The 110,873-nt window shown below is 57.8% G+C and carries 115 protein-coding genes and 2 pseudogenes (1 of these 117 running past the window's edge); 59 read left to right on the top strand and 58 right to left on the bottom strand.

The window, feature by feature from the left end:
• Positions 1-1,512: the 5' portion of an ABC-F family ATPase gene (locus ABJM11_RS02855; RefSeq protein ID WP_348294781.1), read on the bottom strand. 75 nt of this gene lie to the left of the window's left edge; 1,512 of the gene's 1,587 nt are visible here — the first part of the coding sequence; it begins with the start codon at positions 1,510-1,512; the stop codon falls past the left edge of the window.
• Positions 1,513-1,711: 199 nt separating this feature from the next.
• On the opposite strand from ABJM11_RS02855, the gene ABJM11_RS02850 reads away from it, so the two are divergent.
• Together ABJM11_RS02850 and ABJM11_RS02845 are read left to right on the top strand one after the other, a co-directional pair.
• Positions 1,712-1,990: a peptidylprolyl isomerase gene (locus tag ABJM11_RS02850; RefSeq protein WP_348294782.1), complete on the top strand. Its 279-nt coding sequence runs from the start codon at positions 1,712-1,714 to the stop codon at positions 1,988-1,990.
• Positions 1,991-2,007: 17 nt separating this feature from the next.
• Positions 2,008-2,940, top strand: coding sequence for a succinyl-CoA synthetase subunit beta (locus ABJM11_RS02845; RefSeq protein WP_348294784.1), 933 nt, complete (start codon positions 2,008-2,010; stop codon positions 2,938-2,940).
• Positions 2,941-2,981: 41 nt separating this feature from the next.
• Here ABJM11_RS02845 and ABJM11_RS02840 read toward each other — a convergent pair whose 3' ends face one another.
• Both ABJM11_RS02840 and ABJM11_RS02835 read right to left on the bottom strand, forming a co-directional pair.
• Entirely contained in the window at positions 2,982-4,160 is a 1,179-nt protein-coding gene (locus tag ABJM11_RS02840) for a Xaa-Pro peptidase family protein (protein ID WP_348294785.1), read from the bottom strand.
• 78 nt (positions 4,161-4,238) lie between these two features.
• Complete coding sequence (locus ABJM11_RS02835; RefSeq protein WP_348294787.1) at positions 4,239-5,057, bottom strand: DUF2059 domain-containing protein; 819 nt, start codon at positions 5,055-5,057, stop codon at positions 4,239-4,241.
• Between the two features lie 123 nt (positions 5,058-5,180).
• On the opposite strand from ABJM11_RS02835, the gene ABJM11_RS02830 reads away from it, so the two are divergent.
• Positions 5,181-5,870, top strand: a complete 690-nt coding sequence (locus tag ABJM11_RS02830; RefSeq protein ID WP_348294789.1) for a lysozyme-like domain containing protein — start codon at positions 5,181-5,183, stop codon at positions 5,868-5,870.
• Positions 5,871-5,879: 9 nt separating this feature from the next.
• Here the strand turns inward: ABJM11_RS02830 and ABJM11_RS02825 are convergent, their stop codons facing one another.
• Positions 5,880-6,776 carry a LysR family transcriptional regulator gene (locus ABJM11_RS02825; protein WP_348294790.1) on the bottom strand — a complete coding sequence of 299 codons (897 nt, stop codon included), beginning with the start codon at positions 6,774-6,776 and terminating at the stop codon, positions 5,880-5,882.
• 128 nt (positions 6,777-6,904) lie between these two features.
• Here ABJM11_RS02825 and ABJM11_RS02820 point away from each other — a divergent pair, with 128 nt between their 5' ends.
• Positions 6,905-7,102, top strand: a complete 198-nt coding sequence (locus tag ABJM11_RS02820) for a hypothetical protein (RefSeq protein WP_348294791.1) — start codon at positions 6,905-6,907, stop codon at positions 7,100-7,102.
• Positions 7,103-7,183: 81 nt separating this feature from the next.
• Here the strand turns inward: ABJM11_RS02820 and ABJM11_RS02815 are convergent, their stop codons facing one another.
• A complete protein-coding gene (locus ABJM11_RS02815; protein ID WP_348294793.1) occupies positions 7,184-8,866 on the bottom strand; it encodes an AMP-binding protein in 1,683 nt (560 codons plus the stop codon).
• Between the two features lie 453 nt (positions 8,867-9,319).
• On the opposite strand from ABJM11_RS02815, the gene ABJM11_RS02810 reads away from it, so the two are divergent.
• A complete protein-coding gene (locus tag ABJM11_RS02810; protein ID WP_348294794.1) occupies positions 9,320-10,234 on the top strand; it encodes a glutathione S-transferase family protein in 915 nt (304 codons plus the stop codon).
• A 24-nt stretch (positions 10,235-10,258) separates the two neighbouring features.
• Here ABJM11_RS02810 and ABJM11_RS02805 read toward each other — a convergent pair whose 3' ends face one another.
• From ABJM11_RS02805 to ABJM11_RS02795, 3 genes are read right to left on the bottom strand one after another with little or no spacing between them, the layout of a single operon-like run.
• Positions 10,259-10,885: a hypothetical protein gene (locus ABJM11_RS02805; RefSeq protein WP_348294795.1), complete on the bottom strand. Its 627-nt coding sequence runs from the start codon at positions 10,883-10,885 to the stop codon at positions 10,259-10,261.
• Between the two features lie 60 nt (positions 10,886-10,945).
• Positions 10,946-11,689, bottom strand: coding sequence for a TPM domain-containing protein (locus ABJM11_RS02800; RefSeq protein WP_348294796.1), 744 nt, complete (start codon positions 11,687-11,689; stop codon positions 10,946-10,948).
• Positions 11,689-12,252, bottom strand: coding sequence for a LemA family protein (locus ABJM11_RS02795; protein WP_407069953.1), 564 nt, complete (start codon positions 12,250-12,252; stop codon positions 11,689-11,691). The genes ABJM11_RS02800 and ABJM11_RS02795 overlap by 1 nt, the downstream gene beginning before the upstream one ends.
• Before the next feature lie 248 nt (positions 12,253-12,500).
• Between ABJM11_RS02795 and ABJM11_RS02790 the strand changes: the two genes are divergently transcribed.
• Positions 12,501-12,785 (top strand): YebG family protein, encoded by a 285-nt coding sequence (locus tag ABJM11_RS02790; RefSeq protein WP_348294798.1) that lies wholly within the window; start codon positions 12,501-12,503, stop codon positions 12,783-12,785.
• Positions 12,786-12,804: 19 nt separating this feature from the next.
• Here ABJM11_RS02790 and ABJM11_RS02785 read toward each other — a convergent pair whose 3' ends face one another.
• Entirely contained in the window at positions 12,805-13,233 is a 429-nt protein-coding gene (locus tag ABJM11_RS02785) for an Lrp/AsnC family transcriptional regulator (protein ID WP_348294800.1), read from the bottom strand.
• 140 nt (positions 13,234-13,373) lie between these two features.
• Between ABJM11_RS02785 and ABJM11_RS02780 the strand changes: the two genes are divergently transcribed.
• On the top strand, positions 13,374-14,498 hold the full coding sequence (locus ABJM11_RS02780; protein WP_348294801.1) for an arginine N-succinyltransferase: 1,125 nt from the start codon (positions 13,374-13,376) through the stop codon (positions 14,496-14,498).
• On the top strand, positions 14,485-15,291 hold the full coding sequence (locus ABJM11_RS02775) for a DUF1338 domain-containing protein (protein WP_348294803.1): 807 nt from the start codon (positions 14,485-14,487) through the stop codon (positions 15,289-15,291). Before ABJM11_RS02780 ends, ABJM11_RS02775 begins: the two co-directional genes overlap by 14 nt.
• Before the next feature lie 12 nt (positions 15,292-15,303).
• On the opposite strand, the gene ABJM11_RS02770 is transcribed toward ABJM11_RS02775, so the two are convergent.
• A complete protein-coding gene (locus tag ABJM11_RS02770) occupies positions 15,304-16,182 on the bottom strand; it encodes a diacylglycerol kinase family protein (protein ID WP_348294804.1) in 879 nt (292 codons plus the stop codon).
• Between the two features lie 157 nt (positions 16,183-16,339).
• Between ABJM11_RS02770 and ABJM11_RS02765 the strand changes: the two genes are divergently transcribed.
• A complete protein-coding gene (locus ABJM11_RS02765) occupies positions 16,340-17,125 on the top strand; it encodes a ZIP family metal transporter (RefSeq protein ID WP_348294806.1) in 786 nt (261 codons plus the stop codon).
• Here the strand turns inward: ABJM11_RS02765 and ABJM11_RS02760 are convergent.
• The gene (locus ABJM11_RS02760) at positions 17,122-17,910 is read right to left on the bottom strand and encodes a sulfite exporter TauE/SafE family protein (RefSeq protein WP_348294807.1); all 789 of its coding nucleotides are present in this window, start codon (positions 17,908-17,910) and stop codon (positions 17,122-17,124) included. The genes ABJM11_RS02765 and ABJM11_RS02760 overlap by 4 nt on opposite strands.
• Before the next feature lie 238 nt (positions 17,911-18,148).
• Here ABJM11_RS02760 and ABJM11_RS02755 point away from each other — a divergent pair, with 238 nt between their 5' ends.
• Positions 18,149-18,814, top strand: a complete 666-nt coding sequence (locus tag ABJM11_RS02755; RefSeq protein ID WP_348294809.1) for a hypothetical protein — start codon at positions 18,149-18,151, stop codon at positions 18,812-18,814.
• Between the two features lie 5 nt (positions 18,815-18,819).
• On the opposite strand, the gene ABJM11_RS02750 is transcribed toward ABJM11_RS02755, so the two are convergent.
• The 3 genes from ABJM11_RS02750 to ABJM11_RS02740 form a co-directional block, all read right to left on the bottom strand.
• The gene (locus ABJM11_RS02750; RefSeq protein ID WP_348294811.1) at positions 18,820-19,887 is read right to left on the bottom strand and encodes a peptidoglycan -binding protein; all 1,068 of its coding nucleotides are present in this window, start codon (positions 19,885-19,887) and stop codon (positions 18,820-18,822) included.
• A gap of 12 nt (positions 19,888-19,899) precedes the next feature.
• Positions 19,900-20,622, bottom strand: coding sequence for a MotA/TolQ/ExbB proton channel family protein (locus ABJM11_RS02745; RefSeq protein WP_348294812.1), 723 nt, complete (start codon positions 20,620-20,622; stop codon positions 19,900-19,902).
• A 109-nt stretch (positions 20,623-20,731) separates the two neighbouring features.
• The gene (locus ABJM11_RS02740) at positions 20,732-21,517 is read right to left on the bottom strand and encodes an ABC transporter substrate-binding protein (protein WP_348294813.1); all 786 of its coding nucleotides are present in this window, start codon (positions 21,515-21,517) and stop codon (positions 20,732-20,734) included.
• 360 nt (positions 21,518-21,877) lie between these two features.
• Here ABJM11_RS02740 and ABJM11_RS02735 point away from each other — a divergent pair, with 360 nt between their 5' ends.
• From ABJM11_RS02735 to ABJM11_RS02720, 4 genes are all read left to right on the top strand, one after another.
• Entirely contained in the window at positions 21,878-22,585 is a 708-nt protein-coding gene (locus tag ABJM11_RS02735; protein ID WP_348294815.1) for a DUF3581 family protein, read from the top strand.
• 13 nt (positions 22,586-22,598) lie between these two features.
• Entirely contained in the window at positions 22,599-23,066 is a 468-nt protein-coding gene (locus tag ABJM11_RS02730) for a DUF4112 domain-containing protein (protein ID WP_348294816.1), read from the top strand.
• A 92-nt stretch (positions 23,067-23,158) separates the two neighbouring features.
• Positions 23,159-23,377 (top strand): zinc ribbon domain-containing protein, encoded by a 219-nt coding sequence (locus tag ABJM11_RS02725; protein ID WP_348300485.1) that lies wholly within the window; start codon positions 23,159-23,161, stop codon positions 23,375-23,377.
• A 119-nt stretch (positions 23,378-23,496) separates the two neighbouring features.
• Complete coding sequence (locus ABJM11_RS02720) at positions 23,497-25,380, top strand: amidohydrolase family protein (RefSeq protein WP_348294819.1); 1,884 nt, start codon at positions 23,497-23,499, stop codon at positions 25,378-25,380.
• Here ABJM11_RS02720 and ABJM11_RS02715 read toward each other — a convergent pair.
• Entirely contained in the window at positions 25,377-26,606 is a 1,230-nt protein-coding gene (locus ABJM11_RS02715) for a nucleoside recognition domain-containing protein (RefSeq protein WP_348294821.1), read from the bottom strand. The two genes, ABJM11_RS02720 and ABJM11_RS02715, sit on opposite strands and share 4 nt — an antisense overlap.
• Positions 26,607-26,973: 367 nt before the next feature.
• On the opposite strand from ABJM11_RS02715, the gene ABJM11_RS02710 reads away from it, so the two are divergent.
• The 5 genes and pseudogenes from ABJM11_RS02710 (at position 26,974) to ABJM11_RS02690 (ending at position 32,326) form a co-directional block, all read left to right on the top strand.
• Positions 26,974-27,816 carry a formate/nitrite transporter family protein gene (locus ABJM11_RS02710; protein WP_348294823.1) on the top strand — a complete coding sequence of 281 codons (843 nt, stop codon included), beginning with the start codon at positions 26,974-26,976 and terminating at the stop codon, positions 27,814-27,816.
• A gap of 65 nt (positions 27,817-27,881) precedes the next feature.
• A complete protein-coding gene (locus ABJM11_RS02705; protein ID WP_348294825.1) occupies positions 27,882-29,600 on the top strand; it encodes a bifunctional protein-serine/threonine kinase/phosphatase in 1,719 nt (572 codons plus the stop codon).
• A gap of 158 nt (positions 29,601-29,758) precedes the next feature.
• Positions 29,759-30,889: pseudogene (locus ABJM11_RS02700) on the top strand (7TM diverse intracellular signaling domain-containing protein); the annotation flags it as partial.
• Between the two features lie 150 nt (positions 30,890-31,039).
• Positions 31,040-31,582, top strand: a complete 543-nt coding sequence (locus ABJM11_RS02695) for a GGDEF domain-containing protein (protein ID WP_348294917.1) — start codon at positions 31,040-31,042, stop codon at positions 31,580-31,582.
• Between the two features lie 6 nt (positions 31,583-31,588).
• Entirely contained in the window at positions 31,589-32,326 is a 738-nt protein-coding gene (locus ABJM11_RS02690; RefSeq protein ID WP_348294826.1) for a maleate cis-trans isomerase, read from the top strand.
• Here the strand turns inward: ABJM11_RS02690 and ABJM11_RS02685 are convergent.
• Together ABJM11_RS02685 and ABJM11_RS02680 are read right to left on the bottom strand one after the other, a co-directional pair.
• Positions 32,323-33,213, bottom strand: a complete 891-nt coding sequence (locus ABJM11_RS02685; protein ID WP_348294828.1) for a DMT family transporter — start codon at positions 33,211-33,213, stop codon at positions 32,323-32,325. The genes ABJM11_RS02690 and ABJM11_RS02685 overlap by 4 nt on opposite strands.
• A gap of 36 nt (positions 33,214-33,249) precedes the next feature.
• A complete protein-coding gene (locus ABJM11_RS02680; protein WP_348294830.1) occupies positions 33,250-33,729 on the bottom strand; it encodes a hypothetical protein in 480 nt (159 codons plus the stop codon).
• 222 nt (positions 33,730-33,951) lie between these two features.
• On the opposite strand from ABJM11_RS02680, the gene ABJM11_RS02675 reads away from it, so the two are divergent.
• On the top strand, positions 33,952-34,128 hold the full coding sequence (locus ABJM11_RS02675; RefSeq protein ID WP_348294832.1) for a DUF1328 domain-containing protein: 177 nt from the start codon (positions 33,952-33,954) through the stop codon (positions 34,126-34,128).
• Between the two features lie 27 nt (positions 34,129-34,155).
• On the opposite strand, the gene ABJM11_RS02670 is transcribed toward ABJM11_RS02675, so the two are convergent.
• Positions 34,156-34,644, bottom strand: coding sequence for a shikimate kinase (locus ABJM11_RS02670; RefSeq protein WP_407069952.1), 489 nt, complete (start codon positions 34,642-34,644; stop codon positions 34,156-34,158).
• A gap of 225 nt (positions 34,645-34,869) precedes the next feature.
• Between ABJM11_RS02670 and ABJM11_RS02665 the strand changes: the two genes are divergently transcribed.
• Positions 34,870-35,571, top strand: a complete 702-nt coding sequence (locus tag ABJM11_RS02665) for a lytic transglycosylase domain-containing protein (RefSeq protein WP_348294836.1) — start codon at positions 34,870-34,872, stop codon at positions 35,569-35,571.
• Here ABJM11_RS02665 and ABJM11_RS02660 read toward each other — a convergent pair.
• Together ABJM11_RS02660 and mtgA are read right to left on the bottom strand one after the other, a co-directional pair.
• Entirely contained in the window at positions 35,568-36,197 is a 630-nt protein-coding gene (locus ABJM11_RS02660; RefSeq protein ID WP_348294838.1) for a LysE family translocator, read from the bottom strand. The two genes, ABJM11_RS02665 and ABJM11_RS02660, sit on opposite strands and share 4 nt — an antisense overlap.
• Positions 36,198-36,230: 33 nt before the next feature.
• Entirely contained in the window at positions 36,231-36,932 is a 702-nt protein-coding gene (mtgA, locus tag ABJM11_RS02655) for a monofunctional biosynthetic peptidoglycan transglycosylase (protein WP_348294840.1), read from the bottom strand.
• 74 nt (positions 36,933-37,006) lie between these two features.
• Between mtgA and ABJM11_RS02650 the strand changes: the two genes are divergently transcribed.
• Both ABJM11_RS02650 and ABJM11_RS02645 read left to right on the top strand, forming a co-directional pair.
• Complete coding sequence (locus ABJM11_RS02650; protein ID WP_348294842.1) at positions 37,007-37,702, top strand: pseudouridine synthase; 696 nt, start codon at positions 37,007-37,009, stop codon at positions 37,700-37,702.
• 28 nt (positions 37,703-37,730) lie between these two features.
• Positions 37,731-38,375: a DsbA family oxidoreductase gene (locus tag ABJM11_RS02645; RefSeq protein WP_348294844.1), complete on the top strand. Its 645-nt coding sequence runs from the start codon at positions 37,731-37,733 to the stop codon at positions 38,373-38,375.
• Positions 38,376-38,434: 59 nt separating this feature from the next.
• Here the strand turns inward: ABJM11_RS02645 and putA are convergent, their stop codons facing one another.
• Together putA and ABJM11_RS02635 are read right to left on the bottom strand one after the other, a co-directional pair.
• Entirely contained in the window at positions 38,435-42,064 is a 3,630-nt protein-coding gene (gene putA, locus ABJM11_RS02640; RefSeq protein WP_348294846.1) for a bifunctional proline dehydrogenase/L-glutamate gamma-semialdehyde dehydrogenase PutA, read from the bottom strand.
• Between the two features lie 169 nt (positions 42,065-42,233).
• Positions 42,234-45,749, bottom strand: coding sequence for an NAD-glutamate dehydrogenase (locus ABJM11_RS02635; protein WP_348294847.1), 3,516 nt, complete (start codon positions 45,747-45,749; stop codon positions 42,234-42,236).
• 158 nt (positions 45,750-45,907) lie between these two features.
• Between ABJM11_RS02635 and ABJM11_RS02630 the strand changes: the two genes are divergently transcribed.
• The 13 genes from ABJM11_RS02630 to ABJM11_RS02570 all read left to right on the top strand — a co-directional run bounded on the left by ABJM11_RS02630 (position 45,908) and on the right by ABJM11_RS02570 (position 57,722).
• A complete protein-coding gene (locus ABJM11_RS02630) occupies positions 45,908-46,360 on the top strand; it encodes an Lrp/AsnC ligand binding domain-containing protein (RefSeq protein WP_348294848.1) in 453 nt (150 codons plus the stop codon).
• On the top strand, positions 46,360-47,253 hold the full coding sequence (locus tag ABJM11_RS02625; protein ID WP_348294849.1) for a LysR family transcriptional regulator: 894 nt from the start codon (positions 46,360-46,362) through the stop codon (positions 47,251-47,253). Before ABJM11_RS02630 ends, ABJM11_RS02625 begins: the two co-directional genes overlap by 1 nt.
• A 125-nt stretch (positions 47,254-47,378) precedes the next feature.
• A complete protein-coding gene (locus ABJM11_RS02620) occupies positions 47,379-48,182 on the top strand; it encodes a putative hydro-lyase (RefSeq protein WP_348294850.1) in 804 nt (267 codons plus the stop codon).
• Between the two features lie 48 nt (positions 48,183-48,230).
• Positions 48,231-49,295: a TRAP transporter substrate-binding protein gene (locus tag ABJM11_RS02615; RefSeq protein ID WP_348294851.1), complete on the top strand. Its 1,065-nt coding sequence runs from the start codon at positions 48,231-48,233 to the stop codon at positions 49,293-49,295.
• A 64-nt stretch (positions 49,296-49,359) separates the two neighbouring features.
• Positions 49,360-49,956: a TRAP transporter small permease gene (locus tag ABJM11_RS02610; protein WP_348294852.1), complete on the top strand. Its 597-nt coding sequence runs from the start codon at positions 49,360-49,362 to the stop codon at positions 49,954-49,956.
• The gene (locus ABJM11_RS02605; RefSeq protein ID WP_348294853.1) at positions 49,953-51,236 is read left to right on the top strand and encodes a TRAP transporter large permease; all 1,284 of its coding nucleotides are present in this window, start codon (positions 49,953-49,955) and stop codon (positions 51,234-51,236) included. Before ABJM11_RS02610 ends, ABJM11_RS02605 begins: the two co-directional genes overlap by 4 nt.
• 32 nt (positions 51,237-51,268) lie before the next feature.
• Entirely contained in the window at positions 51,269-51,946 is a 678-nt protein-coding gene (locus ABJM11_RS02600; RefSeq protein WP_348294854.1) for a DUF2848 domain-containing protein, read from the top strand.
• On the top strand, positions 51,943-53,274 hold the full coding sequence (locus tag ABJM11_RS02595) for an amidase (RefSeq protein WP_348294855.1): 1,332 nt from the start codon (positions 51,943-51,945) through the stop codon (positions 53,272-53,274). The genes ABJM11_RS02600 and ABJM11_RS02595 overlap by 4 nt, the downstream gene beginning before the upstream one ends.
• Positions 53,275-53,279: 5 nt before the next feature.
• Positions 53,280-54,113 (top strand): hypothetical protein, encoded by an 834-nt coding sequence (locus ABJM11_RS02590; RefSeq protein WP_348294856.1) that lies wholly within the window; start codon positions 53,280-53,282, stop codon positions 54,111-54,113.
• Between the two features lie 91 nt (positions 54,114-54,204).
• Positions 54,205-55,272: an NADH:flavin oxidoreductase/NADH oxidase gene (locus ABJM11_RS02585; RefSeq protein WP_348294918.1), complete on the top strand. Its 1,068-nt coding sequence runs from the start codon at positions 54,205-54,207 to the stop codon at positions 55,270-55,272.
• Between the two features lie 37 nt (positions 55,273-55,309).
• A complete protein-coding gene (locus ABJM11_RS02580; RefSeq protein WP_348294857.1) occupies positions 55,310-56,065 on the top strand; it encodes a 5-oxoprolinase subunit PxpA in 756 nt (251 codons plus the stop codon).
• Positions 56,062-56,787 carry a 5-oxoprolinase subunit PxpB gene (gene pxpB / locus ABJM11_RS02575; RefSeq protein ID WP_348294858.1) on the top strand — a complete coding sequence of 242 codons (726 nt, stop codon included), beginning with the start codon at positions 56,062-56,064 and terminating at the stop codon, positions 56,785-56,787. Before ABJM11_RS02580 ends, pxpB begins: the two co-directional genes overlap by 4 nt.
• On the top strand, positions 56,784-57,722 hold the full coding sequence (locus tag ABJM11_RS02570; RefSeq protein WP_348294859.1) for a biotin-dependent carboxyltransferase family protein: 939 nt from the start codon (positions 56,784-56,786) through the stop codon (positions 57,720-57,722). The genes pxpB and ABJM11_RS02570 overlap by 4 nt, the downstream gene beginning before the upstream one ends.
• Before the next feature lie 9 nt (positions 57,723-57,731).
• Here the strand turns inward: ABJM11_RS02570 and yeiP are convergent, their stop codons facing one another.
• From yeiP to ABJM11_RS02540, 6 genes and pseudogenes are all read right to left on the bottom strand, one after another.
• Positions 57,732-58,298, bottom strand: a complete 567-nt coding sequence (gene yeiP / locus ABJM11_RS02565; protein ID WP_348294860.1) for an elongation factor P-like protein YeiP — start codon at positions 58,296-58,298, stop codon at positions 57,732-57,734.
• 87 nt (positions 58,299-58,385) lie between these two features.
• Positions 58,386-59,417, bottom strand: a complete 1,032-nt coding sequence (locus ABJM11_RS02560; protein ID WP_348294861.1) for a low specificity L-threonine aldolase — start codon at positions 59,415-59,417, stop codon at positions 58,386-58,388.
• 54 nt (positions 59,418-59,471) lie between these two features.
• A complete protein-coding gene (locus ABJM11_RS02555; RefSeq protein WP_348294862.1) occupies positions 59,472-60,170 on the bottom strand; it encodes a crotonase/enoyl-CoA hydratase family protein in 699 nt (232 codons plus the stop codon).
• Positions 60,171-60,232: 62 nt separating this feature from the next.
• A complete protein-coding gene (locus tag ABJM11_RS02550) occupies positions 60,233-61,747 on the bottom strand; it encodes a DUF2339 domain-containing protein (protein ID WP_348461491.1) in 1,515 nt (504 codons plus the stop codon).
• A gap of 72 nt (positions 61,748-61,819) precedes the next feature.
• Positions 61,820-61,892: pseudogene (locus tag ABJM11_RS02545) on the bottom strand (hypothetical protein); the annotation flags it as partial.
• A gap of 393 nt (positions 61,893-62,285) precedes the next feature.
• A complete protein-coding gene (locus ABJM11_RS02540) occupies positions 62,286-62,669 on the bottom strand; it encodes a DUF2750 domain-containing protein (protein WP_348294919.1) in 384 nt (127 codons plus the stop codon).
• Positions 62,670-62,792: 123 nt separating this feature from the next.
• Here ABJM11_RS02540 and ABJM11_RS02535 point away from each other — a divergent pair, with 123 nt between their 5' ends.
• Both ABJM11_RS02535 and ABJM11_RS02530 read left to right on the top strand, forming a co-directional pair.
• Positions 62,793-62,996: a DUF3185 family protein gene (locus ABJM11_RS02535; RefSeq protein WP_348294863.1), complete on the top strand. Its 204-nt coding sequence runs from the start codon at positions 62,793-62,795 to the stop codon at positions 62,994-62,996.
• 21 nt (positions 62,997-63,017) lie between these two features.
• Complete coding sequence (locus tag ABJM11_RS02530; protein ID WP_348294864.1) at positions 63,018-63,161, top strand: DUF3096 domain-containing protein; 144 nt, start codon at positions 63,018-63,020, stop codon at positions 63,159-63,161.
• A 52-nt stretch (positions 63,162-63,213) separates the two neighbouring features.
• Here the strand turns inward: ABJM11_RS02530 and ABJM11_RS02525 are convergent, their stop codons facing one another.
• A complete protein-coding gene (locus ABJM11_RS02525; RefSeq protein ID WP_348294865.1) occupies positions 63,214-63,486 on the bottom strand; it encodes a SelT/SelW/SelH family protein in 273 nt (90 codons plus the stop codon).
• Positions 63,487-63,735: 249 nt separating this feature from the next.
• On the opposite strand from ABJM11_RS02525, the gene ABJM11_RS02520 reads away from it, so the two are divergent.
• On the top strand, positions 63,736-65,358 hold the full coding sequence (locus tag ABJM11_RS02520) for a M28 family metallopeptidase (protein ID WP_348294866.1): 1,623 nt from the start codon (positions 63,736-63,738) through the stop codon (positions 65,356-65,358).
• 7 nt (positions 65,359-65,365) lie between these two features.
• Here ABJM11_RS02520 and ABJM11_RS02515 read toward each other — a convergent pair whose 3' ends face one another.
• Positions 65,366-67,105, bottom strand: coding sequence for a BamA/TamA family outer membrane protein (locus tag ABJM11_RS02515; RefSeq protein WP_348294867.1), 1,740 nt, complete (start codon positions 67,103-67,105; stop codon positions 65,366-65,368).
• 15 nt (positions 67,106-67,120) lie between these two features.
• Positions 67,121-67,915, bottom strand: coding sequence for an SDR family oxidoreductase (locus tag ABJM11_RS02510; protein ID WP_348294868.1), 795 nt, complete (start codon positions 67,913-67,915; stop codon positions 67,121-67,123).
• 164 nt (positions 67,916-68,079) lie between these two features.
• Here ABJM11_RS02510 and ABJM11_RS02505 point away from each other — a divergent pair, with 164 nt between their 5' ends.
• Positions 68,080-68,739, top strand: coding sequence for a hypothetical protein (locus tag ABJM11_RS02505; protein WP_348294869.1), 660 nt, complete (start codon positions 68,080-68,082; stop codon positions 68,737-68,739).
• Between the two features lie 17 nt (positions 68,740-68,756).
• Here the strand turns inward: ABJM11_RS02505 and ABJM11_RS02500 are convergent, their stop codons facing one another.
• Together ABJM11_RS02500 and ABJM11_RS02495 are read right to left on the bottom strand one after the other, a co-directional pair.
• On the bottom strand, positions 68,757-69,080 hold the full coding sequence (locus ABJM11_RS02500) for a hypothetical protein (RefSeq protein ID WP_348294870.1): 324 nt from the start codon (positions 69,078-69,080) through the stop codon (positions 68,757-68,759).
• A gap of 1 nt (position 69,081) precedes the next feature.
• A complete protein-coding gene (locus tag ABJM11_RS02495) occupies positions 69,082-69,456 on the bottom strand; it encodes a hypothetical protein (RefSeq protein WP_348294871.1) in 375 nt (124 codons plus the stop codon).
• Positions 69,457-69,608: 152 nt separating this feature from the next.
• Here ABJM11_RS02495 and ABJM11_RS02490 point away from each other — a divergent pair, with 152 nt between their 5' ends.
• The 3 genes from ABJM11_RS02490 to ABJM11_RS02480 all read left to right on the top strand — a co-directional run bounded on the left by ABJM11_RS02490 (position 69,609) and on the right by ABJM11_RS02480 (position 71,331).
• Entirely contained in the window at positions 69,609-70,178 is a 570-nt protein-coding gene (locus ABJM11_RS02490; RefSeq protein ID WP_348294872.1) for an NnrU family protein, read from the top strand.
• A gap of 15 nt (positions 70,179-70,193) precedes the next feature.
• Positions 70,194-70,811, top strand: a complete 618-nt coding sequence (locus tag ABJM11_RS02485) for a TetR/AcrR family transcriptional regulator (RefSeq protein WP_348294873.1) — start codon at positions 70,194-70,196, stop codon at positions 70,809-70,811.
• Between the two features lie 115 nt (positions 70,812-70,926).
• The gene (locus ABJM11_RS02480; protein WP_348294874.1) at positions 70,927-71,331 is read left to right on the top strand and encodes a PaaI family thioesterase; all 405 of its coding nucleotides are present in this window, start codon (positions 70,927-70,929) and stop codon (positions 71,329-71,331) included.
• Here ABJM11_RS02480 and ABJM11_RS02475 read toward each other — a convergent pair.
• Positions 71,328-71,930: a pyridoxamine 5'-phosphate oxidase family protein gene (locus ABJM11_RS02475; protein ID WP_348294875.1), complete on the bottom strand. Its 603-nt coding sequence runs from the start codon at positions 71,928-71,930 to the stop codon at positions 71,328-71,330. The genes ABJM11_RS02480 and ABJM11_RS02475 overlap by 4 nt on opposite strands.
• A gap of 109 nt (positions 71,931-72,039) precedes the next feature.
• On the opposite strand from ABJM11_RS02475, the gene ABJM11_RS02470 reads away from it, so the two are divergent.
• Both ABJM11_RS02470 and ABJM11_RS02465 read left to right on the top strand, forming a co-directional pair.
• Complete coding sequence (locus ABJM11_RS02470; protein WP_348294876.1) at positions 72,040-73,467, top strand: PLP-dependent aminotransferase family protein; 1,428 nt, start codon at positions 72,040-72,042, stop codon at positions 73,465-73,467.
• Between the two features lie 153 nt (positions 73,468-73,620).
• Positions 73,621-75,360 (top strand): PHB depolymerase family esterase, encoded by a 1,740-nt coding sequence (locus tag ABJM11_RS02465; RefSeq protein ID WP_348294877.1) that lies wholly within the window; start codon positions 73,621-73,623, stop codon positions 75,358-75,360.
• Here ABJM11_RS02465 and ABJM11_RS02460 read toward each other — a convergent pair.
• Both ABJM11_RS02460 and ABJM11_RS02455 read right to left on the bottom strand, forming a co-directional pair.
• Positions 75,357-76,244 (bottom strand): sigma-70 family RNA polymerase sigma factor, encoded by an 888-nt coding sequence (locus tag ABJM11_RS02460; RefSeq protein ID WP_348294878.1) that lies wholly within the window; start codon positions 76,242-76,244, stop codon positions 75,357-75,359. The genes ABJM11_RS02465 and ABJM11_RS02460 overlap by 4 nt on opposite strands.
• A gap of 25 nt (positions 76,245-76,269) precedes the next feature.
• Complete coding sequence (locus ABJM11_RS02455; protein ID WP_348294879.1) at positions 76,270-76,722, bottom strand: carboxymuconolactone decarboxylase family protein; 453 nt, start codon at positions 76,720-76,722, stop codon at positions 76,270-76,272.
• 414 nt (positions 76,723-77,136) lie between these two features.
• Between ABJM11_RS02455 and ABJM11_RS02450 the strand changes: the two genes are divergently transcribed.
• Complete coding sequence (locus ABJM11_RS02450) at positions 77,137-77,328, top strand: CsbD family protein (RefSeq protein WP_348294880.1); 192 nt, start codon at positions 77,137-77,139, stop codon at positions 77,326-77,328.
• A gap of 127 nt (positions 77,329-77,455) precedes the next feature.
• On the opposite strand, the gene ABJM11_RS02445 is transcribed toward ABJM11_RS02450, so the two are convergent.
• From ABJM11_RS02445 to ABJM11_RS02430, 4 genes are all read right to left on the bottom strand, one after another.
• Positions 77,456-79,066: a BCCT family transporter gene (locus ABJM11_RS02445; RefSeq protein ID WP_348294881.1), complete on the bottom strand. Its 1,611-nt coding sequence runs from the start codon at positions 79,064-79,066 to the stop codon at positions 77,456-77,458.
• A 123-nt stretch (positions 79,067-79,189) separates the two neighbouring features.
• Positions 79,190-80,290 (bottom strand): histone deacetylase, encoded by a 1,101-nt coding sequence (locus ABJM11_RS02440; RefSeq protein ID WP_348294882.1) that lies wholly within the window; start codon positions 80,288-80,290, stop codon positions 79,190-79,192.
• Between the two features lie 28 nt (positions 80,291-80,318).
• Positions 80,319-80,873 carry a GNAT family N-acetyltransferase gene (locus ABJM11_RS02435; protein WP_348294883.1) on the bottom strand — a complete coding sequence of 185 codons (555 nt, stop codon included), beginning with the start codon at positions 80,871-80,873 and terminating at the stop codon, positions 80,319-80,321.
• 13 nt (positions 80,874-80,886) lie between these two features.
• Entirely contained in the window at positions 80,887-82,707 is a 1,821-nt protein-coding gene (locus ABJM11_RS02430; RefSeq protein WP_348294884.1) for a sensor domain-containing phosphodiesterase, read from the bottom strand.
• A gap of 151 nt (positions 82,708-82,858) precedes the next feature.
• Between ABJM11_RS02430 and ABJM11_RS02425 the strand changes: the two genes are divergently transcribed.
• The gene (locus ABJM11_RS02425) at positions 82,859-84,187 is read left to right on the top strand and encodes a PilZ domain-containing protein (protein ID WP_348294885.1); all 1,329 of its coding nucleotides are present in this window, start codon (positions 82,859-82,861) and stop codon (positions 84,185-84,187) included.
• 18 nt (positions 84,188-84,205) lie between these two features.
• Positions 84,206-86,749 carry an EAL domain-containing protein gene (locus ABJM11_RS02420; RefSeq protein ID WP_348294886.1) on the top strand — a complete coding sequence of 848 codons (2,544 nt, stop codon included), beginning with the start codon at positions 84,206-84,208 and terminating at the stop codon, positions 86,747-86,749.
• Between the two features lie 33 nt (positions 86,750-86,782).
• Here ABJM11_RS02420 and ABJM11_RS02415 read toward each other — a convergent pair whose 3' ends face one another.
• The 4 genes from ABJM11_RS02415 to ABJM11_RS02400 all read right to left on the bottom strand — a co-directional run bounded on the left by ABJM11_RS02415 (position 86,783) and on the right by ABJM11_RS02400 (position 89,441).
• Entirely contained in the window at positions 86,783-87,127 is a 345-nt protein-coding gene (locus tag ABJM11_RS02415; RefSeq protein ID WP_348294887.1) for a PBPRA1643 family SWIM/SEC-C metal-binding motif protein, read from the bottom strand.
• Positions 87,128-87,296: 169 nt separating this feature from the next.
• Complete coding sequence (locus ABJM11_RS02410; RefSeq protein WP_348294888.1) at positions 87,297-88,028, bottom strand: DnaJ domain-containing protein; 732 nt, start codon at positions 88,026-88,028, stop codon at positions 87,297-87,299.
• A gap of 46 nt (positions 88,029-88,074) precedes the next feature.
• Entirely contained in the window at positions 88,075-88,770 is a 696-nt protein-coding gene (locus ABJM11_RS02405; protein WP_348294889.1) for a VWA domain-containing protein, read from the bottom strand.
• A gap of 32 nt (positions 88,771-88,802) precedes the next feature.
• Positions 88,803-89,441, bottom strand: a complete 639-nt coding sequence (locus ABJM11_RS02400; protein ID WP_348294890.1) for an SDR family oxidoreductase — start codon at positions 89,439-89,441, stop codon at positions 88,803-88,805.
• Between the two features lie 142 nt (positions 89,442-89,583).
• Between ABJM11_RS02400 and ABJM11_RS02395 the strand changes: the two genes are divergently transcribed.
• Positions 89,584-90,453, top strand: coding sequence for a hypothetical protein (locus ABJM11_RS02395; protein ID WP_348294891.1), 870 nt, complete (start codon positions 89,584-89,586; stop codon positions 90,451-90,453).
• A gap of 17 nt (positions 90,454-90,470) precedes the next feature.
• Here ABJM11_RS02395 and ABJM11_RS02390 read toward each other — a convergent pair whose 3' ends face one another.
• From ABJM11_RS02390 to ABJM11_RS02375, 4 genes are all read right to left on the bottom strand, one after another.
• Positions 90,471-91,760 carry an MFS transporter gene (locus ABJM11_RS02390; RefSeq protein WP_348294892.1) on the bottom strand — a complete coding sequence of 430 codons (1,290 nt, stop codon included), beginning with the start codon at positions 91,758-91,760 and terminating at the stop codon, positions 90,471-90,473.
• Positions 91,761-91,818: 58 nt separating this feature from the next.
• Positions 91,819-92,949, bottom strand: coding sequence for a M14 family zinc carboxypeptidase (locus ABJM11_RS02385; RefSeq protein WP_348294893.1), 1,131 nt, complete (start codon positions 92,947-92,949; stop codon positions 91,819-91,821).
• Positions 92,950-93,153: 204 nt separating this feature from the next.
• Positions 93,154-94,539, bottom strand: coding sequence for a copper-containing nitrite reductase (gene nirK, locus ABJM11_RS02380; protein ID WP_348294894.1), 1,386 nt, complete (start codon positions 94,537-94,539; stop codon positions 93,154-93,156).
• Between the two features lie 184 nt (positions 94,540-94,723).
• Positions 94,724-95,182, bottom strand: a complete 459-nt coding sequence (locus tag ABJM11_RS02375; protein WP_348294895.1) for a GatB/YqeY domain-containing protein — start codon at positions 95,180-95,182, stop codon at positions 94,724-94,726.
• A gap of 62 nt (positions 95,183-95,244) precedes the next feature.
• On the opposite strand from ABJM11_RS02375, the gene ABJM11_RS02370 reads away from it, so the two are divergent.
• Positions 95,245-96,117, top strand: a complete 873-nt coding sequence (locus ABJM11_RS02370) for a patatin-like phospholipase family protein (RefSeq protein ID WP_348294896.1) — start codon at positions 95,245-95,247, stop codon at positions 96,115-96,117.
• Here ABJM11_RS02370 and ABJM11_RS02365 read toward each other — a convergent pair.
• Positions 96,110-96,289 (bottom strand): hypothetical protein, encoded by a 180-nt coding sequence (locus ABJM11_RS02365; protein WP_348294897.1) that lies wholly within the window; start codon positions 96,287-96,289, stop codon positions 96,110-96,112. The genes ABJM11_RS02370 and ABJM11_RS02365 overlap by 8 nt on opposite strands.
• A gap of 179 nt (positions 96,290-96,468) precedes the next feature.
• On the opposite strand from ABJM11_RS02365, the gene ABJM11_RS02360 reads away from it, so the two are divergent.
• Both ABJM11_RS02360 and ABJM11_RS02355 read left to right on the top strand, forming a co-directional pair.
• Positions 96,469-97,137 (top strand): glutathione S-transferase, encoded by a 669-nt coding sequence (locus ABJM11_RS02360; RefSeq protein ID WP_348294898.1) that lies wholly within the window; start codon positions 96,469-96,471, stop codon positions 97,135-97,137.
• Positions 97,138-97,495: 358 nt separating this feature from the next.
• Complete coding sequence (locus ABJM11_RS02355; RefSeq protein ID WP_348294899.1) at positions 97,496-98,329, top strand: hypothetical protein; 834 nt, start codon at positions 97,496-97,498, stop codon at positions 98,327-98,329.
• Between the two features lie 96 nt (positions 98,330-98,425).
• Here the strand turns inward: ABJM11_RS02355 and ABJM11_RS02350 are convergent, their stop codons facing one another.
• Positions 98,426-99,811: an FAD-binding oxidoreductase gene (locus ABJM11_RS02350; protein WP_348294900.1), complete on the bottom strand. Its 1,386-nt coding sequence runs from the start codon at positions 99,809-99,811 to the stop codon at positions 98,426-98,428.
• A gap of 160 nt (positions 99,812-99,971) precedes the next feature.
• Between ABJM11_RS02350 and ABJM11_RS02345 the strand changes: the two genes are divergently transcribed.
• Both ABJM11_RS02345 and ABJM11_RS02340 read left to right on the top strand, forming a co-directional pair.
• A complete protein-coding gene (locus ABJM11_RS02345; RefSeq protein WP_348294901.1) occupies positions 99,972-101,345 on the top strand; it encodes an NAD(P)-binding domain-containing protein in 1,374 nt (457 codons plus the stop codon).
• 98 nt (positions 101,346-101,443) lie between these two features.
• The gene (locus ABJM11_RS02340) at positions 101,444-102,406 is read left to right on the top strand and encodes a DUF6635 family protein (protein ID WP_348294902.1); all 963 of its coding nucleotides are present in this window, start codon (positions 101,444-101,446) and stop codon (positions 102,404-102,406) included.
• Positions 102,407-102,428: 22 nt separating this feature from the next.
• On the opposite strand, the gene ABJM11_RS02335 is transcribed toward ABJM11_RS02340, so the two are convergent.
• Complete coding sequence (locus ABJM11_RS02335) at positions 102,429-103,418, bottom strand: aldo/keto reductase (protein WP_348294903.1); 990 nt, start codon at positions 103,416-103,418, stop codon at positions 102,429-102,431.
• Between the two features lie 168 nt (positions 103,419-103,586).
• On the opposite strand from ABJM11_RS02335, the gene ABJM11_RS02330 reads away from it, so the two are divergent.
• Positions 103,587-104,012, top strand: a complete 426-nt coding sequence (locus ABJM11_RS02330) for an OsmC family protein (protein ID WP_348294904.1) — start codon at positions 103,587-103,589, stop codon at positions 104,010-104,012.
• Positions 104,013-104,110: 98 nt separating this feature from the next.
• On the opposite strand, the gene ABJM11_RS02325 is transcribed toward ABJM11_RS02330, so the two are convergent.
• Positions 104,111-104,272, bottom strand: coding sequence for a hypothetical protein (locus ABJM11_RS02325; protein WP_348294905.1), 162 nt, complete (start codon positions 104,270-104,272; stop codon positions 104,111-104,113).
• A 173-nt stretch (positions 104,273-104,445) separates the two neighbouring features.
• Between ABJM11_RS02325 and ABJM11_RS02320 the strand changes: the two genes are divergently transcribed.
• From ABJM11_RS02320 to ABJM11_RS02305, 4 genes are all read left to right on the top strand, one after another.
• Complete coding sequence (locus ABJM11_RS02320; RefSeq protein ID WP_348294906.1) at positions 104,446-104,736, top strand: DUF3175 domain-containing protein; 291 nt, start codon at positions 104,446-104,448, stop codon at positions 104,734-104,736.
• A gap of 453 nt (positions 104,737-105,189) precedes the next feature.
• Complete coding sequence (locus ABJM11_RS02315) at positions 105,190-105,627, top strand: hypothetical protein (RefSeq protein ID WP_348294907.1); 438 nt, start codon at positions 105,190-105,192, stop codon at positions 105,625-105,627.
• Between the two features lie 22 nt (positions 105,628-105,649).
• Positions 105,650-106,114, top strand: a complete 465-nt coding sequence (locus ABJM11_RS02310) for a phage holin family protein (RefSeq protein ID WP_348294908.1) — start codon at positions 105,650-105,652, stop codon at positions 106,112-106,114.
• Positions 106,111-106,974 carry a DUF3618 domain-containing protein gene (locus ABJM11_RS02305; protein WP_348294909.1) on the top strand — a complete coding sequence of 288 codons (864 nt, stop codon included), beginning with the start codon at positions 106,111-106,113 and terminating at the stop codon, positions 106,972-106,974. Before ABJM11_RS02310 ends, ABJM11_RS02305 begins: the two co-directional genes overlap by 4 nt.
• A 14-nt stretch (positions 106,975-106,988) precedes the next feature.
• Here the strand turns inward: ABJM11_RS02305 and ABJM11_RS02300 are convergent, their stop codons facing one another.
• The 6 genes from ABJM11_RS02300 to ABJM11_RS02275 form a co-directional block, all read right to left on the bottom strand.
• On the bottom strand, positions 106,989-107,864 hold the full coding sequence (locus ABJM11_RS02300) for an ion transporter (protein WP_348294910.1): 876 nt from the start codon (positions 107,862-107,864) through the stop codon (positions 106,989-106,991).
• A 128-nt stretch (positions 107,865-107,992) separates the two neighbouring features.
• Positions 107,993-108,448 (bottom strand): CopD family protein, encoded by a 456-nt coding sequence (locus ABJM11_RS02295; RefSeq protein ID WP_348294911.1) that lies wholly within the window; start codon positions 108,446-108,448, stop codon positions 107,993-107,995.
• A 125-nt stretch (positions 108,449-108,573) separates the two neighbouring features.
• A complete protein-coding gene (locus tag ABJM11_RS02290; RefSeq protein WP_348294912.1) occupies positions 108,574-109,035 on the bottom strand; it encodes an SRPBCC family protein in 462 nt (153 codons plus the stop codon).
• Between the two features lie 172 nt (positions 109,036-109,207).
• Positions 109,208-109,642: a DUF4399 domain-containing protein gene (locus ABJM11_RS02285; RefSeq protein ID WP_348294913.1), complete on the bottom strand. Its 435-nt coding sequence runs from the start codon at positions 109,640-109,642 to the stop codon at positions 109,208-109,210.
• Between the two features lie 107 nt (positions 109,643-109,749).
• Entirely contained in the window at positions 109,750-110,235 is a 486-nt protein-coding gene (locus ABJM11_RS02280) for a DUF6644 family protein (protein WP_348294914.1), read from the bottom strand.
• 8 nt (positions 110,236-110,243) lie between these two features.
• Positions 110,244-110,624, bottom strand: a complete 381-nt coding sequence (locus ABJM11_RS02275) for a DUF6152 family protein (RefSeq protein ID WP_348294915.1) — start codon at positions 110,622-110,624, stop codon at positions 110,244-110,246.
• Between the last annotated feature and the right edge of the window lie 249 nt (positions 110,625-110,873).

Below are 110,873 nucleotides of genomic sequence, written 5' to 3'. Positions count from 1 at the left end.
GATGATTCGCGTAGCCAGCGAAGATACAAACTCCCGGTCATGACTGACAAATACCAGCGTGCCCGGGTAGTTCTCCAGCGCCAGGTTGAGGGCCTCGATGGACTCCATGTCCAGGTGGTTGGTGGGCTCGTCCATCAGCATGACATTGGGTTTTTCAAGGATCAGCTTGCCGAACAGCATGCGTCCCTGCTCACCACCTGAAATCACCTTCACGGACTTGCCAATATCGTCCCCGGAAAACAGCATGCGGCCGAGAGTGCCCCGTACCAGCTGTTCACCGCCGGTGGTCCATTGTGACATCCAGTCCGTCAGGTTCATGTCCTCATCGAAATCGGCCGTGTGGTCCTGGGCGTAATAGCCAACCTGGGCGCTGTCGGTCCACTTCACGTCCCCGCTATCGGGCGCCATGGCACCGGCCATGCACTGCATCAGTGTGGTTTTGCCAATACCATTCGGGCCGATGATCGCGACCCGCTCTCCGGCCTCGATCTGCAGATTGAGTTTGTCGAACAGCTTTTCGCCATCGAAGCCCTTGGTCAGGTTCTTCAGGGTGACCGCCTGGCGATGCAGCTTTTTGGTCTGTTCGAAGCGGATAAACGGGCTCACGCGACTGGACGGCTTTACCTCCTCAAGCTGGATCTTGTCGATCTGACGGGCCCGGGAGGTGGCCTGCTTGGCCTTGGAGGCGTTGGCAGAGAAGCGGCTGACAAACTGCTGCAACTCGGCAATCTGCGCCTTTTTCTTGGCGTTATCCGACAGCATGCGCTCACGTGCCTGGGTGGCGGCGGTCATGTACTCGTCATAATTGCCGGGGAAGAGCCTCAGTTCCCCGTAATCCAGATCCGCCATGTGCGTACACACACTGTTCAGGAAATGGCGATCGTGGGAGATAATGATCATGGTGCTGTTACGGGCTACCAGGATGCTTTCCAGCCAGCGAATGGTGTTGATGTCCAGGTGGTTGGTGGGCTCGTCCAGCAGCAGGATATCAGGGTCGGAAAACAGCGCCTGGGCCAGTAGTACGCGCAGCTTCCAGCCCGGCGCGATAGCACTCATCGGGCCATTATGCTGTTCCAGTGGAATGTCCAGCCCCAGCAGCAATTCACCGGCGCGGGCTTCGGCCGTGTAACCATCCATCTCGGCAAACTGGACTTCCAGGTCTGCGACGGCCATGCCGTCTTCTTCGCTCATTTCCGCCAGCGAATAGATACGGTCCCGCTCGGCTTTTACCCGCCAGAGCTCCTCGTGGCCCATGATGACTGTATCGAGAACCGTGCAGTCCTCGTAGGCAAACTGGTCCTGACGCAGTTTGCCCAGACGCTGGTTCTGGTCCACCATGACCTGGCCGGCGGAGGGTTCCAGATCACCCCCGAGGATTTTCATAAACGTGGACTTGCCACAGCCGTTGGCGCCGATCAGGCCATAGCGGTTGCCATTGCCGAATTTCACGGATACGTTTTCAAACAGGGGCCTGGCCCCGAACTGCATGGTAATGTTCGCGGTGGAAATCAAGAAGAGACCTATCGACAGTGAATACCGGGCAAAAGCCGGTCAAGAAAAACGCGCATTGTACAGGTTTGCAGCCAGAACCGTGAGACAGCAAAAACACGGATAAAAAGCACTTGCCTAAGCGCCCCCGTGCGGGCAGCATTCCAACCTCGGTATTGCCAACACACGCTCTATCGTTCAACCAAAAAAGGAACCCAACACCATGACACAGGCAACAGCACGCCATATCCTCGTCGACAGCGAAGCAAAATGCGAAGAACTGAAGCAGGCCATCGAGGGCGGCCAGGACTTTGCCGAAGTGGCAAAGCAGCACTCATCCTGCCCCTCCGGCCGTAACGGCGGCGACCTGGGTTCCTTCGGCCCGGGCCAGATGGTTCCGGAGTTCGACAAGGTCGTGTTCAGCGGTGAAGTGAACAAGGTCCTCGGGCCGGTGAAGACCCAGTTCGGCTATCACCTGCTGGAAGTCACCAGCCGGGGCTGATGGGCGCAAACCTGCCAGTGGACCGACCCGCTCGCAAGCCCCGGATATCGCAGTATCTGGCTCTTGCGGGCATCGCTCTGATCGCTCCCTTTTTCTTTATTGGCGGCCCCGGGTGGACAGACGGCCCACTGTACAAGTCCGCCTGGAATCTCGGGCATATCCTTTTCTTTGCCCTGCTGACCCTTGCCGTTCAACCCTGGCGGTTCTGGACCGGCTGGAAGCTGTGGGGGCTGCCCACTCTGGCTGTACTGCTGCTCGGCCTGGCCATAGAATTGCTGCAATACGGCACCAGCCGCCAGATGGACTGGCAGGACCTGTTCCGTAACATGCTGGGTTTGTGGATCATTCTCGCGCTCAGCCCCGGGGCAGCCGATCCCGGGCGCTCAGGACTGGCTGCCTGGTCGCTGCGGATTACTGTTGCAGCGTTACTGGTTGCCGAAGCTGGCGCCACGGCCGCTGTTGCCCTTCAACAGTACAGGGTCAGCCAGCTATTGCCTGCGCTCTACGATTTCAGCATGTCAGATCCTTCCCCCTTCTGGCACGGAGAGATCATTCCCGCGGACGCAACAGGCAGCGCGCAAAGCGCTCTCAGGCTGTCCCTCTCAACCGCCCCATATTCCGGCGCATCCCTGCACAACTTTCCGGGTGACTGGCAGGGCTACGGGCACCTGGTACTATCGCTTTATAACCCACAGGATCAACCTCTGCACATGACCCTGCGAATCAACGACACCCAACACGACCAGGGTGACAACGCCTACAGCGACCGCTTCAACACTCGCCTGACCCTGGACCCCGGCCAGAATAACGTCCGGCTGGACCTTGACCAGATAAGGCGTGCACCAACGGGCCGCACGATGAATATGCGTGAGGTGAGGCGATTGATGCTGTTCACGACTGGCCTGACGGAACCCCAAACCGTTTATCTGCGTGATATCAGGCTGGAATGACGCATTCGTTTACATAAAAACCGGCCTGATAACCGGCCAGCTCAGGCCAGCCGCCAAGGGTTGGACGTCAACGGTTCCGCCCCTGTGTCCCCGACCAGAACGGTATCACTGCAACCGATGCCCCACTGGCCGGGAATACGCAGGCAAATCGGCAGGTGAAACACCATGCCTTGCCGAAACTCCATAGATTCGCCGCGAGCAATAAACCCGGAGCCTTCCACCCATGACGGAGGAAACTGTGCTCCTACCGTGTAGCCGAAAACCCCGGAGAAGAAAACGTCGTCCGCCAGTGGCGCCATGGCCTGCTCCGCGGCCCTGGCGGCAGAGTCAAAGGTCCTGCCGGGTACCATGGCGGCTTGCAGGGCATCCACCACGCGCCGGCAGCCATCGAACACGGTGCGCATCCTGGCGGATGGCTGACCGGCCACCACGGTACGCATCATCGGCGCTGTATAGCGTTGCCAGACAGCGCCGAACTCGAGGAATACCGCGTCGCCCTCCTGCACCTTGCAACGTTTGTGGTTGGTGTGAATCACGCTGCTGCGCTGTGCCACGGTCACGATGGGCTGCATACTCATGAACTCACTGCCGCCGGCCAACAGTGCTTCGGCACCGACAGCCGCGATGTCGTTATCCGTCATGCCAGGCTGTATGGCTGCTACAGCAGCTTCGATACCCTGCCCCGTAATGCGGGCGCTTTGTCGGAGGTAATCAATTTCTGCCGGAGATTTCACGATACGCAGGCTTTTCAGCATGCCGGAGGCATCCACGAACCGGGTATCCGGCAACCGTTCTTTCAGACCTTCCACCACCCCCTGGCGCAGTGAACCATGCCAGTAATCGATACCCACCGTGGATCCATGCCCCCCTACCGCCTGAGCCAGGGGGTCGAGTACATCACCGATCCCCTCCCAGCGGTAGCCGATAACGTTATCAACCCTTGTGGTAATCATAGCAGGGCCGGTTTCAATCGAGGGTACCTGAAGCGTCAGAGATCCGGCCGTGACTACCAGGGCCACATGAACGGAAACCTCGAAGGTGCTGTAACCGGTCAGGTAGAAGAGATCGGATGGATCTGTCAGCAGTAACGCACCAATTCCGTCCGCTGACATTCTGGCCCTGAGGCGTTCAAGCCGCAGGTCGTATTCCGCCGGGGGAAACGGGCATTCCCGCCCCTTGAGTTCAGCAGCCAGGGTATTCTGGTAGGCGTTAAAGTCCATGGGGTCGTCTCCGGAAGGAGGAAAGGTTACTACTGGAGACTGGACCTAAACCGACCGGTTTTCAAACCCTGAGGGGTTTCATTGTGGATTGAAAAACTTCCCAAGCTGACTGCTAACCGACTCGACAGGTTCGGTAATCGAACGCTGAATGCTGTTGGTTACCACGCGGGTGAAGGCAGAGCCGGCGTCACTCTCGAGAAATTCAGTATAATCTTTCAACTCGGCCACACTCAGGTCCTGATAGGTGTAGAGGTATCCGGCATAGACCTGCTGGGCGACCATGCCCCGCAACAGGGTCCTCTGGCCTTCAATTTTCTGCTGCAGCTGCTCAAAGGTGGGGCCTTTGCTGCCATTAAAGGCCGCCATGGCCGAAGCCAGGCCCAGCTGGACGGCAACGGTGGTATCCACCGCGCTTTCGGTGGCACGGGCCGCCCTGTCAAAGCGGTCGAACAGCTTCGCCCGTTCGCTGCCCTTGAATTCGTTCTGTAGCTGCGCCGCTTCGGCCTCGACTTCTTTCCAGGCTGACGGGCGGGATGCCGCAACCTCTGCCTGGGTGATCTTCTCGGCCAGAGGCTTTTCATACCAGGTAAGCACCGAGTTCAGCTGCTGATCGCTCAGGCCCTGGTCCAGGTCTTCAATCACCTGCGCCCGAATTTCCGCAACACTGAACGCATTGCTGACAATGCTGCTGATGGTGTTGGCAACGAATGGCTCCACGCGGCCACTCTGAGTCAGGCCGTCACGGACCCCCTGACTCATCATCGCCGGATACTGGGCGACAATCGCGTCAACCGGCGACGCCCGGAGCACGGAGTCGGCCAGTGGGCTTGCAGTGGCGGAAGTACATACCAGCAAAAGAAAAAGTAATGCCGGTTTAACTTGGGATAGTGCGCGCATGAACCTAGTATCCTGTGAGATCGGACGTTTGTTATGCCATGGTGCCGGCGCCCCCTGCAAGCAAACAGCGCCGGTGTATGATGACCATTTTGTAGTGTGGAGCAACAGAGCCCTGAACTGCCCATGAAGAAACGCCGTAACCGACTGAAAATCTGGAAGTCGCGGCTTCGCTGGTATGGACTTCCCTCACTGGGCCTGGTCATCGCTATTGTGGCGACCCTGCGGTTCAGCCTGCTGGAACCCGACCCACCGGCAAACACGGAGAACGTCTGTGAGATTTTCCGGGAACATCCGGTGTGGTACGACTACGCCAGCCGCTCGAGAGAGCGGTGGGGCACGCCGATCGCTACCCAACTGGCGTTCGTCTATTACGAGTCATCGTTCCGCAGTCACGCCCGGCCGCCCCGAAGCCAGTTGTTCGGGTTCATTCCCTGGACCCGGCCGACATCAGCGTACGGATACGCCCAGGCCCTGGACCCTGCCTGGGGGGAGTACCTGGAAGCAAACGGCGATGGATTATCGGTGGTGCGTACCAACATGAAACACGCGCTGGATTTTGTGGGCTGGTATAACCATCTGACCAACCGGGAGGTGGGCATTCCTCTTACCAGCCCCGAGAAGCTCTATCTTGCCTACCATGAAGGCAGAACCGGGTATCAGCGGCAAAGCTACCTGGCCAAACCCGCTGTGATGTCGCTGGCCGACAGGGTGCAAACCCGTGCCTTTCGTTACCACCGCCAACTCCAGACCTGCGAGGAAGAGTTCCAGTGCTGGCGTTTCTATCAGTTCTGGCCTTTTTGCGGGGATTGGTGAACCGACGGGTCAGGCCACCTCCCCCTCCACTTTTGGCGAGAGCCTTGTCAGCCTCGCCGTCAGAAATTCCATCACGATGCGTACCCGCGCCATCTGCTGGGTCTCGTGGTTAACCATCAGCCAGAGGTCCACGCCCTCGCCCTCCAGGGGAGGAGACAGCCGCTTCAACTCCCGGGTGCTGTCGCCCAGGTAACAGGGCAGAGCGGCCAGGCCGGCCCCGGCCCGCGCCAGGGCATGCATGGCCTGAAGACTGTTACAGCGGATAATGGACGACGCGTTCTTCAGGTGTTTGCGATACCAGCGCCCGGTTGCCAGATGACTGAAACTTTCATCCGGCAGAATCCAGAGTTGCTGGTCCGGCGCATTCTCGAGATCCATACGGGGATTACGCCTACAGTACTTACCCGCCCCATAGATGGCCGACTCGATAGTACCAATACGCTCGCCCTCCAGAGTGGCCTGGGGTTTGTTGACCGGCCGCAGCGTCAGATCAGCCTCGCGGTGGCTGAGGTTGAGTACGTCATTATCCGTGAGCACTTCCAGCTCAATGTCCGGGTATTCCCGCACCAGCTCGGCGATCATCGGGCTGATCAGCGCATTGACCATGGTATCGGTGGCGGCAAGCCTGACTTTGCCCACGGGGGCCGAATCCTGCCCTACGAGCTGGCGCTCAAGGTTTTCCATATCGCCGGTCAGCCTTTCGGCCGCCCGGAAAGCGGTTTCACCCACCGGTGTCAGCTGGAGCCCATCTCGGTTGCGTTCAAAAAACTGAACGCCCAGCTGTTCCTCCATCTGGTCCAGACGGCGAAGCACCGTGGTCTGGTGTACACCCAGTATTTCACCGGCTTTGGCGAGGGTTCCACCTATTGCCAGTGCGTGAATATATCGAAGATAATCCCAGTCCATAGCTACTGCATATTTGCAACATGAGTACGGAGTTTAACGTATTTAAGCTGCAAAAAAGAAGGCGTATAGTTCATTACATAGTCAGCTAACCAATATTTTTCAATCCACCAGATAAGGAGGAAGGCGCTATGACTCAACACCATATCGCAACCGTACACCCGCTGCCGTCCAGTATCCTCCACAACAGTACTGAGGTCAGGCGCCAATACACCCGTGCAGCAGCCAGGCAGGCAGCACAGGTGGTAAGCCGGAAAATGAGTTTCTGGAGAAAGAAGGCAGCTACCGCAACGCCGGAGATGCCCCAGATGATGCAGGGTGAGCACTAGGCACCCCTGTAAGGGAAGACAGATTTCATCAGCACCGGTGGCCCTGAACAGTCAGGCCCACCGGTGTTTTCATTTCTGGGTTCAGAACTCCCAGATGACTTTCTGTTTCGTGCCGAACCACTCGTCCATCTTGCGGTTATAGAAATCCTCGATCACGTTGCGCTTGATTTTCATGGTAGGCGTCAGCATGCCGTTCTCCATGGTCCATGTCTCTCTTACCACGACCACAAACGCCAGCTTTTCATGGGCTTCACATTCACTGTTTACCGCGTCCAGCTCCGCCGCCAGCTCCTGCTCCAGCTCATCACGGCTGCCACCCGCTTCCAGTTCCTCACGCGCTTCTTCCGATAGCAGCACCATCAGGCATGGCTGGGGTTGATTGGCACCCGCCACGCACACAACTTCGGCTTTCGGATGGTTAAAGCGGTTCTCAATGGGTACCGGCACCACATACTTACCCTTGGAGGTTTTGAACAGATCCTTGACCCGACCAGTGATTCTCAGGAACCCGTCTTTGTCGATCTCCCCCATATCACCGGTTTTCAGAAATCCATCATCCGTAACGTCTTCGCGGGTTTTTTCTTCGTTCCTGTAATAGCCCAGCATCTGCCCGGGGCTTTTCACCTGAACTTCATCACCCTCGGCCAGTCTGTGTTCCACACCCGGATTGGTAACACCCACGGTACCTGGCTTCGCCGTGCCGGGGCGATTGGCATGGGAGTAACCGAAGTTCTCGGACATGCCGTACACCTCCAGCAGCTCCAGGCCCAGGTTGCGGTACCAGGCAATGATTTCGCCAGACAATGGCGCCGCCCCCGTCAGGGCGGCACGACAATGGTCGAGCCCCAGCTGCCTGAGCACTTTCTTCTTCACCAACCGGTTAAGCAGTGGGACATTAAACAGCACTCTCTGTTTCTTGGGCGGCAACTTGGCATTGACGCCGAGGTAGAACTTCATCCACAGCCGTGGGACGGAGAAGAACAGTGTCGGGCGGGCCCGCTGCAGATCCTCCTGGAAGGTTTCCAGGGAGTTCGCGAAATAGAGATGGAATCCGTAATACAGAGACTGTGTTTCCACCGCGGCGCGCTCCGCCACGTGGGCAAGCGGCAGATAGGAGAGCATGCGTTCGTCCTGGGTGACCGGAAATATCTGCTGCAGGCCATCAGCCACGGAAATCATGGTGCGAAAACTGTGCATCACACCCTTGGGGCGACCGGTGCTACCCGAGGTATAAACGATGGTCGCCAGGTCATCCGGATCTGGCAGCTTTGGCTCCGCCGGTTCCTGTCTGGCAATGATGTCCAGCCATTTCGGGGTATCGTCACGGGGCGACATCGGTAGTGAGATGATCGGCAGGCTGTCCGGGATGTGACCCTTGATATCGTTCCAGCCGTCGGCCTTGCCATCCAGCTTGCCCAGGAAAAGCAGCGTTGCCTCACTGTGCTCAAGTACATAAGCCGCAGTATCACCATTCAATGTCGGGTAGAGCGGCACGGAAATATGCCCTGCAGCCCAGGTGGCCAGGTCACAAAGAATCCAGTGCGCGCTGTTTTTGCCCAGAATCGCTATATTGCTGCGCTCAGGAATATCCAGCGAACCAAGGTGAGCAGCCATACGGGAAACCTGGTCCGCGGCCTGCTTCCAGGTAATGTCTTCGGTGGTTCCGTCGGGGAAAGGCTGGGTCAGATAGACCTTGTCGGGAGTATGCTCTGCCCAATGGTAAAGGCAATGAAGGGATGTTTGCTTTGCGCTGTCTACAGCCATCGACGGCTCCTTATTGTTATAACCTGAAATCTCTTTATTTTTATCAGACTAAAGTATAGCCAGGTAGATAGTACCTGTATTTGGGGTTTCCTCAAGCTCTCCACACCCCTCTATCACCACATCATCAAATCGGGCAGATGCGACAGGCAACACATTTTATGTGGTGACATATATCAATTATGGTCTAGAGTGTCGTGGTAAGCGTAAAGAACAACAACAAAAAGGTCACTCTGGAGGTGCCTGTGAGAACAACAACCCGCTCATCACTGATATTCCCAGCCTGGGCAATAATCTGCACTGGTGCCGTTGCGTTTCTGTATTGCGCATCCGCGGGCCTTCTGACCGCCTGAGTGGCCCGCACGGACAAGTCCCGGGGCTTCCGCCAGGACGATTTGCAGCGTACCCTCCCTCGTCTCGCCAGATAACACTGTCAACAAGGAAGGGTTCTGCCCGATGCAAGACTTGATTCTGTACCACTACGCCATGTCGCCTTTTTCTGAGAAAGTCCGGGTGATGCTGGGTTACGCCGCGCTTCCGTGGCAGTCTGTTATCGTGAAAGAGATGCCCCCTCGGCCAGCACTTTCCATCCTCGCGGGCGGCTATCGAAAAGTGCCAGTCGCCCAGAGTGGCGCTGACATATTTTGCGACAGCCGCGCCATCGCCGATGAAATCGTGCGCCTGAGCGGCAAAAACGAACTGAGCCTGGCGGGCCAGCCACAGAACGTTATCGATTTTGTTCGCACAACCGATCTGGAGGTATTCCTGGCCTGCGTAATCGCCGCCAGCGACGGTCGAATGCTGAAAAAGCTGGTGCGGGAAACCTCGCTTTTCCATGCTTTTCGTTTCCTCAAGGACCGCATCAGCATGGGCCGGAAATCCCGGGTCAAGGCGCTACGCGGCCCTCAGGCAAAGGAAAAGGTCATCTCTCATATCACCAATATGGAATCCATGCTGAGCGAAGACTTCCTGTTCGGAAGCACTCCCTGCATCGCAGACTTCTCCGCCTATCATGGCCTCTGGTTCGTGTCTGACCTGGCGGGCAAGCCCTGGCTGCGGGATTTTCCGAAAGTGAACGCCTGGATGGAGCGAATGAGAGCCTTCGGCCACGGCGAATTCCGGGAGATCACCGCCGACCAGGCACTGGACATTGCCCGTGACGCCTTGCCCCGGGCCATCGAAGCTGTAAGTGAGGACCCGCTTGCCGGAAAGAGCGTGGAAATTGCCCCGGATGATTACGGGCGGGAGCCGGTCACCGGCAAACTGGTCCATGCGGATAACCAGGCACTGGTTCTGGGACGCTCCCATAAGCGGGTGGGACAGGTACACGTACACTTCCCACGCCAGGGATTTTCGGTCAAGCCGACCTGATGTCGCAGGCCGGCGTGGCCGGCATCAGGATCGCTTTGGTATTAATACCAGATGATTAGGCAATTCGTTTTTCTCGTGGGTAGCCGGAACCTGCTCACGAAGGTGCCGCCCGCAGCTTTCAATGCACTCCAGGAAGCCCGTCAGGGTATCGCCACTGCGCACCCTGTCGGTAAAGGTTTTGACGATATTTTCCCAAACCTCGTCGGCCACTTTTGAAGAAATCCCCAGGTCCACCAGGATTTCCACATAGTGTTCCGCTTCCGATACGAAGATCAGCATGCCGACACCACCTTTGGTGTGATGGAGGTTTTGCTCAAGGAATTGCCGCCGCGCCATATTGGAAGCCCGCCAGAACCGCACAGGCCGTGGAATCATGTGGTGCCCCACCCCCGGAAACTGGAACAGCAGGCAAAGCAGGATAAAGGTTGCCCACTGAGCCACCAGCAGCCAGTCGGCGCTGAGAGTGCCGGTAAAGTAATTGATGGCCCCGGGTATCAACAGGGCAATGATGCCCGCCCAGAGCAGCGGTATATAGGAGTAGCTGTCGGAGGCATCCGCCAGCACAGTCACCAGTTCGGCGTCTGTTTCCCGCTCCACACCAGAGATGGCCGTAGCCACCTGTTGTTGTTCCTTGTCTGTCAGTAGCGTCATGTTTGTTCCGTGTTTGCTGAATCAGGGTTCCGTGTTTGAGCACCTTGCGACCGGGCATGGCTACCAGCCACCGGAGGCTCCACCACCGCCGAAGCCGCCGCCTCCGCCGCTGAAGCCACCACCGCCAAAGCCGCCGCCGCGGCCGCCACCGAGCCCACCGAGAAGAGCGCCTGCCAACAAAGCACTGCGACCGCGCCGGCCACTGCCGAAAAACGCCAGCAACACAATAATAAAGAACAGTATGCCCAGCGCCGGATGAGGCTTGTCCTGTCCGGCATCGGAACGCCGGCGTTCAGGTACCGCGAGGGGTTCGCCGCCCAGTACCTGAACCATGGCCGCTGCACCGTTGGCAATACCGCTGGCAAAATCACCCTGCCGGAAGGCGGGGGTAATGATCTGGTTGATAATGGTCGCCGAGGTAGCGTCCGTGAGGCGGCCCTCCAGGCCGTAGCCCACTTCGATGCGGATGCGTCGCTCATCTTCAGCAACAACCAGCAGCGCCCCGTTATCTTCGCCCTCCTGACCGATACCCCAGTGCCGGCCGAGTTGATAGCCGTAATCCTCAATGGCATAGCCCTGCAGGTTGGGAAGGGTCACCACGACCACCTGCTCGGTGGTCGCCTGTTCATGGGCTTCCAGCATCTGGCTGAGGTTGGCTTCCACCTGCTGCGGAAGCATATCGGCCTGGTCCACGACACGACCCGTCAACTCCGGAAATTCCGGGCTGGACTGGGCCACCGCCGAGGCCTGGAAAACCAGGTTCAAGGCGACAAACAGGGTTATCCGGCGCAACAGAACAGGCATCAGAATTCCACCTGAGGGGCTTCTTCCGCGTTCGGGGCAGTTGCCTCGAAGTTGGCTCGCAGTTCCATGTCGCTATAAAGGAAACTGTGCCACAGCCGGCCCGGGAAGGTGCGAATCTCGGTATTGTAGCGCTCGACCGCCTGGATAAAGTCGCGGCGGGCCACCGCAATACGGTTCTCAGTGCCTTCCAGTTGCGACTGCAGCGCGAGGAAATTCTGATTCGACTTCAGGTCGGGGTATCGTTCAGACACCGCCATGAGCCTGCTCAATGCACTGCTCAGCTCGCCCTGGGCCTGTTGAAACTGCTGAAGTTTCTCGGGATTGTTGAGAATGCTCTCGTCCACCTGAATCGATGTGGCCTTTGACCGGGCCTCAATGACCGCCGTCAGGGTTTCCTGCTCCTGCCTGGCAAAACCCTTGACCGTCTCTACCAGGTTCGGGACCAGGTCAGCGCGCCGCTGATACTGGTTTTCCACCTGCGACCAGGCCGCTTTGACCTGCTCGTCATAGGTGGGAATGTTGTTGATACCGCATCCGGTCAGCAGCAGGGCCAGCAATGCCATGGCGGCCAGACGGACGTTGAATCGGCCGGACACGGCCGTGCTCACGTAGTGCATAATGTATCGGTTCCTTGATGGTGAACGGGCTGGTTGCCTGGAAGCCTAGAACACTAACATACTTCCGCAACGGCATCTGCCGCCCCAGGGCTCCGGAAACACTGTATACATATACAGATCTCTTCGATATACTCCCGGCGACTCAATGAACCCCACCAGACACGACACCGTGCGGGAACACACTGGAGAACATCATGGCCGTACAAGCGCTGTATTACTCGGAGAGGGACGGACTGGAGATGGCACTGAAAAACCCCGACGCAATGCTTTTCTCGTCCAAAGCTGACGCCGACGCCCGCGACAAGGTACTGGAACTGGCAGAAGAAATTACCCAGTTCCTGCAGGCGCGGGTTGAAGGCATGGACGAAGCCATGGCCGAGAAGGCGGCACTGGCCATTGCCGAGGAGAAGGACCTGTTCGGCAAGGCACTGAAGAAGCCGTCTTTGCTGAACGAACAGGCGCAGCCGGACTCCGACTGATTTTGCCAGCTTCAGCCACTCAGCGGCGAAAACGCGTTTCCAGCACCACCGCTGAGTTGGTTCTTTCCACTCCCTCCAGATTGCCTATCTCATCCAGTACAGCGCTGAGTTCCTCCAGCGACTGCGCCTGGACGATGGCGATCAGGTCATACTCGCCGCTGACCGAATACAGCTGGGATACCTGGCTGATTTGCTCAAGGGCAATGTTGGTTCGCGCGGTCAGCTTCTGAAAAACCTTTACCGACACGTGTGCCTCTACCTGATTGTCCGAGAGCTCCCCACCCAGCTGTACCGAATAACCGCGGATTACCCCATTGGTCTCGAGTTTCGCTATGCGATTCTGCACCGTTGAGCGTGACACACCGAGCACACGGGCCAGCTCAGAAATGCTGGAACGGGCATTCTGGCGGAGCAGCAAAAGCAACGCCTGATCCTGCTTTCCGAGCATATTGTCCAACCTTCATGTCATTTTGAAGCTTTAATTTATCATTTTTGATATTTTGAAACTACAAACTGACATTCTTATTGATCATACTGGCCTCATTAATCGTCACCCGCAGACAGCCAGCAAACGATGAGGATGTCGCCATGATTATTCGCCCGGTTGCCATGACAGACCTCCCTGCCTTGCAACAGATAGCAGTGGAATCCGGCCCCGGGTTCACTTCCCTGGTAGACGACCTCGATTTCCTTACCCGCAAAGTCCAGCGCTCCATGGCAAGTTTCGGGCGCACCGTGCATTCGCCCGGCGACGAAGGCTACCTGTTTGTGCTGGAAGATCCGGAAACCAGCGAGATCATGGGCACCACTGGTATCGAAGCCTCAGTGGGCCTCCGGCGCCCGCTGTATCATTATCATCGTAGCCAGGTGGTCCATCATTCACCGGATCTGAACCTGCTTCGGCGCCTGGAAGTGCTCAACATGTGCAACCACTACACCGGCTGCAGTGAAATCTGCACCTTGTTCCTGCGGCCGGGGTTTCGCAGGGCGCAAGCGGGGAAACTGCTTTCACGGGTGCGTTTCCTGTTTATGGCCCAACATCCACAACGCTTTGCGAATACGGTAATCGCGGAAATGCGCGGCGTATCGGATGAGAGCGGCCAGTCGCCTTTCTGGAACTGGTTGAGCGAGCATTTCGTGGATCTTGACTTCGATACCGTGACCAGGATGGTCGGCACCGGTGATAACGGTTTTATTGCGGACCTGATGCCCCGGCATCCGCTCTATGTTCACCTGATGGCCAAAAACGCCCGTGCGGTTATCGGACAGGTACACGAAGAGACCCGCCCTGCCCTGAACATGCTTGAGACCGAAGGCTTCCGCCATACCGGTTACGTTGATCCCTTCGACGGCGGGCCCACGGTGGAGGCCAGACTGACTGACATCCGGACTGTTTCAGCCTCTATCGGCTGCCGGGTCCAGGTTGTTGATGGCGTGGAACCGGCACTGGACAAATGGCATACCGGCGGTCAGGGCCGAATACTGGCGATCAGCAACTCCGGCGTGGAGAATTTCCGCGCCACCATCACCGCTGCTGCCAGGTACCTGCCCTCACGCAACCTGTTACAGGTACCGGTAACACTGGCAAACACCCTCGGCCTGAGTAACCATGGGCAGGCACGGTTCACGGACCTGACAACCGCCCGCACCGACAGGCGCCCGGTGGCTATTCCAATCTGCCAACAACAGGAGGCACTCCATGCACACCGATAGAGACACATTGTTCGGCCGCCTTTGGGCTAACTATTGTGAAGTAACCCCCTCCGCCGAGGATATCCATCGTCTGCTGGACGACACCCAGGGTGGCGAAATCGTCAATGACCACATCGCCCTGCGTACCTATAACCTCGAAGAGCTGAATCTGGACAAGCTTGCGGCGCATTTTCTCGCGCTGGGTTACCAGGAGGGCGGCGATTACCATTTTGAAGCCAAGAAACTCTATGCCAGACACTACGAACATCCGGACCCTTCCGCCCCCAAGGTGTTTATTTCCGAATTGCTGCTCGAGCAGTGCTCCGAACCCTTGCAGGCCGTTATACGGAAGCTGGTGAGCGAGATGGACCCCGCGGCGGTCACCGCTGATAATTTCCTCTATTCCGGGCGGCATTGGGATGTCAGCTACAGCACCTACAGGGCCCTGCTTGACGAAAGCGAGTATGCGGCCTGGGTGGCCGCCTGGGGCTTCCGCGCCAACCACTTTACGGTAAGCATCAATGCTCTCAGCCGTTTCACCACGGTGGCGGAAATCAATCAGGTGCTCAAGGACAATGGGTATAAGGTAAACAGCTCAGGCGGAGAGATCAAAGGGTCGCCGGAAGAACTGCTAGAACAATCCTCTACCATGGCGGACCGGGCGGAAGTGCAGTTCTCCGATCAGACCGCGACCATACCCAGCTGTTTCTATGAATTCGCCCTGCGCTATCCGAAACCGGACGGCCAGCTTTACAGCGGATTTGTCGCGGCCTCTGCGGACAAAATCTTCGAAAGTACGGATAGCCGGAGCTGATATCCAGCCCGGCTACTCCCCGGTTGTGACCAGATCATCACAGATGACTCTCAGGCAAGCGGGCTGGCATTTTACCGTCAGCGGCGTCTTCCCCGCGACGTCCCCGTCCATGGTGATGGTTTTTGGTGAACGAGTGGTCACCTTCACCTCGGGGCTCTTCAGCTGAACAACCGTGCTGGTTCGCTTCGGAGAGCTGCGGCTCAGGCGGACAACGAGAAAGGTCAGTATTAGCAGGAACAGTGAACGCGGACGTACCGCAATCACATCCAGTTGCCCATCGCCGGCGGATGCCTCGGGAATCTCGGTGCCACCGCCGAAGAATGCTCCCGAGGAGATGGCGATAGTGAGCCAGCGCCCGGACATCCTGCCTTTGTTGGTTTCAATAACGCCGTGAAAGCCCCGGTAAGCCGACAGTTTCTGTAATAACGCCGCACCATAGCTGAAACGACCGAGTAAACGCTTGGCTTCCCCTGAAGACTCTCGCACGGGAAGTGTGCCCAGGCCAATGTGTGCGACGTTGAGGAACCTCCCTTGCCTGGCAACGGCGACGTCCACCATTCGGGTTCGGCCCGCGGACACCAGATCACAGATCTCCTGTGGGTCCTCGGGAAGCCCGAGATTACGGGCAAAATCATTGGCCGTGCCGGAAGGAAGCACGGCCAGGGTAGCCCCGGAATCCAGGCAGACGCCCGCTGCCGCATTCACAGAACCATCACCACCTGCGGCAAGCACAACATCGCCAGGCCCAACGTCTTTCGTCCAGGCGGTGTTGTCGAGGTTACAGTCCCGGATTTCGGCAATACCAGCCGCTTCCAGATGCGTGCGCCAGAAATCAGCGCCGCGACTGCCCTGCTCCCCTGCCTTGGGGTTTGCCATCAACCAGTAGACCATGACAGTCGTCCGCTCCCTGAGCCAGTGTGCTAAAACGAGCGTAAACAGGTATAAGTCATAAACCGGAAACGTGCCATAAACATGGGTAACGTTTAATCTGGTGGCAACACACGGATCGGGTTGGGTGCGGACGCAACCAGGACAACTAGGGAGGCCAATGCTGGAGGAAGTCAACGTAGTCCTGCTGGGAGCAACCGCCAGTCTGCTGGCGGGCCTGGGCACCGGGGTTGGCGCACTGGGTGTCTTCCTGGTGAGGAAGCTCACGCCGCAACTGCAGGATGGCATGCTCAGCGCGGCCGCCGGAGTCATGCTCGCAGCGTCATTTTTTTCGCTCCTTCTTCCCGGAATCGAATACGGCGAAGAGCTCACCGGGGCGACCTGGGTGGCCGCATTGATGGTGATTGCAGGCCTCCTTATGGGGGCAGGACTGCTTTTCAGCATTCACCAACGCCTGCCTCACGAGCACTTCACCCTTGGTCGCGAGGGGCCGGACAGTGCCCGAATCCGCCGGATCTGGCTGTTTATCATCGCCATCGCCCTGCACAACTTCCCCGAAGGCATGGCGGTCGGTGTCGGTTTTGCCGGTGGTGATATCGGCAATGGTACCGCTCTGGCAATTGGCATCGGGCTGCAGAATATCCCAGAGGGCCTGGCAGTAGCAGTGTCACTGCTGGCCATTGAGCACTCGCGGGTAAAATCTTTTGTTATTGCTGTGCTGACAGGGTTGCTGGAACCTGTTGGCGGCCTCTTCGGGAGCGCCATGGTGTGGCTTGCCGAACCCATCATGCCCTGGACACTGGGCTTTGCGGCAGGGGCAATGCTGTTTATCATCAGTGACGAAATCATCCCTGAAACCCATCGCGGCCAGTACAAGACCCTGGCGACGTTTTCGCTGTTGGGTGGCTTTGTGGTGATGATGTTTCTGGACGCCACGCTTGGTTAGCCCGGGAAAATCACCTTCGCCATCCCGATGCTACTGACAATCAGCAACACCACGCCAAGCACCCGGAAGAATACCGGCGTTTCCGCTCTCAGCATGCGGTCGTGGACATAGAGGCCAATCACGTGACCCACGGCGGCGCAGGGCAGCAGCCAAAGGTGGTGGATCAGCTGCAGGTCGACGCCTACCCAGATAAAGGCGCCCATTTTTATTACCACCAGGATGAACCACAGAGCGAACAGCGTATCCCGCAACCGCTCCTTGGGCAGGTGTTGCGCTGCCACGGCGATAATCAGCGGCGCCCCTATCAGCGAGGTGCCGCTGACGTATCCACCCACCATCAGGAACAGGGTGTCTACTGTGCGACTGCCACTGCGAAACGGCCTGTCAAGGATGTATGAGACGGAGTACAGGGCCACAATGACAAAGATGATGGTGCTCATGACATCCGAAGGCAGGGTAATAAGCCCGAACACCCCGATCAGCTTGGGCACAATCATGATGGCCAGAATCCGCCAGAGATAGCGCCAGTCCACGGTCCCCGCCGACGTCCGCCCCTCCTCGTCAGTTCTAGAAGACTTCCGGTTGTTCATCCAGATGGTAAGAGACGAGAACACCAGCAGGTGAACAGCAATGATGGGGAGGAAAACCAGCGGCTCATCCAGGACCAGCAGCAGAAACGGCAGCGACAGCACCGCCCCGCCAAACCCCAGCCCGGAGCGAACAAAACCACTCCAGACAAATATCAGACCAATCAGGACATACTGGTATAACGCCAGCTCAGACATAAATATGCTCAGATTCCGGAAGGTAAGGTCGCGAACGCAAAGGCATAAGAGGATACCCGCCAGCCCCCCATTACTTCCAGTAACAAAGGGGTACTTTTTTACAACGGAAGAAATCCGGGATAGCGCCTAATTTTTAATCAAAGATCCCTGTGTATGCTGCAGCCCGGATCTTATGACAAAAACAACAATCGGGCGAAGGGCCACCCATGTCCTTGTCCGTGGTTAAGGGAGAATTACGATGTCAGCAGCGGTTGAACACCTGGACGAACGGCTTCAGGACGGCGGTGAGCTACTTGAAGAGATCATGCCTTCGGCCATCACCCTGGCCATGATGCTTCGCCAGCGAACCATGGCTGCGTGGATGCGCACCGAATTCGACGGCTATGGCGACCCCTCGGCGCTTCCCCCCTATCGACGTGACGTCCCCGGCCATATCGTTGCCCGCTCGCCCCAGTATGGCTGGATCCCGGCACCGGTTGACGACGAGCAGAAGCAGGAGTTCGGACACCGGGATATGATGGAGGGCATCAAATCTCTGGAGAAAACCTGCCTCAGCTGCAAGAAAGGGACGGGTAACCGCATTGTCTTCGACAGGGAGGAAATGGCGACACTGCAGTCCCGGATCAACCTCAGCGCCGAGCTGGCTATCACCATCAGCAGAGACAGCTACTGCAAACTGCTGCGGGTTGTCCGCAGTGCCCTTTACCTCTGGTGCCAGGAACTGATGGAAGCAGGCATTGGTGGTGACCACAACTCATACAGCCAGGACGAACGCCAGAAGGTTGCCCCTCTTGACGACCCCGAGCGATTCTGGCGCAAGGCCCTCGAGAGCAACGGCGACCTTCCGGTGCCGGATGTGCGCGAGGCGGGCTTTTTCGAGCGCGTCTTCGGTCGAGCTGGCTGAACCGTTCACCGGTCAGTGAGCTTGATTTCGATACGGCGGTTCCTCTGCAGGGCTTCAGCGGAACTGCCTTCGTCAACCGGGAAGAATTCACCAAATCCGGCCGCCACCATACGGCGTTCAGGTACACCCTGGGATGCCAGATAACGTACCACGGCAACGGCCCTGGCGGTGGACAACTCCCAGTTCGAGGGAAACTCTTCGGTGTTAATGGGTAGGCGGTCGGTATGGCCATCGATCCGCAGAATCCAGTCGATATCGTCCGGGATTGCGGAGGCCACATCCAGCAGCACCTCTGCCAGCTTATCCAGCTCCCGCTGGCCCTCGCCCCCAAGACTGGCTGAGCCGGAGGCAAAAAGCAGCTCAGAGGGCAGCAGGAACCGGTCACCTACTATGCGGATGTTCTCGTTATCCTGCAGAATGTCCCGTAACCGACCAAAAAACTCGGACTGGTAACGTTCCAGCTCGTTGACCCGTTCTGCCAGCAGAGTATTCAGCCGTTTACCCACTTCTTCCAGTTCAGCCTGTTTTTCAGCGGTCAGGTCTTCCTGCAGCCGCAAGGCGGCGGTGATGCGGCTCAACTGGTCCTGCAGGGCTGCAATCTGGTTCGACAACTGCTGGATGATTGCGCGCTGGGAGGCCGTCAGCTGTTCTTCGTCGTCCAGTTCGGATTTGGCACTTGCAACCGCCTGCTGCAGGTCCTCAACCCGCGTGGCCTGGGCCTCGGCATTGTATTGCTGCGCCAACCGTTCTGCCCTTTCCTCTTCAAGGTCCGCGCGCAGCCTGTCATTCAGCGCGAGGCTTTCGCTGAAACGGGTCTGAACCGTCGCCATTTCTTCTTCCAGCGCCGCTGTCTGCTCCCGCTCCAGCCCCAGAAGGCGTGAAATTTCTTCTAGCCGGCTGTTCAGTCTGGCCAGCTCCGTGTCACGGTCCGACAGGGTCTGGGAAAGATACAGCTGGCTGACCACATAGATCAGCAACATGAAGATAATCAGCATCAACAGTGCCGACAGGGCATCCACATAGCCCGGCCATACGTTGATGGTGCTGCGGGTGCGACGTCTGGAACCGATCATGGCGATGGCCTGTTATTGCGCTGTATCGTCAACCCGGTCCACCAGGTTGGTTACGCCGGTCAGCCACTCCTCCAGGCCGTCGTAAAAACGATTCTGGGCATGCCCGGCCTGGATATCCAGAAAGCCGAGGATGAGAGAGCCCCCCAGGCCCAGCAGTGACGAACTGAACGCCGTCCCCATGCCCTCCAGGGGCTTCAGAAGACCGGACTGGAGACCGGCGAAAACCTCACCGAAATCCTCCTGGCCCATATCCAGGTTGACGATCACCTCTCCTACCGAATTGATGGTGCCCAGCAGGCCCCAGAAAGTCCCCAACAGCCCCAGAAAAATCAGCAGGCTGATGAAATAACGGGTAATTTCACGCTGTTCGTCCATACGGCTGTGGATGGCATCCAGTACGGTACGCAGCGACATGGTCGACAGGGAAAAGCGGTCCCGCTTGGAGTCGTCATCCAACTGACGAGCCAGCGGTTTCAGCAACCGGGGCTCCTGCAACACGGAAAGCCCGGCATGGCCGGTACGGAACTGCGCCACCCAACGCAGTTCCGGGAACAACACAAAGACCTGGCGATAGGTTATGGCGATGCCCACCAACAGTACACAGACAATGAGCAGGTTGAAGACCCAGTTCGCCATGAACGCCGTCTGCAGTGGCTTGTAGATCAACGCACAAACCACCACGACCACCGCCAGGAAAAGTGTCATCCAGAAAAGGGTATGCTTGGGATTGCTCATCAACGCCACCGGTTTTATCGGGAAACACGTTAAAAGCTAGCACAAGCCCTGGCCCCCTGCTGAACTCAATCGGGACCAGGAGGGTTACGTATTTGTTACCTGCCCGATTTCAGGGCTGATACCGGCGAATAATGCTGTCCAGCGCGCCACTCTCGCGGGCTTCGTCCAGCCCCCGTTGCAGATCTTGCACAATCCCGGGGGCGGTTTCGTTGCTGACCGCCAGATACATCGGCGTTTCCCGGAAAACAAGAACCGGTTTCAGGCCGGTAATACCATGTTCCTCCTCTGCTACCAGAGGGCCTACCAGTCCATCCGTTACCCATAGGTCAGCCTGGCCCAGTGTCAGCCTGCGCGGATTCTGTTCACCAGACACGCTCATGATCACCTCAAAACCTTCGCTTGCCAGGTAGTCCGACATCACATCACCCTTGTAGCCGGCAATTTTGTACTGCTTTGCATCTTCAAGGGTTTCAATTTCGATATCGGAGTCCGGCGAAGCAAACAACGTCCACTTGATGGGCGCAAGCGGCCCCACCCATTGGAACTCATCTTCCCGTTCGTCTGTCCGGGCCGTGCAGAAAAGCCCATGATTTTCACGCCCCTGAACCCAGTTGTAGGCAAGGCTCCAGTCACGCATTTTCATAACATAGTCGTAGTCGACCCGCGCCATCATTTCCTTGACCATACCGGTGCAGATCCCGGTGATGTCCTCTGCGCTGTGGGCGAAGCCTTCGCCCGTGGTCGACGTGTTATAGGGTGGGTAGTTCTCGGTAAAAATATAGAGTTTGTCATCGGCGACGGCAGTCGGCATCAGTGTCAGCAATAACAGGCCTTGCGCAACACGTTTGATCGATGGCAGGGGGGCTGAAATTCCGGAGCCTGATCTGGCTGACATTCTCGTATCCTCGTAGCGATGGGGGCGTTATCGGTTATAGGCATGCAAATACTACATTCTGGCATTTAAGGCTAATTACTTTGATCGCTTATGCCAATACGACCATCATTGCGGTTCTGACGTAAAATGTCAGTGACAAAACGTATCTGTGTTGTGGCTGATTTTAATGACCCGGAGGCAGGAACCAGCGCTGAAGCTCTGACGGGCGTAGACTGAACCGAAACCGTCCCCTCCTTTGGGCAGTTATTCGCAGCTATTTTGGCGTTTATCTTAGACATTGGTTTCGTTGCGTCTTGCTGCAACCGGCTTTTAAGGCCACTATCGTAACCCTCCATATTTGCGAAAACGAAAAGGCACCGCATGTTTCTCGAACGCTACCATTCAATCCAGGACGGACACGTGCTGATCAGCGCGACCCAGGCCAGCCGATTTGCCAAGGAAGTGGCGGGGGATTTCAACCCGATTCATAACCCCGATGCCCGGCGCTTCTGCGTACCCGGGGACTTGCTGTTCGCCCTGCTGGTGTCCCACTTTGGCCTCTCCCGTCACATGACGTTCCACTTTCGCAGCCTGCTGGGGGAGAACGTGCCCCTGGAATTTCGCGAAGACAGCGACGGCCTGATCCGTGTCTATGACGAGAAGGGCAAGGTCTATATCGAGGTTGAACGCAGTGGTGAGTCCACTCACGACGACACGGTTATCGAGAATTTTACCCGCTGCTACGTCGCGGCCTCTGGCAAGAACTTCCCCCACACCCTCAAGCCACTGATGGAAAGCGAGGGTGTAATGTTCAACCCGGACAGGCCAATGATCATGTATCAAAGCATGAGCCTGACCATGAACACCCTCGACGCACCTTCCCCTGATCTTGAGTTGCATAATGCCGACCTGAAGCCGGATGGCAAGCGGGGCAACGTCTCACTTGACTACCGGCTGCTTTCCGATGGCAAGATTGCCGGTGAGGTTTCCAAGAAACTGGTTGTAAGTGGCTTGCGTGAATATGATGCTGCCGCAATGGATGCCGTTGTTGAGGAATTCTACCGGCTCAAGAACAAATCCTGGGATTAACGGAAGTGCTGTCATGCCCACCACACCGGTAAGCAGGGAAGACAAACTGGCGGCGCTCGCCCGTCTCGACAGGTTCAGCCGGATGGCCGATAACGCCATCCGCATACCTTTTACCCGCTTCCGTATCGGCTTCGAGCCCCTCATAGGTCTGGTGCCTGTCCTCGGTGATTTCGCCGGCCTGATCATGTCCGGTTATGTGCTTCTGGAAGCCCATCGCGCGGGCGCCAATACCCGTATCAAAGGGCAGATGATCCGTAATATGGCGATCGACTTTTTTGGTGGCCTCGTTCCGGTTATCGGCGATGCCTTCGACTTCGCTTTCAAGGCCAATGCCCGCAACGCAAAACTGCTCCGTGAGTACCTGGAAATCGAACTGCAGCCAGAGCCAAAACCGGCATTTCCCTGGAAACAGCTTCTGGTCATGATTGGCATTCTCTCGGCGCTGACGGCCCTGGGCGTATTGGTATTGGGTGCCGTCTAGCTTCCGGGCGGGGAGCACTGCGGATTTGTGCTGCGCCGCCATCTGGGCTTAACCTTGTGGCAGGCACTTCAATGACCGAAGGGGCGACCACCATGGCGAACAACCTTTGCTCCAACTGTGGGGCAAACCTCTCCCCGGGCAGCAAAAAATGCCCGGAGTGCGGAAATCTTCAGACCTCGAAATTCAAGATGATCCTGGGGGCGGCTACTGTATTGATTGCAGCCCTGGTGATTGTGATCGGCGCAATCTCCATTATCGCCAGGGATGACCCGGCCAATCCGGCTGGCGACACAACCGAGATAACCCCCTGACCTCACGCCAACTTCCGGAATATCGGCTATTATTGCCGCAGGGTCGATTCCTCCCCGGCGGCATCAGGCAATAACTGCGGCCCGCCTCAAAAACCAGAACAAAAACAGGTGAAACACCTATGAGCGATGGAATAACCGATACTGTCTGGGACTACCTCATCCAGGGCGCAAAAATCTTTGATGGCAGCGGGGAGCTGCCCGCTTACGAAGACATAGCCGTAGCCGAAGGCAAGATCGCCGCAAGGGGAGTCGATCTCGACCCGCAAAAGGCACACAAGGTCATCGATGGTAGCGAGTGCTGGGCCATGCCGGGTCTGTTCGATATCCACACCCACTACGATCTGGAACTGGAAGTGGCCCCGGGCCTGCCGGAATCCGTGCGCCACGGCACCACCACCGTGGTCATCGCCAACTGCAGCCTCGGGCTGGCCTTCGGTGCCCAGCGCGAAGACGGGGCAGACCCGATTGTGGATTGCTACGCCCGGGTGGAAAACATCCCCAAGGAAGTACTGCGAGCCACCGCCGACCGGGTCGACTGGCAGAATCCGAAAGAGTACATCCAGCACCTGAACAAGCTCAGCCTCGGGCCCAACCTGGTTACCCTGGTGCCCCACTCCATGCTTCGAATTGAAGTGATGGGCTTTGAAGCCAGCATCTCCCGGGATCCCACTGAGAACGAACTCCAGGCCATGGAATCACTGTTGGAGCAGGCCCTGGATGACGGCTACGCGGGTTTCTCGACCGATGCACTGCCCTTCCACTACCTGGCCAACCAGCCCAACACCCGCAAGACCATACCCACCCAGTTTGCCAGGTACCCGGAAATCAAACGGCTGACCGATGTGGTTCGGCGCAAGGGTGGGGTCTGGCAGGCCACCCCGCCCAAAGACAGCACCATTGGCACCATCAAGACCTTCCTGCTCAGCTGTGGCCGCCTCCACGGCAAGCCCCTGAAAACCACGGTTGTGGCAGCCCTGGATGTACATAGCAACCGCAAGATTGTGCGGCTGGCGCGGTTGCTGGCCCGGGTGCTCAACTCCCGTCTGTTGAAAGGGGACTTCCACCTGCAGGCCCTGGCGGCGCCCTTCAAGGTATGGTCCGATGGCGCAGTTACGCCGCTTTCGGAAGAAATTGAAGAGCTGCGCATTCTCAATGAAACCGAACTGGAAGACCGCGAAGGGCGACTTAAAATCCTCAACGACCCGGACTACATCATGAAGTTCAAGGCGATGTGGATGAGCGGCAAGACCGGTTTCGGCCTCAAACGCCTGAAGCGTCTGGTTCGTCTCGACGATTACGCCTTCAATCGTACGCTCGAAGACATGACAATCGACGTCTGCCCCCTGAAGGACTGGGAGGGCAGAACCTTCTCCGAGGTTTATGCGAGGGTCAAAGCGGTCAATGCCGGCAGGCCCCTTGAATGCAGCGATGCGGAACAGGCTCTGCTGAAAGACCACTTTGCCCGGGTGAAGGATGAAGGCGGCTTCGTGCTGGCCATGCTGCGGGCGTTCGACCGCGACCTGAGCTGGTACACCATTTCCGCCAACCGGGACGAGCGCACCTTACGCAACCTGCTTATGGACCGCCAGCTACTGCCCGGCTTCAACGACAGCGGCGCGCACCTGACCAATATGGCCTTTTACGATGGTAATCTGCGCGCACTGAAACTGGCGTCAGACGGCGGCGATATGGACGTGGCGTATATGGTGCGCCGCCTCACCCGTGACCCCGCCCGGGTGTTCGGCGTCAAAGGAGGCTGTATCGAGGTGGGTTATCAGGCAGACCTCATTCTGGTGAATCCTTCCGCCCTGCGCCGCATGGACCATAACAAAACCGTGAAACGCCAGTACCGCGAGGAGTTCCGGCACGAGCAACTGGTCAACCGCACCGATGGCGTAGTGCCCCTGGTGATGATCGCCGGCCATCCTGCCTGGCACGGAACCACTTTCGACGACTCACTGGGCCGGGAAAAAATGGGCATCGTACTGGAAACTACCTTTTAGCCGAAGAACCAATAGCACACCAGGATAGCCGTCAGCATACCGGCGAAATCCGCCAGCAGCGCGCAGCCCAGACCATGGCGGATCTTGCGGATGCCGACGGCGCCGAAATACACCGCCAGCACATAGAAGGTGGTTTCGGTACTGCCCTGCATGGTCGCCGCCATCAGTGCGGGAAAACTGTCCACCCCGAAGGTATCCATGGTTTCAATCATCATGGCCCGGGCACCGCTGCCGGACAGTGGCTTCATGAAGGCCGTCGGCAGCGCCTCGATAAATCCGGTGTCCCACCCCAGGCCCTCAATGGCCCAGCGAACACCCGCAAGACCCGCATCCAGAACACCGCTGGCCCGCAGAACGCCGATCGCCACCAGCATCGCTATCAGGAACGGCAGCAGTGAAATGGTAAAACTGAAGCCTTCCTTGGCGCCCTCGATAAAGGTGTCGTAGACGTCCACCTTCCGCAGGGCACCTATTACCAGGAAGCTGATGACAATACCAAACAGGGTGAGATTGCCCACGAGAGTCGAGGTGGCGCCCAGAGCCTGTGCCGACATGCCCGCCAGGGTCGTCAACAACAACCCAAGGGCCGCGGCCCCTGAAAGAAGGTAGGCAAGTACCACCGGATGCCAGAGTTTCAGCCGCTGCATCAGCGACACACTCAACAGCCCTACCAGGCTGGACGCCGTGGTCGCCAGCAGAATAGGCAGAAACACCGCTGTAGGTTCAGCGGCCCCCTGCTGCGCGCGGTACATGAAAATGGTCACCGGCAGCAGGGTCAGTGACGACGTATTGAGTACCAGGAACAGAATCTGGGCGTTGCTGGCCGTATCCCGGCTCGGATTGAGCTCCTGCAGCGAATGCATGGCCTTGATGCCGATGGGGGTGGCTGCGTTATCCAACCCCAGGATATTGGCGGCAAAGTTCATGGTGATGTGCCCCTGGGCCGGGTGGCCGCTGGGCACCTCTGGCATCAGCCGGCGGAAGAGTGGGTCCAGAATTCTGGCCATAAGCTGTATCAAGCCGGCTTTCTCGGCAATCGCCAGGAAACCCAACCACAGCGTCATGGTGCCGACCAGCACCAGTATGATCTCGACACTGAGTTCCGCCATGTCGAACATGGCCGCAACCAGGCGACTGAAAATCTCCGTATCGCCCATGCCCAGCCATTGCCACAGCGCCGCAAGGAAAGCCACCAGGAAAAAACCCAGCCAGATTCCATTTAGCATTGTTTGATCCGCCTTCCTGAATGGTAAGTAATGGGTTCATTTTCGGGGCACCGCTGTCCCGCACGCACCAAATTGAACCACACCCGGTTTGGCAAACGCACAGCCATACCTGTAACTGCACACTCATTGACCAGGAAAACCTTCCTATCACAATGATAGTAATAGACTTTTAACGAATATAAACTTTCAGGCACGGGTATTGCCTTGTAATAACTGACATTGGCCAGCGGTTCTCGGGCCACGACAGGCCCAGAACATCGAACACTACCCGGACAACGGCGTCCTCACAAACCTGACTTTCAGGCTTTCGTGTGGGCGCCGTTTTTTTGTGTCCGGAAAATTTCATCGTCAAACGAGGTAATAAAGGATGTCCTATCTAGTTCCATCAGAATTCGTCACCAAAATGGTGGACGCCGGTGAATCCAAGGTTCACATGTCCACCCGCGACACGCTGATCCGCGCCTTCATGGCCGGCGCTATCCTGGCTCTCGCTGCTGTCTTTGCTGTTACCGTGGCGGTGCAAACCGGCAGCTTCCTGCTGGGTTCCGTGCTCTTCCCGGTCGGTTTCTGCATGCTCTACCTCATGGGCTTTGACCTGCTTACCGGCGTATTCATGCTTACCCCCCTTGCCCTTCTGGACAAACGTCCCGGGGTTTCCACCAATACCATTCTGAGAAACTGGGGGCTGGTTTTCGTTGGTAACTTCGCCGCGGCCCTTACCGTCGCCTTCATGATGGCCTTCATTTTCACCTACGGCTTCAACACGGAACCCGGCGCTGTTGCCGAAAAAATTGCAGGTGTTGGTGAAGCCCGTACGCTGGGCTATGCCGAGTATGGCGCGGCTGGCTGGTTTACGATCTTTATCCGCGGCATGCTGTGTAACTGGATGGTTTCCATGGGTGTGGTCGGCGCCATGATTTCCACGAACGTTGGCGGCAAGGTTCTGGCCATGTGGATGCCCATCATGCTGTTCTTCTTCATGGGCTTCGAGCACTCGGTTGTAAACATGTTCCTGTTCCCGTTCGGTATCATTGTTGGCGGCGGCTTCTCGGTAATGGACTACCTCATCTGGAACGAAATCCCCACAGTTCTGGGCAACCTGGTAGGCGGCCTGGCCTTTACCGGCCTGACCCTGTACACCACCCACATCCGTACCGGCGCAAAGCGCAACTTTTCGAAAGGTGCCAGTGCTGACCGCGTTCCGGCGTAACGGACCAGAATGAGAGGCCCGGCCCTGGTGCCACATGACCGGGGTCGGGTCTTTGATATTTCTTCATGACCAAGTACCTGAAAGTTTCAACGGGCCAGCACTCGGACAAAGGCCGAAAGCCGTCCAACCAGGACTTCCACGGCTGTGCCATGCCGGCCGGGCCCCGCCTGGGCATGAAAGGCATCGCTTTTGCCATGGCAGATGGCGTCAGCAGTAGTGACGTCAGCCACATTGCCAGTGAGACAGCCGTGAAAAGCTTTCTGGATGACTATTTCTGCACCTCGGAAGCCTGGTCCGTACGCAAATCCGCCGAGCGGGTGTTTACCGCTACCAACTCCTGGCTCCATGCCCAGACCCGTAACAGTCCTTACCGATATGAAAAAGACAAAGGATATGTCTGCACACTGAGCGCCCTGGTGATCAAGGCGTCCATGGCCTACCTGTTCCATGTTGGTGACACCCGGATATACCGTCTGCGGGACAGGGCCCTGGAGCAGCTCACCAACGATCACCGGCTATGGATATCCCAGGAGGAGAGCTATCTGAGCCGCGCCCTCGGGGTGGAGTCACTGCTGGATGTTGATTACCAGTCCCTGCCACTGAAACAGGGCGACATTTTTATTCTGGCAACGGACGGCGTCTACGAACATGCCAGCGCACAACAACTGATTGGCGCCATCAATCAGTCCCCCACAGACCTCGACGAAGCCGCCAGGACCATGGTCAACACCGCTTTGAACAGCGGCAGCGACGACAATCTCAGCGTACAGATTGTACGGATTGATCAACTGCCCGAGCAGACATCCACGGAGCTTCAGCGGCGGGCAGAAGAGCTGCCCTTCCCCCCCATTCTCGAACCACGGCAGACCTTCGACGGCTACTCCATACTCCGGGAAATTCACGCCACCAGTCGCAGCCATGTGTATCTTGCCCTGGATACCGCCTCCGACACCCGTGTGGTCCTTAAAACTCCGTCTATCGACCTCAGGGGCGATCCGGGCTACCTGGAACGTTTCCTGATGGAAGAGTGGATTGCCAGGCGAGTAAACAGCGCCCATGTGCTCAAGGCGGGCGTGCAGAACCGCCAACGCAACTACCTGTACACGGTGACCGAATACATAGAAGGGCAGACCCTGAAGCAGTGGCTGATCGACAACCCCAAACCGGATCTGGAGGTTGTCCGTGGCCTGGTAGTGCAGATTGCCCGCGGCCTGTACGCCCTCCATCGTATGGAGATACTGCATCAGGACATACGCCCCGACAACATCCTGATCGATACCAACGGCACCGCAAAGATCATTGATTTCGGTTCGGCCCGGGTGGCCGGCATTGTTGAATCCGCAACACTGGAACCCAATGACACACCCGGTACCGCACTCTACATGGCCCCGGAATACTTCCTGGGGGAAACGGGCACCACCTGCTCCGACCTCTATTCGCTGGGCGTGCTGACCTACCACATGCTGTGTGGCCGTTTTCCCTACGGTACCCAGGTGGCCAAATCCCGCACTGCGTCCGCCATGCGCAGGCTCAACTATGCCTCGGTACTGGACGACGACCGTGAAATTCCCGCCTGGATTGACGAAACCCTCAAAAAAGCCGTGCACCCCAACCCGGACAAGCGTTACCAGGAGCTATCCGAGTTCACCTTCGACCTGCGCCACCCCAATCCCGGCTTCCGCAACAAAACCCGACCGCCATTGCTCGAGCGCAACCCAGTGGCTTTCTGGCAGAGCGTATCAGCGCTGCTGGTTTGCGCAGTGATATACCTTATGACTACATAAAACCAACACGTTGAATACTGTTTTAATACCCCAATTCTGAGATATTTGACGAATATTTGTTCAAGGTTCCAGCAAACCATCGAGAGTTTTCATTGCAACGCGTTATTGGTTACCAGCCAGTTCTGTGGAAGTTACCGGCGCCCATCAGCCGGCTTGCGGTGTTTCTGTGCCTTCTTTTGGCCATCGCCCCCAGCTCTTTGGCACTGGAACCGATCGACATTACCGGGGCAGAGGACAGCCTGTCACTCGGGCCACATATCGAATACCTCGAAGATCCCGACCGTACCCTGGAACTGAGCGACGTCCGGGCGCTTGGGGAACAGTTCAGTCGTCACACCGGGCGGGTGCTGAATGCCGGTTACACCAGCGCCGGCCAATAGGTGCGTTTCCGGCTTCAGAACACAGGCACCGAGCCTCTGAAACGCTATCTGGAGTTCCGTTCTCTTTTTGTCGATCATCTGTACCTTTACCAGCCCCGGGAAGGCGGTGAGTACAGAAAAACGGAATCCGGGCGGCTGGTGGCGCCTCCGGACCGCCCCTATACGTCGCGACACTTCGTTTTCCCCATCACAGTGCCGCCTGGCACCGACGCCTACTACTACCTGTATGCCGACAGCGCCGATACCCTCACCATCCCGCTGTATCTACACACCGACGACGGGCTCCAGCAAATCGAGTTGACCAGCCGCTCCTGGCTGACGTTCTTTCAGGGGCTGATCGTCACCATGACGGTATTCAGCCTGTTCCTGCTGGTGACTTTGCGGGATCGGGTTTACGGCTACTACATCGGCGTGATTGTGGTGCACCAGGGCCTGTTCTTTACTTTATTCAACGGTCTTGGCTACCAGTACTTCGGGCTGGAAAGCTCGTGGTGGTCGCGGGAGGCGATGTCTGTTCTGGTCAGTCTGGCCATGTGGATGATCATGCAGTTCACCCGGGTTTTACTGGCAACACGGGATCAACAACCCCATTTTGACCGGCTCGTGGTGACCATCCAGTACGCGGCGCTTGTCATTGGCGGCCTGAGCATTTTTATCGACTATCACCTGTCTATCCGGCTTGCCAACCCCCTGGCTTCCGTCACGGCGCTCACGCTCTGGCTCGTAGGCTGGAACAGCCTGCACAAGGGTAATCCGGCAGCCCGGTACTTCCTCATTGCCTGGACCATGCTGATTATTGGCGGCCTAACGTATAGCCTGAAGTCCTGGGCGCTGATCCCCAGTAACACCTTTACTGAACACAGCTGGCAGATTGGTGCGGCGATAGAAGCCATCTTCCTGTCACTGGCCATTGCCGACCGCATCAGTACCGAAAGCCGGCAACGCATCCAGTTGCAGCAGGAAGCTCAGAAGGCGCAAGCCAGAACACTGGAAATACAGCTCAGGGCCAATGAGACACTAGAACAGAAAGTCCGGGAACGCACCGAGGAACTCCAGGAGGTGAACCGCAGACTGCAACAGCTCAGCGATACCGACCAGCTCACCAATATCAGCAACCGCCGCTCTCTGGATCGTTATCTGAAGCACACGTTTCAACGGGCGATCGTGGACGGCAAGAGCATTGCCCTGTTGTTGATCGACGTGGATCACTTCAAGCCGGTCAACGACACTCACGGCCACCAGGCGGGTGACGACTGCCTGAAGGAGATCGCCGGGCGTATCCAGGCTCACTCCCGCTGGCCAGCCGACATGGTGGCCCGTTATGGTGGTGAGGAGTTTTGTGTGGTACTCCCCGACACCGATGAGCAGACCGCCGTTATGGTAGCAGAGCGAGTCCGTGAAGGCGTAGAAGCGAAGCCCATAGCAACGCGGGTCGGCCCGTTGGAGCTGACCATAAGCCTGGGAGTCCATGCCGCGGTTCCGGCACCCGAAGACACCAGTGAGGGCTTTCTGGAGCGTGCGGACCAGGCACTTTACCGCTCCAAGCAGGAGGGGCGTAACCGGGTTACACTGTACAGCGAGCACGTGCTTGAGAATGGTTGAATCATCATGAACGACACCGCCGCCAGAATCGCATTTCTATACCCGGGCCACGCTGCCGAGGACGACTACCCCCGGCTTGCCGGGATGGTCTCGCCAGCAGCGGAAGTCACGGTGGTACATACCGGATTCAACGAAGATGCCCACACAGTGGAAGCACTCACGGAAATGGGAAGTCCTCAACGACTAAGCGAAGGGGCGCGGCATCTCACGGGCAAGGACCTGGAAGCCGTTCTGTGGACATCCACCAGCGCCAGCTTCGTGCGGGGCATTGACGGAATCCGGGAGCAGATTGACACACTTGAAAGCCTGCTTCACATCCCCGCCTCCACCACCGCCATGGCATTTGCACGAGCCGTTACCGCGATCAACGCAAAGCGGGTAGCCATTGCTGCAACTTACCCCCGGGACGTCGCCCTGCTGTTCAAGGCGTTCCTGGAACACTTTGATATCGAAGTAGTACACCTGACGAGCCAGAATATCATCACAGCTGCAGAGGTGGGCACGCTTGGAAAAGAAGCAGTCGTGCGGTTTGTGACAGGTAACGACCATCCGCACGCCGACGCACTGCTGGTGCCGGATACCGCACTGCATTCCGCCGCCTGGCTGGAGGACCTGGAGGCCGCTGCAGGCAAGCCGGTGCTGACGGCAAACCAGGTCAGTTTCTGGGAGGGCTTGAGGCTCTGCGGCAAGCTCACGCCCCAGCAGGGCCCCGGCACGCTATTCCGGGTCAATCCCTGGGATTAAGCCGCCTGTCTGCGCTGGGTTACCACCAGGGCGACGCCGGTAATGGACACAGCGCCGCCAATCATCGCCAGTACACCCAGGCGCTCATCAAACAGCCAGTAAGCCTCCAGGGCAGTAACCGGCGGCACAAGGTAGAACAGGCTCGCCACCTGCGAGGCCGCGCCGCGGCGAATCAGCCACATCAACAGCAGAATCGCGCCAATGGAAACACCGAGGACCAGCCAGACCATCGACCATATCAGTGGCAGGGCCCACTCCACCTCACGAGTTTCAAAGGCAAAAGCGCCAACGGCAAAAAAGGTAGCCGCAGCACTGTATTGAATAAAGGTGCCAGCCACAAGATCCGCCTGGGTACCGTTACGCTTTTGATAGACCGTGCCAAGGGATATCCCGCCCAGAGACAGTGCGGCCCAGAGCAGCGTCCACAACGGAAACGACGAGGCGGCTGTGCCGCCACCAAACTTTTCCGTCAGTACGAGGGTCACCCCAACAAGGCCAAGGGCAAGGCCCAACCATTGACGGGACGAAACACTTTCCTTCAGAACCAGAATCGCTACGGCCGAGGTTACCAACGGCTGCAAGCCAACGATCAGCGAGATAATGCCGGAAGGCATGCCACCCTGAATGGCATAATACACGCCCCCCAGGTAGCAGCCGTGAACCAGCAACCCTGTCACCGCCAGATGCCCCGCGCCGCGCCATCCGGGCCAGCGGGTTTTCATGAACCAGGCAAGCACGCTGAGCAATACCAGCGTGAACAGCATTCGTATCAGCAGGAGGGTAAAAGGCTCGGCAAACGGCAAACCATATTTGGCGCCGATAAAGCCCGTGCTCCATAGCCAGACAAACAGGGCCGGCACGAAAAACGAATAGAAAATCTGGGGCATAGGCTTAGTCGCCAGGTAAACGTGTGTAGGAGCGGATCAGATGCTGTCCTTTTCCTTGTCAGACTCTTCAGTCAGGTTCCGCTCAGCGTCGTTCCACTGCCTGGACAATGCCTCATAGGCCTCGGAAAAGCCCTTCTTGGCGCGTTCCCAGGCCGAGGATGAACTCGCCTGAAGTTCGTCATACCATTCCTGAACGCGTTGCCGCTGTTCGCGCAGTGACTCCAGGCTCTTCTGTGACCGGTCCCTCGCCTTGTCACTCATATCGTCCCAGTTCTGGTCCAGTTCCTGTTGCAGGGTTTCGATGCGCTTGTCCAGAGCCGAAAGCGTATCTTCAATAGCCGCCTCAGCCTCGGCTTTCTGGTCTGCGCCGAACTCCTTCAGGGCCTGGCCCAGCTCCCGGGTTTCCTTCCGGAGCGACTCGACCGACGAGTCATCTGGTGAGTCTGCATGGAGACTGCCGGACATGCCAATGGCCAGAACAAATGCCAGAGAATAACCAACCTTTCTTGAATACATCAGAATTCTCCTGAGTTTATTGGGTAGACAATAGCAATCTTCGGCGGCTGATCGTACCTTAGTAAATATTAATCAACTGACAACACCGATTAATACGCTTAAAAAACATAACCTTAAAAGAAATCGCCATCGTTCCGTCACTCTTTGTGGACTTCTCTTGTTTGTGCCTCTCTGCTTGATGTGCCACGTTTAGAGACGAAGCCATCTGATAGGAGAAAGGATATGCTCTATTGGGCTGTTGTATGTCTCATCGTTGCCATAATCGCTGGTGTACTCGGTTTTGGCGGTATCGCGGGGACCGCTGCAGGGATTGCGAAAGTACTGTTTTTCATTTTTCTCATCCTGCTTGTTGTCACCCTGGTCGCCAATGCCATGAAGGGTAAAGGGCCAAAGGTCTAGAACTTCGCAAGCCCGGGGCAGCGGACTTCAATGCTGCTCCCGGGCCTGCTCCAGCCCTACCACAAGCGCATTACAAACCTCTTCGTGGTTTCTGCCGACGCAATCGATCACAATGTCTGCCCAACGGGAATAAAGCCCGAAACGTTCGGTGAACAGGTCTTCCAGCGACTGGTCTGGCCGACGGGAGATCCCCCGGGCGCTGTAATCACCGATTCGCTCAAGCATGATTTCCAGCGGAATATCCAGAAACACGATAACGGCATCGGTTCCAAGATGCTGCATGGCCGGTTCACTGTAGACCGCACTGCCGCCGGTCGATATGACCTGGAGTTGTACCTCCAGCTTGAGCAATACCTGTTCTTCTATTCGCCGTAGCGCCTGGTAGCCGTCGTGATCAACGATGTCCTGCAAGGTACGCCCAGACTCCTGCTGAATCAGCAGATCCGTATCGATAAACCCCAGCCCCAGCCGTTTGGCAAGCAAAACCCCGACCGTGCTTTTGCCACTGCCCGGCATACCGATAAGCACAATGTTACTCGCTGTTCTGGTTGCGGGCACTTGACCTCCGGAATTTGCCAATAGTGAGAACTGGCCGGCTATACTGGAAAATAACACTTTTGCGACAGACATTGCGGTTTCTTAAAGAAACTATAGCCGTATAATCAGGGTAATGGCCGGGGCTTTGGCACGCAGGCGGAGTAGCCAGCCGGTTTTATTGATCAAGCAGCCCAAGAGCAAACAATGACAAGCGGCAAAACCTTCATCGCTTCATCGCTGGCACTTCTGCTGCTGGTAGCTTCTGCGCCGGGAAAGGCGGACAGTATCAAGCGCATCGTTCATCCCGATGGACGAGTGGAGTACACCAACGTAAAAGGCAGCAGCCAGAAACGTGCGTCCACCAAGGATGAAGTGGTTTACCGCTACAAGGACGATAACGGTGTAGTTGCCTACAGCGGCACACAACCGGCGAGCACGAATTTCGACGTCATCCGCTTCCACTGCTACGCCTGCGACCCTGATTCAAGCGTAAACTGGCGTACCACCCCGCTGTTCCTGAAACCCTATCGTGACGAAATCATCACTGCTGCCAGCGAATTCGACGTGGACCCGGCGTTGGTTCGGGCCGTAATACACGCGGAGTCCGCCTTCAATGACAAGGCTCTGTCACCCAAGGGTGCCCAGGGGCTGATGCAATTGATGCCCGCCACCGCAAAAGAGCTGGGCGTTCGCAATGCGATGGTTGCCCCGGAAAACATTCGCGGCGGCGTTAATTACCTGGCCCGCATGCTCAAACGTTTCAATGGCGATACCAGGCTGGCAACGGCCGCATATAATGCCGGCCCGGGCGCTGTCGGCCGCCACGGTGGCGTACCGCCCTACGCCGAAACCCGAGCCTATGTCGAAAGGGTGGGGATCCTTCACCAACGGTATGCGAGCAACTAGCCGAACGCCAGCCACGCTCCCACCAGTATCATCAGACTGCCCGCTACACGGTTCACCGTTCGAACGCCCCCGCCCTGTTTGAGCGCTTTACGCAAAGTCTTGCCACCATGCGCATAGAGCTGCAGGCAGAGAAATTCCAGGCCGAGGATAATCAGGACCAGCACCGTCAGTTGCGGCGCCATCGGCAGTTTGCTGTCGATGAACGGTGGCAGCAGTGCAATGAAGAAGGCCCAACCCTTGGGGTTGGCAATTGCCGTAACGAACCCCTGGAGCGCCAGTTGCAGGCGTGAGCTTTCAACCGGTTCCGCATCCTCCTCGGGCATTGCCATCTTGCCCCTGGAACGCCACATCTGGATGCCCAGCCATGCGAGGTAGGCACCGCCAGCGTACTTGAATATCGCGAACGCTGTCGGGTATTTCAGCATAAAGGTTGCCACACCCACTGCTGCGGCCGTCGCCACCAGGGCGACACCAACGAGCTCGCCCGCCATCATCCACAACGCCCGCTTCACGCCAATGGTGATACCCAGAGACAGCGCCAGGGTCATGCACATACCCGGGGTAATGGACACCACAAAGAATGTCGGGACAAAGGCGGACAACAGGGCCAGGTTCAGTGACAACACAAACAGACTCTCATAGTGACGGATGCGAAACCCTTAATTATACAGCTCCTGCAGATAACGCAACCCCGAGAGCTGTGCCATCTGCCCGCGAATCCACGCTACCCGCTCCCACACGTAGGCAGAGGGGCTGGCTGCGCTGAGAACTTTCGGATTGGGCAGAACGGCTGCAAGCCGGGCAGCCTGGGTTTGAGACAACTGGCTGGCAGGGATACCGAAATACAGTCGGCTAGCCGCCTCAACGCCGTAGACCCCATGACCAAACTCGGCGATGTTCAGGTATACCTCGATAATCCGCCGCTTCGGCCAGAGCCCATCGATGCCCAGTGCCAGCCCTGCCTCAAGCGCCTTACGTATGAAGCTTCGCCCGTTCCACAGGAACAGATTCTTGGCGGTCTGCTGCGTGATGGTACTTGCGCCGCGCAGACCCTGGCCGGCCTGGTATTCCGCCAGAGCCTTGCGGATGGCGCTGAAGTCGACACCATGGTGATGGGGAAAACGCTGGTCTTCACTGGCCACTACCGCCAGCGGCATCCAGGGTGAGATATCATCCAGGCCCACCCATTCCTGCCTCACTTCCTGGCCGGAGCCGGACATGAGGTGTCCCAGCATGAAGGCGGAAGTGGGCGGATTCACAAATCGGAAAAGGACAGTCGCCGCAATAACCAGCAACGAGAGCCCAGCCAGGAGCCAGGCAACGGTTCCCAGGGATTTTCGGATCAAAGAAGGTCGAGCCACAATGCTATCATCAGCCGGTTGCAGGTATCGTCGTTAAAACGCGTAAAGTCTGACAGGACTATAACACCGACCCCATGAAGCTTTCCCGAATTCTCAGTAATCAAAACGGTGTCAGCCGCAGGCAGGCCAACGCATTGATTGCAGCCGCGGTGGTAACAGTGGATGGTGCTGTGTGCAGGGAGCCAGCGCGTGAGGTAGACCGCTTCTCGACAGTGGCCTGCCGTGGCTCCGTCATCCAGCCGGGCGAGCCGGCCTGCTATCTTATGCTTCATAAGCCGGCAGGATACCTCAGTGCGACAACCGACAAGGTTCACAAAACCGTAATGGAGCTGATCGACCGCCGCCTTCACAACCGCCTTCATATTGCCGGTCGACTGGACCGGGCCAGTACCGGTTTGTTGATTCTGACGAATGATGGCGCCTGGTCGCGCCGACTGACCGAACCGGAAATCAGAATTCCGAAGGTCTACAGGGTATCCACCGCAAGCGCGATCTCACCGGAAACCGCCGCCCGTTTCGCTGACGGCATCTGGTTCGAGTTCGAGCAGATAACAACGTCACCGGCTCAGCTCGAACTGCTTGCAGCCCGGGAAGCACGAGTTACTATCTATGAAGGCCGCTACCACCAGGTAAAGCGCATGTTTCATGCCGTCGGCAATCGAGTCACGACACTGCACCGGGAGAGGATGGGCAGCATTAACCTTGACGACAGCCTCGCCCCCGGCGCCTACCGTTCGTTAACAGATACCGAGATCAACCTGCTACCCTGACATTGACTCAACCCAATCCGGAGCTGCCATGACAATCCTGCAAATCGATATCGTTTCGGACATTGCCTGCCCCTGGTGTGCCATCGGTTATGCCCGCCTGGAGAAAGCCATGGAGGCCCTGAAAGACAATATGGAGTTCACCCTGCAATGGCATGCATTTGAACTGAACCCCGACTCGTCCGGCGATGGCGAACCCATCCTCCCTGCCCTGAGTCGCAAATATGGCCGCAGTGAAGACGAGATGAGAGCCAGCCAGGGACAGATGATGGAGATTGCCACGTCGCTGGGACTGAACTTCGAGAAGCTTCAGGAGCGCCATACCCGCAATACATTTGATGCCCACAGGCTGGTGAAATGGGCGGGTGAACAGGGCAAACAGACGGAAATGAAGATGGCTTTCTTTGAGGCCTACTTCGGCCGCGCGGAAAACGTTTCCAATCCCGAAGTGCTGATCTATTGCGTGGAGGCCATCGGGCTGGATGGCGATAAAGCCCGCGAAGTGCTGGCATCGGATCTGTATGCAGATGCCGTCCGGCAGGACGAGGCCCAGTATCAGCAGGCAGGCGTGTCGGCAGTGCCTGCCTACATTATCAACCGGAAATACCTGATTTCCGGCGCCCAGGAACCTGAAACGCTGATAAAGGCGTTTCGGGAAATCGCCGAGTCTGCCTGAGCAGTCCCCCGGCGACAGGCCCCTGAATAACTCCCCTTCCCTGGGGGACGGATCAGCCGTTACTCGGAGGCTGCAATCAGGCTCGCGTTGCCGCCTGCCGCTGTGGTGTCGACGCACAGGTGACGCTCAATCACGAACCGCTGATCAAGCGTGTGCTCGGTAATCAGCGGCAGCAGTGGGCCATTCCTTTTTGCCAGTGCCTGGCGGTACTCTTTCAACAGGGCCTGTCCGGCGCAGCTCACCGCTGCCTGGAAGCCACGCGCCTGGGCGAGGGCGTCAGGCTCCAGCAGCCCGTCGATACCAACAATCGGCAGGCCCGCCTCGGCGGCATTGCTGACGGTTTCTTCAACACCCGGAGCAATGACAACCACCTTGTTGCCCTGAGACAACGCGGTTGCAGCCTGCTCCAGCGCAGTTTCCTTGTCCGGCCCCAGACAAAGCACCACGCCACGCGCGTGGTTGCTCAGGCGGTTCAGTTCGCCAGTCGGCCCCGGCAGTTCTTCAGCGTGAGCATCCAGCGGCGCGGGAACCTCGCCGAAGATCGGCTTTATCGCTTCCAACCTTGGCTCCGGTGCAGGTGCTTTCATACCCGTTACTTTGCCGATCAGCCCTTCAAGCTTCTTGATGTCCACCTGCTTCGCCCCGGAATCCGCCGGACGCTCAACGGTCTCACCCTTCAGGAAACGACGCACATACTGAGGGCCGCCGGCCTTGGGGCCGGTTCCGGACAGGCCTTCGCCACCGAACGGCTGGGAGCCGACAATGGCACCGATCTGGTTCCGGTTCACATAGGTGTTGCCGACCTTGATCCGGCTGGCAATCTGCTCAACACGGCGATCGACCCGGCTATGAATGCCGAAGGTCAGGCCGTAACCCTTGGCGTTGACGTCGTCCACCACCTTGTTGATGTCCTTGGCCGCGAACGTAGCCACATGCAGAACCGGACCAAAGATCTCTTCTTCCAGCTCCTCGATACCGCTAACGCTGATAACGGCCGGCGAGACATAGTTGCCTTTCTCCGGCACCGGTACCTTCTTCATAAGGCGCCCTTTGGCTTCATACTTGTCGCAGTGCTCGGTGATTTTCTTCCTGGCGGTCTCATCAATTACCGGGCCGACGTCTGTCGAGAGCAGCCACGGGTCACCCACGCCAAGCTCGTCCATGGCACCGTAAAGCATTTCCAGCAGGTGGTCGGCGATGTCTTTCTGCACATAGAGCATACGCAGTGCGGAACAGCGCTGACCGGCACTCTGGAAGGAAGAGGCCAGCACATCCCGAACGACCTGTTCGGGCAGCGCGGTGGAATCCACAATCATGGCGTTCAGCCCGCCCGTTTCAGCCACCAGCGCAGCGTCGGGGGCCATGTTTTCACTCATCTTCCCGTCGATACGCTGGGCCGTTGCCGTGGAACCGGTAAAACATACTCCGGCAACCCGTGAATCAGAGGTCAACGCACCACCTACGGTGGCGCCTGTGCCTGGCAGCAACTGAATGACATCTTTGGGAATGCCCGCCTGGTGCATCAGCTCCACTGCCCGAACCGCCAGCAATGAAGTCTGCTCGGCGGGCTTGGCCAGTACGGTGTTACCCGCCACCAGGTTGGCGAGAATCTGACCGGTGAAGATCGCCAGCGGGAAGTTCCAGGGAGATATGCACACCATCACCCCACGTGAATCGCCGCTGCTCTCATAGCGAATGCCTTCGTTGGCGTAGAACAGGGCAAAATCCACTGCCTCACGGATCTCGGCAACGCCATCCAGCAGCGACTTCCCGGCTTCCCGGGTGGCAAGGGCGAAGAGTTCGTAGGCGTTGTCCTCGTATAGGTCAGCCACGTTGCGAAGACAGTCGGCCCGCTCCTTTGCCGACCGGGCAGACCATGACTTGAAACCTTCCTGAGCTGCGGTAATGGCGATGTCGACGTCTGCCTCGGAGGCCAGGGTCACGTGGCCCACGGTGTCCTCCGGATCGGCAGGATTGCGGACCATCTGCACTTCCGCGCCAGCCAATTCGCCGGCAATGATCGGCCCGCCTTTCCAGCGATGATCGCGAAAAGCGTCACGGCCTTCATCGATTTCCTTCACGGTGACGGGGTCGGTGATATCCCACCCCTTGGAGTTACGTCGCTGCTCGCCAAAGATCCTGAAGGGATGCACGATGGCCTTACTGGAAATGTTGGTCCCCATTTCCCGGACCGAATCCATCGGATCCTTGGCGATCTCCTCCGGCGTGATCCGCTTGTCCACGATCTGGTTCACGAACGAGCTGTTAGCGCCGTTCTCCAGCAGACGGCGAACCAGGTAAGCCAACAGGTCCTTGTGAGGACCCACCGGCGCGTAAATCCGACAGGGCACACCACTGACCTTCAGCACTTCGTTGTGAAGTGACTCGCCCATGCCATGCAGGCGCTGAAACTCGTAATTATCCACGCCCTTGGATTTTGCCAGCTCCAGAATCGCCGAGACGGAATGGGCGTTGTGAGTGGCAAACTGCGGGTAGATTCTGTCTGTCATGTTCAACAGTTTTGTGGCGCAGGACAGGAAGGACACGTCGCTACAGGCCTTGCGGGTAAATACCGGAAAGCCACTCAGGCCCATGACCTGCGCCCGCTTGATTTCGGCATCCCAGTAGGCGCCCTTGACCAGACGCACCATGAAGCGACGGTCGTACTTTTCCGCCAGTCCGTAGAGCCAGTCCAGCGCGAATGCCGAGCGCTTGCCATAGGCCTGCACCACCACACCAAAGCCATCCCAGCCGGCCAGTTCCGGATCGGACACCAGTGCCTCGATGACATCCAGGGAAAGGTCCAACCGGTCCTGTTCCTCGGCATCAATGTTGAAACCCATATTGGCGGCGGCCGCCTTCCTGACCAGCTCTTTCGCCCGGGGCAGCAACTCGTTCATCACCCGCTCTTTGTTGCCATACTCGTAGCGGGCCAGCAGAGCGGACAGTTTGACGGAAATACCCGGATTCTTGCGCACGTCCCCCTTGCAGGCCTTGGCAATACTGTCGATGGCGCTGGAATAGGAGTTGTAATAACGCTTCGCGTCATCGTCGGTGCGGGCAGCCTCGCCCAGCATATCGTAAGAGTAGGTGTAGCCTTTGGCCATGTACTCTTTCGCTTCGTCCTGTGCCTCGTCGATATCACGACCCAGAACGAACTGACGGCCCATTTCCTTCATCGCCTGACCGGCCACGGTACGAATCACCGGCTCACCGAAACGCTTGAGCAGCTTGCGCAGGGTATCACCCACGCTGTGGCGCTCGGAGTCCTTGAGCAGGTTACTGGTCATCAACAACGCCACAGTGGCCGTGTTGATCAGCGGAGACGACGCCCGGCCTACGTGGGTGCCCCAGGCGCCTGAAGTGATCTTGTCTTCAATCAGCTCGTGAATCGTCAGGTTATCGGGTACGCGCAGCAGCGCTTCCGCCAGACACATCAACGCCACACCCTCTTTGGTGGTGAGGCCGTATTCCGCCAGGAATTTTTCCATGATGGTGGACTTGGCGTTCTTGCGGACGCTGCGTACCAGGTCGGCCGCGCGAGCGGAGATTGCGTCGCGCTCGGCCTGGGTCAACTGGGCGCCAGCAATCATCTCACTAATCACCTTGTATTCATCCGCCAGGTAATAACTGCGAATGGCCTGCCGGCTATCGACCAGTGTGGGAGTCTCTGATTGCTGCGGTCTCATGGTTGAACCCTCTCAGTTGTTTGTCTTTCCCGCATTCTACCGGGAACGACAAAGGCTATTTGACTGTAAAAACCAGACAGGCGCGGCTTTAAGGCTTTTTTAATGAATTATAATTTATGTTCTTCCTGTCATATGGTCAGTATTCAGGTGAATTTACTGAACTGACCGGTCAGTCTGCCTGTGCGGCCAGCTCTCGAAGTACGCTGTGAGCCACAGAGAAGACTGCGCAATCAACGTCATTCGCAGCCTGCATGTCTCCGAGCATCCGATGCCAGCGCACCAGTAGCGCCTGCTTGTCGTCGCGCCAGGCTTCCAGCATCTGCTCCGGTGACACCTGCTGGGCGCTGTTTGCCACCGTCGCCGCAGAAAACACACTGGAGGTGAGGTTCCGCAACTGATGATCGAGCTCATCACGATAATGGAGCGTCGCCAGAACCTGCCAGTGGCCGCTGGCCCGGAAGGCACGCATTTGCCGGTCCAGCCAGGTCAGATTAAGGCCTTCCCCGAGGCTGAAATAGACCCAGGCCACCGATTCCAGATCCTGCCCCAGCTGGCGACCAATCTCGATGATGTCCATCAGCCAGTATCGGCTCTCCGCAGAAGCCCCGTAAGCCGCCAGGCCCTCAGGAACACCCTGCTTACAGTACCTATCATAGCGCTCATGCCAGCGGCTTGCAGGAATCACCGACCCCAGACGCTCTGTTGATGACAATACTTCAGCCAGCGGCCCCTGATAGTGCGCAACACAGGAGGCCGGATCGAGATCGCCCCGGCGGTTATGCAGCAGCCAGCTGGTGCTGCGCGTTACCAGGCGGATCACGTCACTGAATAGTTCCGCCTGCACGTCGGGGCTGATCCTGCCATCCAGCGCTTCTACGGCCTTCCACTGAGTCTCTACGTCATGGATCTGCAGGGAGATCAGGTACGCTGCAGCAATCCGCCCGCTTTCGGCACCGGTAGCGTTACGCAGTTTGTCCGCCCAGCTGATGCCCATGCGGTTCACCATGTCATTGGCAATCTGGGTTGCTGAAATTTCCGCACGCAGCGGATGGGTGTCAATCGCCTCGGGAAAGTGCTCCAGTAACGAGCCCGGGAACGCCGAATAGAGCGCATCTATAAAGCGATCATCGTGAACGATTGGCGTGGTCAGCAGCGCCTGTTTGAGTTCGATCTTGGCGTAGGAAATGAGCACCGAAAGCTCCGGTCGAGTGAGGCCCGAGCCCCGTTCCCGCCGCTCCCTGAGTTCCTCATCATCGGGAAGGAACTCGAGAGCCCGGTCGAGCTTCCCTTCAGCTTCGAGCCGCCGCATCAGGCGTTCATACTCGTCCGTTGTGGCCACCGCACCGCTTTGGGCCAGACTCAATGCCATGGCCTGGCGGTAGTTGTTTCGCAGTACCAGCTCCGCCACCTCGGCGGTCATTGCCCGGAGCATCTGGTTGCGTTGGTCCAGCGTCATCTGGCCTCGTCGCACCTGTTCGTTGAGAAGTATCTTGATATTTACTTCATGGTCCGAGCAGTCCACCCCGCCGGCGTTGTCGATGAAATCCGTGTTGGCCGCCCCTCCGGCGCGAGTAAACTCAATCCGGCCGAGTTGGGTAAACCCCAGGTTGCCGCCTTCTCCAAGCACCCGGCACTGCAACTGATGACTATCAATTCTCACGGCGTCATTGGATTTGTCGCCCACGTCTGCGTGGGATTCACTCGCTGCTTTCACATAGGTGCCGATGCCACCATTCCAGAGCATGTCCACCGGGGCTTTCAGCAGTGCCCTGATCAACTCATTGGGTGCAAGGCGGTCAGCTTCTATCCCCAGACAGGCCTGCATCCGGGGTGAAACAGGGATCCACTTGGCAGCCCGGGAAAAGACACCGCCACCCTCACTGATCAGCTTCTCGTCATAATCCGCCCAGCTCGACCCAGGCATGTCGAACAGACGCTTGCGTTCGGCAAAAGAGGCAGCTGCGTCCGGCTCGGGGTCAACAAAGATATGCAGGTGATTGAACGCCCCGACCAGTCGGATACGATCCGACAACAACATGCCGTTACCGAATACATCGCCCCCCATGTCGCCGATACCAACCACGGTGAATTCATCAGCCTGGGTGTTGATGCCCTTTTCCAGGAAGTGGCGTTTGACCGACTCCCAGGCGCCCCTGGCCGTAATCCCCATCTTCTTGTGGTCGTAGCCCTCGCTGCCACCGGAGGCAAACGCGTCTCCCAGCCAGAAGCCGTAGTCATGGGCCAGTCGGTTGGCAATATCGGAGAAGGTTGCGGTGCCCTTGTCAGCGGCCACCACCAGGTAGGTATCGTCGCCATCATGACGGACCACATTGGCCGGTGGTACGACCTTTCCTTCATCCAGATTGTCAGTCAGGTCCAACAGCCCCCGGATGAACGTCTGATAGCAGGTGATACCCTCCTCCCTCAGGGCCTCCCGGGAGCCCTCTTCCGGCGGCTGTTTGACGATGAACCCACCCTTGGCACCGACGGGCACAATCACTGAGTTTTTCACCTGCTGGGCCTTCACCAGCCCGAGAATTTCAGTGCGGTAGTCCTCGCTGCGGTCGGACCAGCGCAGCCCGCCCCTGGCCACCGGACCCGCCCTGAGGTGTACCCCTTCCACCCTGGGTGAGCATACAAACACCTCAAAATGCGGACAGGGTTTCGGGATATCAGGAACCGAGGAAGGGTCCAGCTTGAGCGACAGGTAGCCCTTGAACTCGCCGCTCTCCTGGCGCTGGAAATAGTTTGTTCGCAGGGTTGCCTTGATGAGCACATAAAACCGCCTGAGAATCCGGTCATCATCAAGGCTTGTCACTGCCTCAAGGGCGTCGAGAATGGTACTTTCAATCCGTGCCGCCTCTGCCTCCCGGCGTTCAGCCGCCGCAGCATCGGGGTCGAACCTGGCCCTGAAGAACTTCACCAGCAGCGCGGTGATATCGAGATGTCGCGCCAGGGTATCGGCAATGAACGGCTGGCTGAAACCGAAACGCAGCTGTTTGATATAGCGGGAATAGGCCCGCAGCACGCTGACTTCCCGCCAGCCCAGGCTTGCCGCCATCATCAGCTGGTTGAAGTCATCGTTTTCCGCAAAGCCATTCCAGATTTCGCGAAACCCTTCCTGTAGCAGGGGCTTGGCTTTCTCGATGTCCGCGCCGCGGCAACGGGAATGGAACTCCACGGTAAAATCACTGACTCCGAACTGCTCGCCATCACGCCGGCGAATACGGTACGGATGCTCCCCCAGAACCCTCATGCCAAGGTTCTCCAGAATCGGAATGACATCTGACAGGATCACCGACTTGCCCTGGCTGTAGAGCTTGAAACTGAGTTCCTGCATGCCCTGCTCCGATGGCTGATAGAAGCGCATGGGCACATCGGACGTCAGGGCAATGGACTGAATCTGCTGAATGTCCTCAACCGCATCCTGCACGGAAAATTTGGCCCGGTAGCTGGACGGGAAACCGCCACTGAACATGCTGGCAACCCGCTGTCCGGGCTTATCACCAAGAGCCTCGGCCAGACGCTGCAGCAGTGCATCGTCCCACGACACGGATTCTTCCATCATGGTCGCGACAATTTCACGCAGGTTTCGCGAGTCGTCCGGGTCGTAATCCTCACCCTCAAGGGCATCTGAGAGCTGTTCCAGCAGCGTTTGTTTTTGTCTGGCTTCGGCAGGGGTCATTGATCGTCTCCGCGGATATCAACTGGCACGTGTATGACTGAACACCCCCAGTATAGCCAACTCGCTGAAGGCCCTTTGTCTGTATAGTTTTAAAGTACAGGTATTTTGATTATATTCGTGACCATAAATAGCCGTATATCCAGCCAGGAAATGAAATTATGGTCGAACTGGACAGAATCGATCACTCCATCATCCGCGAATTGCAGAAGCACGCGCGGATCACAGTGACGGAGCTCGCCTCACGGGTGGGGTTGTCGAAGACACCCTGTCAGGTTCGCATGCGGCGCCTTGAAGAACAGGGTTACATCACCGGCTACACCGCGCTGATCAACCAGACCAAACTCGGACAAAGCCACATCGCATTCGCCCAGGTGACCCTGAACGACACCAGCAGCAACGCTCTGACAGCGTTCAACAACGCAGCAAAACAGATTTCGGCAGTGGAGCAATGCCACATGATCGCCGGCAACTTTGACTACCTGCTGAAAGTACGCACCCGTAACATGGCGGAGTACCGACAGGTACTGGGAGAGCAGATATCCGCCCTACCCCATGTATTGCAGACCAGCACATTCGTGGTGATGGAAAACGTCAAGGACGCAGGGATCTGATGAACATCCGTACCCTGGAAACGTTTGTCTGGATCGCCAGGCTGGGTAGCTTCCGTGCCGCCGCCAACAGGGTCTACGCCTCACAACCCTCGGTATCAGCCCGAATTGCCGGCCTGGAAGACCAGCTTGGCATAGAGCTGTTTGATCGTTCAGGCAAGAAGATCACCCTGACTGCCAAGGGCAGGGAATTTCTCGTGTATGCCGAGAAAATGCTGAGTCTGCACGGTGAGATGCTCCAGGCCGTGGCCAAACCATCCTCTATCCAGGGCACCATTCGCCTTGCCGTCTCGGAAACCATTGCCCATACCTGGCTCCCTCAGTTGCTGGAACGTGTAAGCGAAGCCTACCCGGCCATCAACCTTGAGCTGGACGTGGATATCTCGGTCAACCTGGCAGAAAAACTCAAGAACCACGAGATCGATGTGGCCTTTCTCATGGGTGGCGTCAACCAGCCCGGTATCATCAACCGGGACCTGTGCCGCTACTCGCTGACCTGGGTTGCAAGCCCCCAGCTCAACATCCCTGACCAGGCCATGTCCCTGGCTGAGCTCGCCACCTGGCCAATCGTTACCTACCCGAGACAGAGCGAGCCCTACGTTGCCATCCGCTCACTGGTGGACCCGATGAACCATTCCACCCGCATTCACTCCTGCTCGTCGCTTTCAACCATCATCCGCATGACGGTGGATGGCCTTGGGGTCAGCGCCCTTCCCCGGGAAATCCTGCAACGTGAACTGGACACCGGAACCCTGCGGCAATTCGAGGTTGAAGCAACCGTGCCCGACCTCACTTTCATTGCGGCCTACAGGGCCGCGCCAACGAGCAGTGTCGTACATGCCATTGCGGAACTGGCACTGATAACCGCAAAAGAACGCGCGGGACTGGTCGAATAGTCCCCCGCAGAGCGTTGAAAAACATGAGTGATCCATTTTTTCTATCGAAACTGATCCCAAATTTCGATTTGTATTAATCATCACTTCTGCCTTAAATGTAAGAAACTCATCTATTGGGCAGAAACATGACAAGCATCGCTCAGCTGGACGCACACTCTACACCCCAGGCCGTTCGCCAGGCCGCCAGAGAAGGCAGCCTGACAGGGCCAACCTCCGGGCTTGCCAGCGGTTATGTCCAGGTCAACCTGGTCATCCTGCCGGAATCCGAGGCAGCGGGCTTCCTGCGTTTCTGCCAGGCCAACCCCAAGCCATGCCCTTTGCTGGCAGTCAGTGAACCTGGCGCCCGCACTTGCACTCTTCTGGGTCGTGATCTGGACATTGCCCGCGATGTACCAGCCTATCGCATCTACCGCCATGGTCAGGTGAGTGACACCCGTACGGATGTGGCGGACGACTGGCGGGGGGACCTGGTGACTTTTGCTCTTGGTTGCTCCTTCACCTTTGAACATGCCCTGATCAGCGCCGGGCTTCAGGTTCGCCATATAGACGAGGCCAGAAACGTGCCGATGTACAACACCTCTGTACCCCTGACGCCAGCGGGCGGTTTTGGCGGCAACCTGGTTGTCTCGATGCGACCGTTTGTGGCCGCAGACGCCATCCGCGCCATCCAGATCACTACCCGTTACCCGCAGGTCCACGGCTCTCCCGTGCACCTGGGCAATCCCTCACTGATCGGCGTTTCCGATCTGGGCACGCCGGATTACGGCGACTCCGTTTCCGTGGGTGAACATGAAATTCCGGTGTTCTGGGCCTGTGGGGTTACACCGCAGCAGGTCCTGATCGATTCCGGTATCGAATTCGCGATCACCCACAGTCCGGGGCACATGCTGGTCACGGATATTCCTGACAACAGCCTGGCCCTTTTTTAATCAGAACCGAAACGAACCACCCCCGACGAAGACCATGAGGAAAACACTATGAATACAAGAAAAACCCTCGTTTCAGCCTCCCTGATGGGCCTGGCATTGGCCAGTTCACCCACGTTGGCGCAGGAGCCGGACAAAGCCAGCTTTAACTACGTGGGAAGCTGGAGCAGCCTGTCGCTGTACCAGAATTTCGAACGCCCATTCTGGGGAGAACACGTTCCGGAAGCCTCTGATGGCAAGATCACCACCGAAGTCACCACCTTTGACCAGATGGGCCTGGGCGGCGGTGAAGTCTACCGGCTGATGAGCCGTAACGTCATAGAAGTCACATCCACGGTAGCGGATTATGCGGTTGAGGATGCCCCGGAACTGGAAGCCCTGGATATGCCCATGATTGCTCCCGACGTGGAGACCGCCCGCAAGGTGGCAGAAGCCTACCGGCCGGTACTCGCGGATGCCTTCGCACAACGCTACGACGGCGCTCAGCTGCTGGCCGTTGTGCCTTACCCCTCGCAGATGGTGTTCTGCAACGCGGAGATTGACGGCCTGAGTGACCTGAAGGGCATGAAGGTTCGCGCCAGTGGCCGTACCACCGCCGAATTCCTCCAGGCTCTGGGTGCCGAAGGTATCACCCTGAACTTCAGTGAAGTGCCCGGTGCCTTGCAGCGTGGCGTTATCGACTGTGCCGTAACCGGTTCCCTGTCTGGTTACAGCTCTGGCTGGCATGAAGTATCCACCCACCTTTACCCACTGCCTGTGGGCGGCTGGGATCATGTGGTGACTGCCATGAACGGCAAGAAATGGAACTCACTGTCAGAGGAAACCCAGCAGTGGCTGAGCGCTGAAATCAAGGAAAACTACGAAGACCCGGTCTGGGCCTCAGCGGTTGAAGAGACCAAAGAAGGCATCGCATGCCTGACCGGCAATGGCGAATGCTCCCGCGGTGACGCCGGTGACATGACCCTGGTGGAGGCTACCGATAGTGATTTCACTGAGGCTTCTCGCCACCTGGAAGAGACACTGCTGCCAAACTGGGCGCAGCGTGTCGACCAGGAATGGGTTGACCGCTGGAATGAAACTGTAGGTGACGTAACCGGACTGAGTGCGTCCAAGTAATACGCCTCTCACCCATAACGGCGACCGGGGTGATCACACCGCCCCGGTCGGTCTGGAGAACCCTATGTTGCAACAGGTGAACTCGTTTCTCGACCGCGTGCTCGCTGGCGTCAAAGTCGGCTCGCTGTGGTTTGCCCGGGCAGGCGGCGTGATGATCCTGCTGACCGTGGCCCTGGTTACGGTCGAAGTAGCCTCCCGGGTGTTTATGGGTCGTTCAGCGGTCCACGCTACCGAACTGACCGGTTACATCATGGCCATCAGCGCCAGTTGGTCTTTCGCCTACACCCTGATGTGCAAGGCCCATATTCGCATTGATGCCCTGTACCTCACCTTTCCCATGAAAGTGCGCGGGGTGCTTGACCTGGTAGCTCTGCTGGCACTGGCGATGTTCTCAATCCTGGTGGTCGACGCGGTTTTCGGCGTCCTCAGCCACTCCTATAGCGGCGGGTCCACCGCCAACACACCACTGGGCACCCCCTTATGGATGCCACAGGCGCTCTGGTTTGTGGGATTGGTCTGGTTTGGTTTTGCCGTGTCCATAGTTTCCCTCAGAGCCTTCTTCGGCTTGCTCAGCGGCGATACAGAAGGTGTTCAGAAACTGGCGGGCAGCCCAACGCTCGACGAACAGATTGAAGACGAAAACAAGGAAGCACGCTCATGATCATTACCGCGCTGCTGATTCTGATGGTTCTGCTGCTCATGAGTGTTCCTGTGGCCGCCACGCTGATTGCGTTGGCCCTTATTCTTGCAGAGCTGTTTTCACCTTTTCCACTGCTCAATGCGATGGGGGATGTGCTGTGGTCAGCGTCGGACAAATACCTGCTGATCGCCATACCCCTGTTTATCCTGTTGGGGGAGATCCTGGTGCGCACCGGCATTGCCCGTGGCACCTACCGTTCCCTGGAAAGCTGGATGTCCTGGCTGCCGGGCGGCTTACTCCACGCCAACATCGGCACCGCAACCCTGTTCTCCGCTACCTCCGGTTCCAGTGTCGCCACCGCGGCCACCATCGGCACCGTGGCGCTTCCACAGGGCAAAGAGATGGGTTACGACCCCAAGCTGTTCACCGGTTCGATTGCCGCCGGCGGCACCCTGGGCATCATGATTCCGCCGTCGATCAATTTGATCGTGTATGGATTCCTGACCGAAACCTCTATTCCGCAGCTGTTTGCCGCAGGCCTGCTGCCGGGCCTTCTGCTCGCGCTTATGTTCATTGTCGGTACCGCACTGATCTGTATCTGGAAGCCAGCCCTCGGCGGGCCCAGTGTGTCGCACAGCTGGGGCGACCGTTTTTCCGGCCTCAAACACCTGGTGCCGGTACTGACACTGTTCGGAATTGTCGTCGGCTCTATCTATGCCGGCGTGGCAACACCAACCGAAGCGGCCTCTCTCGGCGTGCTGGGCGCACTGGTCATTGCCGTCTTCATGAGAAAACTGTCGGTGCGGGTGATTACCGAAGCACTGGATGGCACCATGAAGACGACGGGCATGATCATGCTGATCATCATTGCCTCCTACTTCCTGAACTTTGTACTGGCCTCAGCCGGCGTCACCCGCGAGTTGACCGCTTTCCTGGAAAATGCCGGTCTTGGCCCCTATTCCACACTGGTGCTGGCCATTTTGCTTTACATCGTTCTCGGCTTCTTCATTGAAACCCTGTCGCTGATGGTTATCACCATTCCCCTTGTCGCCCCGATCCTGATCGGCCTGGGCTTTGATCCGGTGTGGCTCGGCATCCTGATTATCCTGCTGATTGAAATGGCCCTGATTACACCTCCGGTGGGTCTCAATCTCTACGTGGTGCAGGGAGTCCGAAAGGGTGGGCCATTCAGCGACGTGATGAAAGGCGCCATGCCTTACGTTGGCATCATGTTCCTGATGGCCATCGTGCTGGTGCTGTTCCCTCAGGTGGCTACGTTCCTGCCTGAGTTGATGAAGTGATCAAACATTAACCCAATGATCGGAGTGACACAATGACCAACTTCCAGCTTGCTGACAGCCAGGAAACCATTCACGTCGATGTCCGCCAGCTCATCATCGCCGGCTGGGCAGGGCGGGTGCAGTCGGCCATCGATGAACACATCGAAGAGCTGAAGGAAATCGGCGTAACCCCGCCATCCACAACGCCGCTGTTCTATCAAGTCGCCGCCAATCAGCTCACCACGGCTCCGGACATTCAGGTGCTGGGTGAAGCCTCGAGCGGCGAGGTGGAGGTGGTCCTGATCGGCTCCGATCAGGGCACCCTGGTAGGTATCGGTTCGGATCACACCGACCGCGAGGCCGAGGCCTGGTCCGTGGCCCACTCGAAACAGGTCTGCGTCAAACCGGTGAGTTCCCTGGTATGGCGGCTCGATAACGTGATCGACCACTGGGACGAACTGCAGATGGCGTCCTACGCCACCATCGACGGTGAAGAAGTGCTGTACCAGGAAGGCCCGGTCACTGGGCTACTGCACCCTGTGGAACTGTTGCGACGCTTCGGGCTGGACAAAGCCGAACTGGCCCCGGGACAGGCAATGCTGTGCGGCACACTACCGGTGCTCGGTGAGCTGCGCCCGGCACAGGCGTTTCGGATGGTGCTGAAAGATCCGGTGTCAGGCAGCGAACTTCAGCACAAGTACAACATCCACACACTGCCGGTGATAAAATGAACCAGCCAAAAGCACTCGCCCGGCTGCTCGACGAGATGGATAACGGCCAGCAAAAGGCAACGGAGCTGCTGGAAAACTGCTTCGAACGTATCGTCGCAGACGACGATGCCAATGCCCGGATCTACACCAGACGGTTTGATAACACCGCCCGCGCCGAAGCCGATGCCATCGACAGACTGCGTGAGGCCGGGCTGTCCGGCGGACAGCTTGCCGGGCTGCCCATCGCCCTGAAAGCGCTTTTCGACGTCACGGGCGAGATCACCCATTCCGGGTCCCGGGGCTGGCAGGCGCCAGCACAAACCGATGCCCTGATCGTTTCCCGGTTGCGACGTGAAGGCGCTGTTATCACCGGCCACACCAACATGACCGAGTTTGCGTACTCCGGCCTGGGATTGAACCCTCATTACGGCACACCGGACAACCCTCTGGCACCGGGTCGTATTCCCGGTGGCTCGTCTTCCGGCGCCGCAGTGGCGGTGGCCCGGGGAATGGCCTCCGGGGCTATCGGCACCGATACCGGCGGTTCCGTGCGAATTCCCGCGGCGTTCTGTGGGCTGGTGGGTTTCAAGCCGTCCCAGTCCCGTGTTCCACGTGACGGTACCTTCCCGCTGTCGGACAGCCTCGATTCCATCGGCCCAATTGCCCCGACAGTGGATTGCTGCGCCCGTCTCGACGCTGTACTGGCCGGTCGCCAATATCAGCCACTCAGACCGGTTTCGCTGAAGGGTCTGCGCTTTGTTGTGCCTACCGATTACATGCTGGACGATCTGGATAACACGGTTGCACAGGCATTTGCCTGCAGCCTGAACAGTCTGCGCGATGCCGGAGCCCATATTATTGAAGCGCCTGCACCAGCGCTTACCGCAATCCCAGAGCTCATGGAGGGCGGAGGCTTCACCGCAGCAGAAAGCTATTTCGTGCACCGCCAGTCTCTGGCGGACCACGGAGACCAGTACGACCCCCGCGTACGCAGCCGGATCGAACGTGGTGCAGCCATTACAGCCGCAGATTACCTTGAACTTTGCCGCCGCCGACAGCAACGCAAGCAGGAGGCGGACGAATGGCTGCAGGATTACGATGGTCTGCTTGCTCCGACAGTGCCAGTGGTTCCGCCACGATTCGAGGAACTGACGGCGGACGAGGACTACGCCCGCCTGAACCTGCTGATCCTGCGTAACCCCACCGTGGCGAACATGCTGGACCTGTGCTCCATCACCCTCCCCAACCACAAGTCTGGCTACTTGCCAGGCGGGCTGATGCTGACCGGTCGCAACGGCACGGATGACACCCTGTTGCGGCTGGCGAAAGCTGTCGAACAGGTACTGTAACAACCATGCTGACCGTGCTGCTGACCAAACTCATCGCTACCGCACTGGTGGTCATCGGTGTGTCGGTCGCAGTCGGCAAACTCGGCCCCCGGCTGGGAGGCATTATCGCCGGAACGCCCATCATTCTCGGCCCGGGCTACTTCTTCCTGTTACAGGAGTGGCCAACAGAGTTTATCCAGCACGCCGCACTGGCAACCCTGCATGCACTGATCGCGACATTACTGTTCAGCATCAGTTTCGTGCTGACCGCCGAACGCCTGGGTGCCCTGCCAAGCCTTGGCGTGGCGACCCTGATCTGGATTCCGGGGGCATACCTGTTCTCCTTCATTCCCGGCGGGGTTGCTGTTGCCGTTGTACTTTATGGCCTGGTGCTGCTTGCAGCGGAAGTCATCAAACGGGCTCTGGACCTGACACAGCCCAAAGTAGTGGCGGTCTCCGGCTGGTTCGATGTGGTGCTGCGAGGGCTCCTTGCAGGTGTACTTGTGGCCGTAGCCACCACACTGGCAGCCCGCTCCGGCCCGATGCTGTCGGGAATACTGGTCGGCTTCCCCGTGGGCCTGTTCACCATCGGCTGGACACTCCATGACCGTTATGGCCCCGATGTGGCACGAGCCACCGTCGCCGCCGCGCAACAAGGCATGCTCAGCCTTGTTGCCTTCGCCGTGGTAACGGCCGTTCTCGCCGGACATGTGGCACCAATGGTCACGTTTCTGGGCGCCCTGCTGGCGTCCATTGCCGTCAGCGCCACTCTGTTCCTGGTCAGCCAGTGGCGGGTGCGGCGCGCTTACGGTCATTTACTGACACCGGAATCAACAATAAAAGGAAACCCCAATGATTGACAAAACCACCGGGTCCAACGCACCGATTACCGATTCCCGTTCCGGTGGCGAAAATGCCCGCCGCATCCTCCGACGGGACCCGAACCCGCATATGTTCCGGCCGGTCCGATTTCGCTCGGTGGAAGCGCGCAACCGGATCATGCTCTCACCAATGTGCCAGTATTCCGGCGAGAACGGGCTCTCCAACGACTGGCACTTTGTTCATCTGGGTGCCCGGGCGGCCGGTGGCGCGGGCTGGGTATTCACCGAAGCCGTTCACATCGAACCCCGGGGGCGCATCACACCCCATTGTCTGGGGCTGTGGAACGATGAACAACGCGATCGTCTTGCCCGCATTGCCCGTTTCATTGAGGATCAGGGTGCCGTGCCCGGCATTCAACTTGGCCATGCCGGCCGCAAGGCATCGGTGGGACGGCCATGGGAGGGCTCGCATCCCCTGAGAGCCGACACCGGTGGCTGGGAAGGCCTGGTGTCGGCCTCTGCGCTGCCTTACGCCAGCGGGTGGCAGGTACCGGAAGCGATGACGCAGCATCAGATCGGCGAATCCCTGCAGAGCCTGAAGTCCGCCACCCGACGTGCGCGCGAGGCCGGCTTCAAAGCACTGGAACTGCACGGCGCCCACGGTTACCTGATACACCAGTTCCTGTCGCCGCTGAGTAATCAACGTACCGACGAGTACGGCGGCAGCTTTGAAAACCGCATACGTTTCCTGCAGGAGTCCATTGCCGTGGTGCGCGAGGAATGGCCAGACGACCTGCCTCTGTTTCTGCGGCTGTCCTGTACCGATTGGGTCGACGGTGGCTGGACCCTCGACGACACCGTGCGGCTGGGCACTCTGTTGCGATTCCAGGGTGATGTGGACCTGATAGACTGTTCATCAGGGGGTAACGATCCGCGCCAGCAGATCCCCATTCACCCGGGCTATCAGGTACCGCTGTCGCAGGCAGTGCGGGCCCGCTCCGACATCGCTACCGGAGCTGTTGGCCTGATTCACAGCCCGGACCTGGCAGAGTCGATTATTGCCAACGGCCAGGCTGACCTGGTGATTCTGGGGCGGGCGCTGCTGTCAGACCCGGCCTGGCCGCTTCGGGCTGCAGCGTCCCTGAAGGCGGAAAACGTGGAGTGGCCCAGACAATACGAGCGCTCGAACATCTTCTGAGCATCGCGCAGTGTTTTACGCAAAGGGAGAGCACACCATGAAACCTTTACTGCTGAACGCCGACATGGGCGAAAGCTTTGGCCCTTGGGTGATGGGATTGGATCACGAGGTTATGCCGCACGTGGATCTGGCCAATATCGCCTGCGGCTTTCACGCCTCTGACCCGGACGTCATGCGGCGCACGGTTCGCATGGCAGCAGAGCATTCGGTGGGCATTGGAGCACACCCTGCCTACCCGGATCTCGTCGGTTTCGGCCGGCGCTCCATGGCCTGCTCACCAGCGGAAATCGAAAACATGGTGCTCTACCAGGTGGGTGCCCTGGCCGCCATGTGCCGGGCCGAGGGCACGGAAATCCGTTATGTGAAACCTCATGGTGCGCTCTACAACGATATGGCCCGCAAGCCGGAAATCTTCAGAGCCGTTGCCCACGCCATGAAAGCCTACGACCCGGAGCTGCCATTGATGACCCTGGCAACCCGCGACACCAGCCCTATACGTGAACTGGCTCGTGAGCACGAACTCGCCCTCTGGTTCGAGGCCTTCGCCGACCGTGCTTACGACGCCGACGGCCGGCTTGTTTCCAGAACACAACCCGGCGCGGTCCATCACGACCCTGACGTTATTCTCGATCAGGCCCAGCGTATTGCCAGGGGGCAACCACTCACTGCCAGCGATGGCAGTGAACTGATCCTGAGCGCCGACACACTGTGTGTCCACGGCGATAACGAAGAGTCAGTGGCGTCTGTGCGAGCCATCCGCCAAATGCTCAACCAGCTTCAAGAACGGGCATGAAAACAACCCGTTTACCCTGCCTGGAACGGGCCGGCCTGGACGGCTGGATGGTGCGGCTATTCGACAGCATTGAGGAAAACAACCTCTTGTGGCTGACGGCCCTTGCGGAGGAGTGCGAATCTGCTTTCGGCGACGCCCTTGTGGACCTGGTGCCCTCCTACACCACGCTGCTGGTAGTTTTTGATCCGCTCCGGATAACACCGTGTGAGGCCCGACAAACACTGCTCGACATACTCACAACCCTAAGGCCTGCTGAAGCCGGCGCTAGCGGAAAACTGCACGAACTGCCCACATGGTACAGCTCCCACACCGGCCCTGACCTCCAGAGGGTGGCTGACCTGTCCGACCTTTCGGTTGAGGCCGTCATCGAAGCCCACAGCAGCCGGGAATATCGGGTGTTTGCTCTCGGCTTTGCGCCCGGCTTTGCCTTTATGGGGCTGCTGGATACAGCACTGACCTGCCCGCGCCTGGACACTCCGCGCCAGAAGGTTCCCGCCGGCAGCGTGGCCATCGCTGGCCAGCAAACCGCTGCCTATCCGGTGGTCACCCCCGGAGGCTGGAACCTGATCGGTCGAACCCCCACCCGGCTGTTTGACCGCAACCGCGAAGGGCTGAGCCTGCTGAGAGTGGGTGACCGCGTAAGGTTTGTAGCGGTGAATCAGGACACATTCGAGGCACAGGGTGGCGATACCACACCCACCAACGGAGGGCCGGCGAAATGAGCGAAAGCCAGCTGACCGGATTTCGCGTCTCCCGCGCGGGCCCGCTTGCACTGCTGCAGGATGCCGGCCGCTTTGGAGTCCGACATCTGGGCGTCACACAGGGCGGCCCAGCCGATCTGCACGCCTGGGCGTGGGCCAACCGCCTGGCAGGCAATCCCTGGGGCACAGCAGCGCTGGAAGTCACCTTTGGTGGGCTGGAACTGGTGGCAGAGCGGGACCTGACCATTGCTCTGACGGGCGCCGATCTGGGCGCCAGGCACAATCAGCAAGCCGCACCTCTATGGCGAACACTCGCCATCCGCGCCGGCGATACGCTCACTTTTGGCACACCGGTTAACGGCTTACGTGCTTACCTGGCGGTCGCCGGAGGTTTCCGTGGCGATACTGTCATGGGAAGCGCCGCCTGCGTGGTGAGGGAACAGCTTGGCGGATTTGACGGCCAGGGATCCAGCCTGCGCGAGGGCGACATACTCCCTGTGAACGAGGCGAAAAGCACACCGGCCGATCAGGTTGCGCCGGAATCGGAACAGCGGGATTACGGGCGGACCACCACACTGAACCTGCTTCCGGGTGCCCAGATAGCGGCTTTCACTGGCCGGAGCCTGTTCGATGCGTTCAATTCCGAATGGCAGGTGGACCAGCGTGCGGACCGCATGGGCGTCCGCCTGACCGGGCCCAGACTCCAGTGCACCATCGGATCACTGGTGTCGGAGGGCATTTCACTGGGTGCCGTTCAGGTGCCGCCGGATGGTCAGCCCATTGCACTGCTGAACGACCGGCAGACCATTGGTGGGTACCCGCGCCTGGGCAATCTCACACCATTGGCCGCCAGCCTCCTGGCTCAGTGCATGCCAGGCCAGACGGTTCGCCTCAGAGCTGCCGGCGTAGACAGCGCGCTGAGACAACACCGGCAGTTTCTTCACTCGCTGCGCTGAACCAATACCTCAGGCCCGGCCCAGGAACCGGCGCTCTTCCACATTGATTTTGATCCGGTCGCCGGGGGAGATATGTTCAGGCACCTGAATAACCAGGCCTGTGGTAAGTCTCGCAGGTTTGGTCCTGGCCGTTGCAGATCCGCCTTTGACGGAGGGATCGGTTTCTTCGATGACAAGGTCCACGGTGGGGGGCAAGTCCAGCGCCACAGGCGCATCGCTTACAAGAATTACCATCAATCCCTGGGTATCCTCGTTGATGAACAGCAACTCATCGGCAATGGTCTCGCCGTTCAGGCTGTACTGTGTGAAGTCTTCAGTATCCATGAAAACGTACTCTTCCCCGTCTGAATAGGAAAACGTGGCCGGCCTGCGGACCAGGTCTGCCAGATTCAGCATGTCGGAATCCTTGAACGTCTGGTCGACCTTGTAGCCAGTCACCACGTCGTAAAGACGCATGCGATAAAGGCTGCCGCCAGCTCGCCCCTGGGGCACTGACCGCTCGATGTCCTTGACGAAGTAAACGCCACCTTCGTATTCAACTGCGGAATTCTTCTTGATTTCACCTGCTTTTGGCATTGCTACTGCTTCCAGTATAAAAAATGGGACAATTAAGATGCTGATATACCATGAAGCTGGCTCGCTGGCGATAGCCCGCAAGCCGATTCAGGCAACCATTGCACGCACGTCTGCCAGAAAACGATCCACCTGCTCCGACGTGGTGGACCATGAACACATCAGACGGGCGCAGCCACCGATGAAGTTGTAGAAATTCCAGCCCTTATCCCGCAGAGCGGCCTGCACAAACTCCGGCATCTCCACGAAAACACCATTCACCTGCCGGGGGTAACGAAGCCTGATACCTGGCAACCCCTCCAGCCCCTGCGCAAGCCTCTCCGCACAGGCGTTGGCATGGCGGGCATTCTGCAGCCATACGTCCCCTTCCAGCAGCCCGCACCAGGGTGCAGAAATGTATCGCATCTTGGAGGCCAGCTGCCCAGCCTGTTTACAGCGCCACTCGAAGTCTTCGGCCAGTTGGTGATTGAAGAACACCACTGCTTCACCCAACGCCAGGCCATTCTTGGTGCCCGAGAAGCACAACACATCCACCCCTGCCTTCCAGGTGATCTCGGACGGATGCACATCCAGAGCCGCCACGGCATTGGCGAAACGGGCACCATCCATATGGATATTCAGTTTGTAGCGATCCGCCACCTCCCGGAGGGCCCGCAGCTCATCGGGGGTGTAGACGGTGCCCACCTCCGTGGCCTGGGTCAGGCTCAGGGCCTTGGGTTTCGGGTAGTGGATATCGCTGCGCCTGGTGACCAGATGCTCAATGCTCTGTGGCGTCAGCTTGCCGTCTGCGCCCTGCCCCAGCAGTAACTTGGCGCCGTTTGAGGCGTATTCGGGGCCGCCACATTCGTCGGTTTCTATGTGCGCCAGTTCATGGCAGATCACACTGTGAAACGACTGGCCAATGGACGCCAGCGCCAGTGAGTTGGCAGCGGTGCCATTGAACACGAAGTAGACGTCGCAATCGGTATCAAACAGAGTACGAAGACCATCTGCCGCTCGCTGCGTCCAGCGGTCCTCACCGTAGGCCGGCTCATCGGAACAGTTCGCCTCAGCCATCGCCTCCCAGGCCTGGGGGCATACACCACTGTAATTATCGCTGGCAAACTGTTCGGACTCTGACACGACAGTGCTCCTTCATCGCTCGGGTGATGGGCCGCACCCTACGGCCCATTCTGATCAGCTCATCAATCCCAGGTGTTCTGCATCCTTCAGAATACAATCATCCAGGAGTTCGAGATACGCAGCCTTGGCTTTACGCTTGGTCTGCTCGTGAGCCTTCATGTTCAGCTTCCGGAACTGCTGGGCCAACTCATTAGCCCTCTCCTTAAGCTGCTCAGGCGCCACCACCTCATCCAGGAAACCGGCTTCAACCGCTCCTTTGGGGCTGAAAATTTCCGCGTTGATCACGGAACGATAAAAATGGGACGGTGACAGGCGATGACGGGCGATTTCGATACCGGCATGGTGCATGGTCATGCCGATGGCCACCTCATTCAGGCCCAGCTTGAATTCACCCTCAATACCAATGCGGTAGTCCACCGACAGCAAAATGAACGCGCCCTTGGCAATGGCATGGCCACTGCAAGCACCGATGATCGGCAACGGAAAGGCTGCCAGACGGCGCGTGAACCGGGAACCGACCGTGACCAGCGCGGACGCCTCCTTCGGCCCCTTCTGCATTTCCTTCAGGTCGTAGCCGCCGGAAAGAATACCGGGTTGCCCTGTCAGGATGACCACTGCCTTGTCTTCCTCGGCCCGGTCAAGGGCGTGATTCAGCGCTTCAAATACGTCGTGGCTCAGCGCGTTTGCCTTGCCGTTGCTGATCGTGATCGTGGCAACGCCATCTTCCAATTGGTAATTTACAAGGTCAGTCACCGGATTGTCCTCTTGCTGAAGTTGAATTCTGGTGGGGTGAACTTTGCCACCTTCCGCACGAACTAGCCACTCTCGGGCGCGCGCCGTGTTTTCCGGTACATCCAGGCCAGGCCCAACAAGGCCAATCCCAGCCCCATGAACGCAGCCACTCGCCAGAGGCCCTGCAGGCCGCCCATATCGATGAGGAATATCTTGCCAATCACAATGCCCAGCAAGGCCATACCAGCGTTATAGAGCACTGCATTGTCGCACCTGGTGGCATGAATTATGGCGGCAATGGCGTACAGCATACCCACTACCGAATAGCTGTACAGCTCGCCCTCTGAGACACCATAAGACAGTGCCATCTCGCTACCCTGCCAGAGCTGACGGATTTCCAGTAGAGTAAACAGCAGGAAACCTGCGGCGGCCCCGCACAGTGACCAGAGCCGGGGCGCAAGCCGGGGAAACCGGCTTACCGCAAGGGCTAGCAACACCGGCCCGCCAAAGGCAGGTAACAGCACATTGAGTATCGCCGTATCACCAATGGCAATGCCACCCCACCAGGGATTGTGCACGGTAACGAGAAAGAGATAACTCAGGGTGGACAGGCCTAGCAGAATCCAGGAAAACAGTCGATAGAGCCAGGCCAGCGACAGGCTTGCCCCGGCGCGCACCATGTAGGTCAGGCTCAGCGCACCCCATAGCAAGGTGTTGATGGTTGCCTCGGTGAAACTGTACTCATGGGCGAATATATCGCCGTCATAGAGCCAGTAACGCATTTCGGCGCCCAGGAACAACACCAGCAAGTGCAATGTGGCCCCTTCAAGCCAAGGGCGGACGCCCTTGCTCCTGCCAGCCATCCAGGTAGCGATTCCGGCAAACAGGGTGGCTCCGCCATAGGTCCAAAGGGGCCAGTGCACCGTGGTGTCGTAGTCCTGCAACCATGGATTGAAAGTCAGCCGTGCAACCACCAGGGCGAGCGCGACCTTTAACAGCAGGTACAGTTCCGGCATCTCGTAGCGGCGCGCCAGCCAGGCCAGAACCAACCATACGAGCGGCGACAGAAACGTTAACGATGCCCATCGCCGCTGATCAGTCTGGCGGACCCAGTGCCACAACCCCATACCAACGGTGCCTATGGCTGCAACAGAGAGCCAGGAAACGAAGCTGCCCTGCTGTTCCAGAGGCATCTGCGAAAGGTGTAGCGTATCTGCGCCACGGCGAGCACCATAACCCAACCATCCTGCTGCGCTGGCCATTACGGCGGCCCAGGGAAGAAACCATAAGGCTCCGCGACTCTGTGGAACAAGCGCCGCCACCGGCAGGATCAATAACCAACTCCAGAACAACGGGCCGGAGACTGGCTGTTCAACCATCGACAGAGCCCAGACAACCAACAACGAGACCAGCACTTCCCGCAGGCGCGGCGTACCCCCTTTGACGAAACCCGGCAGGCACGCAAAAGCCAGGAAAAGACCAGCAACATACCAGGCCGTAGCCGCACTGATGGCGGTAGAAGATACGGTAACCAGCCACCACAGAAGCGCACCGGTCAGGGTCGCGTACCACAACCACTCGCGGTAGACATAACGCATCAACAGCAGCGAACACCTGATCCGATCCCCGGTGACGACGGCGCAGATATTCGGCACCGACATGCAACGTAATCCCGCTTGCCAGAGCCATGGACAGTTGCAGCGCAGGGCCAATAAGCCCGGCATTGATGGAATGGCTAACCATGAATATTCCGGCCAGGCCCACACTCAGACCACCAAGCCAGATCATCCAGTTTTCTCTCAAGGCCTGGATCAGGCGAGAGGACGCGGCCCAATCATCCATAGTTGGCGCTTCCGGATCAGGGCAGTACTCCGTCAATGGCGGTGTCGTTGCCACGGTCGCTTCAGGCTCGTCCAGCTCCAGTGCCGGTGGCTGTTCTTCCTGTGCCATCCGGCGTCTGAGACCAGCAACTTCCTTCCGCAACGCCGACAGTTCCCGCTCCAGGGAGGCCATGCGGGTTGACTGATCCCCACGCCGGCGAAATTCCAGGAACCCAAGGAGAGCGCCAACAGGAACGAGCAATACAAAGGCAACAACCAGAATGATGAGTAATGCTTCCACGCCCTTTCCCCGTCGTCAGAAGCTCGACATCTCGTCCTGAAGGTCGCGCTTCAGCTCCTCCGGTTCCGTTATCCACAGGGTGTCGTCACGCCCGGGGAATACTCCCACCTCCAGTCCGTCCCGGGTCAGGCCCGGCACCCATTTTTTGAAAAAGTCGGGTAGGGAAATGCTCTTCGGGGAGAGATCTCCGGCGGCTTTCGCATACTCGGCCGCAAAGGCTGCGCCGGGCCAAACCGGCAGGTGGGCAAAAGCCCCGTCTTCAGATTCGATTTTCAGAAAGCGATTTTCCGTATTTACCAGAATCCAGATTTCCCGCTCTTCACCAACCCGGCCCAGGAAGTAGTCGTATCGCTCCTCACCATTCATTTCGAGGATCTGGCTCAGTTCGTCATTGGTCATCTCAGTCATTAACAGTTGCACTCCGGTAAGATATCCTGCCCCGTCCACCTGCTACACTGGCAGGCTCAAGGCTACTTTGGGTCTTGAGGTTTGGTTCCGCAAGCACACTATAAGGAAATTGGAATGGGAAGCACGAAACTCATTGGCCTGGTTCTGCTGGTGGTAGGCATTGCCCTGCTCTACTTCGGCTATCAATCCACACAGTCAGTCGGAGACCAGATAACAGAGGCATTCACTGGCCGTTTTACGGATGAAACCATGTGGTACCTGATTGGCGGCGCCGCAGCCATAGTTGCGGGTGGCTTCCTGGCATTCGTCAGAAAATAATCATTGCAGGAGACCAGTTGTATGACACTTCACCTTGAACTCGCTCCCCTGATCAGCCTGGGCGCTGGCATTGGCATATTGGTGTTTCCAAAGCTGCTCAACTACATCGTGGCCGGCTACCTGATCATTCTGGGCGTTCTGGGATTGTTGGGGCATTCTTTGTAAGGCAACGAGGCCCCACGGCCGCGGGGCTCGGGGCGAGTTCTACCCCCGGGCCTCAACGATCCGCGTGTCCCAACGAGCGTTCCGGGTCAATTTCATCCCGCACCAACTGTTTCAGAACCTTGATCTCCGGGAAACCTTGCTGATCCTTCCGGGACCAGATTCGCTTGCCGTTAACCCACACCTCGAAAACGCCGCCGCTTCCCGGATGCAGGGCCAGCGACTCGAGTTCGCCTTCGAAGGTGGTCAGCAGTTCCTGCGCCATCCAGGCCGAGCGAAGCAGCCAGCGACAACCTGTGCAGTAATGGATATCAACTCTGTTTGTCATCGGACAGGTCCATTTTCCCCGAAAACATATTCGTTAACAGTATACAGCCCACTCAAATCCCGCGGAAAAACTAACACTTTGTAATGTTTTCCATCTGGATGGACTGAATATCCATGACTAGGCTTCGTAGTGGTATCGAAGGACGTAGTGATACCCCAGATGCCTGTTTTCCACCTGATCAGGCATCGCTGCGCTGAAAGACCGCCACAAGCGGCTCCAACAACAAACTCCCAGGAATGGAGAATACCAATGAAACTCAGCACCGCAAGCCAAACCCTGGCTTTGGGATCTCTTTTGTTTGCAATAACCGCCCAGGCCGCGCCAGGCCAGAAATCCACCGGTGATTTACTCAACGATTTCTGGAGTCCCGACCACATCAGTCCGTTCGAGTGTCGGTTTGGCATCCTGAACAGTACGCCATTCGGCCTGCCTCGATGTATGCAGGCAAGCAATATCCAGTACCACCTGGACATGTTTTACGGTATTGCCGAGGCCAATGATGGCAATCGCGCTGCCGGCCTGCCCGGCTACCAGGCCTCGGTTGATTACGTCAAGACGACGCTTGAGAGCGCCGGGTACGATGTAACCCTCCAGTCGTTCCCCTTCAATGCTTTCTACCCGGCCGGGGATGGCGTCCTGCAAATCATTGCGCCAACGCCGACCGACTATGTGTGGGAGGAAGATTTTACCTACCTGTCGCAGACCGAACCGGGGGCCGTCTCTGGCACGGCCGTCGCTGTTGATGTCCAGCTCGGACCCGATAACACCTCCACCAGTGGTTGCGAACCCGAAGACTTTACCGGCTTCCCGGCCGGAGCTGTCGCCGTCATTCAGCGTGGCGCATGCGCCTTCGGGCAGAAAGCGACAAATGCAGCCAATGCAGGCGCTGTAGGCGTGGTGATCTTTAACCAGGGCAACACCGACGACCGTAAAGGCCTGATCAACGCCACGCTTGGCGACGACTACGCTGGTGGAATCCCCGCTGTGTTCACTACGTACGACATTGGCGCTGCCTGGGTGGACCAGCCAGACCTTGAGCTCAGGGTTGTGACTGACGTGGTGAGGGAACAGACCGAAACCGTAAACGTCATTGCTCAAACCAACCGGGGTAACCCGGACAACGTAATAATGACCGGTGCCCACCTGGACTCGGTATTTGAGGGGGCCGGCATTAACGACAACGGGTCCGGCAGTGCGGCGTTGCTCGAGCTGGCCCTGCAGATGAAACGGGCCCACCCGCGCAACCAGGTCCGCTTTGCCTGGTGGGGTGCGGAAGAAGCAGGGCTTGTAGGTTCAACCTTCTACGTCAACAGTCTGTCCCAGGAAGAGAAAGACAGGATCAAGGTCTACCTGAACTACGACATGATTGGTTCGCCTAACTTTGGCAACTTTATCTACGATGGCGACGGTTCCGACTTCGATCTTGCTGGCCCTCCGGGCTCAGCGGCCACAGAGGCACTGTTCGAGAAATACTTCAACCTGCGTGAAATCCCTGCGGAAGGCACGCAAATAAGCTTCCGCTCTGATTATGCGCAGTTCTTTGAAGAGGGCATTGCCTTCGGTGGCCTGTTTACCGGGGCCGAAGTGCTGAAGACCGAAGAGCAGGCAGCAAGGTATGGTGGAGAAGCGGGTGTTGCCTTCGATCCCTGCTATCACTCGGCCTGTGACGACATCACCAACGTGGACGAGCTGGCACTGGAAATACACAGTGATGCCGCGGCCTTCGTCACAAGCTGGCTGTCACTTTCAACCCGAGTGATTGACGAAGAAATTGCAGCTGCGGAAGAAGCGGAACCCGATGCCGGTGCCCGCTCGCTGCAAATGCAGCAACAGTACGACATCACCCATTGGGGCAAAAAATGGATCAAGTGATGTCCACCTAGAACTCCGTTCGACCCCGCAGCAACACCTGCACCTGGTCAATGCTGTCGTCCCCGTCCAGCGGGAAAGCAAAGTCCAGGTGCAGCATCCGCTGCACTTCGATTCGGCTTGAGGCCAGCCTCAAGCCGAATCCCACGTCTTTCAACACACCGCTGTCCGGGCCGTTGTTGCGTCCGTCATCGAACCAGGCTCGCCCTATATCAGTGAACAACACGCCGCCGAGACGAAACAGCTTGAACGGGTGCCAGTCAGGAAAATAGCGGCGTTCCAGCGTCCACAGTGCTCGCCGGTTACCCTGCTGGTAATCACTCGGATAGCCACGAAGGCCACTGTCGCCACCTATCAGAAGCTGCTCATCTACGGTCAGGTTATGGGCGGCTGTTACCGACAGCCTGGTATACCAGCTGTTCCAGCGCACGGAACCGCCGTGAAAATATTCCAGGTCAAGTGTCCCTTCAAGATTCTCAACGCGGCTTTCATCCAGCCGGTAGGTACCGCTCTGGCTGAGCCCGTATCGGGCATAATTGGTCGCCGTTGCCAGTAGTGCATCCTGGAACTCCATATTCAGCACCACACGATCTTCGGTGGCACCGAGCTCCGGCGACGAATAGCCCAGCTCTGTCCGCCACACAATCCCATCCCGGACGTCTTCAACCCGTTGCAACTGGGTGAGGTTGGTCATCTCCAGGAAACGATTCTCACGATAGTCGAAACCGATCCACGGATAGCTCAATGTGCGATCTTCAGGTAGCAGGTCGAGGTCAGGCTCATCCGGCAAGCGCTCAAATTCCAGGGCATCATAGCGGTAGCCCGCAAGCAGTCGCCATTGGCGATCATCCCGCTCCGCCAGTCGCCAGCCGACATCAATACTCACGAATTCCTGGCTACGGCGATAGTCGGCAATGGCCTCGGCCCCCACGAAACGTGATTCTTCCCGCACGTCGTCCTCGCCACTGAGCCCGAACCGCCAGTCCGCACGCTCGCTGAAGAAAGGACGTTCGAGGTAAGCAGTGCGGCCGCGGCCATCGCTGCGTTTATCGTAGGAAAATCCCGTCTGCCAATGGGAACCCAGAACATTGGGATCGTCATAATTTATGCTGGTTTCGGTACGGTCAGGGCCCTTCGTGTAGGACACCCCCACACTCTTGCCGGAGCCCAGAAAGTTCGGGTCGGACAGGCCAGTGTTGGTTGTATTCTCGCCCCCGGAACGTGATCCTCCCACCGATGGAAACAACGTCCAGGTATCCCGTGCCAGAACACTGACCTCCACTTCATCCCCGCAGACACGGGTGACACCGACCCAGGCTGCGGTCAGATACTCGCGTTGGCGGAGAACGCGCTCGGATTGGGCGATCAGCCACGGGGCGTAGCGATCTCCCTCGCTGAAGACCAATTGGGCACGAAGAGCCGACTCCCAGGTGGGCGTATTGAGAGCGTTCAGGGTGCGATAGAGAAAATTGTTCTGCTCCGGATCACTGAGATCGAAAATGGGCCGGCGAACAATACGAATCTGCCCGATGCGGGCTCCCTCCGGGATTGCCAGATCGCTCTGTCGTGCCAGCAGTTCCTGGGGCTGGTCAAGGTCAATCGACTCCGGCTGAACGTCGCTGGCAACACAGTCACCCGGGTGCTGCTCGGCCCCCGACACCTGCCCGAAGAGCAGCAGCCCAACAACAACGAACCCTGAGGGCACCACTGTGAGTATGGTTCGACGAGTTTCGGCAACCATGGTAGTCATTAAAACCCGGGGTATTTACTTCCGCGCTCTGGTCAGCCGGAAAACTGCCTCCGGCGCGATCCGCTTGATCCAGAGCGCGGCCATTTCCTTGCCCTTGCCCACCGGAATCTCGCGTTTCTTCGCCTTGAGGCCCTTGAACACCACCTCGGCGCATTCAGTGACATCCATGCCGCCGGCAATATCCTTGTCTTCCTTGCCATAAGCAGAGCCATCGCCGGAGAGGGCGTTGCGGGCAATATCGGTGCGGATGAAACCCGGAGTGATTGTTGACACGCTCACGCCCTGGCCTTCCACTTCCGCCCGTAACGCATCGAAGAACCCCATAACAGCGTGCTTGGCCGCGCAGTACCCGGTGCGCATGGGCGCGCCGACCTTGCCGGCCACACTGGAGGTCACCGCAAGATGCCCAGCGCCACGCTCCAGCATGTGGGGCAGCACGGCTTTGGTCAGCGCAATCTGGCCCATCACGTCCACATCCATCAATTTCTGGTAGACTGACATATCCGTGTCTTTGCACAGCGAACGCTGGGAAACACCCGCGTTATTCACCAGCAGGTCAACGCCACCAAAGGTATCAAGCACCTTTTGAACCTTGCCAGCCAGCGACTCCCAGTCGGTCACGTCCAGAGGCAGCACCAGAACCTGATCGGAGGCAAGACCCGCACCGCGGCAACGGGCGGCAACACGCTCCAACTCATCTTCCCTGCGGGCAGAAAGAACAAGACACGCTCCATCCTGAGCGTATTTCAGAGCGAGCGCCTCGCCGATGCCAGATGAGGCTCCGGTAATCCAGACCGTTTGTGTGGGCATACCTGTTATATCCTCGAAGTCGCGGGTTGGCAGAAGTCTGACCAAAAGACTACACCAGCCCCTGCTCACGTGCCATCGCCCAGGCCGCTCTGGACGGGAACACCGGGTTTTGCTTCACTGTTCAGGCTCACTGAAGACAAAACCGACGACAGAGCCTGAGGCCCATGCGTATTCGCGTCACCCACCAGGGAATCACCATTGCCTTGCAGCTTATCCTGCTGGCTGAAACGGCGTTCGCGATCTGGGGCCAGCGGTGGTTCACTGCCTTTCTGACCGCCATGATCATTGGAATCACGTTTTTCCCGCTGTTGTTTGAGCGCCGGTTCCGGATTCATATCCCGCCCGAATTGCAGCTTGCAGCTATCGCTTTTGTATTCGCCTCCCTGTTTCTGGGCGAGATACGCGATTACTACACCCGGTTCTGGTGGTGGGACATGGCATTGCACACCATGTCCGGGTTCCTGCTGGGCATTCTCGGCTTCCTGCTTGTCCACATCATGAACGAAACCGAGAAGATTCACGTGCACATGAAGCCCGGCTTCGTGGCCTTCTTTGCGTTCATGTTCGCCCTGGGCATGGGCGCGCTGTGGGAGATCTTCGAGTACACCATGGATACCGTGTTCGGTATGAACATGCAAAAGCCCATGCTGGGCGACCCATCCGGGCTTACAGACACCATGTGGGATCTCATCGTCGATGCCCTCGGTGCCCTGATAATTTCAGTGCTGGGTTGGCGCTATCTCAAAAATCCAGAGCAGCAATCGTTCCTGGAGCGCTGGATCGACGCATTCATCAAGCGTAATCCGAGGTTCTTCAGACAGTAAAAGCAGACGGGACGAACTCAGCCAAAGTAGTCCTCAATCCAGTCAAACAGCGTTGCTGCCTTTAAATCGGAAAACGGCATCTGTTTGAAATCATCACCCACCTCGTCGTCGATGGTTACAAACTGGTAGAGCAACTTACCTGGCTGCTCATCGTGAAGGATGAGCGTTATGCGCCGTCGTGTTCGCAGGCAGTCGATGGTCATCACATCCGCCGGTATACCGGCATCCCGCATACCGCGGCGCACCTCCACCACCGGGTTAATATGCTGGTGCGTCGCCTGTATCCGGGCATGGGCATCACTGGCCATATCGGACAGGGCTTTCAGGGGATCTTCTGACATTTTATTCAACCACTCCCGATCGGGGAACCAGACAGTTCATTGCAGTGATGGACAGATCCCGAAACACCGTCTCCGAGGCGATGACACTCGGGAACCTGTCATAGAGCGCACGTCGGCAAGACGATATCCGGGCTTCACTTTCGGCAACGCAGTCTGAATGCGCCTGCGTGCCAGGGCGTTGACCGGTGCCATCCTCACAGAGCTCAGGAATTCGCGCAACCAACCAGTCCACAGTAACACTCCGCTCCACCGGATTGGCCTGCAGGTTGGTAAAGCGACTGGCATTAACGGGCCCCGGGCGTTCCCGGGTCTGCTCCCAGACAACGAACAGCAGGGCTGCGGATACCAGTACAACAGTGACCTTGGGAAACTTCATGGGCGCCTTGTCCATCCGGTGAAACAGGCATGGGATGATAAACGTTGGGAAATGTGCTGTCTCGGTTTGCGCGGCTATACTGACGGGGATTTTCCTCTCAGGGCTGTTCAGTGGCAAAGGCCCTACCAACCCGATAACAAGGAGTTTGGCACATGACCACACTGATCGTTGGTCTGGTTCTGTTTCTCGGAGTGCACTCACTCTCCATCGTTAACGAACCGCTTCGAAACCGCCTCCATGCGTCACTGGGCGAAGCTGCCTTCAAGGGGCTCTACTCATTGGTTGCCCTGATCGGCCTGGTGCTGATCATATGGGGTTACGGCGCCGGCCGCATGGACCCCACCCTGGTCTACACGCCGCCAGGCTGGCTCCGGCACCTTGCCATGCTGCTACTGGTTCCGATCTTCCCGCTCCTGTTCGCCACTTATTTTCCCGGCAAGATCAAGGCAAAGCTTGGGCATCCAATGCTCGTCGCAGTTAAGCTATGGGCACTGGCCCACCTGCTTGCCAATGGAATGCTGCATGATCTGCTGCTGTTTGGCTCTTTCCTGGCATGGGCGGTGGCGGACAGGATTTCCATGAAGCGCAGAGCCCAGCGCACCCTTCCCACGCTACCTGCAAGCAAGGCGAACGACGCCATTGCGGTTGTAGGTGGCCTCGTGGTGTATGTGGTGGTTGTACTCTGGGCTCACCAGTGGCTGTTTGGTGTTGCGCCAGTCTGACCTCCGGAGTAATTAATGCTGCAAGATACCTTTGAACGGGTGCTGCCAGGCACCCGTAAATCCACCAAGCGCCACATTCTTCAGTGCGCGCTGGAGTGCTTTCTGGAAACCGGGTTGGAATCCACAACCATCGATACTATCCGACAACGATCCGATACCAGTGTGGGCACCATCTACCACCACTTCGGTAACAAGGAAGGGTTGGTGGCTGCACTTTTCTTTACGGCCCTGGACGACCACAAGGCGGTTATGTGGCCAGAACTGGAGCGTGCGAGTACTCCCAAAACGGTCATCGAGGGACTTGTTCACAGCTACATCCATTGGGTAACCGGGCAGCCAGAACTTGCTCGATTCATGTTCCTCGCCCGTGCCAGTGTGGCGACGGGCCCATTTGGAGAGGAACTGGCCGCTCGAAACCGCGAGCAATACAGCTTTCTGCACAAGTGGCTGGCTGAAGGCGTGAAGGTTGGCGACATCCGCTCACTGCCAAAAGAAACCTATCCCTCTTTGCTGTTCGGGCAGGCTGAGAACTATTGCCGGGCGTGGCTGTCCGGCCGGGTACCAACGCCCCCAAGTGACCATGCTTCCGTGTTCGCTGAAAGCGCCTGGCGGTCCTTGGCACAAACAAAATAGAATATTATTCTAGAAATAACTTCTGCTTTTTGGCATGATTTCCTGGTAAGACGGTGCACGCCATTGCGATGTGCGACATGGCGGAGCTCGTCGGCGGGCTATAGAGGGCATAGCGATGAGTGACTTATTCGACTTCGGCAAAACCATACTCGAACAGCAGCCTTTCAGCGTCCTGCTTGGCACCGAACTCGATACCTTTGAACCCGGAACTGCCAAACTGTCACTGACCGTTCGGGATGAGTTGAAACAGCAGCATGGCTTTGTTCATGGAGGCGTCGTCAGTTACCTGGCCGATAACGCCCTGACCTATGCCGGCGGTTCCGTGCTGGGTGACTCGGTTACGTCCGAATACAAGATCAACTACCTGCGGCCCGCGCTGGGCCAGACATTAATAGCCAGGGCAACAGTGATTTCAGCCGGCAGGAAACAGGCCGTTTGCAATTGCCAGGTCGTGGCCATCAACGATGGCGAAGAACGGGTGGTCGCCGTCGCTCAGGGCACCATTACCAGAGTCGATTAATAACCGGCCGGAAGCGTCCCATGCCACACCGGCAGGTCCAGATCCCCGGGATCATCATTGGGCCCGCCGGTGCGGCTTTTGAAAGCACCCTCTTCAATCGGCACACGGAACAGCGCTGTCGCCTTGCGCTCCTTTGTATTCGGGGCGCGCACCTGCTCCCAGCGGCCCGGCTCCAGTTGGTTGATGATAGCCCGGAACGCTGCGTCAAACTCGCCATCATCCGTAACCTGCCGGGCCCTGCCAAACAGCACCAGAGACTCATAGTTGGCGCTGTGGTGGAAGGCGGATTTGGTCATTACCCACGCGTTCGTTACCGCGAATGAAATGCAGATCAGGGCGCCCGAAGCCAGGCGCTGCGACAGGCGCCCCCCGTTGAGGGTGTGCAGGTACAGCTCGTCGCCCAGCCGCCAGACCGTCAACGGAACGATCCGTGGCTCTCCTGCTTCAACAAACGCCACATGGGCTGTCTTCAGGCGGTCAATCAGTGAATAGGCCGGTTCTCGCTCGTAGCTCGCCCTCAGAGGGGCTCGCTTTACCTGGCTGCGGGGGCAGCACGTTAAAGGAGATGAATCGGGCCGGGGCTTGTTCGTCAGTGTCATCTGGTCGTCCTTAAACAATCTGTGGTTCTCAAAAAGCACACGTCTATTGAATGACACATCTGATACCATCGTAAGCTCCAGATCATAAACTTTAATAGGACCAGTTGATGTGATCGACGATATCCGGCTGGAGGGCTCGACACCCCTGCAGCAACAACTTTACGAGCAACTCTCCCAGCGCATTCTCAGGCAGCGATACCTTCCAGGCAGCCGCCTTCCCTCAAGCCGCCAGATGGCCGGGGACCTGGGCGTCAGTCGGAACACCGTCAACGCGGTCTACGATCAGCTAAAAGCTGAAGGATTCCTGCAGAGCCGTGCCGGCAAAGGTGTGTTTGTCCATGAAGACATCGCAACCGCCGTAAAACCAGCAGGGCCGGGGCTGGAGCGCCCCATCCGCACCGCAGCAGGCCTGCCACCGCTGCCAGTGCCTACCCACACCAACATAAGAACAGCCGAAGACGCCAACCTGCCCTTCCAGCCCGGCTTACCCGACCTGGATGCATTTCCGATCCGAAGCTGGAACCGGATCCTTCACCATCAGGAAAGCCGCCGCGCGCTCAGGGGCTACGACAGTATCCAGGGCTATCTTCCCTTGCGACGGGCTATTGCGGACTACTTGCGAACCTCCCGCGGTGTGCGTTGCGAAGAGCATCAGGTCATTATCACCAACGGTGCCCAGCAGGCCCTGTCCCTTATTGCCGATGTCTTCTTGCAGGCCGGCGACCGGGTATTGTGCGAGAACCCCGGCTACCGTGGTGCCCGTTATGCCCTGGGCCGCCATGGCAACCCTCTGGTGCCCGTTCCCCTGAGGAACCAGGTCCTGGATGTGGGCGCTCTGGAGGGTCTCGGGCCGGCAAAACTTCTGTCCTGCACGCCCACGCACCAGTACCCCATGGGTGGCGTGCTTGACCTGGCCCAGCGCATGGCCCTGGTGCAGTGGGCCCAACGCAACGGGTGCTGGATCATTGAAGATGACTACGACAGCGAATTCCACTTCTACCACAAACCCTTCGCCGCCATTCAGGGCATGTTCGACAACGCCCCCGTGCTGTACGTGGGCAGTTTCAGTAAAACCCTGATGCCAGCTCTGCGAACAGGGTACCTGGTGGTCCCGGAGCCAGTCATAAAGCCAATACTCAATGCCAAGCGAGTCAGCGGGGGAGAAACGCCCCTGCTGGCCCAGGCCACCATTGCCGAGTTTATTGACAGCGGCCAGTTTGGCCGACACCTGCGTCGCATGCGCCAGCTCTACCAGGACAAATGGAAAGAATTCCAGCAAAAAGTGACGGTAGAACTCGATGGACTGGTTCACCCTGTGGCCGAAAGCGCCGGCATGCACCTGGTGCTGGAAGGGACTTTTGACGATCTGGCCCTGAGCCAGTGGCTGGAAACCTGCGGTTTCGGTAGCACGCCACTCAGTGCCCACTTCATCGGGAAGCAGGTTCAGACGGGCCTGGTTATGGGATTTGCCAGCGCCAGCGAACAGCAGATGGACGATTGCCTGGCGGCGCTGAAAACGAGGCTGCTAGCGACCTAGTGTCCTGAGTACCCTACACCCGTCCGGAATTCCTGCCACCTCATGTTCCAGCCTCCCGAGCCAGACTAGCCAAATCAACCACCTGGAGCCCTGGCATGATATTTCCTTGTTTGTAGCTGCCGAACAATAAATCCAAGAAAGGAGCTTACAACAATGAACTTTCCGTCCATTTTCAGGCACGGCGGCTCGGCACTGTCCGCACTAATCCTGTCAGCTATCCTGATAATCACGATTCAACCTGCGACCGCAGGCCAGACCCACTCTTATACCCTTCCCCAACAGGGCTACAATCAGTCCCGCGCCAGGGACTACAAGGTGTATGTACCCGACAATCTCGCCAACCCGGCGCCAATGGTGATGGCACTACACGGCTGCAAACAGACCAACAGTGACGTACTGAATGACTGGGGGCTGACCGCAGCGGCGGACGAGTACGGGTTCATCCTGGTGGCCCCCTTCATTACCAGTTATGACGGGCTGCGCAACGAGAATTGCTGGGGATTCTGGTTCGAGCATCACCGCCATGAAGGCGCGGGTGAAGTGGAAGACCTGCATCAGATCGCGCTGGCCGTGGAAGCAAGCTTCAGTGTTGACCCCAACCGCCGGTTCATCACCGGGCTTTCCTCCGGTGGCGCCATGGCCACGGTAGCGGCGGTGGCGCACAATGAATACTGGGCAGCCGCAGCACCGGCGTCGGGTCTGCCCTACGGGGAAGACTCGGCCTCTGTCTCGTTATCCGGACAGTGCCCGGGAAGTGCAACCTTCCACAGCGTCTCCCGGGTCGCATCGGACATGCAGAGTGAACTGGATGACACCTATCCCATCCCGTTGATGGTCCTGCAGAACGAGAATGACTGTACGGTACTGAAGACCGCCGCCGACAACACCCGCGACGCCCACCTGCAAGTATTCGGCGACGAGGCCTTCGACACACCTGCCGAAGCCGAGGCTTCATCGTCGGCATGCGCACCTTACTACCAGAGCAACTACAACTGCGAGCACACCCGCTACACCCGGGACAGCACCCTGGGGACTCGCTCTGTTGTCGAAACCATTTATCTGGACGGCCCCTTGTCCACCCCTAACACGCAGGACACGGACCACGGCCATTATTGGGTTGGCGGCGAGAACGGCAACAATGGAAAATGGTCTGTCAGGGTCGGCCCCAGCTACCCCGACATCATCTGGGAATTTTTCACCCGCAACAGTCGTGATGGTACTGACCCGGAAGGCTTCCCGGTAATTACCCTGATCGGCGATAACCCGATGACGGTGAACATCAATACCACCTTCACCGACCCCGGCGCCACTGCTGAAGATGCGGAAGATGGCTCACTCACAGTGAATGCCGACTGCAGCGACGTGAACACCTCAACCGAAGGTGCCTATACCTGCACCTATTCCGCCACTGATAGCGATAATAACAGCACCACCACGGACCGAACCGTGAATGTTGTCGACCCCAATGCCCCCATCGAAACCTGCGAACAGGCAACCGCATCGCCAAATACCCACATTTCGGAAGGCCGTGCCTACGCAGGTGGGACTTCTGATCTGCGGGCACTGACATCCGGTGATGATGTCGACATTGGCGGTTCATTTGACACCTGGAGCAGTGTCACCCTTCACGAGGGAGAGCCGGGGCTCTGGTATGCCAGCGAGCCTGCTGCATGCACCGGCGACGGTGGTGACGGCGGAAATGACGGTGGCGGGGAGTTTGCCTGCCAGGACTGGAATGACACCAATCTTAACCATGATGTGGCGGGGCGGGCTTACTACGCCGGCGGTTATTTCAGCACCGGAGGTGATGACACGTTGGGAGCACTTTCGGGTACCTACACCTGGGTTAAAGAAACCTCTGACGGCTTCTTTGAGGCCGGAGCGTGTAACTAGCCCTCTGGCAACTGGTCCGCAAGATGTCGCAGTTTGTCCGGGTTTCGCACAATGTATAACGCCTGGACACGGCCTTCTGCGACATCCAGCGTCATCACCTGGGGGAGCCCATCCTGTTCGATGGTTAACCACCCAGGCAACCCGTTCACCAGAACGGGGCTGACCCAACGCGGCCCGGAGGGTGTTGACTTTCGGGCCACTCCTTCGAGAAACCGGCTGATCTTGTCCGCGCCAGTGATCACACGCAGCGCCGCGATCCTCTTGCCCCCACCGTCAGTATGCAATGTGGCATTCTCACTCAACAACGTCTTAAGGGTCGAAACATCGCCACTGCGGGCAGCATCAAAAAAGCGATCACTCAGCTGGCTGTGTTCGCCGGCCGTCACCTGGTAGCGGGGCCGGTCGGCCTGTACCCGTTTGCGGGCACGGCTGGCGAGCTGCCGACAGCTTGCTTCACTGCGATTCAGGCTGACGGCAACCTGGCCAAAATCCAGCCCGAACACATCGTGCAGCAGGAACGCTGCACGCTCCAGCGGCGACAGTCGCTCCAGCGCCAGCATAAGAGCGAAGGAAACATCACTGGCGAGTGCCTCGGCGTCCGCTGAAGTATCAGGAACTTCCAGCAGAGGCTCGGGTAGCCAGGGCCCCACATAGCTCTCCCGCTGCCGGTGAGCAGACCGAAGGCGATCCAGGCACAACCGACTGGTGACGGTTGTCAGGTAGGCTCGCACGTCGGTCACCGACAGGTGGTCGGCATCATGCCAGCGCAAGTAGGCATCCTGTACCACGTCCTCTGCCTCGGTCACTGAGCCAAGCATACGATACGCGACGCCCGTCAGATAACGGCGCCACTGGTCAAACTGGTGCGCTGGTTGCTCGGCCATAGCGAAAGACTCCCGACAGAGTCAGTCATGAATTGCGGTCATTCGGATGAACCGACCGGAATCCCACGCTGATCCTGTTCCAGACGTTGATGGCGCCAATCAGTAACGTCAGGTCGACAAATTCCTTCTCGGTGAAGTGCGCCATACCCAGCTCATAATCATGAGCCGGTGCCCCCGTTTCTGCCACCTTTGTCAACGCCTCGGTCCATGCCAACGCCGCCCGTTCACGGGGCGTATAGAGCCCGGACTCCCGCCAGGCGGACAACAGGTAGAGCCTTGGCTCGCTCTCGCCCATCGCACGGGCATCGCTGGTATGCATGTGCAGGCAGTATGCACAGCCGTTGATCTGGGATGCCCGCGTTTTCACCAGATGTATCAGGCTCTCTTCCAGCCCACAATCGCGAACGTATTCTTCCAGCCGGGTCATGGCGGCGATGGCGTCTGGAGAGGCTTTATAGGCATTCAGGCGTGTTCCCATGGTCTTACTCCTCTGGTTTGGTGGGAATGTTTACAGAGGTAGACGAGACAGCGCCGGCTTTTGTGACATGTTGGCTGTTGGTGTGCGTTACCACAACCGCACCACCAGCCAGGCGGGCGACTTCCCTGCCCTGGGCATGCCAGCCCCAGGGCGACCGTTCATAGGCGGGGTGGTCGCGGCTTGCGGTCTGGACACCCGATGATTCTTAAACTTTTATAATCAAATATATGTACGCAACCATTTCAGTATCTTGGAGATGACTCTGGCGACTTAGGACGGTTTGTATAAACCCATGTTATTGTCGGCAAACCTCCTGTGTGGCACGGTGACATTCGCAGTTACGCAACAGTGAAACGGATTGGCGCCGTTGTGGATTTAAGTTCGTCCCAATCTTGCGGAAAAAGGACTACCGGAATGAATAAAGATACTTTGGAAGGTAACTGGAAGCAGCTCAGAGGCAAAGTGAGAGAAAACTGGGGCAAGCTAACCGATGATGAGATTGATGAAATCGGAGGCCGCAAAGAGAACTTTGTCGGCAAAATTCAGGAAAAGTACGGTATGAAAAGGGATGAGGCTGAAAAAGAGTGGGATAAGCTCACCAAGTAATCTTTTTCAGCATCCACTGGATTGATGCATGCCTCGTGGCGTGCGAATTGAGTTAACAACTGGCTACCTGTTTGTTTAGCCCGCCTTCCGCTCTCGGATGGCGGGCTTTTTTGTATAGATTGACCGGTCAAAGGTCGTCGGGCTGGGGCGGAGGCCCTACGGTCACTCCACCAAGATCCTCATGTGCCAGGCCCCGGATCAAGGCAAACATCATCGTGAACACGAGGATAAACATAGGCAAGCCCACCACCGTGATGACCTCCTGCAGCGCGGTCAGGCCGGCCTCACCGGCCAGCACAATCAGCATGGCAGCCAACACGCCCTCCGACACACCCCAGAACACCCGCTGATGCCAGGGGCCCGGCTCCGGGGTTCCGGTGCACAGCATGTCGACCACCAGGGAAGCTGAGTCCGACGAGGTGGCAAAGAAAATGGCCACAATCACCACCGCCAGCCCCTGGATCAGGGTGGCTGCGGGAAAATGCTCGAAGAACGCAAACAGGGCCAGCGGAATGCTTTCGTCCACAGCTTCGGACAGAGCCCCCGCCTGCGCGCCCATTGCCGCCCGGGCATCCGCTCCGATGCCGTCTATTTCCATGGCGGACCAGCCAAAAATGGCAAACCAGACCAGAGTAAAGATCGACGGAGCAAAGAGTACGCCCAGCACAAATTCGCGGATGGTCCGGCCCTTGGAAATCCGCGCCACAAAGATCCCGATAAAGGGGGACCAGGTCACAGTCCAGGCCCAGTAGAACACCGTCCAGCTACCTTGCCAGCCCCAGCCACCGTCATTACCGCTATAGCTGGCCAGCGTGTCGTTCCAGAAGGCCATCGGCAAGAGGTTCGTTATATAGATTCCGAAGGTCTCGACGATGGCCCGGAGCAGAAAGACCGTTGATCCGGTAAAGAGCACGAACACCATCAGGCCAACGGCCATACCGATATTAATGTTGGACAGGCGTTTGATGCCTGAGTCCAGCCCAGCCACGATCGACCCCACGGCGACGGTCGTCAGTATGGTAATGATCACTACCTTGGTGATCACGGCATCGGGAATACCAAACAATTCTGTGAGCCCGGCATTGATCTGCTGCGTACCAAGCCCGATAGAGACTGCAACGCCAAAAAGCGTCCCCAGCACCGCAAAAATATCGAGGGTCTTGCCGACGGGCCCGTAAATACGGTCGCCAATCAGGGGATAGAATACCGAACTGAAGCGCATCGGCAGATTGTACCGATAGATAAAGTATGCAAATGCCAACCCCGGCATGGTAAAGATCGCCCAGGTGTGCAAACCCAGATGATAGATGGAGAAGCTCATGGCATCGTCAGCCGCCTCCACTGAGAAAGGGGCGACATCTGGCCGGGGCGGGCTGGAGAAGTGCGATATGGGCTCGGCAACGCCCCAGAACATCAGCACCGTGCCGATACCACCCGCAAACAGCATCGTGAACCATGAAATATTGTTGTAGGCCGGCTTGGCCTCGTTACCGCCCAGGCGGACCGTCCCGTAACGACTGAGTGCCACCCAGAGCAGGAACGCCACCCAGGTTGTCACCCCCAGGATAAAGAACCAGCCAAGATTGGTCACGATCCATTCCCGCCCTGCCCGAAAGGCTTCTCCAATCGGTCCGGGAGCGATCAACAGCACCACGAGAAACACAACCATGATTCCCGCAGAGATAAAAAAGATGGTGGGATCGGTCCTCAGACCGAGCTTTCGGGCAAGAGCTTCCATGATCATTCTCCCTGTGGCCTTCCGACAACATAGGAGCTAATTGGCGATCATGCCAAGTTGTTAGCAAAACTTCATTTGGGTAAATATCACGCTGAGTCCGAAACAGAGGGCCATGCCGCCCTCTCAGTCGTCATCGCGGAACGCAGAACGGTGAAACTCCACGGCGTCGTTCGCCTCCTTTACGCCCGCTTCCAGCAATTCCGGTATATCTCCGCCCGCCAGTGTTTCCAGCACCGCATGAACCCCCTGGGAGAGCGAGGTCAGGCTGTAGCCACCTTCCAGCACCAACGCAAGTCTGCCTCCACAATGCTGGTCAGCGATGTCCTGAACGATACGGGTGATTACCTTGAAACCGTCGTAAGTCAGGTTCAGAGCCATATCATTACGGTGGGGATCAAATCCCGCAGAAACGAGTATCAGGTCCGGTTTGAAGTACTCTGCCGCCGGCACCAGTATCTCCCGGTACACTTTTTCGAAGGCGATGTCTCCGGCTGACTCCGGCAGCGGAACATTAATGGTATAGCCCTCGCCGAATCCAGCGCCAACTTCTTCCATATGCCCGGAACCCGGATAAAAGGGGGCTGCGCAATGGGTGTCGAAAAACAGCACGTCCGGGTCTGCCCAGAAGATATCCTGGGTACCGTTCCCGTGGTGCGCGTCCCAGTCAATAACCAGCACGCGCTCACAGCCCAGTTTTGCCTGGGCGTGGGCTGCCGCCACCGCAACGTTATTCAACAGGCAGAAGCCCCTTGCCCTGACCGGTTCAGCGTGATGACCCGGCGGACGCACCAGCGCGAACGCACTCTGACACTCGCCGTTTACCACGCTCTCCACGGCTGCAATGGCATTGCCAGCCGCAGCCAGGGCAGCGTTTACGCTGTCGGGCGAGACGGCAGTCGTGTCAGAGTCCACCCAGGCACTCTTCCCGAACAGAGATAGAAAGTGATCCAGATAGGAGGTGGTATGCACCCGGGCAAGCTGGTTATAGGTGGCCGCACTCCCACTTTTGAACTGGACACCGGGCACAGGATGTTGCTCCAGGTACTTCATGACGGAGGTCAGCCGGCCCGGATGCTCAGGATAACTCCACTTGAAATCCAGACCCTGGAGAATGTGTCTGACGCGTTTTTCCACGCGGCTGGGAACAAAAGGCAGATCCACCTGGGGGTTATGACCAAGCATGACCTCATCATAAAAGACATTCACGGTTCGATCGCCTAGCACTCCAGTCTCCTTCTCGCTTTGAGCCTCTTCACGGTACCGGCTTCCAGGGCCGGTTGTTCAGAGCTTCCTGCACTGCGGTTGTGAATGCCGCGGCACGCACCCCTATTGTTTTAAAGCCCAGCCGGGTCCAGGCCGCCTTGGCCTCTTTATTTGATGCAGAGTACTCCAGAACCAGCTCATAAGCACCGCGACTCTCCGCGAATGCCACCAGGCTACGCAGCAGGTCGGGAAAAATACCCAGCTTGCGAAAGTCCGGCTCCACCCAGACATCATCAATGAAAGCCGACCGGTACTCCACGTGACTGGTCTGCTCCCAGATGCCCTGATTGCGCAAAATATAAATATAGCCCATACCAACAAGCCCTGTTTCCGGCACCTCCGCCACCATAATGTGCTTGTTCGCATCGGTCAGCGACGACAGCAATACCCCGTGAAGACGATCCCATTCTCGCTCCTGCAGGTTCTGCGGGGGGGCTCCCGAAACGTGCAGGGCCAGGCTGGCGAGGAATTCCACAAGCCTGGACAGGTCATCTTCTACGGCTTCCCGTATCAGATACCTCCTGGCGGTCTTCTTACTGGCCATACTATGCCTCCGGTCAGACCACTGCTCGTGCCCGCAACGCGGGGATCTGTTCGGCAGGAAGCGGGCGGGAGAAAAGATACCCCTGGCCATAAGTGCAATGCTGCCTGTGCAGGAAGGTCAGTTGTTCACTTTTTTCAATGCCTTCGGCTACCTGATCAAGCCCCAGGGCCTTGGCCATCTCGATGATGGTGCGGGTAATCGTTGCGCCATCCTCACACGTCGGCAGACCTTCTATAAACGAACGGTCGATTTTAAGGCTGCTCACCGGCACCCGGCGAAGGTAGGCAAGCGAGGAGTAGCCGGTACCAAAATCGTCGATGTTAATCTGGATATCCCGCGCCTTCAGCCGAATCAGGTTACGTTCCACGGCCTCACTGTCCCGCACCAGGGAATGCTCGGTGATTTCAATACGCAGCAGCTTTTCGGAAACCTGCGCGACGGCCAGTCGCTTGAGCAACTCCTCCGCAAATGCTGGCTGCACCAGTTCAGCCGGAGATACATTCACTGCAACGGTAATATCCCAATCAGGCTCCATGCACCAGGTCTGCAACTGCCGGCAAACTTCCTCACGCACCCATCGGCCAATTGGCACAATCAGGCCACTTTGCTCCGCCAATGGAATGAACCGCTCCGGGGACACCTGGCCCAGTTCGGGGCACCGCCAGCGCAGCAGGGCTTCAACACCCGTCATTTTCCCCGTGGTTAATGAAAAAATCGGCTGGTACATCAGATAGAACTCGTCTCTCGCCAGCGCCCCCTTCAGGCATGACTCGATTTTGAGAATTTCGGAGAACGCATCGGAATGGGCAAGCTCGAAATAATGCACGGGCTCGGCCGCGCTCTCAGGGCTTACTCGAATCGCCGCCGACGCCTGCTCAATCAGGGCCTCCGGAGTATCGCCCTGATCGGGGAACAGGCTGCCTCCGATGCGGACTCTCAAAAAATGCTCGTTGCCAAGGCAACTATAGGGGCGCTCCAGTTCTGCATGAATCCGGTGGGTCACTTCTTTGCGCTGGCTTTCACTATGTACCGGAAAGACCATCGCCAGCTCATCACCCTGCAGGCGTGCGACTGAACCGCCCTTGGGGCAGTTTTCCCGCAACCGTTCAGCCAGCTGCTGTAGCAGTTCATTTCCGCCCTGGATACCCAGGCTCTGGTTAATCAGGCGCAGGCCGGTCACGTTGAATAACAGCACCGCCACCTGCAGGGATTCCATGGCAGCCAGCTGAAGAAGCTGGCCCAGGCGGTCCAGCATCAAATGACGATTGGGTAATTGGGTCAGTGGGTCGTAATAGGCTGAGCGCTCTATCGAGCCTTTCAGGGTCAGAAGATCTGCCGTGTGGGCAATTTCATTTTCGATCAGGTCCGCAAACTGGCGGAGGCGGATACGATACTCCTCATCGAAGTACCGGGGGTAATGATCCAGCACACAGAGCGTACCCAGCGCGTGACCACGAGGCCCCCGCACCGCAGCCCCCGCGTAAAAGCGAATATAGGGGTCGCCGGTTACCAGTGGATTACCCGCAAAGCGGGGGTCATCCAGCGCGTCGGGTACAACCAGCAACGAATCCTGGTTTATGGCGTGCCCACAAAATGAAATGTCGCGCGGGCATTCGGAGATGTTCCAGCCCACTCTGGATTTGAACCACTGCCGATCTCTGTCCAGTAAGGTGATCAATACTATGGGAAACCCGAAGACATTGGCCACCAGGCTGGTATAACGGTCAAAACGCAGTTCCGAGGCAGTGTCCAGAAGCCGAAGACCATACAACTCCTCCAGGCGCTCCTCCTCTCCCTCTGTAATGTCTGGCGGAACATACGTATTCTGGTGCATGGCTATCCAAAGCCTCCGGAAGAACCCTTCTCCCAGTGTAGGATATAAGTCAGCCATTAGCATGAATGGCAAAATGGCGGCTTTGAACTGTTTGGTCCAGACTATGATCAGGAAGTGAGTATCCATTTCGACAGGGCGTCGGGGGCCAGCGATGATAAGGATGCATGGAGAGTATCGCCGGCATTTGCGATCCGGGATCAGACTCCCGGTCGTTCTGAAGTATGCCAACCACACCATTGAAACCAATACACTGGATGTATCAGCAAGCGGATTACGCCTGAAAAGACCGGAAGGAGTGTATATCCGCCCTGGCGAGGTTACCGACGTCGACTTTCCCGATAATGCCGATATGAGCGTTGCGGCGACCGTGGCCTATACCGGCAAGTCCCACATCGGTCTGGAGTTTTACCGCAGGCGCTTTTCTGAATACGAACTGAGGCAGCTCTATGACGTTGCGCCCTCCTGGCAACGCCTCAAAGCCAGAAGCAAGCGTGCGCTCTGGAAGAATGCTCGCCGTTTTGCGATTTTTTCTGCCAATACCTACCTGCGAGCCCCCATTCATGCCCTTGCCCGGCCCCATTTTCTGTTTGCGGTATACGGTAACAGGGAGCAGGCAGCCTCCTATTTCACCCCCCGTATGGCGAAGCGAATGCCGCCCAACCTGGTGATTGGTTACATTCGCAACCAGAACATGCGCGGCCTCCTGGTGGCATCGCAATTTATGGAGGATGAATTAGAGGAAGATTCTGAAAAAGTTCGCCTCTACCTGGACGGATTGCAACGGGACTATCCCGACGTACAGCGGATCGCCCTGGTCGGACGGCTGCCGAACTTCGTCATGAAAGCCGGTATCGACATTGCCGAGCCGCTGGTGGAAGGAAGTCTGGGAACGCGATATATGATCTGGGATGTGGCGCGGAAGATGCTCGATCGCCCCCAGTACTGCCAGCAGACCAGCATCGTCGTGCTGGGAGGCGCCGGCCGCATCGGTAGTGCGGTGTGTCAGGACCTCACCAGCTTGTATGACAGGGTGATCGGATTTGATCCCCGCTATGAAGAAGACCGGGAAATAGCCACAGACGGCGGCACGATATTACTGACCTCCTCACCCACCCATCTACAGGACGAAAAGCTTTTCATTGGTTTAACCCATCATGGCGATGCTGTACTGGACCTCCAGCAGTTTATAACCCCGGGAGCCCTGATCGCCGATGACACCCATCCCTGCATCAGCCTGAAGGCGCGGGAAAGTCTGCAGGAAAGGCAGATCGCGGTGGAAAAGGTGGTGCTTTCGCACGAAGAATTCCTGATGTGGCCACGCATGCCAGCCTGGAGCAACCGGGATATTCCAGGATGCCTGGTCGAGGCCCTGGTTCTGCTTCGCCAGCCGGGCGTCGGCGACGCCGAGTTTTCCGCCTTTTGCCAGGAAGCCGAATTTCTTGGTTTTACCGGCCGCCTGATCAGCCCCCTGGACGAGTAGGAAGGACAGGGATGCATCATGATGAAACTGACAGGACTAGCGGCACTGTCTCTCCTGTTCACCCTGACCGCCAGTGGCAAGGAACTGACGGTTCAGGAAGGCTCTGGTCACTACCGCCTGAACAGTCACATCGAGTACCTGCTGGAGGGTGAACTGAGTCTTGGTCAGGTCCTTCAGCAGAACCAGTGGCAGCAAAAGCACGATGACAGCGTCCTGAACCTGGGGTTCACCGAACAATCAGTCTGGCTCAGGACTTCTCTGGATATTCCTGAACCTTTGAGCCGCCAGTGGTACCTGGTGATTCCTTATCCACTTCTGGAGGAGGTGGACCTCCATATAGTTCGGGGCAATCAACGGCCGGCAATCTACCACACCAGTCGCCAGGAAACCGAAAACAGCCGGACACAGACCCACAGCTACCAGGTGGCTCTGCCGTTACCACGTGACCTGACCGGTCAGGTGGACCTGTTGCTGCGGGCACGGTCAGCGACGGCACTGCAAGTGCCAGTGGAACTCTGGCCCGAGGACCGCCTGCTCCTCAGGTTTTCAATGGAGAGCCTCTATTGGGGCGCCTACTTCGGCGTTCTGGGTGCACTGGTAATCTACAACCTGTTCCTGTTTCTTTCCCTCAGGGATCTGGCCTACGGCTATTACGTGCTGTACATCGGCTCAATTGGTCTGCTGATGCTCTGCATTTCCGGTGCCGGGAGCGCATGGATCTGGGGCGGGCAGCCGTTGCTTCCCCGATATGCCCTGCCCGTCAGCACCGCCTTGGCGTCGCTATCTGCCCTGATGTTCGCCCGCAGTTTCCTGAAATGGCAGGACATTTCTTCCCGCTGGGACCGCAGCATGGGGATCGCGGCGGGCCTCGCCGGGGTGCTGATCGTCTACACCTGGATCGATCCCATAAACGGTTCGATGTTTGCTGGCTTGCTGGGTGCCCTGGTGATCGTATTGCTCATCGCCGTGGGCCTGGCTGGGTTGAGGGCCGGCGTTGTCATTGCCCGCTACTTCGTGCTGGCCTGGACAACCTTTGCCATCGGCGCCTCCCTGTATTTACTCAGTGTCTTTGATCTACTGCCGGTAAACCTCGTTACCACTCATGCCGTGCAGGTTGGCTCCGCGGCAGAGGTGCTGCTGCTCTCGTTTGCCCTTGCCCATCGCATCAAGGATGAACGGGCCCGCAAGCTGGCGGCGCTGCGGAAACAGCAGATGGCCGAGCGACAGGTTCGGGATCTGGAACTGCAGTCCCTTGAACAGGCCATGCACGATTCAACGACCAGAATGCCCAATGCCTCTCTGCTCAACCAGCAGCTGCAAACAATGATGAGGCAGAACAAGCGGGTTGCGCTCGCGCTGGTCCACTATCCCCAGATCAAGGATATTGCGTCCAGCATGGGCCACAGGCTGGCAGAAGAAATGCTCTGTCAGTTGATGAACAAACTCAACCACACACTGGCGGGGCTGGACGGTGTGGTCTGCCTGGAAAGCCGGCAACACGCCTACATTGCCATACCGGAATTCGGTTCAGCGGCATTTGTGATTGATCTTGACCTGCTGGATGGACCACTGGAGCCGTTCGTCGCACAGATGGTGGGAAACCATGAAATTTCCGTCCATGCCGTCAGGCTGCCTGTGTTCATGAATTTACACTGCGGCGTGGCGATCGCCCCTGAGCATGGCGACAGTACGGAAATCCTCTATCAACACGCCTCGGCAGCACGGGACCGCAGTGAATCAAGCAAGGTTCCGGTGCAGCTCTACAACAATGAGATCTCCGATTTCGCGCGCCGCCGCCTGGATCTGGTGACCGCACTGCCGCCGGCCATCAAGGCCGGAGAACTGGAGCTTTACCTGCAACCACAGATGAACAGCACCGGCCAGGCGTTGGTGGGTGCCGAGATACTCTTACGCTGGGACAGTCCGCGTTTTGGGCCAGTGCCTGCCGGGGAGGTGATCGAGATCGCCGAAAATGCCGGCTTGATGGATCTGCTATCGCGTTACATCGTGGCCCGGGCATGGAGAATCATGCAGGTGCTGCAGGAACGACAATTGCCCATTACCTGCAGTATCAACCTGTCGGTCCAGAATCTGACAAACAGCCATTTCGTTTCATATGCACTGGCGGGGATCCGGGAACACGCGCTGCCAATGAACCGGGTGATCTTTGAAGTAACGGAAACCTCCATGATGCACAACATGGATGCGGTGATCGGGTCCCTGCTTCGGATCGCCAATAGCGGCTGCCACATCGCCCTGGATGATTTCGGAACGGGTTATTCATCCCTCGCCTATCTGAGCCGTCTGCCAATCCATGAACTGAAGATCGATGGCTGCTTCATAAGCCAGATGGTGTCCAGCCAGAATGACCTGGGCATTGTCCAGAACACCCTGAAACTGGCACGCACCCTCAACCTGGAAGCCGTAGCCGAGGGAGTGGAGGACAACAACACCAGAGAGCTGCTCAGCAATCTGGGCTGCCACCGGCTGCAGGGCTACCTGTTTGCCAAACCGATGCCACTGGAGAAATTCTGCGATTGGGCATGGGTACACCAACATTGAACCCGGCAGCGCGTTGGCCGCCAGCCCTATCCCTCAGCCACAGCACTTCTTGAATTTAAGGCCGCTGCCGCACGTGCAAGGGTCATTGCGCGAAGGTACTTTCGCCGTGGTAACAGTCGCCCCTTTGTTCTGAAGCACCGTCAGTTCGGTGATGGATTCAACCGCACCCTCGCTGGTATCCACCGTTACGTTTGCATGCAGGCCGGCCTTGGCCACCTGGGCTTCGATTTCCTGTTTGCGCGCATCACTGGTAACAACCAGCGTTAACGGGAACTTCCTGCTACCACTCTTCTTACTGGCGTTGGTCTGAAAGCCGCCGTAAGCAGTGTGGTGCTGGCGTGCATCCTGCCGGCCTTTGAAGAAAAACTTGTCTGACATACTGAAGTCTCGGTGAGTAGAAGAGTACCCGGGCGCTCAAAGAAAGGCTGACTGCCACTGGCAGGGACGTTTTAGCATGCTTACGGCTCGGGATATATAGGCAGAGGTACGTTTTCGTAATCGACATTGAGGCGTGTGGCCCCGCCCTTCATTCCCATTCCGCAAGCAATCAGGGCGCTACGTTGAGCAGGCACTCTTTGGCTTCATTAATACGAGCGGCCAGGTAGTTGCTCCCACCACGGTCCGGGTGCACTTTCTGCATCATCTTGCGGTGAGCCTGGACGATATCTTCCCGGCTGGCGCCGGGCGCCAGGCCAAGAATGTCCAGCGCTTCGCTCTCGGTGAGGGGGCCACCTGAACTGGCGCCACCACCAGGTTCACCATCGCCGGTGCCAGCGCCAGCAGGGTCGTCGTCACGCCAGGAGTCACCGAACCGGCGGTCGAGATAGGTTTCCAGCAGCCGGGCCGAGTCCTCGTCTTGCTCCCGGCAGTATCGTAGCAGCTCGATAAATTCGCTTTCGCCCAGGTCCTTCAGCTCCCGCCCGGCCATGGGACCCTTCAGGACCCTGCCACTCATGGTTTCGGAGTCGTGGTCGAGGGTCATGTCCAGGATATCGCTTGCAACATGGGATTGATTGCCGGTTCCGGCCCTGGCATTTCCCGCCCCCGCCAGGCTTCCCGTCAATAAAGACGGCAGCACCCGGCGAAGAAACGGAAAAAGAAACGCCAACAGCGCAAACAGAAAGTGCAAGCGACCGGTAATGGCCAACAGAACCACCATCCCGATACCGGCTGCCAACACCAGTTTGATAATCGCGGGCTTGCGTTGGGCGGGCGGCTGGTTGCGCAGCCAGACCCACGCGAGAACCGCCATGACAATGACCAGAAGCGTTAGTGGCACTCGGATACCCCGGGCTCATCGGCCCCTCAATGGATTGTGGCCAGTGCTACCTGATCTGCCGGGTCAGGCGCCTGACTTCGGGGGAGCTGCGGCTGGAAAAATCCTGCAATGCCCTGGCTCCCCCGGAAGCATAGACCGCAACAGCCGCCATAAGATCCTTGAGAACCTGCGGGCTGTTTCGATCAAAGGGTGCGTAGGCGCCGCCGGACAGCTTGCTCACCTGCTCGAACACCGCCCTGGCATGGGCCTCGCCGCCCTCATGGAACATGAATACCGGGGTCCTCAGCATGCCCAGTTCTCCGGCGGTATGGCAGAGCTCGTCCGCCGGCTCCTCGCAACAATCTCCGATAAATACCACGGCTTTGACGGGCTTCTCACGAGTTTCGTTCACGGCGTGGGCCAGCACCCGGCTGATCTGGGTGCGGCCACCCAGGCAGGAGACGCCGTTCATCAGGCTCAGCAATTGGCCCGTATCGGTAACAAACTTCGTGGCCTTGAACTCGCCAAAGCCACGATAGTAACAAAGCTGTATCGCCAGCCCGCCCAAATCCCGGGTAGCCAGGAACAATTCACTTTGCAGGTGGCACGCCTCATCCCAGGTGGCCTCCCGACTGGCCGTGGCGTCCAGTGCAAATATGAGCCTGCCCTGCCCCGAACGCTGCCGGGGCAGCTTGCGGACCTCGTTTATAAACTGGTCGATAGACTGTTTGTCGGATTTAGTGCGCAGCTCTTTGTCAGACATAAGCTTCTGATTACCATCTGGCCTGATGGCCGCTAAAGGTTAGCCAATGCCTCAGGCACTGGCGTGTCGCCGGACACCACATCGAAAACACGATCAGTGGTGTTATCCGCATCCAGTACCGCCAGCAGCACGCGGGCCACATCCTGCCGTGGAATCTTGCCGAACTCCTCCAGCCTCTCGCTCAGTGCAACCTTGCCCGTGCCTTCGTCATTGGTCAGCTGGCCCGGGCGTACAATGGTGTAATTGAGGCCGCTCTTCTTCAGGTGTTCATCGGCATTGTGCTTGGCCCAAAGGTAATGGCGAAGCTTTTCCGGGCCCTTTTCCGGTTCCTCTGCACGCATGCTGCTCACCATGATAAAACGCTTGATACCCATGGCCAGGGCGGTATCCACCAGCCGGATAGCACCGTCCTGGTCTACGTCGATGGTTTTATCCGGCCCGGTATGAGGGCCGGAGCCGGCTGTGAAAATGACCGCATCGCAGCCCCTCATGGCCTCGCTACAGTCGTGCTCCAGATCGCCCAGCACGGTTTCCGTAGCGCCCAGCTGCTGAAGTTCCGGGCCTTGATCCTGGTGCCGGACCAGGGCCCGCGCCTCATGATCGGTGTCTGCCAGTTCCCGCAACAGATGTTGCCCGATTTGTCCGTTGGCGCCTGCAATGAACACATGCATGGTGGATCTCCTGGTTATCTGTTTGGCGTGCGTACCCTCTATAGCTGAGTGCACTGCAGGCACAATTCAAGGCAGCGGATCCGTCAAAACGCTATTGTTGATATACGTATAAGAATAGCTCTGATCACTGGAGGACGATATTGTGTTCAGCGAGCGTTATTCTAAAACCACAGGTTCTGCGACATCCTGGTTTTTCCCTCTGGCGGTCCTTCTGGCAGCCATCGTGGCCCTGCCGCGTGCCGTGCAGGCTTCAAGTGACACCTACCTGCTCTACCGCCATTGGCAGCCCTACGACTGGCCGGAAAATACGCCCTCCGCCACCGAGGTAACCCGCTCCCAGCGCGCACTGGGCTGGCGCCGACAGGGGGCCACAGGTGCTTTTGGCGTTGATTACGATTATCAGCCTCTGCGTATACGCACCGGCGACCCCGCCCACAATGGCCATTTACACCGGGTAACCTTCGGGGGTACCTGGCAGCACCGGCTTTATCGCGTGGAGGCACGGGCAGGCTTGGCTGGCACCTCCAATATGTTCAAGCACCAGGCATTTCATAGCGATGTGGTGAACGGCCGCATCGCTATGTTCCGGGCCGTGAATGAGCGCTCGTCCCTGAGCCTGGGGGTTGGCGGCGATCATCGTTTTGGTTCTTTCCGCTGGCTTCCGCGAGTTCGCTGGGAGTACGCCAATGATAGCGGCCACTGGCTGGCAGACCTGCCCGTCATGCTGCGATGGCAAAGCCACGGTGGGCGCTGGCAGCTCCGGCTGGAACGCAAGGGGGATCGCTGGGCCACTCTCGACCATGCCCGGAACGTGGAAAACGCGCTTTACCTGCGCGAATGGAGAGTAGAGCTGACGTACCGGCTCAGAGCCGCGGGCCAATTGTGGCCCTCGGTCGTGTTGGGAATCGGCGCAAGTGTGGACACCCGTGTCCGGTACCAGGATCTGGAAGCAGGAACCCAGGATCAACGTCTGGGCGATACCCTTTTCGGGAGTGTAAAGCTCGGCTGGTAAACCTGACTCAAAGCTGCTCACCGGTCATGGCCGGCGCCCCGCCCTTCGCCGCCGTTATTTTCATAGGTGAATGGCTCGCCCTCTTCGCTCTGGAGCTGGTAATCGTACGCGGCCTGAAGGCCTGTCTCCTCTTCTGCCTCTTCATCAGCGCCCTGCTCAACGTTGCGGGGATACAACGGCGACATCAGGGCTACGATAGTGCCGATGACAGAGAAAGTCGCAAACGCAATGCTGTAATTAAAATGGCTTACCAAAAGGCCAACAACGGGTGAACCGGCCGCCTGCCCCAGCGAAACGGCCATAAACGGAAGAACCGGCCCCATGGACAGACGACCCGGCAACAACCGGACGCCAGTCATCAGGTAGAGTCCCGTCAGGCTCATATAGGCCAGGCCAAAGACCAGCGCGGAAAAGGTTGCGAATACCAGCTCGCCCGGACTGGCCGCCAACAAGGCCAGGCTTGCCGCCAGCATCATCAGCATGAGTGCCTGGGTAATGGGCGGGTTATTGCGGTCGGCAAGATCGGCTACTACGGCCCCGCCCAGCCCGGCGACACCAACCGCCAGCCATAGCCACCCGGTTTCTGAAGACGACAGGCCACCCAGGTTGACCGCAAGGTCGGGCGCAAAAATCCAGTAGGCGGAAGAAATAAACCCCATTACGAAGGCAAAGAGCGAGAGCCTGAACAGGCGCCACCACTGCAAGGCACTGATCGGCGGCGGGGGTGCCGCGTTTGACGGCGTTACCCGGGACACCGAGGGAATCACATACCAGGCAGCGAAAATCCCGATGCCCGCCAGAACGGCAAAACCCATGTACGCAAAACGCCAGAGGCCGGCCATAAACAGAACAGCCGGCACGGCAATGGCGACCCCAATACTGGTGCCGGCGTTCATCACCGAGCTGACCCGCCCGTGCACGGAACGGTCCACCAGCACCTGCATGGCCGCAGTAAGTGCCGGCATCATCAGGCCGGTGCAGATGCCACAGGCAAATACGCCAATGCCAAGGGAGACAGCGCCGGACGACTGGCTGATCAACGCAAGCCCGAGCGCGCCAAACCCACCAGCCGCCACGGCCGTGTTACGGGCACCGAGACGATTGGCGGCGAGGGGGGCAACCAGTGTCGCCAGCACAAAACTGATGAGTGGAAGCGCGCCAATAATACCGATCAGATCAGGTGTCAGGTCCAGATCGCTACGAATGGGCGGTACAAACAGGCCAAAAGCAAAGCGCGCGAGACCATAACTGACGGCAATCAGAGAGGCGCCGAATAAAGCAAATCCTGTGCTCGATACGGACTTCACAATACACACTCCTACGGTTGCGCGCTTAAACGCAGACTTTCCCTAGAATTCAGCCCTGCTATTCCACCTCTTCTGCTTCTTCATTAGGTGCACCAATACCCGGCCCCCTGGGTGGAAGATTCTCGGCAACTGAAATGTCTGCGTCAAATAACGTTCCATCGGCCATGGCGGCCACAACGGATTTGGCAGCGTTGTACGCGGTTTTGGTGATGTAACCATTGCTCTTGGTCCCGATACCGCCACGCATCTCGAATAACACTGACCCGGCCCCCAACAGACCATAGGCGTTACGGGCGATTCCCGGCGTCGTTGTACCTGGATAGAGAGTGAGGTTGGCATAGCCATACTGGTCGAGCTCCGTGGCCATGACACTGACCACTTTCTTTGCCAGCTCAACACCGGCCTCAAACTGATCCACCACTCCGAGCGCCTCAGCCGCCGAGGTGGCATTGGGCCACAGCGTCGATCCGGTGATCAGCTTGCCGTCAGCATCAACGTATGAGCCCTGGTGGTGGAAGTCGATAACCACCGAAGGTTGAAACTCGTCAAACAACAAGCGCATGGCAACCGCTTCCGGCACGGGATTGGGCCCGCCAACATAGGGGTCAACCTCCGGGCTGTCCTCTATGAACGAATGATAACGGTTGACGTCATAACCGCGCCCACGCTGGTAGAAGGCAGGACAAGGTCCCGTGACACAGAACGGGTCGTAGTTCTGGCGCCACGGTGGCGTATTCCCGAAAGCATCCTCAACGCTGGCATCGAACCCGTCCACATTGACCCTGGGCACAATGGTTAACGTCAGGGCATCACGTATGGCCCGGTCTTCCTTCGAATTGCCGGAAAGATCTCTGGCCAGTTCGATCATCGCCTCACTCACCACGTACTCGTTACCGTGTTGCTGCGCTATGATCATGATCCGCCGGGGCCCGTTTCCTATGGTAACCACGGGAATTTCACGGCCGGTATTGCTGACACGCGGGGCGCTGGAAAGCACAAACTCCCCTTTTGCTGAGCGGTCCAGTTGCTCAAGCGTGTGCCAAAGCTGCTCATAACTGCGTAATGCGGCCAAAGACACATTCTGTTCGTCCGTAAGCCAGGGGCCATTGGGTTTACTCTGGGGGGCGGCAGAGGCCAGCCCCGTCAAAACCAGACAACTGAGGGCGATAATCGATAAACATGTTTTCATGAGAAATCCTTCCTCTACCTATGTTTAATGGAGTGATTATCTAACTAACAGGACACCAACATGCATCCACCACGGATGCGCCTCGCAATTTTATTGTTTGTCTTTATCTAGTTCGAAAACCATGCCTGCGCAAGAGTCGTTATCGGATACCCAAACGCAAAAACCCCGGCTTTCGCCGGGGTCCGTCAGTTCAACTACCAGTGCTTAGTGGCCGGAATTTTCATCCACCAGCTCCGAGCTTTCGAAGATCTCTGGGTCGGCCTCCCCGTTTACCTTCAGGATACCTACCAGGCCCTTCTCTGCCCGTGACAGGGCGTGATCTACCAGGATGTACTTGCCAGGGTATTCGGTTACAAACTCAACCATGGTCGCACCGCCAGGAGGTACCAGAGTGGTCTGGACGTCAGTCAGCGGAGCGCTGGTAAGAGAAGCCTGATCGTACACCTTGTCGAAGATCTCGCCGATAACATGGAAGCTGGATACCAGGTTCGGGCCACCAACGCCGAAGAAGATACGGACATTGTCGCCAACATCGGACTCCATCTTGTGGGTGGCTGTCAGGGCATCCATGGCACCGTTGAACATCATGTGCTCTGGGCGCTCGTCGAGCATTTTATCGAGGGAGAATTCCTGCAGGCCAGCTGAACCATGGCGCTGGGCAGTGTAAAGCTCGCCCTGCATAACGTAGAACTCACGGTCTACTTCGGAGAGGCCACCTTCAGGCTCCACCAGGATCATGCCGTACATGCCGTTGGTAATGTGCTGGGCCACCATTGGCGTTGCGCAGTGGTAGACGTACAGGCCGGGGGTCAGAGCCTTGAAGCTGAAGCTTTTTGCCTGGCCGGGCGCCGCCTGGGTCACTGCAGCACCGCCGCCCGGGCCAGTCACCGCGTGAAAGTCAACAGAGTGAATGTGTGAGCTCTCCTCGGAGTTCTTCATATTCACCGTTACCGTGTCGCCTACGCGCACCCGGATCATCGGGCCAGGAACTGTGTTGTTGAAGGTCCAGAACTTATAGCTGCTGCCGTCGCTCACCCGCCCGACAACTTCCGTGGTTTCAAGATCAACGGTAACGTTCTTCGGCCCGCGGTCACCAACCGGCTCGCCGACGTCATGAGGATCCTTGGAGAGGTCTTTTTCCTGGGCACCGGCCTGCTCTTTCGGGTCGCCGACGATCAGCTTGCCCACCATGCCAGCGGCCTTGTGACCGGGCAGGGTGCACAGATATTCGAATGTACCGTCCTTATTGGCCTTGAACACAATCGCCGTGGCCGAGCCCTTGCCGGAAATTTCATCAGACTTGACCTCAAAATCCGGCACCGCAAAGTCATGCAGGGCGCCATCGCCATTAACGATGTTGATCTGCACTACCGCACCTTCTTCCACTCTCAGGTCCGGATTGACCTCCCCCTTCGTGGGGCCTTTTTCACTCACATACACCAGCCGACCATCTGCAATATCGGTCCGCAGGGTAAAAGTTACATCTGGAACATATTTTACATCAGAACTGCTTTCCGGATGCTCCGCAAAAGCCGGTGTTCCGAATCCCACCATTCCGCACAACGCAGCTACCATTAGAAGGGCTTTCATGCTTAATTCTCCCCGTTGAAAAGACCCGCACCTGGCGGGATACATCAATGCCCAATAACATTGATATGAAATAATTGTATTGGGGGAGAATTGCTTTGATCTTGATAATAGTCAACGTTCACCAACAGGCCGCCGGTCATTGGAGTTACCTCTGAATGGTTACCAGCACCGGCAGCCGGAATGGTCACTGGTCCGCCAGAGCGGCCCTCACTTTCTTGCTCAGGTGGCCCATGTCGACCCGGCCAAGTACCCGCGGGCGCAGGTCATTCATCACGCGCCCCATATCCTTCATGCCCTGGGCATCAGTTGAGCTGATGGATAGCCGGATCAGGCCGTCCAGGTCATCCTCGGAAAGGGCGGCGGGCATGAACTCCTCGATAATCACCATTTCTGCCCGTTCCTTGTCGCCCAATTCCTCGCGGCCGGCCTCATCATACTGGCTGGCAGCATCGCGGCGCTGTTTTAGCATCTTGTCCAGTACCTTCAGAACCTCTTCGTCATCCAGTTCACGGCGCTCATCAATCTCGATCTGTTTGACCGCTGACTGGGCCATTCGCAGGGTGACAAGCCGGGTTTTATCCTTGTTCCGCATCGCGTTTTTCACCGCGACGCTCAGTTGTTCCTTGAGTGATGATTCCGCCATACTCCACCTCTGTTAAAATTGGTCTGAAGCTTATTCTCTGTAACATCATTGGGCTCTCGTACATGAAACTCAATCCCTTTAATACCCGTATCGGCCTCGCCCTGGGGGGCGGTGCAGCCAAGGGTATTGCCCATATCGGCGTGTTGAAGGCTTTCGAGGAAGAGCACATCCCGATTCATTGCATTTCGGGAACCAGCGCGGGGGCGCTGATCGCCAGTTATCACGCCTTCGGCCGTCCGGCTGAGTCCATACTTTCGATTTGTTCTGAGCTGAACCTGTCCAAGCTTCTCGACTTTACCCTGAAGCGCGGTGGCCTGTTCAGCACCAATTCCATCCGGGAAATGATCCACCGGGATCTGGGGGACTGCAAAATTGAAGACGCCAACATCCCGCTGGCCATTTGCGCTACCGATATCGAAACCGGCGAACAGCTGATCTTCAGAAAAGGAAACCTGGCAGACGCCGTGTGTGCGTCCATGGCAGTGCCAGGTCTGTTTGTGCCAGTGGAGATAGATGGCCGGATTCTGGTGGACGGTGGGCTGGTTGAAAATGTCCCGATATCACCGCTGGCGGCGATGGGAGCGGGCATTATCGTGGCCGTTGACCTGAGCCATGTCGGCCGGTATCCGAAACCGGAAGACACGCTTGATGTGATCAGCAATGCCATTAACATTGGTATCGACTTTAACACCCGCAAGCAGCTGAAAAAGGCTGACATAGCCGTGCCGCTGGATTTAAGCGGGTACAGCCTCACCAACAACGCCGACCGCGTGGAAGAGTTATACCTCGAAGGCTACCGCCCCATGAAGAAAAAGATTCGCCAGGTGCTCTGGTACAAGCGGTGGAATGTCGTGATCAGCCTCGTAAAAGCGGCCGGGGCATTGTTGCCCTTAAAGGTGCCCGAGATCCTCAAAGGCCTTAAACGCCTCACATGAAGTAGTGCCTGAACAGTTGCAGCACAAGAACAAGCGCCATCAGCGGTATGATCCATCGCGTGATTTTGCTGTAATCCCGCCCTTCCCCTTTGGGAGCGTATTTTTCCGCCAGCGGAATGATAATGAGCAGGGCCAGAAAAAGCACGGCGAGAATTGTCAGCAGGGTACCCATGGTCAGCCTCCTTGTGGTCAGTGTCAGAGCCGGCTTACCGTTGCAATGGACTGATCTGGAATTGCTTTGCCCTCAGGCTACCGATTAAGCGGGATGTTGGGAATGCGAGTGAACCAAAAAGCCATTTTCAGACTACTCTTGCTAACCTTCCCATTCCTTATTGCGAACGGAGTTTCTGCATGATCACAGTTCATCACCTCAACAATTCCCGCTCACAGCGCGTTCTCTGGATGCTGGAAGAGCTGGGGGTGCCCTATGAGATCCAGCGTTACGAGCGTGACCCGAAAACCATGCTCGCGCCTGGCAGCCTGAAAAAAGTTCATCCGCTGGGTAAATCACCCGTGATTACTGACGGCGACCTGGTGGTGGCGGAGTCCGGCGCCATCATCGAATACCTGGCCCACACCTATGGCAAAGAAACCATGTTACCGGAGGCCGGTGGCCAGGCATGGCTTGATTACACCTACTGGCTACATTACGCAGAAGGCTCGTTAATGCCACCGCTGGTGATGCGCCTGGTGTTTCAAAAGGTAAAAACCAGCCCCATGCCATTTTTCATCAAGCCAGTGGCAAAAGGCATTGCGGACAAAACGAATGAAACCTTCATCGGCCCGATGATCAAAACCCACCTGGATTTCGTGGAATCCCACCTCGCAAAAAATACCTGGTTTCTCGGAGACAACCTCAGCGCGGCGGATATTCAGATGAGCTTTCCGCTGGAAGCCTCAGTGGCACGAGGCATTGTCGGCAAGAACCGGCCCCACATCCCCGCCTGGGTGGAGCGGGTGCATGCCAGGCCGGCTTACCAGAAAGCGCTTGAAAAGGGCGGGAAATACGATTTCGCCTGAGAGCGTGACCTTTTCCGTGGTGCTGCGATCGATTTCCCCCGGCCAGGCCCCGGATTGACTGTATAGAAACCGAAACACGTGTGTCGATAAATTTTACACCTCCATCACCTAACTTTTATTTAACGTCTCCAAGCACCGCAATTAGAGGGAGAAACGCCGTTCCGGTTACGATTTTGCATGTAGAAAACCAGCACCGGTTACCGTGTCGTAACGGTTACCGGGGCTGGGAAGCTTGCATTCTCGGGGCTGGAACTTCAGTTTTATGTACGTTGCATGTTTTGCCTCCGCTTAAGAGGCAATAAAACGAACAAACATGCGAAGAGACATTTTCCCAAGGGTCGCTTCAAGGAGGTACGAGATGTCTAAAAGGACGTCGGATATAGGTCTTGCAACACTAATGCTATTCGCCGGTTTGGCTCTGAGTGCCTGCGGCGGTGGCGGCTCGAGCAGTTCGGGTAGCTCAGGTGGCGATGACGGGACATTGAAGCCCGGTCTGTATAACGCGAAAATAGAATACACAGGTGACTTACCCACACAAGAAGGCTTGACCAGTTATCTCAGTCCGACAGGAAAGTTCGCAATTGTCTACGGAGAGTTAGGGGTCTCTATTGGAGAGCTCTCGTTTGATGGCACCGATATCAGCGGAACCAGCAATGACTATCGCCTCACAGACCCTGCCGATGAGAGCAAGAACCCTAAGCCGCCAGAGCCTCGAGGCTTTCTTGAATTTAAGGGCCTCCAAGGCATCGAAGAGGGTTCGTTAGCCGGGACCGTCAACTCTCAGACATCCGCAACATTTACTGCCTCTGACGCCACCGGCAAAGTCTATGCGAGAGTCTCACTGAAGCGTGTAGAATCTGTTGGTGATTTGGGTCTCTCTCTGGAGAGAGTTTCTGGTGTTTTTACTCAGGTAGATCCGCCCAACGTAGCTCTTAGAGTGGACGACAGTGGCTCAATGTTCGCCCAGTACCCTAAAAATATTGGTTGCGGACTTAATGGAACCCTTTCAGTGCCCGATTCATCGATCAATATCTTTGAAATCACCTACACAATGGAATCGTGCGAAAACGAAAATCATGAAGGAGCATACTCTGGCGTCGGCTTTCTCGTACCCGCGGGAAATCAGTCAAAGACATTAATATTCACAGCCCATAACGGAAAGGTCGGCATGCAATTCGAAGGCACCGAGTAACCGCTTATTTTTCCCTTTCCGCCTTGAATTGCGGTCCTCCTGCCAGTGCTTTCTGCAATTGGCACAAGGAGACCGCAGGCGGAAAGAGAATACCCCCTACCGCGGCCGAATATTCTGATTCACCCGGAACAGATTCTCCGGGTCATACTTCTGCTTCACCTCCACCAGCCGCTTGTAAGCGTCCCCGTAGGCAAACTCGACCCGGTCCGCCTCATCGTGGGACAGAAAATTGATGTAAGCGCCACCGCTGGCATAAGGTTTGGCGGCCTCAAAAAAGTCTCGCGCCCACTGGCGGCAATGGTCATCTTCGCCGGGCGTTTCCCAGCGACCATGCACGTTCATCACATAGTTTGCGTCGCGGCTGGAATAGGCCATGGCATCGTGCGCCACACGGCCGGTCTCGCCACCGATTGAAGCAATAAAGATCTCACAGTGGGGTGAAGGCAGCATGGTCGCTGATTCAATCAGCACCCGGATGACATCGTCGGTCAGCTTTACAAAGTTGTGGGACTTCCAGTAATTCCGCGCCCCGTCCGCCAGCAGTGGGTCGAAGGCCTGCTGCCAGCTGGCATAGGGTTGAACGCCCACATGTTCTCCGTGCGCGTCGCCGAACGAGCGCAAGGGCGCGATCAGCTCTTCCCCCAATTCCTGGTCGCCGGCATAGAAGATTGCCAGGGCAACGATCGGCTGGCCATGAACGGACTCAGGCAGAAATGGCAGCGGCGGTGCATGGCGAATCACCAGCCATACGTTGAGCTCATCGGGCATGGTCTCGGTAAAACGCGCAAACTGCGTCACCACTGACCTGGCCTGGTCGAACGGGAAGACCATCAGGCCGCTCAACAACTCCGGCCCCACCGGGTGCAGCTGGAACTCAAACCGGGTCACAACACCAAAGTTTCCACCACCGCCCCGCGTGCCCCAGAACAGGTCTGGATTCTCTGTGGCACTGGCGCGGGTCCGGCGCCCGTCGGCAGTCACCATGTCTGCGGAAATCAGGTTATCCACCGTCATGCCGTGCTTCCGGCTGAGCCAGCCAAACCCGCCGCCCAGGGTCAGGCCGGCAACACCCGTGGTGGAGTTGATACCCAGCGGGGTCGCCAGTCCATGGGCCTGGGCAGCTGCGTCAAAGTCCGCCAGTGTGCAGCCGGGCCCCACGTAGGCACGCTGTTTTTCAACATCAACTTCAACATCCTTCATCTTTGACAGGTCGATCATCAGGCCGTTGTCGCACACGGCGTTGCCGGCGATGTTATGCCCTCCACCCTTGACCGACACCAGCATCGACTGATCCCGACCAAAGTTGACGGCGGCCACCACATCTTCCACTGAATGGCATTGGGCAATCAGTGCCGGCTTTCGGTCAATCATGGCGTTCCAGATCTGACGGGCCTCGTCATATCCTGCGTCCGCAGGCTCAAATACGGGGCCACCAAAATGCCCTCTGAAGGTGTCAATCGTAGCTTGTTGTAATCCAGTCATAACAATCTCCTTGCCCCGTAAGGCTCCACTCTCCATATTGCGCCCATCCGGCATGAACGCCAGCGCGTTATTAGACCGTTTAGGGACTATGGCGAAGTTGTTAGCCGGTTTTGGTCAGGAAAACGGGGAATATTGGCGCCAGGCGCCAGGAGGGTGTAGCTTGATCATTGAACGCAATGCGTCGATCACCCCTACCCTCTTCGGGATGCCACCGCATTTGCAGGAGCACCCGATGATTCAGAACACCAATCAAGGCTTTGATCTGGTTATCGTGGGCGGGGGCATTGGCGGCATCATCTGCCTGAAGTATGCCAGGGACGCCGGGCTGAACGCGCTGCTACTGGAGCGGGGTGATCGCATCGGTGGCCTGTGGCGGGACCTCCCTGCCTGGCAGGACATCCAGTTTCGCAAGGAAGACTGGACCCTCGGCAACCTGCCGCTTGCGGGCGAGGACCAGCCCAACATACTGAGTAACATCGAAGCCTGGGTCGAACGCTTTGACCTGTCCCCCTACATCCGGCTGAATGAGTCTGTGACCAGTGCCCGGCCCAGCGAAAACGGCTGGCGCCTGACCACCGATACAGCAACGCATGACGCGAAGTGGCTTATTGCCGCCACCGGTGGACACAACCGCCCTGTCGTCCCACAGGTCGAACGCGCTGACTCGTCAATGACTGAATACCATTCGTCCGCCCTGCGTGATCCAGAGCAGTTGAGGGACAGGCGCGTCACCGTGGTGGGAGGTGGTGCGTCGGCGTATGACCTACTGGACCTGTGCTTCGAGCACGGCGCACGCAGTGTGGCGTGGATATACCGCTCCACCAAATGGATGCGGCCTACGCGCCGGGTCAAACACCTCGGCATCGACATGCGGGTTCTGGCCAGGTATCAGATGCTTTGCCTGCCGGCCACAATGGTCCACCGGCTGACCAATAAAGACCTGCGGGCGAGGTACGCAAAAGCGGGGCTCAACGAGATCCTGCCGGCGGGCGATTTCGACATCCGCCGCGATCAGCTCATACCTGGCCGGCCAGGTATGCTCACTCACTTTTCCCGCATTGAGCGCCACCAGGGCGAAGTCCGCTCACTCCACGGCAAGACCGTTGAGCTCTCGAACGGCGAAACGCTGGAAACCGATCTGCTGCTCTGGGGAACCGGGTACGGCGTAGACTTCGGTTTCCTCGGCCTGGAGGCGCTGAACAAGGCGAAAAACCTCAACGAGATCAGCAGCCGCTGCTATTCGCGCTTCCTCTGTGCCGACGCTCCGAACCTTTTCCTGCTGGCACCGGGAGTGCTCGACACCAATACCTCGACGCCCTGGGCCTATGCCCATGTGGCCAAGTCCATCATGTCTCATATAGGGGGCCGGCCAGTTTTTGTGAAGGCGCCGAGTGATGCCCTTACCAACCATTTTGATCTCATCAAACTGCTGGCGCCGCAGGACCGGCGGAACTACCCGTTTGCCATCTGGTACCTGAAGTATCTCTGGCTCGCCATGTGCCATCCCTGGAAACGGGCGATGCCTATTCCCTGAATAACCATACCCACTCTAAACCCGATTAGTTGGCCCGGCTTGCCCATTTAAGGTTTAATGCGGCAGACACTCACCTGCCGTCAGACTCGCCCCTTACTATGCCCACTGCCACCTCGTACCAACAAAACGTCTCCCAGGTTGAGATAGAGCAGGCAATACGCTCAGGCATCGAGCGCTACTTCGACGACTGCCGAGCGCGAGTGCCGGCGTTTATTGACCGACATTTCCACTATTCCGGTGCCATTGAAACTAACCGGAAGGCCCTGGGGTGGGACATGTTGCGGGCACCCATCAACCTGCTGTGGGCGCCGGTGTACGCCCTCACCTATCTGCTTAAAATACTGGCGCCCAGGCGAAGTGGCCTGATGTGGCTGCACCGTTTGGCAGACCGCGTCCCTGCCGGCTTTACCACCCGGGTACAACAACACATCTCACACCTGATCCTGGTGGACCTGCTGAACAACGGCCAGGAAGACCCGCTTCTGGAGGACTATCTGATCGAGGCCCTGGAAACAGTCTATGATCGCCACACCAATGAGCCGGTCGATCACCAGCGGTTCAGCAGTCTGATTGAGCCGCTGGTCGCGGACGCCCTCAGCCAGTACCGGGTGACCCGCACCGCCTCTGCTGACATCACCAACAGCATCTCATGCACCGTGCTGGGAGCGTTTGCGTTCCAGAAGTTTACCCCCGGTGGTATCGGGCTGGGGGTGGTGCTTGCTTCCATGCTCGCGAAGACGCTGGCCGCCAGGGACTTCATTCTTGGTGAAACCATTGGTGGCTGGTACTACAGCGTATTTCCACCGGAGCCGTCGCTGGCCACGACAGCCAGCGTTATGGTGGCGGTGATGGCGGCATTGGCGGCGTTTGCGGCCCTGTCCGGCGTTATTTTCGATCCGGTGCAGGCGGCGGTTGGTTTGCATCGCCGCCGCCTGAACAAGCTGCTGGATCACTTGCAGAGGGATGTATCACTCAGCACCCAAAGCAGTTTTCGCCCGAAAGACCAGTTTGTGGCGAGGGTTCTGGACACGTTTGATATGGTCCGGTCGGGTTTTCTGTAAGAGCGCGAGCTTCTGGTGCCCGTTATCGAGTTGGCGGCGCCATAAATTCGGGCCCGACCGGATCATCAATGCACCGGTCCAGTATGTCATCAATAGCAGCCATCGCTTCCTTATCCAGCGACCAGCCGTCAATCTCATCCACCGGATCCAGCTGCTCCGGCCTCCTTGCCCCCCAAAGTGCTGTGGTCACACCGGGCTGATCCACCAGCCAGCGCAGCGCCAGTGCCAGCACATTCTTCTGATACCGCTCCTGAGCAAAGGCGTCCAGTTCTGCCACGGCATTCAGGTACTGGCGATAGCGTTCCCCCTGGAACTTCGGGTCATTCTTTCGCAGATCATCCCCGGTGAACTGGGTGTCCTCCCGCATCTTGCCTGACAACAGGCCGCGGCAAAGCCCGCCATAGGTAATGGTCGCGATGCTGTTTTCCCGGCAATACGGAAGGATTTCCTGCTCGATGCCCCGTTCAAACAGATTATAAGGGGGCTGTAGGCTGTGCAGGGGCACCGTTTTCTGGAGCTCGTCCATCTGCGACGGTGTGAAGTTGCTTACGCCAATGGCGCGGATTTTCCCGGCTTTGTAGAGATTTTCCAGCGCCCGGGCAGTCTCTTCCATAGGCGTTTGCGGGTCGGGCCAATGCACCTGGTAAATGTCGATCCGGTCCGTCTGAAGACGCTTCAGCGAATCCTCCACCTCCTGCTCTATGCGCGAGGCAGTCGCGTCCCGCCATACTTTGTTCTGATCATCATTCCAGTCAAGAGCCACCTTTGTGGCCAGGGCAACCTTCTCCCGGCGGCCGTTGGCGAGGGCCTTGCCCACAATCTCTTCGGAACGCCCAAAGCCATATACCGGGGCCGTATCCACCAGACCAATACCCTTGTCGATGGCCCTGTGAACGGTGTCGATGGACTGGGCTTCGTCTGTTCCACCCCACATCCAGCCACCAATGGCCCAGGTACCGAGCCCGACCGGCGTCACTTTGATATCCGTGTTTCCCAATGTTCGCGTGTCCATGCTTCCTCCCATTGCCTTGAAAAACCATCCGGAGAAAATGCGGTTCCATGAATGCTCCGTACCACATACATGTGAGGGAGGGCCCGTGAATTCAACCCCCACCCGGTTGACGGGCTATAGATGCCATGTTTTAGTCATACGGTAAGCAGAAAACCGAAAGGAGGCACCATGAAACGCAACGCAAGTGCACACTGGGAAGGCAGCCTGAAAGACGGCCAGGGCAAGGTTTCCACGGAAAGTGGCGTGCTGTCAGAGCAGCAGTATTCCTTCAGGACCCGTTTTGAGGATGGCAATGGAACCAACCCGGAGGAGCTTCTGGGGGCCGCCCACGCAGGCTGTTTTTCCATGGCACTGTCCATGGTTCTGGGCGAGTCCGATCATGTGCCTGACAGCATTGATACCAAGGCCAGTGTCACCCTGGCCGAGGGTAGCGGCGGCTTCGAAATCTCAGCCATCCACTTTGACGTGAAGGCGAAAATACCCGGAATTGACCAGGCGAAATTCCTCGAGGCAGCCAACACCGCCAAGATGAATTGCCCGGTATCAAAAGCCCTGAAATCAGACATCACCATGGATGTTCACCTGGACAACTAACCGGGGTTTGTCATATAAGCGGATAAAACAGAGGTTTGTCGCACTTTACCGGGGCACCGGGCTTTCTCTTGGGAAAGAGGTAGCCGGTGCGCCGGTTTTCAGCCCGCTTTCGGGGCAGCCGGCTGCGGACCTGCAGAGGCGAACTGCCCACTTTTACCCTTGCCCACATACTCAACAGACCCGCCGGCCTTTAAAAACGCAGCCGTCTGCGCTTCAATCGTGGCAGAGGTTAATGTCGCTTTTTCGGGTTTCTTGCTCATTTCATGCTCCAGTCTGACGGTTGGTCTGTTCACCAACCGCAAACGCCTATGATATCCGAAACAGGAAATAATTGTTCGGAGTGGTAAACAGGCGCATACCCTTTGTTCCGATACCCGACGAATGTTTGCTATGGTTTTAAAACAGCGCTGACGAAACAACATGGAGCCAGGTTATGGGTAAATCTGAACGCTGGTCGCAGAAGGTGACCGAATCCAGCGACTCCCTCGACCTTGAGCGCGGCGTGTTTGCTCTTGAAGATTCCCGGGAAATCGCCCGCTCCCTGAAGAAGTCCGCCGAAGAGAGCCACCGCCGTAAATCAGACCCCTACCGCTCTGCCATGTCGATGCTGACGTTTTACATCAACCGGGCGGGCAAACAACTCACCACTGAGCAAAAAGAACGCCTTGAGGCGGCGAAGGATGAGTTACGCATCCTGTTTGGCCGAACTCCCAAGAATTACTGATAACGAGTGCAGGCGTCATTTACTGATCACACGGAGCCACCACACGTGGCACCGCCCCCCAGCCGTTCACAGCATGCCTACGCCGCTAACAAGAGCGGTCTGATCGCTCTGACGCTCTCATTGGCAATTTTCATTGTCAGCTCTTTCTATTGCTTTATTCTGCAACTGTTTGAATGCCCAAAAAGGCTAAAAACGGACAAAGATGCGGCGAAAAGAAGACAAGCCAGGTAATCAATGACGGGGTTGTCGGTGCTATGTAGGAATTACACACGCTGGGCAATTATTACCGATTCTTACAAAGGCACAACCATGAAGCCTGAGAGGCGGCCTCTATAACTCTTTGTTTAAACTAATCCTCAACAGGTTCACCTTAACGTGGCCTGGCGCGTGCATGGTGTCGTACTGCAAGGAAAGAACACCTCAATCCGGACGGAAATACGAAGAGGAGGTCATATGCACACGCAGCATTCCAATACTCCCGGCAACGGTGGTACAGACTCATCCACAGAAACCGATCTTGGCCAGAAGGCACGCGATATGTCGGAAGAGGCGAAGAGCGCAGCTCGGGGCCGGGCGATGGAAGAGACTGAAGGGCACAAGCAGGAAGCCTCCAATGTAGCTGGAGCTGGCGCCAAGGCCTTTGAAAGCGCGGCTGAAAGCCTGGACGAACAGGGACAGGAAACGCTGGCTCAGACGATGTCCTCGTTGGCATCCAGTCTCTCGGAGTTTGCAGGAAAGCTGGAACACAAGAATGCCGAAGAGTTGCTACAGGACGCAGCCCGCCTTGCACGAGAGAACCCAGCAATGTTCGTGGTCGGCGGTATCGGCGCAGGACTGATTCTGAGCCGTTTCTTCAAGGCTTCGTCCAGTTCCCAGGGCAGTCAGCACTGAACAGCCGCACCAGGAGGTCATCATGGCAAATACAGCAGAGAACACCCGGCCCACTACGGCATATGCGTCACCGACACCTGAATCAACCACCGAGCCCTCCCAGTCCCAGGAACGGGTGAAAGTCTACAGCCTCGTCAAACACCTGGTGGAGGACGTGGCCTTGCTCTTCAGAAAAGAACTGGCATTGGCAGCGTCAGAGGTGGGGCATTCCGTCAAAGACACCAAGAAAGGTATAACTGGCCTGCTGAACGGCGCGGTTGTGCTTAACTCCGGCTACCTGTTTTTGCTGGGTGCCGCGGCCCTTGGTCTGGCGCAGGTCATGGAAGCGTGGATGGCCGCGCTCATCGTGGGGGTTGTGACAACGGTGGTTGGACTGATGATGGTAAAGGGGGGTAAGAAGAAACTTGAACCTGCCAGCTTCAGGCCCGAACGCACGATGGATGAGCTTCGCAAAGACAGAGATTCGGTAAAGGGAGCGACCTCATGAGCACCGCAAGAGACTATATCAAAGAAGACATGAACAAAACGCCCGAGCAAATTCAGCGGGAAGCAGATGAAGTGCGCGCTGACATGGAACATACCGTGGACGATCTCGTCAATCAGCTTTCTCCCGGCCAACTGATCAATCAGGCCATGACGCTGTTTCGGGGCGATGGCAACAGTAATTTCGTTCAAAACCTCTCGACCCAGGTACAGAATAATCCCGTACCTGCCATTCTGGCAGGGGTGGGCCTCACCTGGCTTATGTCGGCGTCGAAACAACCGCCTGCTGCAGGAGAATCCCGATCTTCTTCGGGAGGCGTAAACCTGGGGCTCCGGTCAGCTTCTGCAAAGATGTCATCGGCTACGGACAAGGCCCGCTCTTCAGCGAGTAGTGTGACCCAGGGTGCAAAGGAAAAGCAGCAGGACCTGGCCGATAGTGCCAGAGACATGGGGCATCGTGTTAGTGATGCAGGGCATCAAACCCTGGAGGCGAGTCGTTCGGGGGCCCATGCCGTGCGCACCACTTATAACGACCTGCTTCGTGAGCAGCCATTGATGGTAGGTGCAGCTGCTATTGCAGTGGGCGCGGCGCTCGGAGCGTTGCTACCCCGGACTCAGGCAGAAGAGACGCTGATGAGCCAGCCATCTCCGGATACATTGAGTGCTCAGACTTCTGAGGATACGAAGAGTAGCGAACCCGGGGGAACGATCGGCACTTCGGAGACAGCGCAGAGTGAGCGCCGCGACGCGGCCACCCCAACTGCCCATTCTCACGGGGCGGCAACCCCGAATCCACCAACCGCCGGTGCCAGTGGACCGCCCGGCTCTCACACGCCCACCAGGCCCTCGGAAGGGGGAACCTGAATGTGAGTCGGAGTTCATTCCTGAGATATGGAGCGCTCGGAGCCGCCCGGATCGGGCGTCTCCTCATCAAGCCAGGCGCCGCAATACTTGCAGTACTTGGCGTCAACTTCATGTCTATGTTTACCGCAGGCCGGGCAAGCTTCGTCGGAGTAACGTTCCGCACGCAGGGCGCGAATAACTTCCGCAGAAAATACCCCGACGGGAAGCGCAATGATCGAGTAGCCGGTCAGCATAATCATCATGGAAATGAACTGCCCCCAGGCCGTAATCGGCGTTATGTCGCCATAGCCGACCGTCGTCAGTGTCACGATTCCCCAGTAAATGGCTTTGGGAATGCTGGTGAAGCCCGCTTCGGCCGGCTCAATGAGATAGAGTAAGGAAGAAAAGATGGTCACGAGCATCAATACTGTGAACAGAAAAAGCAGGATCTGGTGCCGGCTGCGAAGCAGCGCGTCCATCAGCAGGCGGCCCTCACCCACAACCGTCATCATTTCCAGTACCCGGAACAGCCGCAAGGTACGCAGCAAGCGCACCACGACGAGAGTCTGTGCGCCCGGAAACAAAAGTGCGAGCCAGGTAGGCAGAACCGCCAGAACGTCAATTGCTCCATAAAAGCTTTTCAGGTAAAGCTTCGGCTTGTCCAGGCAATAAATACGCAGGCCGAGTTCAAGAGTAAACAGCAGCGTTATGCTCCACTCCAGCACAAAAAAGAGCTCACCGTAGCGGGCATGATATTCCGGCACACTGTCCAGAAGAATGATCCCGACACTGAGAAATATCAGCAAAGCCAAAAGCACGTCAAAGCCTTTGGCCAGGCGGGTGTCTGATTCGAAAATGATTTGAAACAGGCGTGTTTTGATTCCCAGGCCGCCCGGTTTTCCCGTCGCCATCAAAGTTACCTCTTGGATTGACACTGGGCGATCACTCTAAACGCAAGCCCGCAAATCTTGAATACCGCAGCGCCGGCCCAGCACAACGGTTTTATACCCTGCTCGTCTGATGGCCCCAAAAAAAGCTTTTACACATACCGGCCGCCGGCGCCGATCACCACCACGATCAGCCCGAGAACCAGGTTGGTGCCCACCAGCTTGCGGATCTGCCCCACCTGGCGCCCGCCTTCCTGGGGGTCCTGGCTGGCGACGGCCTGTTTAAGCCTTTGGAAGGGAGCAAAATAAACGTGAAAATAAAGCAGGGTCATCACAACCCCCAACCCCTGCATGACGTGGATATGCCAGCCGGCACCTGCCATGCCCCCAAAAACGTTGAAGATCATCCAGTAACCGGTGACCAGCAACAGGATGACGGCCGCCCAGACCCATCGAAAAAACCGGGACAGCGTGTGACACCAGAGTGCGCCACGTTGCGATGCCTCAATCACCTCGACCACCGCCGGCCGCATGGCCATGTAGGCGAAAAACATGCCGCCAACCCAGATCACGGCGGAGAGAACGTGCAGTGCGATAGCCAGACTCATAAAGCGACTCCCGGAACAGAAACGTGTCTGAAGAGCATAGGCCTCACTCAGCTCAATACCAACTCCTGCCGCTGAGAACCCGATCTCCCCTCGATGTTCACGCATCTGTCCCGGTTCGCTTCTCCTCAGCCGTTGTCGGGGATCTCCGGTTCAACGAGCCTGGCAAGCTGCTCAAGCGATTCCTGCCACCCCAGGTAGCACATTTCCACCGGAATAAGTGCGGGAATCCCTTCCTGAACAATCCGAATATCCGTTCCACAGGACACCGGTTCGAGCTCAATCGACACCGTCATTTCACCGGCCAGATTGGCGTCGTCGAAACGGTCTTTGTGGCGAATACGCTGGTTCGGCACCAACTCGACAAACTCTACTGTGAAGGAATGACCGTTGCCGGTACCGAAGTTCGTGAACGACATCCGGTAGCCACCGCCAACACGAGGGTCCACCTTGTCGTGAACCTTCCCCGTGAAGCCATACGGAGGAAGCCAGCGCTCCAGAGCACTTGGATCAGTAAACGCCTTATATACCCGCTCAGCCGGGGCTCTCAGTACCCGGTGTAAGTGAACGGTGCCTGTTTGATCAGACATGTTGGTCTCCTTGGTCTCTCGTTAATCAATCAGCAGACAGTTGCGTATGAACCCGGCCCGGCCAGTAAATTCCACAACCTGTCTGCTCCCGTACGAGTAGTCGGAGGAGGCTTTTCGAAATCGACACTGAGAACTCAGCAGAAGCAATGGCAATAACCCATCTCCCACGGGGCTACTCTACCGTGATGGTAATTTTCTCAGACAGGACTGGCGGCTCGTGGGGAATGTGCTGGTGATCCCCGACCAGCAGTTGCAGAGTATGCTCACCCGGCGACAATTCCACAGAGGTCTGGGTTTGCCCACCGCCGAAATGGATATGGCGTTCATCTGCAGGGACTGGTTCGTCCATCGCGGGCAGCTCGTCAACATCCACAAGCAGGTGATGATGGCCGGTGCCCTCACGTTCCACGCCAGCCGGCGCCACGCCCAGACCCTCCAGGCCGAACCTTACGGTAACCGGCGAACTCACGATATCCCCATCCATCGGCGTTACAAAATACACCGCCGCCCCTTCTGGCGCGGGTGTCGCCCCATGGGCCACAGAAACCATTGAGGCAGCGAAAACAGAACAGACAAAGAGGCGCTGTGCACTATTTACTATGTTCATGACCCATTCCTTGAGTGAGGAAGCTACATTTCCAATGGTAGGACATAATCGGGAATTTTGCCGCGTATCAATGGGCCCACTCGGAAGGCGGTGCCCGGAACACGAGCTCAGAAATACCCTAGCAGCCTGCCAAGTACCAGCGCACTGACCCATACCACCAGAGAAAACACGGCACCTGCCCTCAGGAGTACAGGCATGGGAGCGTTCATCGGGAGACTCCGTATACCCTTGTGCATCAACACCCGCCCCAGAATCAGCGCGTTCGACACACCCAGCAGGACAAGCACGATCTTCGCCTGGAATATCGGCGACCTGGCGTAGTCCACGGCTGCTGTGGCGAATAACAGCGCACCACAGACAACCGCCAACCCCAAACCAATCGCCGAGGTGACTCGAAGCACATCAGCAAACACCGTCACGGGGTAGTTGCGCCAGGCCCCCAGCAAACGCACGTCCAGCGGCACAATGCCACCCACCAGGAGCGCAACCCCGAGAATATGCCCGGCGTTTACCAACGGGTACATGAAGGTGGAGTTGCGCAGGACCGAGATGAAGGCCAGATCTTCAACGGAGACCAGCGCCTGTTCAATCATCCCCGGGCTCAGGAATCACGATCGGGGTACAGGTCGTAGCTCTTCCTATCGATCACAACTCGCTCAGCCTTGACCAACCGCTCACCTTCTTTGGCAGAGCGATGGCCGTGAACGGTAATTTCCCGGCCCTGACTCAGCATCTCTTTGCTAAGCCCCACGCGGTCGTTACGCCAGGGCTGACCGACTTCCACAACCCATTCTTCGTCATCCACGCTTATCGTGACCTCGCCATGGGGGTTACCAAGGCGCACTGACTGGATGGTACCGGTAATCTCGAATTCCTCGTCCGTTGCCCAGGCCCAACCGTGATGAGCCTGGGCGGCTGAAGCCGCGAGAAAAGCAGTAAGAACAGCAAAACAAAGCAGGTAGGTAAAACGAAACTGAGGCATATCCAGTCCTCTTGTCGCGGGTTTGTCAGGGTGACCGAACCGCAAGCGTCACAGTTCAGCCTGTTCGACAGTAAGAATGCAGCGGAATTCCCGGGCAGTCACTCTGGCCTGCATATTCCGGCCCATCGTGACCGCCCATTCCGTTTGAACGTGACCGCCCGTTCCGGGTGATCGTGACCGCTCATTCCGTTTTATCGTGACCGATTTTGGACGTTTTTCCGGAATCGCTGGTCACGATGCCGGAATCCC

The sequence above is a fragment of the Marinobacter sp. genome (genome assembly GCF_039977835.1).
Classification (GTDB): Bacteria; Pseudomonadota; Gammaproteobacteria; order Pseudomonadales; family Oleiphilaceae; genus Marinobacter.
The sequence above is the reverse complement of the archived record's forward strand: the minus strand, read 5'-3'. Positions and strand labels throughout refer to the sequence as shown.

What these genes read in the sequence shown, in the direction of transcription:
- ABJM11_RS02850 (WP_348294782.1), top strand. Translation starts at nt 1,712, where the DNA reads ATGACACAGGCAACAGCACGCCATATCCTCGTCGACAGCGAAGCAAAA.
- ABJM11_RS02840 (WP_348294785.1), bottom strand. Translation starts at nt 4,160, where the DNA reads ATGGACTTTAACGCCTACCAGAATACCCTGGCTGCTGAACTCAAGGGG.
- ABJM11_RS02835 (WP_348294787.1), bottom strand. Translation starts at nt 5,057, where the DNA reads ATGCGCGCACTATCCCAAGTTAAACCGGCATTACTTTTTCTTTTGCTG.
- ABJM11_RS02830 (WP_348294789.1), top strand. Translation starts at nt 5,181, where the DNA reads ATGAAGAAACGCCGTAACCGACTGAAAATCTGGAAGTCGCGGCTTCGC.
- ABJM11_RS02825 (WP_348294790.1), bottom strand. Translation starts at nt 6,776, where the DNA reads ATGGACTGGGATTATCTTCGATATATTCACGCACTGGCAATAGGTGGA.
- ABJM11_RS02820 (WP_348294791.1), top strand. Translation starts at nt 6,905, where the DNA reads ATGACTCAACACCATATCGCAACCGTACACCCGCTGCCGTCCAGTATC.
- ABJM11_RS02815 (WP_348294793.1), bottom strand. Translation starts at nt 8,866, where the DNA reads ATGGCTGTAGACAGCGCAAAGCAAACATCCCTTCATTGCCTTTACCAT.
- ABJM11_RS02810 (WP_348294794.1), top strand. Translation starts at nt 9,320, where the DNA reads ATGCAAGACTTGATTCTGTACCACTACGCCATGTCGCCTTTTTCTGAG.
- ABJM11_RS02805 (WP_348294795.1), bottom strand. Translation starts at nt 10,885, where the DNA reads ATGACGCTACTGACAGACAAGGAACAACAACAGGTGGCTACGGCCATC.
- ABJM11_RS02800 (WP_348294796.1), bottom strand. Translation starts at nt 11,689, where the DNA reads ATGCCTGTTCTGTTGCGCCGGATAACCCTGTTTGTCGCCTTGAACCTG.
- ABJM11_RS02795 (WP_407069953.1), bottom strand. Translation starts at nt 12,252, where the DNA reads ATGGCATTGCTGGCCCTGCTGCTGACCGGATGCGGTATCAACAACATT.
- ABJM11_RS02790 (WP_348294798.1), top strand. Translation starts at nt 12,501, where the DNA reads ATGGCCGTACAAGCGCTGTATTACTCGGAGAGGGACGGACTGGAGATG.
- ABJM11_RS02785 (WP_348294800.1), bottom strand. Translation starts at nt 13,233, where the DNA reads ATGCTCGGAAAGCAGGATCAGGCGTTGCTTTTGCTGCTCCGCCAGAAT.
- ABJM11_RS02780 (WP_348294801.1), top strand. Translation starts at nt 13,374, where the DNA reads ATGATTATTCGCCCGGTTGCCATGACAGACCTCCCTGCCTTGCAACAG.
- ABJM11_RS02775 (WP_348294803.1), top strand. Translation starts at nt 14,485, where the DNA reads ATGCACACCGATAGAGACACATTGTTCGGCCGCCTTTGGGCTAACTAT.
- ABJM11_RS02770 (WP_348294804.1), bottom strand. Translation starts at nt 16,182, where the DNA reads ATGGTCTACTGGTTGATGGCAAACCCCAAGGCAGGGGAGCAGGGCAGT.
- ABJM11_RS02765 (WP_348294806.1), top strand. Translation starts at nt 16,340, where the DNA reads ATGCTGGAGGAAGTCAACGTAGTCCTGCTGGGAGCAACCGCCAGTCTG.
- ABJM11_RS02760 (WP_348294807.1), bottom strand. Translation starts at nt 17,910, where the DNA reads ATGTCTGAGCTGGCGTTATACCAGTATGTCCTGATTGGTCTGATATTT.
- ABJM11_RS02755 (WP_348294809.1), top strand. Translation starts at nt 18,149, where the DNA reads ATGTCAGCAGCGGTTGAACACCTGGACGAACGGCTTCAGGACGGCGGT.
- ABJM11_RS02750 (WP_348294811.1), bottom strand. Translation starts at nt 19,887, where the DNA reads ATGATCGGTTCCAGACGTCGCACCCGCAGCACCATCAACGTATGGCCG.
- ABJM11_RS02745 (WP_348294812.1), bottom strand. Translation starts at nt 20,622, where the DNA reads ATGAGCAATCCCAAGCATACCCTTTTCTGGATGACACTTTTCCTGGCG.
- ABJM11_RS02740 (WP_348294813.1), bottom strand. Translation starts at nt 21,517, where the DNA reads ATGTCAGCCAGATCAGGCTCCGGAATTTCAGCCCCCCTGCCATCGATC.
- ABJM11_RS02735 (WP_348294815.1), top strand. Translation starts at nt 21,878, where the DNA reads ATGTTTCTCGAACGCTACCATTCAATCCAGGACGGACACGTGCTGATC.
- ABJM11_RS02730 (WP_348294816.1), top strand. Translation starts at nt 22,599, where the DNA reads ATGCCCACCACACCGGTAAGCAGGGAAGACAAACTGGCGGCGCTCGCC.
- ABJM11_RS02725 (WP_348300485.1), top strand. Translation starts at nt 23,159, where the DNA reads ATGGCGAACAACCTTTGCTCCAACTGTGGGGCAAACCTCTCCCCGGGC.
- ABJM11_RS02720 (WP_348294819.1), top strand. Translation starts at nt 23,497, where the DNA reads ATGAGCGATGGAATAACCGATACTGTCTGGGACTACCTCATCCAGGGC.
- ABJM11_RS02715 (WP_348294821.1), bottom strand. Translation starts at nt 26,606, where the DNA reads ATGCTAAATGGAATCTGGCTGGGTTTTTTCCTGGTGGCTTTCCTTGCG.
- ABJM11_RS02710 (WP_348294823.1), top strand. Translation starts at nt 26,974, where the DNA reads ATGTCCTATCTAGTTCCATCAGAATTCGTCACCAAAATGGTGGACGCC.
- ABJM11_RS02705 (WP_348294825.1), top strand. Translation starts at nt 27,882, where the DNA reads ATGACCAAGTACCTGAAAGTTTCAACGGGCCAGCACTCGGACAAAGGC.
- ABJM11_RS02690 (WP_348294826.1), top strand. Translation starts at nt 31,589, where the DNA reads ATGAACGACACCGCCGCCAGAATCGCATTTCTATACCCGGGCCACGCT.
- ABJM11_RS02685 (WP_348294828.1), bottom strand. Translation starts at nt 33,213, where the DNA reads ATGCCCCAGATTTTCTATTCGTTTTTCGTGCCGGCCCTGTTTGTCTGG.
- ABJM11_RS02680 (WP_348294830.1), bottom strand. Translation starts at nt 33,729, where the DNA reads ATGTATTCAAGAAAGGTTGGTTATTCTCTGGCATTTGTTCTGGCCATT.
- ABJM11_RS02675 (WP_348294832.1), top strand. Translation starts at nt 33,952, where the DNA reads ATGCTCTATTGGGCTGTTGTATGTCTCATCGTTGCCATAATCGCTGGT.
- ABJM11_RS02670 (WP_407069952.1), bottom strand. Translation starts at nt 34,644, where the DNA reads ATGCCGGGCAGTGGCAAAAGCACGGTCGGGGTTTTGCTTGCCAAACGG.
- ABJM11_RS02665 (WP_348294836.1), top strand. Translation starts at nt 34,870, where the DNA reads ATGACAAGCGGCAAAACCTTCATCGCTTCATCGCTGGCACTTCTGCTG.
- ABJM11_RS02650 (WP_348294842.1), top strand. Translation starts at nt 37,007, where the DNA reads ATGAAGCTTTCCCGAATTCTCAGTAATCAAAACGGTGTCAGCCGCAGG.
- ABJM11_RS02645 (WP_348294844.1), top strand. Translation starts at nt 37,731, where the DNA reads ATGACAATCCTGCAAATCGATATCGTTTCGGACATTGCCTGCCCCTGG.
- putA (WP_348294846.1), bottom strand. Translation starts at nt 42,064, where the DNA reads ATGAGACCGCAGCAATCAGAGACTCCCACACTGGTCGATAGCCGGCAG.
- ABJM11_RS02635 (WP_348294847.1), bottom strand. Translation starts at nt 45,749, where the DNA reads ATGACCCCTGCCGAAGCCAGACAAAAACAAACGCTGCTGGAACAGCTC.
- ABJM11_RS02630 (WP_348294848.1), top strand. Translation starts at nt 45,908, where the DNA reads ATGGTCGAACTGGACAGAATCGATCACTCCATCATCCGCGAATTGCAG.
- ABJM11_RS02625 (WP_348294849.1), top strand. Translation starts at nt 46,360, where the DNA reads ATGAACATCCGTACCCTGGAAACGTTTGTCTGGATCGCCAGGCTGGGT.
- ABJM11_RS02620 (WP_348294850.1), top strand. Translation starts at nt 47,379, where the DNA reads ATGACAAGCATCGCTCAGCTGGACGCACACTCTACACCCCAGGCCGTT.
- ABJM11_RS02615 (WP_348294851.1), top strand. Translation starts at nt 48,231, where the DNA reads ATGAATACAAGAAAAACCCTCGTTTCAGCCTCCCTGATGGGCCTGGCA.
- ABJM11_RS02610 (WP_348294852.1), top strand. Translation starts at nt 49,360, where the DNA reads ATGTTGCAACAGGTGAACTCGTTTCTCGACCGCGTGCTCGCTGGCGTC.
- ABJM11_RS02605 (WP_348294853.1), top strand. Translation starts at nt 49,953, where the DNA reads ATGATCATTACCGCGCTGCTGATTCTGATGGTTCTGCTGCTCATGAGT.
- ABJM11_RS02600 (WP_348294854.1), top strand. Translation starts at nt 51,269, where the DNA reads ATGACCAACTTCCAGCTTGCTGACAGCCAGGAAACCATTCACGTCGAT.
- ABJM11_RS02595 (WP_348294855.1), top strand. Translation starts at nt 51,943, where the DNA reads ATGAACCAGCCAAAAGCACTCGCCCGGCTGCTCGACGAGATGGATAAC.
- ABJM11_RS02590 (WP_348294856.1), top strand. Translation starts at nt 53,280, where the DNA reads ATGCTGACCGTGCTGCTGACCAAACTCATCGCTACCGCACTGGTGGTC.
- ABJM11_RS02585 (WP_348294918.1), top strand. Translation starts at nt 54,205, where the DNA reads ATGTTCCGGCCGGTCCGATTTCGCTCGGTGGAAGCGCGCAACCGGATC.
- ABJM11_RS02580 (WP_348294857.1), top strand. Translation starts at nt 55,310, where the DNA reads ATGAAACCTTTACTGCTGAACGCCGACATGGGCGAAAGCTTTGGCCCT.
- pxpB (WP_348294858.1), top strand. Translation starts at nt 56,062, where the DNA reads ATGAAAACAACCCGTTTACCCTGCCTGGAACGGGCCGGCCTGGACGGC.
- ABJM11_RS02570 (WP_348294859.1), top strand. Translation starts at nt 56,784, where the DNA reads ATGAGCGAAAGCCAGCTGACCGGATTTCGCGTCTCCCGCGCGGGCCCG.
- yeiP (WP_348294860.1), bottom strand. Translation starts at nt 58,298, where the DNA reads ATGCCAAAAGCAGGTGAAATCAAGAAGAATTCCGCAGTTGAATACGAA.
- ABJM11_RS02550 (WP_348461491.1), bottom strand. Translation starts at nt 61,747, where the DNA reads ATGCGTTATGTCTACCGCGAGTGGTTGTGGTACGCGACCCTGACCGGT.
- ABJM11_RS02540 (WP_348294919.1), bottom strand. Translation starts at nt 62,669, where the DNA reads ATGACCAATGACGAACTGAGCCAGATCCTCGAAATGAATGGTGAGGAG.
- ABJM11_RS02535 (WP_348294863.1), top strand. Translation starts at nt 62,793, where the DNA reads ATGGGAAGCACGAAACTCATTGGCCTGGTTCTGCTGGTGGTAGGCATT.
- ABJM11_RS02530 (WP_348294864.1), top strand. Translation starts at nt 63,018, where the DNA reads ATGACACTTCACCTTGAACTCGCTCCCCTGATCAGCCTGGGCGCTGGC.
- ABJM11_RS02525 (WP_348294865.1), bottom strand. Translation starts at nt 63,486, where the DNA reads ATGACAAACAGAGTTGATATCCATTACTGCACAGGTTGTCGCTGGCTG.
- ABJM11_RS02520 (WP_348294866.1), top strand. Translation starts at nt 63,736, where the DNA reads ATGAAACTCAGCACCGCAAGCCAAACCCTGGCTTTGGGATCTCTTTTG.
- ABJM11_RS02515 (WP_348294867.1), bottom strand. Translation starts at nt 67,105, where the DNA reads ATGACTACCATGGTTGCCGAAACTCGTCGAACCATACTCACAGTGGTG.
- ABJM11_RS02510 (WP_348294868.1), bottom strand. Translation starts at nt 67,915, where the DNA reads ATGCCCACACAAACGGTCTGGATTACCGGAGCCTCATCTGGCATCGGC.
- ABJM11_RS02505 (WP_348294869.1), top strand. Translation starts at nt 68,080, where the DNA reads ATGCGTATTCGCGTCACCCACCAGGGAATCACCATTGCCTTGCAGCTT.
- ABJM11_RS02500 (WP_348294870.1), bottom strand. Translation starts at nt 69,080, where the DNA reads ATGTCAGAAGATCCCCTGAAAGCCCTGTCCGATATGGCCAGTGATGCC.
- ABJM11_RS02495 (WP_348294871.1), bottom strand. Translation starts at nt 69,456, where the DNA reads ATGAAGTTTCCCAAGGTCACTGTTGTACTGGTATCCGCAGCCCTGCTG.
- ABJM11_RS02490 (WP_348294872.1), top strand. Translation starts at nt 69,609, where the DNA reads ATGACCACACTGATCGTTGGTCTGGTTCTGTTTCTCGGAGTGCACTCA.
- ABJM11_RS02485 (WP_348294873.1), top strand. Translation starts at nt 70,194, where the DNA reads ATGCTGCAAGATACCTTTGAACGGGTGCTGCCAGGCACCCGTAAATCC.
- ABJM11_RS02480 (WP_348294874.1), top strand. Translation starts at nt 70,927, where the DNA reads ATGAGTGACTTATTCGACTTCGGCAAAACCATACTCGAACAGCAGCCT.
- ABJM11_RS02475 (WP_348294875.1), bottom strand. Translation starts at nt 71,930, where the DNA reads ATGACACTGACGAACAAGCCCCGGCCCGATTCATCTCCTTTAACGTGC.
- ABJM11_RS02465 (WP_348294877.1), top strand. Translation starts at nt 73,621, where the DNA reads ATGAACTTTCCGTCCATTTTCAGGCACGGCGGCTCGGCACTGTCCGCA.
- ABJM11_RS02460 (WP_348294878.1), bottom strand. Translation starts at nt 76,244, where the DNA reads ATGGCCGAGCAACCAGCGCACCAGTTTGACCAGTGGCGCCGTTATCTG.
- ABJM11_RS02455 (WP_348294879.1), bottom strand. Translation starts at nt 76,722, where the DNA reads ATGGGAACACGCCTGAATGCCTATAAAGCCTCTCCAGACGCCATCGCC.
- ABJM11_RS02450 (WP_348294880.1), top strand. Translation starts at nt 77,137, where the DNA reads ATGAATAAAGATACTTTGGAAGGTAACTGGAAGCAGCTCAGAGGCAAA.
- ABJM11_RS02445 (WP_348294881.1), bottom strand. Translation starts at nt 79,066, where the DNA reads ATGGAAGCTCTTGCCCGAAAGCTCGGTCTGAGGACCGATCCCACCATC.
- ABJM11_RS02435 (WP_348294883.1), bottom strand. Translation starts at nt 80,873, where the DNA reads ATGGCCAGTAAGAAGACCGCCAGGAGGTATCTGATACGGGAAGCCGTA.
- ABJM11_RS02430 (WP_348294884.1), bottom strand. Translation starts at nt 82,707, where the DNA reads ATGCACCAGAATACGTATGTTCCGCCAGACATTACAGAGGGAGAGGAG.
- ABJM11_RS02425 (WP_348294885.1), top strand. Translation starts at nt 82,859, where the DNA reads ATGATAAGGATGCATGGAGAGTATCGCCGGCATTTGCGATCCGGGATC.
- ABJM11_RS02420 (WP_348294886.1), top strand. Translation starts at nt 84,206, where the DNA reads ATGATGAAACTGACAGGACTAGCGGCACTGTCTCTCCTGTTCACCCTG.
- ABJM11_RS02415 (WP_348294887.1), bottom strand. Translation starts at nt 87,127, where the DNA reads ATGTCAGACAAGTTTTTCTTCAAAGGCCGGCAGGATGCACGCCAGCAC.
- ABJM11_RS02405 (WP_348294889.1), bottom strand. Translation starts at nt 88,770, where the DNA reads ATGTCTGACAAAGAGCTGCGCACTAAATCCGACAAACAGTCTATCGAC.
- ABJM11_RS02400 (WP_348294890.1), bottom strand. Translation starts at nt 89,441, where the DNA reads ATGCATGTGTTCATTGCAGGCGCCAACGGACAAATCGGGCAACATCTG.
- ABJM11_RS02385 (WP_348294893.1), bottom strand. Translation starts at nt 92,949, where the DNA reads ATGAAAACATGTTTATCGATTATCGCCCTCAGTTGTCTGGTTTTGACG.
- nirK (WP_348294894.1), bottom strand. Translation starts at nt 94,539, where the DNA reads ATGAAAGCCCTTCTAATGGTAGCTGCGTTGTGCGGAATGGTGGGATTC.
- ABJM11_RS02375 (WP_348294895.1), bottom strand. Translation starts at nt 95,182, where the DNA reads ATGGCGGAATCATCACTCAAGGAACAACTGAGCGTCGCGGTGAAAAAC.
- ABJM11_RS02370 (WP_348294896.1), top strand. Translation starts at nt 95,245, where the DNA reads ATGAAACTCAATCCCTTTAATACCCGTATCGGCCTCGCCCTGGGGGGC.
- ABJM11_RS02365 (WP_348294897.1), bottom strand. Translation starts at nt 96,289, where the DNA reads ATGGGTACCCTGCTGACAATTCTCGCCGTGCTTTTTCTGGCCCTGCTC.
- ABJM11_RS02360 (WP_348294898.1), top strand. Translation starts at nt 96,469, where the DNA reads ATGATCACAGTTCATCACCTCAACAATTCCCGCTCACAGCGCGTTCTC.
- ABJM11_RS02355 (WP_348294899.1), top strand. Translation starts at nt 97,496, where the DNA reads ATGTCTAAAAGGACGTCGGATATAGGTCTTGCAACACTAATGCTATTC.
- ABJM11_RS02350 (WP_348294900.1), bottom strand. Translation starts at nt 99,811, where the DNA reads ATGACTGGATTACAACAAGCTACGATTGACACCTTCAGAGGGCATTTT.
- ABJM11_RS02340 (WP_348294902.1), top strand. Translation starts at nt 101,444, where the DNA reads ATGCCCACTGCCACCTCGTACCAACAAAACGTCTCCCAGGTTGAGATA.
- ABJM11_RS02335 (WP_348294903.1), bottom strand. Translation starts at nt 103,418, where the DNA reads ATGGACACGCGAACATTGGGAAACACGGATATCAAAGTGACGCCGGTC.
- ABJM11_RS02330 (WP_348294904.1), top strand. Translation starts at nt 103,587, where the DNA reads ATGAAACGCAACGCAAGTGCACACTGGGAAGGCAGCCTGAAAGACGGC.
- ABJM11_RS02325 (WP_348294905.1), bottom strand. Translation starts at nt 104,272, where the DNA reads ATGAGCAAGAAACCCGAAAAAGCGACATTAACCTCTGCCACGATTGAA.
- ABJM11_RS02320 (WP_348294906.1), top strand. Translation starts at nt 104,446, where the DNA reads ATGGGTAAATCTGAACGCTGGTCGCAGAAGGTGACCGAATCCAGCGAC.
- ABJM11_RS02315 (WP_348294907.1), top strand. Translation starts at nt 105,190, where the DNA reads ATGCACACGCAGCATTCCAATACTCCCGGCAACGGTGGTACAGACTCA.
- ABJM11_RS02310 (WP_348294908.1), top strand. Translation starts at nt 105,650, where the DNA reads ATGGCAAATACAGCAGAGAACACCCGGCCCACTACGGCATATGCGTCA.
- ABJM11_RS02305 (WP_348294909.1), top strand. Translation starts at nt 106,111, where the DNA reads ATGAGCACCGCAAGAGACTATATCAAAGAAGACATGAACAAAACGCCC.
- ABJM11_RS02300 (WP_348294910.1), bottom strand. Translation starts at nt 107,864, where the DNA reads ATGGCGACGGGAAAACCGGGCGGCCTGGGAATCAAAACACGCCTGTTT.
- ABJM11_RS02295 (WP_348294911.1), bottom strand. Translation starts at nt 108,448, where the DNA reads ATGAGTCTGGCTATCGCACTGCACGTTCTCTCCGCCGTGATCTGGGTT.
- ABJM11_RS02290 (WP_348294912.1), bottom strand. Translation starts at nt 109,035, where the DNA reads ATGTCTGATCAAACAGGCACCGTTCACTTACACCGGGTACTGAGAGCC.
- ABJM11_RS02285 (WP_348294913.1), bottom strand. Translation starts at nt 109,642, where the DNA reads ATGAACATAGTAAATAGTGCACAGCGCCTCTTTGTCTGTTCTGTTTTC.
- ABJM11_RS02280 (WP_348294914.1), bottom strand. Translation starts at nt 110,235, where the DNA reads ATGATTGAACAGGCGCTGGTCTCCGTTGAAGATCTGGCCTTCATCTCG.
- ABJM11_RS02275 (WP_348294915.1), bottom strand. Translation starts at nt 110,624, where the DNA reads ATGCCTCAGTTTCGTTTTACCTACCTGCTTTGTTTTGCTGTTCTTACT.